This is a genomic window from Pigmentibacter ruber (genome assembly GCF_009792895.1).
GTDB classification, from domain to species: domain Bacteria; phylum Bdellovibrionota_B; class Oligoflexia; order Silvanigrellales; family Silvanigrellaceae; genus Silvanigrella; species Silvanigrella rubra.
Genome location: NZ_WSSC01000001.1, coordinates 576,714 through 692,056, shown reverse-complemented (window position 1 = coordinate 692,056; position 115,343 = coordinate 576,714). Strand labels below are relative to the sequence as shown.

The window sequence follows — 115,343 nt, the reverse complement described above, 5'->3', positions numbered from 1 at the left end:
TAAAAATTTTAATTTTTATGCAGCTTTATCTAAAAAATTAGACACAGAAATATGCAAAAAAAAACATATAAATTAATATTTTGGTAAGCTTTCTCGTTTGACAGATTTTTTATTTTCTATATTTAAATTTCTGGAATTTGTTTCAATGTCCCATTAGAGTTGACTTAGCTTTCGCTAATAATAATGTTGGAGCAATAGTGATGTCAGTATGGAAAACAAGTTGATTGGCAAATAAAGCTTCTAGAACTTATTTTACATGTATCTAAAGAACTGCATCTTAAATATTACAGCGCCTTGTGATTATTAATTACATAAATTAATTTCTTAATTATAGTTTACTTAGTAAAGTAGTAAAAGCATCTAAGAATGGATATTACAATTAGAATATAAATAAAGATACATAAAAAAAGTCTTTATATAAATTTCAATTCTTGTAATTTTACGTCATACAAACTTAACCAAATTTAGATAACTTAAATCCCCTATATACCAACTAAAGGGGTACACTTCTTTAGTTACATAGATTATATATCATCATTTTAATTTAGGTTGCAAATTAATATATAAAATTTTTCTATCTATTAGTTTATAGATTTCTAAAACTTGTTTTTTCCTTCTAAAAAGCATAAAGCATATGCGCTTGATTTTTTGTGCACTTTATTTCTAAGGAGGAACTTTGAACTCAAAAATATTTATCTTACAATTATTAACTATAATTTTTTTTATATTATCTTGCCGCTTGCATTTTGACTAAGGCAGGATGAAAACTAAAGAAAATCAACCATATAAAGAAGAGTTTAAGATTGAAAAAAATTTTTCACCAGAAATAATGAATCCTCATAAAGTATTTAAAGCATATGAACCTCTCTTTAAAAGAACTTCTTTTAATTTAGATCCCGCAGCTATAAAAGAATGGAATCATGATTTAAGTTTTTTTGTAGTAAAAAATAATGTCTTTGAATATTTAAAAATAAATGATACTAGATTTATCTATTTTCCTCCAATTTTTTATTATAAATCTAATGAAAAATTGGATTTATAAGTAGAAATATATTTTGCCTCTAAGTATCATATTAATAAACAAAGACATCTAATTTATTTAGAAATAGAAAATAATTATTCAATTATATATAGAGAACCTATTGCGATGGAAGAAATAATTGGTGATTTTTCAGGGAGTAATCCCACTGGATTTAAAAAATATATTATAAAAATCAAAGACTTACCTTATGCGTATAATTTAATGCCAAAAATTTACGCAACAGATGATATGGAAAATAGAAAAATTGAAATATTTATTAAGAATATATCTTATTTTATAAAACCTAAAATGAAAGTTAATGAAAATGATCAAAATTAAATTTTTAATATCTATTTATTGCTTTTTAGTTTCGTTTAATGTCTTTTGTTCTACAGCTCAAATCGTTACATTAGAAAAAAATATGAAACTATTTAAAAATATTAATTTAAATTCAAAGCAAAATATTTGTAATATATTAATTGAAAAAATAAATGGTAAAAATATTTTTTCACATAAAGTTTTATATGATGTAAATAAATTAGATGAGATTGATAAAATAATAACTGAGTTTAGATATGGAGTTCATACCCTTAACACAATTTTAGAAAGCTGTATCCAAGAAACAGAAAAAAAAGTAAAATTTAGTGTTGAAAGAATCAATCCACCAGTTATAATAAAAAATGATAATAATTTTCAATTACCTAAATTTGATATATATTTTGAAATTATTGACGGTTTTTGGGAAATAACACAAGTTGTATCTGAAAATTGTTTTTCATTATTATCTGAAACATTAGAATATCGTTATTTACAGATGTCCGAAAAATATAATACTGTTCTAGGTTATGATCCTCAATTTAAAATTATTGAAAATGATACTTGTCCAGCTCATGCAAAAGCAGTAAAAGATCATTTTACTAATTTTATAAGAAAATAAATTCTTTTTAGCTATAATAAATTAGCTCAAATATCTTAATCTAAAAATACAAAACTGCATTTTTTTCTTTTTTAACTTTATGTCACTTCTGTGCTGATAATTTAGAAAGAAAAAAATACACAAATTAAAACTAGCTATTATTGAATATAAACCTTTATATCAATATATACAAAAAAACACTCTAAAAAAATAACTCTTATTGTGAAAATAGATTAAAACAAATGCACACATCAGATGAATTACAAAAATTAATTAAAAAATATGCAAAAAAAGAATTAGAAAAATCTTTAATTAGATAAAATTGTATTTTTAAATCTGCATAAATCTACAAAGAACAAAATTGTTCTTGTAATAATATCGTATCTTACATATTATTAAAAAACTTGAATTTAAGAAACAACCTTATGGAGCAATTATGAATTTTACTGATCAATACGAATGGGCAGTTGTAGGAGCAGGACCTGCAGGAATTGCAGCAGTAGGAAAATTACTCGATAATGGTATAAATTCAAATAAAATACTATGGATTGATCCTGATTTTAGTGTCGGAGATTTTGGAAAAAAATGGCATTTGGTACCTAGCAATACGAGAGTCAAATTGTTTTTGAATTTTTTGACAGAATGTAGTTCATTCGACTTTTTGCAGAAAGACCAAATATTCGAAATTGAAAAAATACCTACCGATGAAACATGTAATTTAGGTATAATGGCAGAAGCACTGCAATGGATTACAAATCATTTAAAATTAAAAGTTCACTTTAAAGAAGATATTATGACTACTTTAAAAATGAAAAACCGTTTTTGGCAATTAGATTTCCAAAACAACAAGCAAATATTTTCTAAAAATGTTATTTTAGCAACAGGTTCTGAAGAAAAAACATTAACTTATTCTGATTTAAAAACAATACCACTTGAAATTGCATTAAATCCAAATAAGCTAAAAGATTATAGCAATACTTATACCTCTATAGCGGTTTTTGGATCTTCTCATTCAGCAATTCTTGTATTAAGAAATATTTTAGAAAATTGTCCCAATACAAAAGTTTTTAATTTTTATAAGTCACAACTTTGTTACGCTTTAATTTCAGGAGATACTATTTTACACGATAATACAGGATTAAAAGGTACGACTGCACAATGGGCAAAAGAATATTTGCATGGAAATTTACCAGAAAATCTTACTCGCATTCATATTGAAGATGATAATTCCAAGACTGAATTATTAAAATGCACCCATGCCATTTACGCTATAGGATTTCAAAAAAGAAATATTCAGATAGATGGATTTTCAAATTGTGAATACAATCCTCAAACTGGAATAATAGCTCCTGGATTATTTGGATTTGGTATTGCATTTCCCCAATTAAAACAAGATAAATTTGGCAACAAAGAATACCATGTTGGTTTATGGAAATTTATGAATTATATAAATAATATTATGCCAATTTGGCTAAGTTATTCGATATAAAAATAAAATTAAATCAAAAAACATCCTCAAAAAGGTTTAATTTTTATGAAAAAGATAACACTGTCAAATGGTCTAGAAATGAACTACAAGGATTTTGGTGAGGGTTTTCCAATTATTCTTGTACATGGTACCCCAAGTTCATCAGATGAGTTTGTTAATCTAATGCTGATTATTAAAGAAAAATACAGAGTAATAGCTTGTGATCATATTGGGTTTGGCGAATCATCTAAACCTTCTAATTACCAGTATCTCATCACACAGCATCAAAATAATTTTAACGAATTTATGGCATTTTTAAATCTTCCTAGATTTCACATCATCATTCATGATTTTGGAGGAATCATTGCTTTACCTTATATTCTAAAAAATTTAAATAAAGTCTCTAGTTTAGTTATTTGTAATTCTTGGGCTTGGAAAATGAGTAAAATTGAATATTTTCCTTCTTGGATGCGATCTTTAATGGCATCTAATCTGGCAAAATATTTATATTTACATAAAAATTTTTCTCCCAGATTTTTTGTGAAACTCGCCTGGGGAAAATTTACTATTTTAAACACCGAAAAACATAACATATATATCCAAAAATTTAAAATTCCCGCTGAACGTCATGGAACTTGGGGATTTGCACAAGCGTTAGTTCATGAAAATTCTAATATCTGGAAAATAGAGAATGAGTTAAGCAAATTAAATGGAACAAAAATATTGTTACTTTGGGGAGCAGCTGATCCTCTAATAACTTTGAAATCTTTTAATTATTGGAAATTACTTCTACCCAATGCAAAAGATATAAAACTAGAAAAAGTCGGTCACTTTTTACTTGATGAAGCACCTGAATTGTGCGCAAAAGAGTTAATCCAGTTTTTTCAAGAAAATGAATAAAACTATAATTTATATGCACAAAAAAATTAATACATAAAATATCTATCCCTATTATTTTAAATAGATAAAATTTTAATAATTATTTTGGGTATTAAAATTGACATCTGACCTAGCCTGAATTAATAAATAGCATATTGATAATGATTATCATTATCTTATAAACCTAATGATTTTATTGAAAAAAAAGGGCTTCTTATGAAATTCAAACTCGTTTCAGCAATGCTTTCTTTGTGTGCATCGTTCTGTTCCCTTAACAGTTATGCAACAGTTTATCCAACGCAAGTGACCGCAGAAAATGGAAAAGTAACCATTCAAAAAAAACCTGAACGGATTATTGTTTTAGAATTTGGAATTTTAGATGAATTAAAATTACTAGGAGTAAAACCTATTGGCATGGGAAAAAGTGATAATACAGAAGGTCAAGATCCTGCACACTTACAAGAATTCATCAAAGATATTGCAAGTGTTGGAACTAGGGATGAGCCAAGTTTAGAAGCAATTGCAAAACTAAAACCTGATCTCATTATAGGTGATGCTTCATTTGTCATGAACATTCTTCCTCAGCTAAATAGAATAGCTCCAACTATATTAATGAATGGTATTTTAGGTGATCCAAAAGAGCAAATCAAAAATTTACATACACTCGCCAAAATTACAAATACAGAAAATAAAGTTCCTGGAATTATTAGTCACTATGAAAAAATAAGAACTCATGCATTAAATGTTGCTGCTAAATCGAAGAAAAAAACAGTTTTAATTGGATATATAACTCCAAGTGGTGTGTTTAGAGCTTTAACTTCAAATGCAATTGCTACTCCAATATTAAATGAATTGAATAAAGAAAATTTAGTAAAAGAAACTGATGTTATGCATAGAATTGAAATGACTGTTGAAGGTGTTATCAGTAAAAATCCAGATCAAATAGCAATTTTACTTACTGATGGAAATATGGACCCATATAAAAAACTTGAAAAAAACCCACTTTGGAAAGATGTCAGAGCTTTAAAAGAAGATCAAATTTATTTCTTAGATAGAAATGTTTGGGCAAAGACACATGGTATTGAAGCAATGGAAATTATGTATAAAGAAGCAGAAACATCCGGTTTTTTAGAAGCTATTCCACAAAGCAAAAAAGCTAAATTAAACTAAAATAAAAATTTTACGTAGAAATAAAAATGAAAAATCTATTTATTTCTACTAAATGAGCAGAGGCAAAAATGAAAAATATAGCCGTCCTAGGGTGCGGACATGGAGGTCAAGCACTAGCAGGTCACTTAGCTTTACTTGGTTTATCTGTTAATTTATATGCTCATCCAAACCACTTGGGTGGTTTAAATCTCGTAAAATCTAAGGGTGGAATTGATTGTCAAGGAACAGTTCAAGGTTTTGGAAAATTAAACTGCATTACGACAGATTTAAATTTAGCAATCAAAGATACAGATATTGTATTTATCTGCTTGCCGGTTGTTGCACATGAGTCAATTTTTATTAATTTACTACCATATTTACAAGAAAATCATATTGTAGTTAATTTATCAGCTCAATTTTCAGGTATATTTCAAAAAGAAATTCTAAATCGCTCTAATTGGGAAAAAAATATTATTATAGCTGATGTTACATCTTTTCCTTATGCCTGCAGATGCGAATCACCTGGACAAGCAAATATTGTCTCTATAAAACAATCAATGGGAATTGCTTCGTACAATTACAATTTAAGTTTTGAAGTCGCTAGTATATTGAATAAATTTTTTCCAAGTAAATTAAGAGTCATGTCTAGTTTTATTGAAGTTGGATTGTATGACCCCTGTGGAGTTACTCATCCGGCAAATGTGTTGTTTAATGCTGGTAGAATTGGAAATAATTTAGAATTTTATTTTTATAAAGATGGAATTACAAAAGAAACAGCATCTTTTCTTGAAAAATTAGATGAAGAAAGAATAGAAATTGGACTTAAATTAAAACTTAACTTGCCAAAATTTTATGAAGTTATGAATGAATATTATGAACTTTCATTCAATAATATTTATGATTTTTATAAACTATCTCCTATTCATAATAAAAAAACATTTTGCCCAGCAGCTATCAATCATCGTTACATCACGGAAGATGTTCCATATTCTTTAGTTCCTTGGCTAACTATCGGCGAAGCTTTAGGAGTAAAATGCTCCGCAATGCGCAATATTGTTGAAATTTCTTCATTGTTAAATAATACAAACTATTTTGAAAAAGGTCGTATTATCAGCGAAGCTCACTTACGAGAATTTCATAAATGTGGATAACTGAAGCAATTTTTAGCGCAATAATTTTTGGACTTGCAAGCGTAATCATGAAATCTTCTACGCTTCGAAAACAAATTGAGCAATATTTATTATGGGGTTTATACTTAGCGGGTGGGTTATTTTTTTATTCACAATGCTATAAAGAAATATATTTATCTAATAATATTTTTTTATATATTTGGGCTATTTTGATTGGCCTAGGTTCTTTTTATGGAAATTGGTTTGTTATTAAAGCTCTGGAAGTCGGCCCTGCAAGCTTAACAGCCCCTATGCTAAGTCTAAATATTCCATTAATAATTATTATGTCAATTTTTATTTATCATGAAGAAATTAGTATTATTAAAATTGCTATTATTGTTTCTCTATTTGCTGCAATTATTGTTGTGAAAATAGACCCAAATGAAAAATTAGTGATTAAAGATAATAAATGGTTTATATGGGTAATTTTAGGTTCTTTATTTTTATTCCTTCGAGAAGGAGGATTAAAAATAACTCAAGAAATAAAACTAAATAACACTATAGTTTTACTATATTCCTATATTTTTTGTTTTATTCTCTCCTCTACTGCAATTATTTTAAAAGAAAAAAGAATATTTAAAGCGGATATAAATTTAAATAAAACTAGTTTTAGTATTGCTTACTTAATGAAAATTATGAAAGAAAAAAATAGAAGCTATGGAATAATTTTTGGATTAATAACGGGATTTTGTTCTGGATTAGGCTTATATCTGTATTCTCAAGCTTTACTAACTGGACCAACAAGTTTAGTTGCTTTAATTTTTTCAGCAAGAAGTCTTGTCATAGTCCTTCTTTCATACATTCTACATAAGGAACGTTTATCTTTATTTCAAAAATGTTCTGTAATTCTTCTATGTTTAGGACTTTCCCTTGCAAGTTTTATCAAGTAAAAAATACAATTTTTTTATATATCTTCTTTTAATTACATTTTTAATATTTTTTTTCTTTTTAGAATTATCATTAGGGCCTATAAAGATCTCTTTTAAAGAAGTCTTAGAAAATTTGTTTTTCCCAACTGATAAATTAGAAAGCCGTTTAATATTTGATACAAGACTACCTAGAGCCATTACAGCTTGTCTAGTTGGTGCAGCGTTAGGTTTGGCTGGTATGAATTTACAGTTCATCAGTCAAAATTCTATGGCATGTCCAAGCTTATTAGGAATAAATCAAGGAGCAGGATTAGGAATAATATTAACTCTCGCATTTTATCCATTTTGTCACCCAATTTTATATTTGTTTTTTTCTTTAATAGGTGCTGGAATTGCAACAGGGCTTATTTTTTATATTTCTAATAAAGTTGGAATTACGCCATTAAAATTTATTTTAGCAGGACAAGCAATAAATGCATTATTTTATGCTTTTATCCAAGCTATTTTAATTTTTCTTCCAACAAGATCGGGAGTTATTTTAATTAATTTGAATGGATCTTTAGCTGGATCATCTTGGGAGTTATTAAAATGGACTTTTTTTCCTGTTCTATTATCATTAGGATTAAATATCTTAAATTTGAAAAACTTACATCTACTTTCTTTTGGCAAAACTACAGCAGCATCTGTTGGACTTAATTATAAATTTAATATTGCTTTTTTTCTTTTCTTAACTGTTCTCTTAAGTTCTTTTTCGGTTGCTTTAATTGGGCCTATTCTGTTTTTGCCCTTGATAATAAATCATTTTAGTAAATTGGCCATCGGACAAAATCCATATTTACTTGCACCATTTATTGTTTTATTTGGGGCAACTTTTATTTTAATTTGTGATAGTTTAATGAAATATCTTTTTGCTGAAAAAGAAGTTGCAATAGGGCTTTTAATAGCAATCATTGGAGCGCCTATTTTAATTTTAACCTCTAGATTAAAACTGAACAAAAAACATGCTTAAAACTAAATCAAGTAAATGTATTTTTATCATGCTATATTTTTTTCTTCTTCTATTTATTTCAACTGTATCATTAAAATTTGGCATAGAAAATTATTCTCTTAAAAATATATACTTAACTCTAGTAAATAAAAATTTAGAAGATCAATCTTTTTTTATTTTGCATGACATTCGCATGCCTAGAATTATTATTGGTGCATTTTGTGGAATGCTGTTTGCTGTATCAGGTAGCATTCTTCAAAGTGTATTTCATAATCCAATGGCAGCTCCTGACATTCTAGGAATTAATTCGGCTAGTTCGTTTTTTATTTTACTATATACATTTTATTTTTCTAAATTTTTTGAACTACCAACTATTTACTTTTCAATATTTGGTGCAATGCTTGGCTTTTTTCTTGCAATATTTTTTACTATAGAAAAAAGACAAATTTCACAATTTCGCCTAATTATTGTTGGTATAGCTTGCGGTGTTTTATTTAAAGCACTTTGTCAATTTTTAATTATGCAATCAGATGCAAAATTAAGCTCTATATTAAAATTTATTACTGGCACTTTGTATCATTCTACATGGAAAATAATTGAACAAATATTTCTTCCTGGTTGTTTTTTTCTTCTTTTAGCATTTCTATTCCTAAAAAAACTAGATCTGTTACTTTTAAAAGATCCTGATTCAAAAAATTTAGGATTTTCTCCCTTACCTTGGAAATTTTTCTATATTTTAGTTGCCTTAGGTTTATCAGCTACTGCTGTTTCTGGATGTGGGAGTTTAGGTTTTATAGGTCTAATTTCTCCTAATATTTCTAAATTATTTTTTGGTAGTCAACATAAATTTAATTTAATTGGTTCAGCTTTTATAGGAGCAAATATCACAATTTTAAGCGATTTCTTCGGTCGAATTATTTTTCCACCTTATGAAATTCCTGTTGGACTTATCACAATCATTTTAGGAGTTCCATACTTTTTATTTCTTTTAAAGAAAACAAGTAAGTATAAAGAATAAGATTAAAAAAGAAGTAATTAAAATCATATCTAATATTTCATTTTACAATTTAATTATAGAAAACATAACAGTTTAAGCAACAGTATGAGAATAAAATAAAATTGGTTTTTTATTTTGATCGAAAAAGCAATTAAATTCTATGTCAAATACAGAATTTAATATTTTACTATCCAAAATATTTTGTACTTTATCATAAGCTTTAATTTTTCCATTAGCCATCACAATTAATTCATCTGAGTAATGAATAGCATGATTTAAATCATGATGAACCATTACAATTGTTTTACGTTGTTCTTGATTGATATTTTTTAATAGATTTAAAATTTCAATTTGATGTCTAATATCTAAATAAGTTGTCAATTCATCTAAAAATAAACATTGACTATTTTGTGCCAAAGCCAAACCAATCCACGCTCTTTGTCTTTGCCCTCCAGATAGTTCGGAAATATAGTGTTCAGCAAAGGCGGTAAGACTCGTTACTTTTAATGCCCAATTTATAATTTCATTGTCATTTTGTTTGTCAAACTTAAATAAAGATTGATAAGCATAACGTCCATATTGGACTAACTGCCGAACAGTTAAATCATCTGGTGCAACAGGTGACTGAGATAAATAAGCAATTTTTTTAGCAAGTTCTTTTCGATTCATTGTTTGAATTGAAGATTCATTAAAGAAAATATTACCACTTTGAGGAGAAATAGAACCTGCAAGTAACTTTACGAGAGTAGATTTTCCCGAACCATTTGGACCCACAATGGAAATCATTCTTCCTTCATCAATTGTTAATGAAATTTGTTTTAAAAATGTATCGTTTGAATATGAAAAACTGATGTCTTTGGCAAGTATATAACTCATAAAATTCTCGGTCAGCAAAAATAATTTAATGATAATAATATTTATTATCATTAAGTACGTACCAGATTTTTTCTTTACTGGCAATTTTTAATCATTTTATGATTATTAATCTTGCAAAACCACTAATAGCTGCTTAATATTTTAGCAAGAGAGCAAAGCAAAAACAAAGTAGCTCGTGTTTGTTGAATTTCTCTTGAATGCCTTGGATTATTTTTCACATAGCAACCAAAAATATCTATTTCATCTGATATTTTTGGTTCAATTAACTTCCAATTATATACCGCTAATTTTTTTGCCACTAACTCCAAATCAAATATCTTATTTTTAACAATGGCTAGAGTGAAATAAAATGATCCTAATTCTTGGTTATCATGATTACTTTGTTCTTTAAGTATTCCAATTTCTGCCAAACAAATTTGCGATTGACTCAATTTAAGCATATTCTTTGCAGCTTGTGCAACATATAGTTCAGGATTTGTCTTAAACAAGTCTGATTCTTGCTTTGTTAAATTTAATATATTATTAATAAAGGCTTGTGAAGGATATACTATTCCTCCTTTAAATACTTCATAGTCATTTGAAAACTGTGAAAACTCTTTACTCAGAAATCCACTATTCGTAGTTTCAATGAAGGAAATAGATAATTTATTTTGCTTCAATTTTTCATATAAATAAACAGGAACTTTTTTATCTTCAGAAAATAAAATATGCTCATGGAAAGCTTTTTCAACTTCATTATTGAATTCCTTGTTTAAATATTCTTCATAAAATTGTTTTTTTTCTAAATTATCTGCAAAAATAGTAACTGAATAAGACACATAATAAGGATGAGCTTGATATGAAACTGATGAATTAGGAAAACGGACTTGTAAATTTTTTTCTGCCGAATTTATTGCATTTTGCATAAATGATTCGCCCATGAAAAAAACTTGCCAATACTTAACAACTGGAAAAAAGGACTTATCTTCAAGAACTGGCAGAACATACTGGAGAAACATTTTTTCCATTTCATAAGGAACACCAGGCATACTAAATACTTTAATTTGTTTCCCATTCTTTTCTCCTGAAACAACAAAACCAACAGCAGTACCTAATTCATTAGGTAACAATTTACAATTTTTAGGTAAATAGGCTTGTTTTTTATTACTTTCTGGAATTTCTTTCCTTCCCGCTTTTATAAAAAAATCGGCACAAGAATTCCAAGCTTCATGATTAAACTCAGTAGGAATTTCAAAAAACTTTGCCACAACTTGTGCAGTAAGATCATCTGATGTTGGCCCTAATCCACCTGTCATTAAAATAATTTCAGATTTTTTTGTTAGATAATCTAAACAATCTAATAACTCTATTTCATTATCTCCACACATCATTGAAGCAGTCACTGCCATACCTATTTTTCTTAAATGCATTCCCATAAAAGGACCATTTGTATCTTTTGTTTTCGCAGATAGAACTTCATTTCCTGTAATTAATATACCCGCAGATAACATTTCTTACTCCTAAAACAAAAAATAAATAAAAATATTAAAATTTTATTTTCCAAGTTTTCACTTCGGAATCATATATCCAAAACTCGCCATTGTTATGCTTTAAATTTAAAGAAAAATTATCAGATAAAATCTCCATAATGTGTAATGTACTTTCATCAACAGATATCTTTCCCGTTGGATTTAAATCTGTTTTTACACTCCCTGGGTGCAATGCAAAAATACTTATATCTCTTTGCTCATTTGTAATTTGCATAGCTGCTTGCCTAACATATTGGTTAATTGTTCTTTTAGTCATCCGGTAAACGGAAGTTAGAAAAGAGTCTCTTTCTCTTAATGCCATTGTACTTGAAATAAGTATTACCTTTGCGCCAGCCTCTAAAACAGAAATTAAATTATTAGTAGATTCTATTATACCAAAAACATTTGTATCATATACATGCCTTAATTCATGCATTGTAAGCTGCAATGCATTTACATCATCTTGAGCTAAATCAGTAGATGAAATACCTGCGTTTTGCACTAGTAGGGATATATTAATTTTTGCATTTGTAAGTAAATTTTTAACATATTCAGTAGTATAGGGTTTTGTAATATCGATAAATAATGCTTCAAATATATTTTTATTTTCGAAATTAAAACTATTTCGTCCTGTCGGAATAACTGCATACCCTTCTTTTTCTAATTTATAAACTAATTCTTTACCAATTCCTTTTGAGGTACCAATAACTAATGCAACACCTTTGGGACATTTTTTAGCAAATTTGTCATACCACTCTTGTAATTTAATAAGGTTTCTATTTAGAGGATCCCAAAGGTCGACTAATTTATCATTAATATATATTTGGGGTTTAATATTACAACCAGATCTTTCTACTATCGCATGTACTCCACAATATTTAGTAAAACTTAAAAAAATACCATGTATGACTTTATCTATGTCTAAATTTTTTCCTGTTAATTTATAAGTTAAAACACAATCTTTGAATATTTTAGGATGTACTTCTGTTTGCGTTGCAATGCATTCAACTGAAAATTTTTCTACCGATTGTCGCATTTTTTTTAAAGTGCTAATAACATCAATTGCTGTACAAGATGCCATTCCCTGTAATACTAATTCTTTTGGACTAGGCGCTGTTTTAATACTTTCAGGACCATTTTTTCCAGATATATCAATATTTTTACCTTCTGCACATTCAGCATAAAATTCCCAATCTTGTGGATATTCTTTCGCATACCAGTTCACTTTTATTTTCAAAACAAATAACTCCTTTAAATTAGCTTAAAACTTTTCCTAATTGTATAACATTTAATATTTTAAAATTTTTCTTATTTAAAATTACAATATCAGCATCAAAATTTGGTAATATTCTTCCTTTTAAGCCCATACTGTTTTTTTTACTAATTCCTAAACAATCAGCTGGATTAGTTGAAGTCATTTGTAAGCCTTCAGCAACAGAAACCAATTTTTGTTGTAAAATATTTTGCAGGGCATGATGTATAGTTAATGCAGAACCTGCTAAAGTACCAGAGCTATCAATATATTTTCCATCTTTTACAAAAATATCTTTGCTATAAATTTTAAATTTATCTAATTGTGTTCCAACAGGGGGCATTGCATCGGAAACCAAAATAAATTTTTTTGTTTCTTTTGCTTTTAATACTACTTTAAGTGTATCAAAAGATACATGATGGCCATCAGCTATAATTCCTGCCCAAGGCTTTTCATTTAAAATAAAAGCCCCTATTACTCCTGGCTCTCTACTGCCAAATTGACTACAAGCATTAAATAAGTGAGTTATACCTCTAATACCTGCTTGAAATCCATTTTGCATTTCATTAAATGTTGCAAGTGTATGCCCTGCAAATACATTAAATTTATTCTTTAATAATTCACTTATAAATTCTTTAGAGACTTTTTCAGGTGCAATGGTAATAAGTTTAATACAATTTACTATTTTTTTTAGTTCTTGTACATCTGATTCTGTTGGAGTCCGTATATATTCTTCTGCATGAATACCTTTTTTATCGACATTGATAAATGGGCCTTCTATATGAATACCAATAACTCCTGGAATTTTTTCCTTAATGGCATTATTTAAGGTCTGAATAAATATTGGCAATTTAGTTTTATTGTCTGTAATAAATGTTGGTAAAAAAGAAGTTGTTCCGAATTTTGCATGCGTCGAAGATACTTTTTTTATTTCATCAATTGAAACAGTTTCATTAAAAAAAAAGCCTCCCCCACCATTAACTTGTATATCTATGAATCCTGGACACACAATTTGTTCTTTGGCATCAATCGTTAAATATGTTTTACTATTTTTTCTACCACTAATATCATATATTTTTTTGTCTTTAATAAAGATTTTTTTGTTTTTTTTAAATATTTCACCATCAAATAATAATGCATTTTCAATACAAAGCATAAAAAACCTCTTTATCAATCAGTTATTTTAAATGATTGATATGTTTTCTTATCATAAGAATTGCGCCATCGCACGCATCTCCTAGAGGTTTGTTTAACTGTTTTTTTATGGCAGGTTTTAAATAGTCAAAAATAAATGGAGCTACCCCTCCAAGTATAGAAAAAGGGGTTTGTTGATTTTGTTTTGATTTCATTTTTAATGCTAAATAAATTTGCTCAACTTCTCTAGCTGACTTTTTTAAAAGAAATTCAGCAAATGAATCATTTTTTTTAGCATATTTAAAAACATCTCTAGCTAATTCGGCAAACTGACTGGCATTTGCATAACAAGCCCATTCAGTAATATTTTCAACTTTATTTGCAAATTTTTTTTGTAAATATTTCAATAAAGGAGTTGGCTCAGCTCTACCATCACAGTAATGTAACAACTGTCTAGTAGTTTCTAATCCTAACCATGCAGCTCCGCCCTCATCTCCATGTGGAAATCCCCAACCACCAACTTGTGTTTTGCCTGACCTATTAATTGTTAAACCTACGACTCCCGTCCCTACAATAATGATACTTCCATAATTTCCATTGTGTGCACCGAGACATGCGATATATGCATCGGATTGAAGTTTATACTGGTGAATTCCTATTTGTTGTATTTTATTTAAAAACTCTTCTCTGGCAGTTTGTACTTCATAACCAGCAACTCCAATTCCTGTTTGAAAGTTTTTTAGCTGCATTTGAGAAATATTAGCTATTTTAGCTGCTATATTTAAAGCCTCAGTAATAGATTGGATTGCAGTGTCAACTGACAAACGAATATTAGCGGGTCCTGCGAATGATTCAGCAATTACTTTGCCGGAGGCAGAAACAATTCGAAGGTGCGTTTTGCTTCCTCCTCCATCAATTCCAACAAAGTAATCACCATCTTTCATATTTAATCTTTTTCCTCAACAATACGAGAAGAGATAGATTGTAATGGACGAGCATTCATAGGAAATAATTTTTGAAATTTTTTAATTTGTTCTTCTGAAACTTCAATTTTATCCTTTATAACATACCAAGTAACTATTTCTGAACATGGAGGAGTAGTTAATGATCCTTGATATGTATAGTAGTCTTTATCTTTTGGTAAAAGTGCATTTGGATTTATAGTTGAATTTTCAATTGCATCTTCTTTTCCTGCTTGACTTGGCATTTTATTAAATAATGATTCAAGTTCACTATTTTTCTTACCTTTTTTCATCAATATACCAACAACTGCTAAACTTCCATCTGTTCCTTTATTAACAAAGTGAACTTCTAATTCAGTTCTTTTACCATTAAATGCATGCTCACTTGGAGTATGAAAATGAAATTGTAGAAGATCGTAAGTAGAAGGGCCTATCGTTACTTTACTTCCTTGTGGATAATTCATCTGAATTGTATGGCCATTATTTAGAATTTTTAAAGGAGCTGCTATATAAGAAAACATAAGTTGTGGAAGGGATTTATTTTCTTTTTTATTTCCATCATTGATATCAATTGGAGATTGTCTTTTTCCCATTGAACAAGCCTTATTATCTGGGGATAGTTTACCCCATTCAGCAGGTCCCCCTTGCCCAATGTATCTCCAGTGATGCCCTTCTGCAGCAAATGAATTACCTGCTATTAGAAGGGAAGCTAATGATAAAAATGACAAAATACTTCTTAAGGGCATAAAAATTCCTTTCCATAATTAGAAAAAAAAAGGCAAAATTAATATAAACTGTATTACTTTTTCTTAAAATATAGTTTACTAATGTTTTTCTGCTTGAGCAATCTTTTAAAAATTGAGAAGTAAAGCATGAGGTAAAAAATGACAAAATATTGGGCTAAAAGATTTAGAAATATCATATTAACAGGGATGCCAGCAACTGGCAAAACAACTTTTGGTAAACTCTATGCTCAGCATAGTGAACGCTTTTTCCTAGATTTTGACGCTTTTATAGAATCAACAACAAAAAAAACAATACCCCAAATTTTTTCACAAGAAGGAGAAGAAGGCTTTAGAAACTTAGAAGAAAAAATTCTTCTTAAATTAGAACGCAGGCACAATTTTGTAATAGCATTTGGTGGAGGAACATTATTAAAACCTGAATCAATCGCTTTTGCTAGAAAATTAGGGTTGATTGTGATGCTTGATCTGGATTTAACCGAAATTGCGAAAAGAATTTTTGTCCAAAAAGAAACCAGGCCTATGTTTTCCCATTGCCAATCTTTAGAAGAAGTACAAAAAATGGTTAACGATCTCTATATCAAGAGAAGAGATGCCTATGAACAATCTGATGTTGTAATAAATGCAACTTATAATACTTTTGATTGCTTAAAAATGCATTTAGCTATGATTGAAAAAAGAGCTGGAAATAGGGAATATATGCAAGATGTATATAACATTATGAATAAAAAAAATAAATATCAAAGTAAATGGTCAGAAAAAGAAGAAGAATATTCTGAAGAACAATTGTCTCCTTAAAATTATTTTAAATTTTCTTGATTACTTAATTTAGTCCTTTTTTATTTTCTTTATTTTAATTTGAACAGTACTTCTTGCTAATCCAAATGTTTTTGAAAATTCTGAAATACTTTTTTTACTTTCTGAATTATATTGCTTAAATATTTTCTCAAAAAGTTGCTCTTCTAATTCTTCATACTTATAATATTCTCCAGCATTATCCTTATAAAATAATTTTATAAAACCTGAATTTTCTCTCTTATTGAGAAAATAATAATTATCATTATTTTTCATAAGTATTCTTTCAGGAATTCCTAAGGGAGTTAATATTTTGTTAACTTGATGTTCTGTCATTGCTCTAAGACAGTTTCTTAATTCTCTAACGTTACCTTCTATCCAAGGAAGCTGGCATAATACATTTAAAGCAGTTTCTTCAATACTATAAGGACCTCCTCGCATAGTTTTACAAAAAAATAATATTAAATCTGGTATCTCAGATCTTCGTTCTCGCAAAGGTTTTAAATAAATTTCTGTTTCACACAATCTCTGCCATAAGTCATTACGAAATTTATTTTCTTGAACCATATCCCATAAAGAAACATTTGATGCAGCTATAAAACGAACATTAATTTTTCTTGAAGCGGAATCACCAATTCTTGTTACTTCTTGATTTTCGATAGCTCTTAACAATGCCATTTGCGCACTATCAGACAAACTTGCAACTTCATCTAAAAACAACCAACCACCAGAAGCCGCCTCAAGCAATCCAACTTTATTTGTTAATGCACCGGTGAAGGCTCCTTTAACGTAACCAAATAATTCGCTCTCTACTAAATTTGCAGCAATACTTCCACAATTCATTTTTACAAAAGGTAATCCTTTTATATAATCTTCAAATAATTCAGCAACAACTTCTTTACCAGTACCTGATTCTCCTTCAATATAAACAGATGTTATTGCTGAATTTACAATTTGTGGAATTCTTCTACTAATTTTTTTAATAGTTTCTCCAGAAAATTTTTTACTTAAATTTTTTTCTTTTTTATCTAATCCTATAATTCCTCTTTTATTAAAAATTGTTGATCTTATAAGAAGTAATTTCTCTAGTAGATTTTGATTATTTATTTTTTTAGAAATAAATTCGTCAGCACCAGCTCTTAGACTTTGCAAAATTGTGGCAGGATCATCTAAATTAGAACTCATTAATATTATTGCATTGGGATGAAATCTTTTTACTTCTTTCACCAATGAAATACCAGTAATATTTTCTTTTTCAGAAAGATGAATATCTAAAATAACAAAATCTAGAATTTTTAGTTTGTTTAATGCGCTCTTAAATTCCATTGCATTTAAACAAGAAGTTATTAAAATTTTTAAATTATTTTTATTAGTTTGCAAATTTCTTGCTAAGCTTCTTAACTCAAGAATATCATCATCTACGTGAATAACGTAAAAAACATCCTTATCTAAATGATATTGATGTTTTATAGACATATCACCGCCTGAATTAAAAAATATCCTGTAGTGGTGACTTCGTTATTTTTATGTAATTCTTAAGTTAATTTTTTTGGTTTTTTAGGAATAACACAACCATGACACCCACCACTAGAACAAGATGATGCTTTCACATTCTTTGTATTTTCTTTGTTTCCAAAGATATCTTTTAACTTCCACTGATATAGTAAATAACCTACTGATGTTAAAACAATAAAAAAAACAAGAATGTGCTGAAACATAACCCTCTCCTAAGGCAGCTAAATATATTTATGCAACAAAATATTTAGCTACATGGTAAACAACAAAAGAAGCGAAATAGGCCAAAGCAAATAAATATGTAAACATAATAATTGGCCATTTCCACGAATTGGTTTCTCTTTTAGTTACTGCTAAAGTTGATGCACACTGCGGAGCAAAAATATACCAGGTTAAAAAGGCCAACGCTGTAGGCAAGCCCCATGAACTTCCAATTGTTGCGGCTAAACCCTGTTGTAAAGCTTCTTCATTACCACTAATAGCGTATACCGTTCCTAGAGTAGCTACAGCAACTTCTCTGGCCGCCATGCCTGGAATAAGTGCGATCACAATTTGCCAATTAAACCCAATTGGTGCAAAAAGAGGGGCAAACATTTTTCCTAACATTCCTGCAAATGAATAGTCGATTGCCGCTTCGGTTGCATTCGCTGGGGGTGCAGGATAAGTACTCAGAAACCAAATAATAATTGTTAGTGCAAGAATGATTGTCCCCGCACGCTTTATAAAAACAAAAGCGCGTTCTAGTAATCCAAATATAATATTTTTTAAGCAAGGCAAACGATAAGAAGGTAACTCCAACATTAAAGGATGTAGCTCTCCTTTTAAAAAGAACTTTTTAATAACAAAAGAAACAATTAAGCCAGAAAAAATACCTGCTGCATATAAACCAAACATCACCAACCCTTGCGAATTGATAAAACCCAAAAAAGTGGCTGAAGGAATAAATGCTGCAATTATTAATGTATAAACAGGGAGTCTTGCTGAACATGTCATCAATGGAGAAATTAAAATTGTTATCAAACGATCATTTTTATTTTCAATAGTTCTTGAAGCCATTATACCAGGAATGGCGCAAGCAAAACTAGACAATAATGGAATAAAAGCCTTTCCATGTAAGCCAACTCCGCCCATTAATTTATCCATTAAAAAAGCAGCTCTGGCCATATAACCAGAATCTTCTAAAAGAAGTATAAAGAAAAAAAGCGAAACTATTTGTGGAACAAAAACAAGAACTCCACCCACACCAGCAATAATTCCATCATTAATTAAACTTTTTAGAACTCCGTCAGGCATTGCCCCAGCTATCCAGTGTTGTAATGATGCCATTCCTGCTTCTATCATTTCTTTTGGATATTCTGGAAGAACAAAAACTGCTTGGAAAACTACAAATAAAATAAACAAAAGTGTTAATAAACCAAATACAGGATGAAGTAATAAAGAATCTAATTTCAAAGTCCACTCGGAAATGTTACCTTGCTTTCTATTTGCTTGTCCTAAAATACGTTCGACTTCTTTATGATATGCTCGAACTTCTTGTGCAACTGGCTCTTTCCAACTGATATTTTCTTTTTCTATTTTTGTTCCTTTTTCTAATTCTCCTTCAACCGCATTTACTAAGTCTAAAATTCCATTTTTCTTAATAGCAACAGTAGGGATAACAGGAACACCTAATTCTTTTGATAAAATATTAATATCAATTCCGTAGCCTCTTTTTTGTGCTACATCCATCATATTTAACGCTAAAACTATGGGCTTTCCAATTTTCTTAAGTTCTAGTACAAGTCGCAACCCTAAATGCAAATTAGTAGCATCGGCTACACATACAATTGCATCTGGGATAGCCTCGTCTGTTACTTTACCCAGGACTACATCACGTGTTACAGCTTCATCTGGACTGCGAGCTCTTAAACTATATGTCCCTGGCAAATCAAGAATTTTAATTTTTTTACCTTGAGGAGCAATAAATACACCTTCTTTTCGTTCAACAGTAACACCTGAGTAATTTGCAACTTTTTGGCGAGCACCTGTTAACGCATTAAATAAAGCTGTCTTACCGCAATTAGGATTTCCAACCAAAGCAATTCGAGGAGTAGATAATAAATGTGTAGACATATTAGTTTAGCTTTCTTACTAAAATAGCTTGTGCTTCTTTGCGACGAATGGCTACAAGTGAACAAGAACGAAGCAATACAGCAATTGGATCTTTTCCTAAAAAACCTTCATGCTGAATAGTGAGTTCAGTTCCTTCAACAAAACCCATTTCTAATAAACGTCTTTCAAGCTCTCCTTTTGGTAGAGTTAGATCCTCGTTTAAGTGTTCTTCAGTAATTTTAACTACTTCAGCTTTTTCCCCTTTTTTCAAATCTGCTAAAGGGATCACAGGTATTTTTAAAATATTTATCGATGAATCAGAAGAGGTTGTTTCATTCTGATGCTTCAGATTGAAGGGGGGAAACATAAGAATGCTCCATAACTTTTTATTAATACTGAAAAAAAACAAAAAACCAATAACTAACTAGTTTTTGTAATTGAAAACTAGCACTGATGATAACCATTATCAATATGATGTGGAAGATAAATTATAGACAATTTTGCCAGAATGTCAGTTATGGAGAAATTTTTTTTATGTTTCACGATTTATACGAAAGGGTATATTTCTAAGCAAAAATACTCACTCTTCTTCAGAGTGAGAAATACAATTTTATTTGGGTAGCTTTTAACAACTAAACTTTTGATTTTACCTTTAGTGCAAAGAAAGCAATATACAAATAGCAGAGCAAAGGAACAACATAGCTAATATGAATGTTCATATGATCTACCACAAAAGCTTGTAGTGGTGGAATTAATGCTCCACCAACAATTGCTACACAAATGATTCCAGAAGCTTTTTCCATATACTTCCCAAGGGATTGTGTACAAAGAACAAAAATAGTCGGGAACATAATTGAGTTGAAAAAACCTACAGCAATAATGCTGTACATAGCTAAATGGCCTGTAGCAAATACAGTTACAGTCACTAAGAGAGCGGCTGCAACAGCATGGACGAATAAAACTTTATGAGGTTTAACTTTGGTAGTAACATATGCGCCTATAAAACGTCCCACCATAGCTCCACCCCAATAGTAAGCTAGCAATTGAGCCGCTTTTTGATGGCTCATATTTCCAATTTCAGGAGAGGAAATAAAGTTAACCATAATACTGCCTATAGAAACTTCTGCTCCAACATAAACAAAAATACCTATTACTCCCATTACAAGGCTAGGATAATCGAATAATTTAAACTGTGATTCTTCATGAGAAGTTAAAGTACTTTTAGCTGGTTTGTTTGCTGGAAACTTATAAAAAGCGAGAGCAACAGCTATTAAAATAGCAAATGCAGCTAAACCTAAATACGGTATTTCAACCGCATGAGCTGCTTTAATTAGCTCTTCTTGAGTTTTCACAATGCCATCAGCTGGATTTGTATCAGAAAGAATTCTGGAACCTAGTAATGGTGCTAAAGTTGTTCCTAATGAGTTTAATCCCTGCGCAAAAATAAGCCTACTAGAAGCTTTTTCTGGGCCACCTAATATAGTTAAATATGGATTAGCTGCAACTTGTAAAATAACTATTCCACTTGCTAGAATAAAAAGTCCACCCAAAAAGAAGGTGTAGATCATAAAATCAGCAGAAATAAAAAATGATAAACATCCAAGAGTTGTTAGTGCAAGACCTACTATAAAGCTTGACTTATAGCCAAACTTAGAAATCAGTTTACTTGCTGGGATTGAGATTAAAAAATAAGCTCCAAAAAAGGTAAATTGTACCATTGAAGCTTCCGTATTTGATAAATTAAATACTTCTTTTAAGTGAGGAACAAGAATATCATTCAGACAAGTAATAAAGCCAAAAAGAAAAAACAGAGTTGAAACAACACCAATGGCAAATGTGTGACTTTGCTGATTTTGCACAACATTATGCTGATTTGGCTGAGGAAACTTCACAGCAGAAACCATTAAAAACCTCTTAAATCTAATAATTCATTAAATGGATACCTCTAAAATACATCCAAGGATTTACTATCATAAATCCAAGGCATCTTAAAAATATTCACAGGAAGTTCACTTAGAGTTTTTATTTTTTATTGACTAAAAACAACAAAGAAATAAATTAGGTATAGATATTCATAGGATATAAATTTAATAGAAGACTTAAAAACACTTAAAAAAAATCATAAATACAATTAATTAAATGTTTTTAAAACAATTAATTGAAAAATTTTATCCAAAATTTTGTGAAATCGCAGCTTGTGCAGCTGCAAGCATAGCTATAGGTATCCGAAAAGGTGAACAACTTACATAATTTAATCCAATTTTGTGACAAAACTTAACGCTTGAAGGTTCTCCTCCATGCTCACCACAAATTCCTAATTTAATCTCAGGTTTTTGTTTTTTCCCTAGCTCGCAAGCAAGCTCAACTAGACGTCCAACCCCTTCTTGATCAAGTGAAGCAAAAGGATCTTCAACCAAAATACCTTCTTGTTTGTAGACCCGTAAAAAAGGAGCTGAGTCATCTCTGCTAAAACCATATGTCGTTTGAGTCAAATCATTGGTTCCAAAGCTAAAGAAATCGGCTTGTGTTGCTATTTTATCTGCAACTAAAGCAGCTCTAGGAACTTCTATCATAGTTCCAAAAGGAAAATGCGGTGCTATTTTTTGCAATCTTTTTCTTAACCATTCTAGTTCTTGCTGAATACCAACAAGAGGAATCATAATTTCAGGAAACACTTTTTTTCCTAGTTCTTTACAAATATCAACAGCTTCTACTATTGCCTTTACTTGCATTTCATATATTTCGGGATGTGAAATTCCTAAACGACATCCTCTATGTCCAAGCATTGGATTTGCTTCATGCAAACTTTTAACTCTTTGTCTGATATCTTCTGCAGAAAGCCCTAATTGATTGGAAAGAGTCATCATATCCTTATCTGTGTGCGGCAAAAATTCATGCAACGGCGGATCTAGAAGTCTAATAGTTACAGGCAGATTCTCCATTGCACTTAAAATAGATACGAAATCATCTCTTTGGAAAGGCCGTAATTTTTCTAAGGCTTCTTTTCGTTCTTGAATATTTTTTGCAAGGATCATTTGCCTAACAAATGGCAATCTATTTTCATCAAAAAACATATGCTCGGTTCTACACAATCCAACCCCTTCTGCACCAAAATTTCTTGCAAAAGCAGCATCTCTCGGAGTATCTGCATTTGCTCTTACCCGCATCGTACGGTACTCCTTTGCCCAACCCATAAAGGTAACAAAATCTGTGCTGAGTTCAGCGTTTTTTGTTTCGACTTTACCCAACATAACCTCGCCAGTCGAACCATCCAATGTAATCCAATCCCCTTCCATAATTTCAATGCCAGCAACTCTTACTGATTTATGAACTTGTGAAATGCTTAAAGAAGAGCATCCCGCTACACAACATTTCCCCATTTGTCTTGCTACCACTGCAGCGTGGGATGTCATTCCTCCTCTTGCAGTGAGAAATCCTTGTGAAGCATACATTCCCCCAATATCTTCTGGAGATGTTTCATCTCGAACAAGAATGACTTGCTCTCCCCTGGCAGCCCAACTTTCCGCTTCCACTGCGGAAAACACAGCTCTACCCGAAACAGCACCGGGAGAAGCCGGCAAGCCTTTGGCAATCACTTGTTTATGCGCTCTTGGATCTAAGGTTGGATGCAGCAACTTATCTAGATCTTGGGGATTAACTTTTAATAAAGCTTCTTGTCTTGATATTTTTCCTTCATTTGCAAGATCTATGGCAATTTTTAATGCGGCTTGAGTTGTTCTTTTTGCATTTCTTGTTTGTAGTAAATAAAGTTTACCTTGCTGAATTGTAAATTCAATATCTTGCACATCTCTGTAATGATTTTCGAGTTTTTCACGAACCTCTAGAAGTTGTTCATAAACATGTGGCATTTCTTTTTCTAATAATTTTAAATTTTTAGGAGTTCTAATGCCTGCTACAACATCCTCTCCCTGCGCATTTAATAAATATTCTCCATAAAAAGTATTTTCCCCAGTGGAAGGATCTCTGGTAAAACAGACCCCCGTTCCAGACTCTTGTCCCATATTTCCATAAACCATAGAGCAAATATTCACTGCTGTTCCCCAATCATTGGGAATTGCATGAATTTCTCTATATTTCTTTGCTCGAGCACAATTCCAACTTTTAAAAACAGCACCTATGGAAGACCACAATTGTTCGTAAGGATCTTCAGGAAACTGTTCATGAAAATGCTTTACATATATTTGTCTAAAAATATTACATATTTCAATTAAATCTTCAGTAGACAGGTCTGTATCTTCGTTCAAGCCCCTATTATTTTTATAATTTTCTAAAGCGTCTTCCATATGATGGGTTTCTAATTCTTTTACAACATTTGAATACATCTGAATAAATCTTCTATAGGAATCATAAGCAAACTTAGGATTTTGCGTTTTTTTAGCCAAAGCTTCTACTGTTGTTGTGTTTAATCCCAAATTTAAAACGGTATCCATCATTCCCGGCATGGAAACCCTTGCACCAGAGCGAACACTAACAAGGAGAGGATTTTCACTGTCAGCAAATTTAGCTTCCATTATTTTTTCAGTCTTTTTCAAGGCTTCAAGTACTTGTTCTTTTAACTCAGATGAAAAAGATGCATTATCGTGCAGATAATCTAAGCATACTTTCGTAGAAATGGTGAAACCTGCAGGAACTGGCAGCTTCAAAAGTGTCATTTCAGCTAAATTTGCCCCTTTACCACCAAGTTCTGATTTCATAGAAGCATTTCCATCAGCTAAACCACCACCAAAAAAGAAAACTAATTTCATTCAGAGAATCTCCTTGTCATAATGAAATAGACGCAGCATCTACAATCGTACTTTATAGCTTTAACTCAAGTTCATATAATTGTAAATTGACAATTATTTCTTAGGCAGTGTAAAAATATTATACAATTTACCTATCTCTAAAAGAATGATTGAAAAAAATCCAATTTATTAGAAAATTCAAAAAATATTTTATTTTTTTGGAAAAGGAACAGTTCTTTTTTCATCAATAATAACATGATTTTAAAATTTTTTGCTCAAAACAGAAGCTAATACTTGAACATCTGTCTATTTTCTATTAGCTCTTTTTATAAGCAAAGGGTGTTTAGTCTTTCTACAAACCTTGGAAGAAAGACAAATCATTACACCTTGTTTTCATTAACAAAAAGACAAACAAAGGTTGGCACTAAAATTGCTAACCTAAACTTAAACGTATTTGAAGAGGTTTAAACTATGGGTGACGTAATTGACATTTTCTCAAAAAAAATTCTTAAAGATAATTCAGTAGTTGCAAAAAACAATCAAGTCGATGAGCCAAAATCTCACTTTGAAAAACAAACGCAACGTAATAAGGCAAATCAGGAAAGATTGCGCAAAGAACGCGAACAAGCAAATAAAAATGTAATGAAAAGCTATCGCATAAAATAAAGTCATGTGGGCGCTTTTTTAGAAAGCGCCCCAAACTAAACTTACCTTTTTATTTTTTTTAAGCAGAGGAAAAAATGCTAAATAATTCTTTCAATTCTAAAAGAAATATTCTTGATTTCGAGCTGTTTAAATTAAGAAAAAAAGCAAAAGAAAATAGATTACTTTTATTAAAACAAAAACATAATAACATAATTCTTTTTAAAGATTCAAAATTATTAGAAGAAGTCGAACTATCAAACAAAATTCATAATATTAAACAAAGCGTTCAAAGAATCAATAAGCTTATTGAAGAATTAAGACAAATTTCAGACAAACCAAATAAATAATATTCCCATAAGTTGTCATTCCCTCAATTTACTGTAAAAACAAAACGGCATAGAATTTTTGTATTTAGATCGTTTTGGAGAGGTTAATGATATGGGAAGCATACCATTTTACGCAAAAAGATTTGTATCTGGCTCTAATTTTGAAGAAGCTTTTAACATAGTTGAAAAATTAAACCAAAAAAAAATATCTGTTACTTTGGATGTTCTGGGTGAAAATATAAAAGAAAAAAACCAAGCACTAAAATTTACCGAAGAATATGACTTATTATTGAAACGAATTGCTGAAAAAAAACTTGATAGTTACGTTTCTGTTAAATTAACTATGCTTGGTTTAGATATTGATCATGAGTTTTGCTTTGAAAACTTATGTAAAATTCTCAAAACAGCAGATCAATTTAATTGTAGAGTAGCTTTAGATATGGAAGGCTCAGACTATACAGAAAGAACTTTAGCAATGTATGAACGTGCGGCAAAAGATTTTTCCAGTCCTGAAATTGTTTTACAAGCATATCTTCATAGAACAGAAAACGATATCAACAGAGTCATTGCTGCGAACGGAAAATTGAGACTATGCAAAGGCGCTTATAAAGAGCCTGCAGAAAAAGCTCTCCAGAAAATGCCCCAAATTGTAGAAAATTATAAAAAGCTCATTCAAAAATTACTTGTCGATGGAAAACGAGTTTGCATTGCTAGCCATGACGATGAAGTAATAGATTTTTGTACGCAATTTATTGAGAAAAATAATATTCCAAAAGATCGTTACGAATTTCAAATGCTATATGGTATGCGTGAAAAAACTTGGTCAAGAATCCGAGAAAAAGGTCATAATATGACTATTTATGTCCCATATGGTGAAGATTGGCAAGCTTATTACTCTAGAAGGCTAACTGAAAGAAAAGAAAACGTATTTTTTGTTTTAAAAAATCTATTTAAATCATAACTTTCATTTTTTGATTTATAAATAAATTTTATTTATCTTTCCTAATTTATTTAAGTAAAAATTTATATATCTATTTCTATATTAACAAATTCTTCTTAAACTTGACACTAATCCGCTCACTAGTTAATAGTCTCCTAAATTGCATAGTAACTGCAGTTCAAAACTTAAGGAGTGCAACCGAGTGACACCGAAAAGAAATATAGGTTTATGGGGAGTTACTTTAGCTGCAATTGGCAGCATGGTTGGCTCAGGCTGGTTATTTGGTCCACTTTATGCTGCACAAATGGCTGGTCCTGCAGCAATTTTGTCTTGGCTTATTGGTGGTTTTTTCTTTGTATTTATTATTTTAGTTTTTTGTGAACTTGCTGCAATGTTTCCTATTATGGGTGGTCTAACAAGTTATTCTTTTTTTACGCACGGTAAATTTACAGGAATAATTACTGGTTGGATTTATTTTCTTTGTTTTGCAACAATTGTACCAATAGAAGCCTTAGCAGTTATACAATATGCAAGCACTTACATTCCTATTCTTACCATAACAGATAGTGCCGGAAAACATGAATTATCTTTTATTGGATATATTTCGTCCGCCGTTACTTTGTTTATTATGATATTTATTAACAGATTTTCAATTAGGTTCCTAACTAACACAAATTCATTAGCAACTATTTGGAAATTACTTGTTCCTTTTGGTATTGCTTTAGTTTTTATATCTCATAGCAATAGCAATTTTGGGAATTTAACTCAAGCACAAGGCTTTTTACCTTACGGATTTGAAGGCATTATGTCTAGTTTATCTGTAGGTGGAATTATTTTTGCTTTCGGTGGTTTTCAAAGTGGAATTATTTTAGCAGGAGAAACTAAAAATCCACAGAGAAATATTCCTCTTGCAACGATATCAGCTTTAATTATCGTAACAGTATTATATATCCTTATTCAATTATCCTTTATTGTTGCTGTTCCAAATCACCTCTTAAATGATGGTTGGAGACAATTAAATTTTACTGGTGATCTTGGTCCATTTGCGGGATTGGCGATTGGGTTAGGGCTCACATTCATAGGTATTTTATTGTATATTGATGCTATTATTTCTCCATTTGGCACTGGTTTGATAATGACTTCAACAACCGCTAGAGTAATGCATGGTTTAGGGACTATGGATGCAGCTCCTAAATTTGTAACTAAACTAAATAAAAATGGCGCTCCTGAAAACTCTTTGTGGTTATCTTTTGCAGTTGGTCTTATTCTTATTTTTCCTTTCCCAGGATGGAAAGAAATGGCCGCTTTTTTAACGTCATCTTACGTTATGACTTTATCCGTTACACCAATAGCTCTTGTAGTGCTTAGGGAAAAATACCCTCAATATAAAAGACCATTTAAACTTCCATTTTATAAAATAGTTGCATTAACGGCATTTTCTATTTGTGGACTGATGATGCACTGGATTGGTTTCTCTGTTTTAATACGCCTAACAGGAATTATTTTGTTTTTAATAGCACTATATTCATTTTTACTTTATAGAAAAAGAAGAAATCAGTTAAAAACTTTAGATCTAAAAGGCTGTATTTGGATTCTTGTTTATTTAGTAGGATTTACTTTAATAAATTATTTTTCTGTTTTTGGAAATGGTATTGGTAAAATAGGGACTTTCTATAGTAATATTATCGCAGTTATTTTCAGTATTTTCGTATTTTTTATAGGCTGTAAATTCTCATTAAATAAACAACAAATAATAAAAAATATTCATGAAATAAAAGACTAAACATATCATTATTAATGATTACTATTACATCCTCTAAAAAGAAGTAATTATATTTTCTAACTCAACCAAGCAATAAATTCTGTTGCGAGAATTTTATGACCATTTTTCTGACCTCGCAAAGACATTTCGAGCTTAGCGGCCACAATAAAAAAATGAAATAATTTTTCTTTCGTTAAGACTTGTATTGCTTTTTGAATACGTGCTTGTGCAGGATATGGAATAAACGCTTTTTCAAAAGAAGTTTTTAAATTTTTTGTTTCTTCATAATACCTTAATACAGATGCTACTTGCTTTAAAAAGTATACAACTGCCATTAAAATACTCGTAGGTTCTTGCCCGCAAGCTTCACACTGTGACATTCGTAATTCAATTAAATACAAATCTCCCTTTGCAATGGCATCAACAACATGAAAAGCATTTACTTCAGGGTTTCCTGCCATAGCTTCAGAAAATTTCAATCCTGTTTTATCCATTAATGAAAAATGCAGATCACAGGCAATTAAATCTGATGAATAGGTTTCTATTGCAACTTGCAATAAAGCAGACTGCTCAGACTTATTTAGTTTTTGGAATGTTGGATATCTATTTAAAAGAACTTCTAGCGTTTTATAAAGTTCCAAATCATTAGGTTCGTAACACTGATAAACCATTCCCCAAAGCTGGAAATCATTTAATTTAATAATATTTTTATAGGACATATTAGCCAAAAAATATGCGCTAGTATCTAGCTTTTTTGGTAAGCGTTGCAGATGAATTTTTTCTTCATCCCACTGCTTAGCTGTTAACTTATCTGGCAAAAGTACGATGCTTTTTTGTTGCGCAAAAAATAACGTTCCAGAGGCTGTATATTCAACAAAATCCGGTATTGCTGTTTTGCCAGAAAATGAAGGAACAGATCCCTGAACTTCCTTTGCTAATTTTTCTTCAATAATTTTTTTAAAAATAGAATTATCACTAAGAATAACTTTTATATTTGGTGCTTGCTCTTGATCTAACAGGAGTTGCAATAACTTAGAAGCTTCAATTCTTTGCATAAATCTCCTTTTTGTTGGAAAATAAAGAAAAACACTCACAGAACGTCGACAATAATTTGGTATGCACAAGTTGTGAAGTATTTTTTTGATAAAATTTTCCGTATACTTGATCACAAAGTTTAAATTCGTTAAACCTCACTTGGTTTTTTATTTTTGACCTATAGTTAATACAGGTGAACCATGGAACATTCGGTTGAACTTCAAGGCAGAGACCCCGTCGATAAAAGGCCTGCTCTTGTAACTGGAAAAGATCCTTCTTTTCATATGGTAACTCAAACTGTTGCACCCCTTGCAGGCCGCAAGGTAGGGCCTGGCTGGCATATTGCATTTTTACTGTCGTCCCTTGGTGTTGGACTTTTAACTGTTTCACTTGCTTATCTATTCTGGGAAGGAATTGGAACCTGGGGAAACAATAACAGAGTTGACTGGGCATGGGATATTACAAACTTCGTCTTTTGGATTGAAATTGCACATGCAGGGACTCTAATTTCAGCTATTCTTTTATTATTCCGTCAAAAATGGCGTACATCAATAAATCGTTTAGCAGAAGGGATGACCATTTTTGCAGTAATGGCCGCAGCAATTTTTCCGGCTGTGCATATTGGCCGTCCTTGGTTTGCCTATTGGTTATTTCCTCTACCTAATCAAATGTCTATGTGGAATAACTTCAAAAGTCCGCTTGAATGGGACGTTTTCGCCGTAAACACATATTTAAGCATTGGGGTAATTTTTTGGTTTGTTGGAATGATTCCTGATTTTGCAACATTACGAGACAATGCGAAATCCAAAATTGGTAAATTTGCTTACGGACTTGTTGCTCTAGGCTGGACTGGTTCTGCTCGCCAATGGGTAAATTATGAAAGAGCATGTATTTTACTCGCTGGTATTGCAACCCCTGCTGTTTTTTCTACAGCCGGAATAGTTTCCTTAGACTTTGCAACTTCTATTTTGCCAGGCTGGCATGCAACCATTTTCCCACCTTATTTTATTGCTGGAGCTATTTTTTCAGGTTTTTGTCTATGCTTAAACCTTTTAATTATGGTGCGTTCTATATTTAATTTTAAAGATTTGGTCACCGCTAGACATATAGAAATTTGTGCTAAATTTATTTTATTTACAAGCATTATTATGGCATATGTTTATATAATAGAATTTTTTACTGTATTTTATAGTGGTAATCCTTATGAACGTTTCTGGAATTGGAATCGTATTTTTGGACCATATGGATGGGCATATTGGGCTATGGTTATTTTGAATATTGCTATTCCCCAAACTTTCTGGTTCAAAAAAGCAAGAAATAATATTATTTGGCTTTTCATAGCAGCTATCTTAATAAACATTGGGATGTGGTTAGAAAGATTTGTTCTTATTGTAACAACTTTAAGCCGTACATTCATGCCAAGCTCATGGGGTTACTTTATCCCATCATTTTGGGATATTTCTTTGTTTATAGGTTCAATAGGTTTATTTTTCTTTCTCTTTTGTTTATTCGTCAGATTCTTACCTATGATAAATATGGCTGAAGTTAAATCCGTTATGCCCCAAGCGGATCCTCACTCAAAGCATTAAAAATACCTTTCTTAGCAATTAATACAGTAAATGTTCCTATTTTCTTTGTTGGAATATTTATTGTATCACTTGACTATTGTAATATTGAAAAAGAACGTCATAATTTTAGCAATTCATTTTTAGATATTTATTTCCTTGTTTATTATTCATTGAACAATTAATCAAGGAGTCTTATAATGATAAAAAAATTAATTGCAAAATCATTATTTCTGATTTTTTACGTTGATTTCTCGTTAAGTGCTTTTGCTCAAGAAGAAAAAACAAATCTTAATAATTATTTTTCACCTTATAATGACGTAACAGTAAATGCTGTGTGGTCTGATTGGCAAAATTATCCCCAAGGACGGCCAGCAGATCTTCTTCCCATTTCGCAACAAACAAAAACTAATGCTTATACACTCGCATTTATTCAAGCAGTAGGAAACAACTGTAAGGCAGCTTGGGCTGGAACAGAAGCTCTTTCGGTGGAAAGTAAATGGGGTATTTACTTAACAAATCAACTTCAAACAAATTCAATAAAATATTTTATTTCTTTAGGTGGAGCGAGTGGAACAGATCTTAGTGTAAGTTGTCCAACAATAAATGCACTAACGAAACAATATGAAGATATAATTTCTACTTATAAACCAAATGGTCTTGATTTTGATCTTGAAGGTGCATTTCTTGCAAATCGTTCGGCTCTAACAAAATTATTAGCTGCCGTAAAACAAATTCAAACCACACACCCGGAAGTATTCATTTCCTTTACCTTACCTACAATGCCAGATGGACTTACAATTGATGGACAATGGTTATTAAAATTAGCCACATCTACAAATATTAAATATAAAGTAAATATAATGACAATGGATTATGGTTATAGCTTTAATCAAAATATGGCAAACTATGCCATTCAAGCTGCAAATAGTTTATTTCTTTTTTTACAGACAGTTTATCCCAAATTGAATACATCTCAAATCTGGAATTTAATAGAATTAACGCCTATGATAGGTTTAAATGATGTTCGTTCTGAAAATTTCACTCTTATTGATGCATATAATTTAACAATCTTTGCAAAACAAAATAATTTAGGTGGTTTGCATATGTGGTCCGTTTCAAGAGATAAACCATGTTCTGTAAATTATGTTTCCATAAATTGCTCAAGTTTAAACAATCAAAAGTCTAACTATGAATATATGAAAATTTTTGCAAACTTCCAAAATGGTTCCTATGTTAATTAATATTTATTAAATGCAATTCAATTTACTTTATACCATTTAATTTATTTATAAAATTTTCAGGTATTTTAATAATTTTGTTATCAATAATTGTTACAAGTTTTGTTAATACTAGAGCTTTAATAATATTATTTACTAAAAACTGGGTTTGCAATTGAAATGATGCTGAGGAAAGTTCTAACAAGTACAATTTTAAATTTATACTTTCAGAAAAATATATTGGTTTTTTATAATCCACTTGAACTGACTTTGTAATTAATTGCAATTCAGGTGTTTTATGAATTTCATTTCTAAAATATGTGTATCTTGCTTCAATTGATAAATCTATATACTTTGAACTGGTTAAATGATTATACATATCGAAATCACACCATCTTGGTTCAATAGCTTGATCAAAAAGTAAAATTGATTCTTGCACGTTTTGTTCTCCTTCTATTGAACTCAAAAGCACAAAAAAATAATTTTTGCAAGTATTTTATAATTTAATTATTGTAATTAAATTTTTTTTAGTTATTTTAATTCAATAAGTTATAAAATTTTTTTGAACCAATATTAGTATAATTATGCTTTTATCATTTCACCAAATGCTTTTCATAAATTTCTGTATATTCTTTAGTTTTCGTCCAAGAAGATAAAAATTGATTAAAATTTTCCATCAAATCTTTATCTTTTACACGAAATGCAACTCCAAAATATTCATCTTGTACTTCTGTATTTTTATAAATAAAAGAATCACCAAACTTAGAAGAAATATTAATAGCATTATTTGTATCGGTAAAGATAACATCAATTTGATTATTTTTTAATGCATTTACTAAATCAGCAGTTTCATTAAATTTTAATATTTTTGCTTTTTTATAGTTTTTCCCAACGTAAAAATCACTTGTATAACCTAAACGAACTCCTATTTTAATATTTTCAGAATTTAATTTATCGAAACTAAAGTTATTCAGAATGGTCGAATTATTTTTTTTCATTAATACACTAATTCCATCTTTAAAGTATGAGTTACTAAAGAGTACTGTTTTTTTACGTTCATCTGTTATTGTCATTCCTGAAACTATCATGTCACATTTTTTTGTATTTAATGCGGGAATAATACCATCAAAATGATAGTCAACTATTTCATATTTAACTTTAAGAAAATTAGCATAAGATTTGATCATGTCAACATCAAATCCCACCCAACCATCTTTCCCATGGACAGAAAAAGGAGGAAATCCCCCAGCAGTGCAGGTTTTAAATTTACCCTCCGCTTTTATTTTTTGAAGAGTTGTTAACTCATCTGCAAATAAATTACTCATTATAAATCCATTTAAAATATAGAATATCGAAATTTTTATTAAATACTTCACTTTATGCCTCAAATTTTTAGTAATAAATTTTTAAAATAGATGAATATAAAAATGGTGAAAAAAAGTCACACTCTTTCTTATTTAAAGTTGCAAAATTTTTATTACTTTCTATGCAGTATAAAATAATTTTTCCAACACATTCATGTGCATCTCTAAAAGGAACATTATTTTTTACAAGTTCTTCTAATAGTTTAGTTGCCCAGATAAAACTATTTTTAGTTGCACTTTGCATATTTTCTACTTGAAAAGATAAACTTGTTAAAAATGGCGAAAATATTTGCAAACAAGCTTTTATAGTATCAACTGTATCAAAAAGACATTCTTTATCTTCTTGTAAATCTTTATTATAACCAAGAGGCAAAGCCTTCATTACAGAAAGAATTCCTACTAAATTACCAAACACACGGCCACATTTTCCTCTTATTAATTCTGGAATATCAGGATTTTTTTTATTTGGCATAAGAGAAGATCCGGTTGCAAATGCATCATCTAATTTGACAAATGAAAATTCTTCACTGGCCCAGATAATAATGTCTTCAGAAAATCTAGATAAATGAGTCATAATTATGCTTGAAACTGATGAAAATTCCATGACAAAATCTCGATCACTTACAGCATCAATTGTATTTTCTATAATACCTTTAAATTGCAGTTTTTCTGCCACAAATTCTCTATCTATTGGTAATTCAGTTCCAGCTAATGCCCCTGCACCTAATGGACAATAATTTAACCGCAATAAACAATCATTTAACCTCGAAATATCTCTATTAAACATAGAGATATAAGCACCAAAATAATTTTCTAATTTTATAGGCTGAGCTCTTTGTAAATGTGTATATCCTGGTAAAAGGGTATTTACATACTTTTGCTGACAAAATTTCAATGATCTTATTGAATTCTCTAAAAGCAAAATAATTTCTTTAATTTCAGCCCTTAGATACAATCTTAAATCTAGTGCGACCTGATCATTTCTACTCCGAGCGGTATGTAATTTTTTTGCTATATCTCCAACCTCTTTAAGTAATAAATTTTCAATATTCATATGAATATCTTCTAATTCATTAGAAAAAGTAACAGTCCCCTGCATGACATTATTTTTTATACTTTCAAGTCCTGAAATCAACTTATCAGCTTCTGATTGAGTTATGATTCCTTGATTTCCGAGCATTTGTGCATGAACTTGGCTTCCCCAAATGTCGTAGTAGGCTAATTTATAATCAAAGGTTATAGATGCATTAAAACTTATAGCCAAAGGGTCTAAAGATTTTGTAAATCTACCTCCCCAGATATTGCTTCCTTTATTAGTATTAGACATTTTTAAACCTTATATATCAGTGATTATTGAAATTTTTAAAATCATAATGAATATTTATTCATTATTTGAATAAATATTCAAATAACCTGTTTTTTCAATTCTGGCAAGAAGGAATTCATTTTTTTCTAAAAGAGGAAATTATTAAAATAGTCTGTATAATACCAATCTCAGTCCTATCAAACACCAAGCATTTTATGAGGTTTGATTATGAAATTAAAGGGTAAATCGCTTCTTATTACCGGAACTAATAGAGGAATAGGAAGAGCATTAGTTGAACAAGCCTTAGAAAATGGGGCAAAAAAAGTTTATGCAACTGCACGAAATATCGAAAATTTAAGTCATTTTAACGCAAAAAATGTTGAAAAGGTAGAATTGGATATTAACTCAATAGAATCTATTGAACGTTTAGCTTTGAAAATCAAAGATGTTGAAATATTGATTAATAATGCGGGTGTTCTTACATTTGGTTCGCCACTTAAAGCAAAAATCGAAGATATTGAAAAAGATTTCCAAACTAACTTTTTTGGAACTTTAAATATGATTCGTGCTTTTGCCCCAAGTATTATTCAAAAACCAGAGGGAGCAATTGCAAATGTTCTTTCTATTGTTTCTTTAGCTAGTATGGAAGGCATTGCTGGTTACAGTGCCTCAAAGGCTGCCTTGTGGTCTTTAACCCAATCCTTACGAGCAGAATTAAATTCAACTGGTACAAAAGTATTTGCCATTTTTCCTGGTCCTATAGACACAGACATGTCCAAGGAATTTTCGTTAGAAAAAACCTCTACGCATGAAGCTGCTAAAAACATTTTTGCAGGAATAGAAAATGATATTGAAGACATATTTCCTGACAACATGTCTAAAACAAATGGGCAAATTTGGTTAAAAAATCCTAAAGAATTAGAATATTTATTTTCAGGCGTATGAATGTTTAGCAACTAAATTAACTAGTCTTAGAAAGCAAATAAATATTCCTAAACTCAATAGTGCTAAAAATATGAGCTGAGTACTTGGTGCAAAAGTAAATTGTGCTAAAATATTTTTTACTAATAAAGTGGATAAACTAAAAAGAAAAAAGGCTAAAGCTTGCATTGTTGCCAACGCTTTTGGTGGAGAATATCTTAATATAAATGCAAGGCAGAAAGGAAAAATTAAAAAATTATTCAGCATATCAAAGCCAGAAAATATACTTGGAAAAAATGGAGATATTGATCCTATTTCTCTTAAAAATAAATTATTTCCGACAAAAAAAGCCATTAATGAAAAAATTAAATAAAAGTAATATTTAATTTTAGATTTTATTTTAAATATAATAGCATAAAGAAAAAGCAAAAAGAGTACAAAAAAGAAGGAAATAAACCAAAAACTTATTTGATTAGGATAAGTAAATATTCTTCCAGAAATTGATATAGAAATTCCTATTAATAAACAAAACAACAAACTTTGAGTCATAATGTTACTAGAATGCTTTAATTTATGACCAGAGCAGTATTGAACAATTCCATTTTTTTCTTTCCGAAAAAGAATTGTAACTATAAAAGTATAACAACTCATTATTAAAAAAGAAAATAAAAATAATGGTTTAAATTGCAGTACTTCATTTAAAAATTTTGCTGACAAATAAGCTGATAAAATTGAAGAAATACTGACAAAAATGATATAAATTACATAAGAAAATTCTTGTAACTTATGAGATGTTCCTGCATATTTTCCTATTAAAACTGAAAAAGATGGTTTAACCAAAGATGTTCCTAGCATTAAAAAAATTAACCCTAAAATAATCATATAATTAAATAAGAAAACAGAAATAAAAGCAGTAAAATAACCTAAAATTAAAAAAACACCACCATATAATGCTGATTTAAAGTAACCAAAATATCTATCTATAACAGGCGCTAAAATAAGAGGAAACAGCAAAATTCCAAACGAAAAATAACTTGAGGCTATATTTGAAAAATTTTGTGTTAATCCTAATCCCCCATTTTGAATACTAGACATCATATAAGCGGGTATTAGGAAAGAAACAAAATAGTAAGCAAAGCGTTCTAAACTTTCAGCAAATATTAAAGCAGTAAGAAGCTTATATTTTTTTTGGCTATTCATCCCATCGTTCTTTCTACATAAATAACACCATCGACAGCCTCAATCTTTTGATGAATATCTTTCAACTGATGAATATCAGTAAGCTCTAGTTTTAATAATATGACCGCTCTTTTCTGTGGGTTTGTAAAACATTCCATCCCTGCAATATTAATATGCGAAGCTGAAACCATTTTAGTGATGGCCGCCAAAATTCCTGGTTTATCGTGAGCAGTTATGCGCACTCTAACATTATGTGTAGTTGCAGATATTATATTCCAAGAACAATCCACCCTACGGGCCGGATCATTTGATAAAGCCCATTGACAGCTCGCTGCATGCACAGTAACCCCTCGACTACGCGAAACAAATCCTACTATAGGTTGTCCAGGTAAGGGTTCACAACAACGAGCCATGCGAACTACTATCCCTGTCATACCCTGCACTCTGACAGCATCTTCGCCACCTGCTCTATTTTTTCCTTGTCTTTGCTTTATTGCTTCTTGCACTGAACGAATTTCTTGCAGTTCTTGTTGCATTGTTTTTACAGGTTCAATTGCTGTAGGAGTTGGTTCCTGTAATTTTGGAAGCTGTAAAGAATTTAATAACTTTTGAACTGCTGGTTTTACATCTATTTTTCCATAACCAATTTGGAGAATGAAATCTTCATATCCACCAACACTAAATAATCTATTTAACTCTTGAAAGACGCCCATTTTTTGCAGTTTTTCAAAACTAGAAGAGTTTTTTGTCAATTCTTCTTCAAGCAATTCTTGGCCTAATTGTTTTGCTTGTGTTCTTTCTTCACTTCTTAACCAAGCTCTAATTTTATTTCTAGCTTTAGTTGTAGTTGTAAAATTCAACCAATCTTTCGTTGCTCGAACTTTATTTCCAACTAATAATTCTATTACATCACCGCTATGCAAACGAGTTCGCAGCGTTGCAATTCTACCATTTATTTTAGCACCAGTTGTTTTAAGACCAAGATCAGTATGAATTGCAAAAGCAAAATCTAAGCAAGTCGCTCCTTTACGTAACTCAAACACATCTCCTTTTGGAGAAAATACATATACTTCTTCATCAAATAAATCGACTTTTACCGCTTCTAAAAATTCATCTGGATCTGATAATTCTTTTTGATGTTTTACAATTTGTTTTAGCCATTTAAACTTTTCAAAAGCAGCAGGATTTACTTGTCCAGGTGAAGACGGATCTTTTTTTCTTTCTTTATAAGCCCAATGTGCTGCTATCCCGTTTTCAGCAATATGGTGCATTTGCGCAGTTCTAATTTGCACTTCTAAAAGTTCACCTTTTGCAGCAACTATTGTTGTATGCAAACTTTGATACAAGTTTGCTTTTGGCATAGCAATGAAATCTTTAAAACGGCCTGGTACAGGGCGATAGATATTATGGATAATTCCCAGTGTTTCATAACATTCATTCACTGTATTTACGATGACTCGTAATGCAAATAAATCGTAGATATCTTCAAATTCAATTTGTTTATCTGACATTTTTCGGTAAATAGAATAAAAATGTTTTGCTCTTCCATACACCTTAGCATTTATTTGCGCTTCTTTTAATCTCTGATCTAAATGATCCCGCGCTTGTTCTATAATTTTGTCACGTTCGGTTTTTTTCTGTGCTACTCTTGCAATTAAACTATAATAAACTGAAGGCTTTAATTCTCGTAAGCAAAGATCTTCTAGTTCAGCTTTTATTTTATACATCCCCAAGCGACCAGCGAGAGGTGCATAAATTTCTAAAGTTTCTTCAGCAATACGTTGCCTTTTTTCTAGACTTAAAGCACGTAATGTTCGCATATTATGTGTTCTATCGGCTAATTTAACGATAATAACACGGATGTCTCTAGACATGGCCACAATCATTTTCCGAAAATTTTCAGCCATTTTTTCTTGGGAGGAACGAAATTGAACTTTTGCTAATTTGGTTAGCCCTTCTACCAAAGCTGCAACTTGCTCGCCAAATTCCTTGGATACCTCTTCAACTGATACGTGAGTATCTTCTACAACATCATGTAGTATTGCAGCAATTAAAGATGTTTCATCCATTTTAAATTCGGAAAGAATTTCAGCAACTGCAAGCGGATGAATGATATATGGTTCTCCACTTTTCCGCATTTGTCCTGCATGAAGATTATGGGCAAATTGGAAAGCTTTGTATAATATAGTTTCAACAGATGGTTCCAAATACTGGAAGCATTTCTCTTTCAAGGAAAGGTAAGCATTTTGTGCTATTTTTTCAGGATCTTCCAAGGGAGATTCGGATTCAGGTTTCGGCGACTCAGCGTACGGAAGAAATGTTTTATTATTTTCATTTCCCATTCAGGATTAACTCCCTTTGTGTTAAGAATCAAAAGAATATGCAATAATTTGCATAGTAGATTTTGCACAAAGACAAGCTTTTTGTAAAGTTAAGGAGAGTTTTTTGCTAGCAAATTTTATTTTTCATTTTATTTTTGCAGTTTTTTTAATTTGGGGTCTTCTTGCTTGGATTATTTTACATAAAAAATTAAATGAGTTAAGAATTTCTCTACTGCCAATACTTTGCCAAAAGCAAATTGAATTTCCTAAACATCGAAGTATATTTATAAGAAGTATACATTATATTTCTGATGAACTTACGCGAATGACTGGAAAAAAAATAAAATTTCATTACAAAATAGAGTTATTAGCAAAATTACCCGTTGATATCCTATATCCTTTTGCTCTATTAAATTCTAAATCATTAGGATGTAATGAAAAAATTTTTTATTATGCAGACGAATATTTTTCTTTAACTGAAATTTTATTTAAGATAAGAAATTTACCACATGCAAAAGCCTTAAATTTTATTTTGACAGAAAAGACCAATCATTCTTTTTTTTGGAAAGTTGAAAATACTAATGTTTAAATACTTTTATTTTTATTTGCTATTAATTATAACTTCTAGTTTAGCTTTTGCAGAGTCTGCTAGTCAATCAGATGAATATTTTATTAATTTTTGTGAGAAAAATTCTAGTCAAGAAAAATTCTTGGCAAACATTGGAAAAGAAATTTTATCTAAAGAGCAGAAAAGAGTTGAATTTATATCTGGGTTAACAAATAAAAAGTATCCCGCATGTATAGAAATTCTCACTGAATATATAAAAAAAATAATTTCAGAAAAGGAATACAAACCCAAAGCAGGCGAACAATCTATTTTGGCTTTAGCTTTAGTTGCAAAAATTCCAGAGGCCACTAAAATGATTGAGCTTGAAATTGATAAAGGATATTTAAGCAGCTGGATAGATGTACTTAAAGAAACAAATGAACAGGGTTACATTCTCTCGTTAAAGAGTTGGATTAAAAGAGTTGGCAAAGAAATTCGTGAAAGAGACAATACAAAACTATTAAATGTTTCAGAGTATGGTAAAGCACAAGTAGGAAAAGAAATAAAATACCCCGACATGGTAAGAATTTGGACTCCTATATTAATGGGCAGATATTTAACAGAAATGATCACAAGAAAAGAAAAATTAACTGTAAGTGAATTTAACGATTTAAATATCATATTTGCAGCATCGACTACATCCTATCGCGAAACCTTTTTAGACCAAATCATTAAAATAGTTGAATATAATCCTAAAGATTGGATTACTAGTTTTCGTTGCGAAGAGCCTTGGGTTGAATTTAGATTATTTCCAATAATGAAAATACTGGGAAAAAAAGATGGTTATATTAAAAGAGAAATTATTTGGTTAGCAAAATATCATCAAGATCCAAAATTAAAATCCCTCGCCAATGCCACATTAGACAGTGTCGTGAGCGAGAAAATAGAAAAGACGGAAAAAACAAAAACTATTCATAAAAAATAATTTAAAATATTAAAGATGAATACCTGCTGTAATAAAATCTAACATTCTCAACATTCCAACTGCATTTCCTTCAGCATCAACCACAGGCAATAAATTAAATGGTGGATTTTTAGAGCACATTTTTTTATAAGCATCAATAGCTAGTAAACCTGGTAAAATAACAGTAGGATTTTTATTCATAAATTCATTAGCTTTAAGATCAAATACTTGTGCACCATGCTTTTCCATAGCAGTTCGTAAATCCTTCTCAGAAATAAGTCCTAAAAACTTTTTTCCTTCAACAACTAACACTGCTGCTTTAGAAAATTTAGTGAAAATTGAAATTACTGTTTTAAAACTTTCATTTTTATTAACCAGTGGTAAGTCTTCTCCCTGAATCATGAGACTGTCAGCTTTTAAAAATATTCTCTTTCCAATTGCTCCACCTGGATGGTTTTTTGCATATTCTTCTATTGGAAAATTTCTCAACTCAACTGTCGCTGCTACTAGTAATTGACAAAGTGCAAGAGAAGTTATTGAGCTTGTAATCGGCGCTTGACTTAAAGGACACTTTTCCTCAAAAGGAGGAATAAATAAAACATGTTTGGCTGCTTTTGCTAAAGGAGAATCCGCTTTCGAAGTAAGAACAAATATTTTTACTTCTCTTTCTTGTAACCCAGGAATTAGTTGTAATAACTCACTGCTTTTTCCATTATTTGAAATAAGAACCACAGTATCTTGTTTGCCAACAACACCAAAATCCCCATGAAATGCTTCAGTTGGATGAACAAAGCGAGCAACAATTCCCACACTTACAAGCATAGAAACAGCAAGTTGAGCAACTTGCGCTGATTTTCCTACAGCTACAAAAAAGACTTGCTTTAATGATGTGTTTAATCTTGAACATGTTACTAATTCATTCGCTAAGGTTTGAAAAGTTTGATTAAATTCAGGGTTTTCCTGAAAAGCTGTTTTATACCAGTTTATTGCTTGAGAAAAATGCTCTGTTCTTTCAATTGCACTTTTAATCATGGGTTCCAACATATTCAGAGACACTCCAAAGCTTTGAGTTATTGTTTAATCACATTTTCTGTAGCTAAATTAGGTGGATTTTTATCTAGTAAAATAAAATTATTTTGATGCATTGCTAGCCAAAAATTAGGATCAGGCATAACTCCTACTTCAAACTGGGTTTCAATAAAAAAGTCGTTGTCTTGCCGCATAGTATCGCGTACATTTAAACAAAATTTTTGCACAGCTTCTTGTGACTCTTCTAACCCAACTACTCTTAAGAAAATAGTTCTCAACCAACCATTTTCCTGTGAAGTATTAGGTGGCAAAATAGCACCTAAAGCCGCTGCTTCAATATTTTCAAAATCAGTTAATATTTTTAATGCATGTTGCTTTTGCAATTCATTAAAAGCATCAGGAGGGAAAGCAATTTGCATACCATCGGCAGGTGCTTGATTTGGATTCGCTTCATTAGAAACATTTACTTGCACAGGACTGCGTTGTGTTTGAGGAACAATCCCCATTGCTAGCTGCTTGTATTCAACTTTATTTAATACAACAAAAGGAGCACTTCCAGGATTTACTACAATCACTTCTGCGGGACTTGGTTCTAAAAGTTTAAAAACATCTTGTCCTCTGATAGATACGTATTGCCCACCTTCAGCACGCCAGCGTCTTGCAGCTGCTGCGCTAGTAAATGCCGCTGCAAACTGAATTCCTTGATTATTTGCAAGTATAGCCACATTCACACTTGGATTATCAGCTATAGCGGTAGCTTCATTCACAGCGGCACTCGGAGCCCCTGTATCCGCTAGAGCCAATAACAAGTCAGAGAAAAGGAGCTCTTGGTAAACCTTCGCCCTTGTTTCAGCATTATCATTTCTTGCATTTTCTACCATTGCCCCCTCTAAATGCAGAGCTGGTGATGGTTCATTTTGTTGTGGTTGAGATTCCGATGAAATGCTTTCTTCAGAACTTTCAATACTTGGAGAATTTTCAGTTTTTTTAGTTGGATCTTTTTTGCCAAACAGACTTTTGAGTACCATAAAAGCTTCCTTTATCTTCATTCATAAAACACAGCAAAACATGCTACACCAAGCCTACTTTGGCAAGGCATAATATTAGCGATAACGTCTCTTTTTAGCTTGTTTCCATAAATCATTCCATTGTTCCAAAGAAATATTTTTTACTGAATTTTCGCTTAAAGGTGTGCCATTTTCTTCCATAATCTTTTCCATTTCCATAAATCTGTTGATAAATTTATCAATTGCACCTCTCGCTAATAAATCAAAGTCATAATTCTTTGCTTCAACGTTTGTTTCTTTAAGAAATTGTACTAAGTTACAAAGAGCATATACCACATCTCCTATTTCATCTGCTACTCGTTCAAAATTAATATTATTTTGTTGTAATTCTTCTTTTAGTTCTTGAACTTCAGATAGAACATCTGCGAATATTTCAGGTAATGTATTCCAACTAAAACCTAATTTTTTAGCTCTTTTAGAGACCTCTTGGCCAAAATTTAAGGTAGGTATTCCTCTCTTCTTTATAGCTTTTTTAAGCAATGAAGAAGATTGATTTGTTTTTTTTGTTACATTTTCATTACTTTTAATATCTTCCCATTGCTTTACAACATCTTCAGAGTTTTTTATAATTTTTCTTTGATTTTCAGAATTTACAAAAACATGCGGATGCCTATCAATCATTTTTTTATTAATTAATTTAAATACATCAAATATATTAAATAAATTTTCTTCCGCTGCTATTTGTGAATTTAAAAAAATTTGTAATAAAACATCACCTAATTCTTCTGCGTAATTTTTTGCATTGTCTAATGATTTATTTTGCAAATATTGTTGTAATGCCTCAATAGCCTCGTAGGATTCTTCAATTAAATATGACTGCAAAGAATTTAAATCTTGTTCCTTATCCCAAGGACAGCCATCGGGTGCCCTTAATTGGGCAATAGTGTCAGCAAAACTTAACGTTTCAAGAGCCAATTTGTAACGATTAGCAAAACTATTTTGATAATAAAGTACTTTTTTTAAGGTTACATCAATATTAATTATTTCTTTTTTTTTTCTTCAATTATTAGTAATGAAGGTTCGTAATTTGCCGGAGTATCAAAACCTGCTAAATGTAAAATAGTTGCAGCAATATTTGCTAAACCAGCATCAGGTAAATCTTCACGTAAAGAAACAGATTTATCTAAAACTTCTGCATTATATATTGCACAAGGAACAGGTGCTAAAGTATGACTTGTTTTTAATTTTGGCTGACCATTTTTTTCATAAACAACTTTTTTAGATTTTTTATCTAGCTCATACATTTCATCAGCATTTCCATGATCAGCAACTATTATTAATATTGTTTTTGTTTCTTTAGCTGCTTGCATAATTCTACCTAGTGCAAGATCTACAGCAGCTACAGAGAGAACAGCTGAAGCAAAATGGCCAGAATGCCCAACCATATCACCATTTGCAAAATTAATACGCCCTATTTCAAAAGAATTATTATACATTTGTTTAATAGTTTCATCGGCTATTTCGGCAGATTTCATCCAAGGTCTTTCTTGAAAAGGAATTAAATCAGATGGAATTTCTAAATAATTTTCTAAACTAGAATTAAATTTTCCACTTCTATTTCCATTCCAAAAATAAGTAACATGACCATATTTTTGAGTTTCACTACAAGCAAATTGTTTAACATTTGCATTACTAAGTAACTCAGTTAAAGTATTATCAATTGCAGGAGGTGATACTAAAAATAATTCAGGTAACTTTAAATCACCATCATACTGCATCATTCCAGCAAAATATATTTTTGGAAATCTTTTTCTTTGGAAAGCTGAGAAGTTTTCTTCTGTGAGAGCTCGAGTGATTTCTATCGCTCTATCGCCTCTAAAATTAAAAAATACAAAACTATCATTATCTTCAACTGTACCAACAGGTTTATTATTTTCTGCTATGACAAATGGAGGTAGATCTTGATCAAAATAATTTTTTTCTCTCCGCAAAACTTCAACTGCTTCTAAGATAGAAGAAAATTGACGCCCTTCTCCTAAAACATGTGCTTGATACCCTCTTTCTACAATACTCCAATCGCTTTCATAACGATCCATAGTAACAAAAGTTCTTCCTCCTCCAGAAGCAACTTTACAATCAAAATGATCACCTCCTATTTCAGATAAAAATGACTGTAGTTTTGCTATGTATTCTGTAGCAGTTAATGGCCCCACATCTCTTCCATCTAGAAGAAGATGAAGACGAACTTTTTTTACAGCTTCTTTTTTTGCTTTGCGAATTAAAGCAAATAAATGCTCCATATGACTATGAACATTTCCATCAGAAAATAGCCCACAAAAATGTAGAGTATTTTGGCCAGATTTTAATTCTGGTCTTAATACCAATTTTTTCCAAGTATTCCCTTCAAATAATTCGCCAGATTCTATAGCCGCATTTACTAATTTAGCACCTTGTGCAAAAACCCTCCCTGCACCTAAGGCATTATGCCCGACTTCACTGTTTCCCATATCGTCATCACTTGGTAAGCCAACAGCAAGCCCATGCGCTTTGATTGTCCGAAATAAGGGACTAGAAAAAAGACTCGATAAATTAGGAGTATAAGCAGCATTCACAGCATTTCCAACATGGAAAGCTTCTGACGGTAATATTCCATTTTGCTTCTTCAGTTCAGAAGTTATATTAGCTTGAATGTTGGTCAAACCTACTCCATCCATTACGATGGTCAGGATTTTGAGATCAGGTATTGATGGTGATATGCGTTTTAACTGATTAAAATTTGTAGAACTCATTTTGTTTTGCTCCAATATTAGTCTCCGTAAAACAAGTACGAAGTTCTCGGTCAATTTACCGATGCAAAGGCAACAGGTCAATTTATGTTTAGAATTTGAGGTTAAAGGTGAAAATAGTCCCTGCTTTTTTAGTTAAATTTATTTGTGTTTTCAAAATTCTGTCTTTTATCACAATACCAACATATGCTGAGTCTTTTTATTTCAGTGAAGAATTTACTTCTTCTCAATTTGATCAACAAGTTAAAGTTGAAAATGTAATTAAGTTTGAAGTTAAAAAAATTGTGCTAGGGCAAGAACCCACAATTATTTTATCTCTCTCAACTAAAGATGATTTTAAAATATATCAAGATAAATTAAAATTTAATCTTCATATTTCTCAGCAGCTTCCAATGGAATTAAAATATGAATCAGATAAATCTCCTGAAATTTACCAAGATCCCTTTTTTAAAACAGAGAAAAAAATATTCAAAAATAAAACTTTATTTACAATTAAATCTAAAGCACACTTTGGAATAAATGATACATTGGAAATCAATGTTCAATCATGTTCAAACGCGGTTTGTCTAGTTCCTGCAAAGTTACAAATTAATTTAAAAGTTGGAAGTATATCAACATTATTCAAAGATAATTTTTCTTTTAATTCACCTCAATCAGGTGTTTCTCAGCCATTAAATGAAATCAATACAGAAAAAAATTCAAATGAAATTAATACTAGCGATAAAATTACTCTTTTAAACGATAATTTAGCAATTAAAATACAGGATGCCATTAGCAAAGGAAGCTGGATTTTATTTCCAGCTTTATTACTAGCAGGTCTCCTAATGAATCTTACACCTTGTGTATATCCAATGATACCAATTACGTTAAATGTCATGTCCCAGTTTTCTACTAATAAAGAAAAAAGGAAAAAAGGTTTCTTACCTTTATATTATGTTCTTGGAATGATTCTGACTTATTCACTACTTGGTGTTTTTGCAGCTTTATCAGGAAGTATTTTTGGTTCGCAATTAGCAAATCCTATATTTAATGTCGTTATTGCTATCATCATGTTCATTCTAGGCCTATCTATGCTTGGAGTGTTTAATTTAAGCGGTCTCCAATCTTTTGGAAATAAAATTCCTCTTTCCCAAAATTATCCGAAGATAGCCGTTTTAACAATGGGTTCAGTATCTGGATTAATCTCAGCACCATGCACGGGACCAGTGCTAAGCACTATTTTAATTTTAATTGCGCAAAATAAAAATCCTATTGTAGGATTTACATATATGTTTTTCTTTGCATTTGGATTTGGTCTTCCGTATGTAGCTCTTGGTTATTTTGGTCAAGGACTCACAAAAGTTCCAAAATTTCCACGTCTTGTTAATTTTATTAAAATATTTTTTGCCGCACTTATGTTTGCATTAGCATTATATTATTTAAGAATTTATTTGCAAAAAATACCCTATTTACAAGATATCTATTTAAAACCAGCATTTCTTACCATTGCTATCTTACTACTTAGTGCATCCATATTTACATTATTCACTATAAAAAATAATTTATTAGGCTTTATTTCCAAACTTGGTCTTATCTTAACAACTTGTTTTTTAGCGCTTTGGGTTACTTTATACACAACAAATAGTTTTCATATAAAAAGAAATGAAATAAATGTTGCAAAAAATCTACCAGGAAATAAATTAACATGGTTAAATGATTTTCAAAATGCTGTTGATATTGCTAAAGCGGAAAATAAACCAATATTAATTGATATTTGGGCAGACTGGTGCACAGCATGTCTTGAAATGGAAGAAACATCTTGGCAAGATCCAAAACTGATTGAATTTCTCCAGCAAAATTTTATTGTCGTAAAACTTGATTACACAAATTTGCCAGATGATATTCAAATTCTTGTGAATAGATGGCAAATTAATGGTTTGCCAGCTATTGCATATTTTAAAGCAAATAGCGATTTTGCGGCTAAACCAACTATTCTATTACAAGGTTACGCCTCTGCAGGAAAACTTATGAATACTGCTATGAATCTTATTAATTAAAACTCTGAGGAGCCATTTCTATGTCACAGTCTTTGTTTTCTTGGTTTCAATTATCACTGGCAGCTTTAGGAGTGATTGGTTTATTTTTAGTTTTTTTTGGTTTTTTAATATTAATAAGTTTACGGAAGAAAAAACTAGGTCAAGGAATTAAAATTGAAATCAAAAAAATAAATGAAACATATAAAGAAAATAAAGAAAAAATATTAAAAGAAATTTGGGATGAGACTGAATACAAAACTTACATAAAAAATGAAAAACAGCTTCTTAAAGAAAAAAATCAAGCAAAGAAAAAAGAAAAAGAAGAACAAAAAAATTTACCATTACCTAAAAAAGTTTACGTCTTAGATTTCAATGGAGATGTTGCAGCAAGTGCGGTCACTACTTTTCGGGAGCAAATAACAGCAATTTTACAAACAGCTCTACCAAAAGATGAGATTGTTATACGTCTTGAAAGCCCTGGAGGGATGGTGCATGCTTATGGATTAGCTTCTTCACAACTTGCAAGAATAAAAGAAAAAAACATCCCCCTTACAATTTGTGTCGATAAAGTTGCAGCAAGTGGTGGTTACATGATGGCATGTTTAGCAAATAAAATTATCGCAGCACCTTTCGCTATTTTAGGTTCTATAGGCGTAATTGCTTCCTTACCTAATTTAAATAAGTTACTCCACAAGAATAATATTGAATATTTAGAAATGACTGCTGGTGAATACAAAAGAACTTTAACTCCGTTTGGTGAAATAACGGAAAAGAAAAAAGCCAAGTTTCAAGAACAAATAGAAGAAGTACACGAGCTTTTTAAAGATCATGTATCTAAATATAGAAGCCAAATTGATATTGCTAAAGTAGCTACTGGCGAGTACTGGTTTGGTGTAAAAGCAATAGAATTAAATTTAGTAGATGAGTTAAAAACTAGTGATGACTATCTTTTAAATTTAAGCAAAGATTATGAAATATATCATATTTTTACTCCTAAAAAAGAGTCTTTTAAAGATAAATTAGCAGGAACAGCACAAAGTTTACTCCAAATCTTTTTGGCAAAAAATATTGAAAAGGAAGAAAATAAATATCCTTTATTAATGTAATCATATTGATAGGAAAATACCTAAATGCATACAACATTAATGGAAAAAGAAACAAACGAAACTCTTAGTATCATTAATAATTTGATTCTTAACTCAGAATCTGTTTTTTCACCATTAATATCAGAATTAAAAAATATAGATCTTCATTTTATTGCTACTATAGCCAGAGGTAGTTCTGATCACGCTGCAACATTTGCAAAATATGTTTTTGAAACGCAATTGGAAATAGCAACGGCTTCTATAGCACCATCAATACACACAATATATCAAAAAAATATAAATTATAAAAATTCTTTAGTTCTTGGCATTTCGCAATCTGGAAAAAGCTTTGATTTAGTTGAATCAATGAAATATGCAAAGCAAAACGGAGCAGTTACTGTTTCCTTTATTAATGAAAATAATTCACCTCTTGCAGATCAAAGTAAATTTAATATTCCTTTACTGGCGGGCAAAGAATATTCTGTTGCTGCTACGAAAAGTTTTATTGCTAGCTTAGTTAGAATTATTCAATTAGCATATTATTTAAACCCCAAAATTACTATAAATATAGATTGTTTAAAAATTATAAGTCAAAGATTAATGCAAATTGCTAATGATAAAGATGAATTTCCAATTGAAAATTTTAAAAATGCAAAAAATTTTCTTGTATTAGGAAGAGGTTATACTTTTCCAATCGCAATGGAAGCGGCTCTAAAATTAAAAGAAACTAGTGGAATCCATGCTGAAGCGTTTAGTGGCGCAGAGGTAATGCACGGTCCATTTGAATTAATTAATAAAAATTTTCCTGTAATAGTTTTTTTAAATAAAGATGAAACTTTACCCAATATGCTTCTCTTAATTGAAAATTTAATTAAAAAAGAAGCTAATATTTTTATCATGAGCACAAATGAAATTTTAAAAGAAAATGAAACTTTATTTTTTAATATTCCAGTCATTAGCATAGGAAATTCAATCCATCCAATAGCAAATAGTATTTTATTTATTCATAAGTTTTATAAATTTTCTGCATTATTTGCAAAAAGTCTAGGAAGAAATCCAGATGCACCAAAAAACTTAAATAAAGTAACTAATACTTTATAATTATTGAAGCAATAAAGTCCCAATTAAGTAAATAATGCTTGCATTTTTTTGATTTTGAATGCCATTATTATTTGTGTAAATTTCATAATTAGCTTTTGCATATAAGTAATCTATTTCCAGAGAAAATGCTTCTTGCTTATATCCCAATCCTGCATTTATGATATCATTATTCAAAGATTGATTAGAAAAATTAGTAACTCCTGTTGAAGCTCCTCCTCCAGATACTAGAAGACCAGAAATTTTTTGATAAGCTAATGTAAGGTAAAATGAATCTTCTTTCTCAAGAAAATCTCCAAAATTAAAAAGTCTACTATTAATAATAAAACTTAAACCAGAAGTATTTATTGTCTGAGAATCATCATTGGCAGAATTTGAATAATTGACTTGATTGCTTGCTGACTTAATTCCTGTTTTACTTTGTCCTAAATAAACAGATTGAAACCAAACACCTCCTGATATTATCCCAGATTGATAATTATATGAAATTGAACTCTCAAAATCAGAGACATCTCGTGCAGAATAATTTGTATCTCCTGAAACTTTAGTAACTGCAGATTGTTGTGTACCATATAAAGCTCTTAATTCAAGAATGCCATCAGAGATTGAAATATCATTTCCTATACTTCCTATATAAGCTCTAGATTGTGTATTCGGCGCAGGACCAAAAGTTGTGTCAGCATTATTCACAATTTGGGGGTTAAAAAACCAATTTCCACCTGTTCTAATTTGAGCTATCTGAATTGAATTTACAAACCCAAATTCACTGCTAAATTTCCAAGTATCATAATCACCAGAAAAATTTAGAAAAATTCCATCTGAACCAACTAAAGTAGAATGCAAAGTTAAATTTGTAGCTAATACATAATCAAGCGCATCGGGAGTATATAAAACTGGCCCTGTTACTCTGTATCTTCCAATAATAAGAGATAATGAATTCTTCTGATAATTAATCCCACTCACACCCACAAAGGCACGTCTTATTGACAATAAATTTTGTGAGCCATTTGTTTTTGATGGGTTTGTATTGATTTGACTTGAATAAGGGTCTGCAGGCAATCCGACTTGGCAATTAAAAGCAGCAAAAATATTTTTAGCCTGATATTGTATACCAAGTCCTAAAGAATTTATTGTATCTGACTGATTATTTCTATAACTATCATAAATACTATAGCGAGATTGAATACGGATAAATGGTTTAAAAACTTGCTGTTCACTATTTGCTTTAGCAGCCAAATTTAAAACATGACTCAATAGGAAAAAGAAGAAAGTTTTTTTTAGCATTTTCTCTTTTCTTTGAAAGCTTTAAAAAAAAATAGGTGCTAAATTAAATCAGCACCTATAATCAAAATAAAAAAAACAACATTTTATAGTGAAATTGTACCAACAAGATACACTAGACTTGCTGATTTTTGATTCTGAACTCCACTGTTGTCAGTATAAATTTCATAATTTGCAGTTGACATTGCATAGTTCAACTCAAGATTGAAAACTCCTTGATTATAGCCAAGTCCAACATTGTATTGACTAATTTGCAAGGATTGATTTGAAAATGCGGTTACGCCAGTTGCTAGACCACTAACAGTTCCACCACCGCTTGCTTCTTGTCCGTTTACATTTTGATAACCTATGCCATAAGTAAAGGCATCGCCATCTGCAAGTAAACCAGTAATTCCAAATAATTTAGAATTTCCTGTAACACCCACGCCAATTGTTGATATATTTTGCGAATCTTGGTCTGCTGTTGGTGAAGTTGCTGTTGTATAAACAGGAACGTTGTTTACTCCAACGATGGCACCAGATTGAGCTTTAGCTAAAGTAACAGCTTGGTACCAAACACCACCCCTGATTTGTCCCTGCATATAGTTATAACCAACTGACGCTTCTAGGTTAGTAACATCTTGATTGACATAAGTATTTGCAGTTACTGAAGTCACTGCACCATTTTGCATGCCGTATCCAAAGCGTGCTTCAACAATACCGTCACCAACGTTGATGTCACCTGTTAAGACGCCTTGCATACCACGGGATTGAGTTTTTGGAGCCGCACTAAATGAGTTATCTCCGGCAACAATGGAAGTATTAGTAAACCATCCTGAACCTGTAGCATATTTTGCTACGGCAATGTTATTTACAACACCATATTCAGCGCTAACTTTACCAAAATCAAACTTACCAACATATTTAACTATAAGTCCATCGGAGCTAGTGGAGCTGGAAACGTTGTCGAGGTTTGTTGCTAAAATTTGTGTGATTGCATCTGGTGCATACACTTGTGAAGCCAGAAAACGATAGCGACCTATCATTAAAGAAACAGTAGCGGGTTCCATAGCTACAAGATCTAAACCTATGTAGGCTCTTCTAACTTGAAACAAGTTTTGGGAACCATTAGAAGTAGTACCACCCGTTGTTGTATTTGCTTTACTTGATTGTGTGTAAGCATCTGATGGAGAACCAGCTTGAACTTCTAAAACACCCATCACATTTTTATAACGATAATTTAGACCGAAGCGAGCTGTGTTCGTTATCAAGTCGCTTTCATTATTACGATAAGTATCGTACAAAGAATAACGGCTTTGTAACTTTAGCCTAGGAGAAAAATTGGAAAAATCAGTCGGGGACTGCGCATTTGCACAAAACGGAGCAGAAACTAAAGCAAGAAGTGACGTAGTCTTAAGTAGACGGTTCATGTAGAGCCTCCAATAAAGTAACAACAAAAACTGTTGACTATATTAACTATAACTAACGAAACAGACTTTAATTAAATACCATTACATCATATTTGAGGAAATTGAATTGTGCAAGCGAGCTAAAGAATAAATTAAAGATTTGTTGTACTTGCACCAAAATCGCGGCCTTGTTGGTGTGAAAAACTTGACTCACGTGCAAGATAAATTTGGCGATTTACCACATTTAATGTGTAGACAAGCAGAACTGCCTTAAAACTTTGCCATGTTTGAACATCAAGTTGTATAAGCAAATCATCATCAAAATACATTTCCGTATTTGTTAGAATGGTTTCGATAGCTGAAAAAACTTGCTCAAAAGAACTAGCTGTCGCAAGATCAACCAAATCATCTTTACTACGAATAGAGCTAGCTAACCGAATTGCATTTATGCGTATTAATTCTACAGACTCACTATTTAAAATCATAAAAAAAAACCTCCTTATCAAACTCAATTATATCTTAGCTAGGAGAAGCTAGAGGAGCAAGAAGAGTTCCAGTTTTTTTTTCTTATAAAATGTAACTACACAAATTATTTTGACGTTTTAAAAATTGAGAAGGCTGTAACTGCAAAAAGAAAAAAAGCAAAAAATAAAATAGTCAGATAAATATATGAACGACTAGGAATCACACCATTAATTTCAAAATTAGGAAATGTTGCAAATTTATCTCCAACTCGCACAAGCTGGCGTGACAATTGGTTAGGATCTTTTAATTTGGAATTTGAAAGGTCAAGAGGATCTGATCCTAATATAGAACGAAATTGAGGTTGAATGTTTTCAATTCTTGGTGGCCAAACATTTGGTGTTAGAAAAAAATTTGACAGTAAATTTCGCAAAGCAGCATTGTGCTCCGGCATCATAAAAATAGTAACACCAGGTAAAGTTTGTAAATTTGCCGCTTGCCATTTAGCAGTCCCCAATGAAGCTGGTAGAGAAAACTCTGCGCTGATTTGATTTACACCTTCAGTCAATTCAAGATTTAAAACAGGATTTTCCTGTTCCCCATTTTTTTCAAGTGTAGCATTTCTAGCTCCAATAACTTTTAAATCAGTAAAACCTTTTGGTAATGGCAGTAACAATAATGTTCCTTTTGCTTGAAAAATATTGGTAAACATCCCAACGTAATATACTTTTACTTCACCCATTGCTGGCATTAAAATGTATTGATTTACAGATGGTAACCAAAATCCAGTTTTATCCAAAATTGTAGGAGGAGGAATGACAACATCTGCAGGAATATTCTCATTTTTTTCTTTTTCTGTGGCATAGGCTTTTAAAGAAAGCATATTACAAAATAAAAAAATAAATCCAAACACAACGGCAAGTAAAAGCAACAAATCTTTTTTTATATTTCCATTTTCTTGGATGTTTACTGGTTTTTTAATTTCATTAGGAAATATTGGCAATTCTTCATCTACAAATTTAGTGCATATCACAAGTAAACTTTGATAAATTTCTCCATCACTTAGGATATTAACTTCTTTTAATTCGGATTCTCCATATATTAATTTTTGAAATAATGCATTTCTTAAAATCAATATATTTTTTAATTCAGTTTCATTTTGAAAAACAAAGCTTCTTTTTAATATATCTTTGTTCCCAAAATTACTTAGCATAGGATATAAAACAAAAAAGATTAAAGGAATGGCTAAAGTAATACAAATTATTAGATTTATCAACATTTTCCAATTTCTTCCTTTTTTATTTTCACAAACTTTTTAATTTCTTGCAATAATTTCTCGTTTTCTATATGCATCTTATTTCTTGCTCTTTTTAGACAAAAAATAATAAATAATGGACCTAAAATAATTCCTAATACAGGAATTAACCAAATAAGAAACCCTAAAGAAGATTTTGAATCTGGTTCTCTTAAAATCCATGGGCCATAAGCTTTTTTGAAGTAGTCAATAATTTGCTCTTTATTTTTGCCTTCCGTTAATTGCTTTTCAATTTCAGTGCGCATTGCAACACTTTGCAAAGTATCACTTTCTAGTACACTCATTCCTATACAAGTTGGACATCTTAACTCTTGTGCTACATCTACTAGTTTTGGATCTAGCTGCAAAACAGGAACTAATTTAGGCTCAGATTGAGCGAAAACCGATCCTGACAATCCAAAAGAAAATAGCGAAATAATAAAAATTATTAACATACTAGAACTTATTTTAGAAGAAGATTTGCTATTATTACTAGATAAAATTAAAGCTAAATAATCGTCAACATTAGTATCTTTTATAGTTCCATTTTCATCAATTTCTAATGATCTTTTTCTAATTTTGTGTGAAACAGCAATGGCAGCTCCAAGTATCATAATTAATAAACTTGTCCATACTAATTTTACAGTAGGATTCCAATTAATTTTTAAAGACACAGATTGAGAATTAATATCAAAAGATGCCAAAACAATATAAAGATCATGCCAAATTGTAGAATGAATTCCTATTTCATTAAACCACTGTTCATTATTTGTAAATTTACTCCGCATAGGTAAAATGAAAACTTCTTCTTTTGAATCTTGTTTAACAGCTTTTATTTTATTTATGACGTACTGCGCATTATACTCACGGTTATATCCCAATCCTTCATTTTTTAAAATATATCCATTGAATTCTGTTGATTCATGTAATTTTAAATTTACTTCAGCTGATACACCTCGGTAGTTACCAATAAAACCAGCAATTGCACATAAAAATCCTAAATGAATAATAATAGATCCAAGATAAGGTCTGTTATAAATAATAAATAATTTAGTGTTCCACCTTAAAGCTTTTAATTTATAAATTAAATCCATTATTAGTACTAAAGATGTCCAAATTATAATTTGAAAGGCAATTGTGTTTTTAAAATCCAATGCATGTTCTAATTTAATGAAATATGTTAAAGCACCTGCCAAAATAAATGGTAACAATAAACAATAGATTGGATTTGGAATTTTCCCATTTTTCCAACGAAATAAATTCCCAATTCCTAATAACAGTACTAAACCAAAACCAATCCAAGGAGCAAACGCATTAAAAAATGGCTGTTGTATAGATATTTTTATACCACGCGTTGCCTCTACCACTAAAGGTAAAATAGTCCCAATAAAGACCAAAGCTAGGAGAAAGAGAAAAAAGAATATGGTAAAAAGCAAGGCACTTTCTTTAGATACACGCCAATCATTTGCTTTTGCAGCACCAGGTAACAGATAACCTCTCAGTAAAACAAGACCTGTGGTTAAAGTTAACAAAAAGACAACCCATATAAGATAAGCGGGACCAATTTCACTTTCAGCAAAAGAATGAACACTACTGATAACACCAGATCGAGTAATAAAGGTACCTAAAAATGTTAAAGCAAAAGCTAACATATTCAAAAATAGTAGTAATCTTGGTAATCTACCCGTTTTATCGGTAATAAGAAGGGTATGTAAACCCGCTGTCAGTGCTAACCAAGGCATAAAAGAACTGTTTTCAACAGGATCCCATCCCCAGTAACCACCCCAACCTAATTCTACATAGGCCCATTTTCCTCCCAAAAAAATTGCAATTGTTAAAACCGCCCAACTATATAGGCTCCAGGTTCTAACTGTTGAAATCCACTGCGGTGAAAATTTTCCATAAATTAAAGCTGCAAATGAATAAGCAAATGGCACGATTAATAAACAATACCCCGTAAAAAGCATTGGTGGGTGAATAGCCATATATGGGTTCTGGAGAAGAGCATTCATCCCTTCGCCAAATTTTCCAGCAGGAAATAATCTTTCTAGGGGAGCTGAGTAAGTAACATTCAAAAATAACATAAAAAATAAGGAACAACCATATGCTAAACATAGCGCAGGAAAATAAGAATTATTTTCTTTTTTCACAGTTACAAGAGATAAAGTAACAATTGCGCTCATTAAAAGAGTCCAGAGTAAATGGCTGCCTTCAAGAGCACTCCAGAATGAAGTAAACAAATACAAAGGCGGCATATCAATGGAAGAATGTTTATAAACATATTTAACTGAAAAATCATGAAAAAATATAGCGTTCCAAAGGATTAAAGAAGAAAATAAAACACAAAAAAATACACATATTAATGCATTTCTCGCACTTGAAATAACAGCAATATTTGGTTTAAATAATGAATAACCACCCATTAGCAAACCATAAATAGAAAATAAAAAAGCAAGGCAAAAAGAAAAATAGCCAACTTCAATCATATAAAATCACCACTTTACTTGAGGTGGTAGTGAACAAAAAATTGCTTCATAATTTCCACCTGACATAAGTCCAAATTTTGTTCCACGATCATACACTAAATTAAATTCTGCATACCTTCCGCGCCAAAAGTGATGTTTCTCAATAAGCTCTTGATCATAGGGGGTATCTAATCTTCTTCCCAGTATTTCAGCGTAAGCCCTAGCAGCAAATTGCCCAACATCAAGTAACAGAGAAAAATCCATATTATTTTTAATTTTTAAATAATCAAAAAATATTCCCCCTACACCACGTTCTTCTTTTCTATGTGGAATATAGAAATAGTCCTTAGCCCAATTTTTGAACTTTGGATAATCTGCTATCTGTTTATTTCTTTCACACACATCAGACATTGCAGAATGAAATAAATTTGTATCATCATCAAAAGGTAACATTGGAGTTAAATCCGCTCCTCCACCAATCCAAGTCACAGGATTGTCCTTGTCAAAAACCTTTAAGCACCTAATATTCATATGCATAATAGGAGCAAAAGGATTTCTAGGATGAGAGATTAGAGACACGCCAGCTGCCGCAAAGGGCTTATTTGCATACTCGGATTCTGTTGAAGGATAATTTTCTCCCCAAACACAGCTTAAATTCACTGCTGATTTTTCAAGATGATTGGCTCTAATTATAGACATAACTCCACCACCATCAAGATTTCTAGTTGGATTATGTTTTCTAGCATCCCAAGATTTAATTGTGCAAAGCTCTTCACCTTCAAGAGAATTGAACAGCAATTTATTTAGATTTCGAACGTATATTAGTAAATGAATAAACTCAGCTGGAAAGCAAACCGATTCACTTTTTTCTGCGGGAAAAAACTCCCATATAGGATCAGTTTTATTAGAATCTGATAGAGAATGGGATAAGAGTTGATCGAGTTGAAGAATTGGATTATTTTCTAAAAACTCTTTACCACGAAGCAAAGCACTCATTTGTATATTCTCCTTCACATGGATTCCTGACCGAATCCAACAAAGAGATACACCTGATAGCAGGTCAATTGCAATTGTCTGAGGAATATTCAGAGTAAAATTGTCATATTTTTATATTTTATATTTTTTTCTTTTTGCGTCGATAGCATTCCTGCTAATACCTAAAGCCAAATGCGCCTTAGCAATACTATCATGTCTTTTCATAGCTTTAATCAATATATGCTTTTCTATTTCATCTATAATTTCATTTAAAGGCGAATCAGTTTGCAATGCTTTTTCAAGCATTTTGATAACAGCTAAGTCATCACTTATAGATTCTTTTGGAAAAGAGTCTAAATTAGGATTCTGCAAAGAAGGTGACTTTAATTGCTCAAATTTAAAAGTCATAGGTTCTTTATGTGGAATCACCAAATGATTTATATTGAGCTCTTCCTCATGCAATTGAGAATTAATAAGCATTCTTTGAAGAACTCTAAAAAGCTGCCTAATATTACCTTTCCAAAGACATTTTTGACACATTCTACTAATTTGCAAAATAAGATCATCGGAAACTTCTATATTTTCACGTTTAAAAAATACACTAATAAACAAAGGAATGTCTTCAAGTCTGTCCCTAAGAGGATCAAGAACTATTTCTGCGCCACTAATTCTATACTTAAAGTCTGCAAGCATTCTTCCTTCTTCGACTTCTTCATCCAAATCTTTCGTAGTTGCTACAACAAGTTGAAAATAAGAATGGATCATGCGCATGTCACCAACTCTATTGTAACTTCCATCATTCAAAACTCGTAATAGTTTTCTTTGTGTAGTGAGATCTAATGTATGAATTTCATCTAAAAATAAAATGCCGCCATCTGCAGCTGCAACATAACCATTTGTAGTTTCATTCGCACCTGTAAAAGCTCCTTTTTTATGACCAAACAAAAGTGAGGATGTTAAATCATTATCAAGTAAGGCACAATTTACTGTGACAAATGGAATCATTCCTTCTAACTCTACTCTTTTTTTATGTAATATTTTTGCAAATTCTTCTTTACCAGTACCTGTTTCACCATATAATACTAATGGAATTTTTTTATTTTTTGCCACTCCACTTAAAAATTTATCGTGTTTATTTGAAACAATTATTCCATTTTTATAAATTTTAAAATATGGATTATTATCAAGAAATTTATTGCCATTTACTTTTTCTTGCTGAGTTAAATTAGTGGAATGCTTTTTTTGTAAAGCAAGTTTAATATAAATAAGTATTTCATCTGAATTATAAATAGGTTTTCTCAAAAAATGAGTAACACCTAATTTAATAGCTTTATCAAAAATTGTTTTATCTAAATCATGTGACATAGCTAACACAGTAAGTTGAGGCTGTGACTCTAAAGCATATTCAATTAAATCAAAACCAGAATCTTCAATATTATGATCTTTTAAATTCTTTAAATGAATGTCAGTTAATAAGATGTCGAATCCATTAATCGCTAAAGAATTTTTTGCGTCCTCTAAGTTAGTAGCACCAAAAGAATGCAAACCACAGCCCTGAGCAAAAGCCATATATTTCTCAAGCTCTTCTTTATTGTCTTCTACAATTAAAATACTTAGTTCATCATAAAGCATAACTATCCACCATTACTTCTTAATAAATTGAATAACTTTTTTTAATATTTGTTGTTCAGAATAATAGTCTTTATGTAAAACTACAGCAATACCTTGTGATAATGCCTTTTCTATTACATCAGAACTTGTATCAGTATAAATACAAAAACAATTTAATAAATCATATGATTTTTCTAAATGTGAAGTAAAATCTACTTCAATATTTCCAGGCCAATTAATATTTTTCAACATATTAAGAACTTCTTGATTTTCAATAATTAAAATTAGCTTATTACGTAAAGGTTTTTCAGTATTTTTACAATTCATATTAGACTTTACTTTACAAGTATTTTCAGAAAAATATGTTAAAACATTTGGTATTAAAAAAGAAAACACAGTTAAATTATTTCTTCTAAAATAAGAAACTCTACCTTGATGAATATCTGCAACAAATTTAACATAACTAAGACCCAAACCTGTGCCTTCTAATTTATTATTTGTAATTCTCCATTCAAACATTTTATCAATCATTTCGTTTGAAACACCTTTACCATCATCAATTACTTCAATATATAGTTCATTATTATCTGTTACTTTCCATTCAATAAAACAAGAACTTTGACAATAAAATATAGCGTTTCTTAATAAATTTTGTATGCATCTTTCTAACTTAACATGATCACAATAAATGATAGGAGTTAGTGTACTAGGTTTACAATTTATTTTTATTTCTTTCTTCTTTGCATACCAACTGACTTCTGAAATAATTTTAGAAAAATCGAAATTATCATTTTTTAAATTAATAATTTTTTCTTTTTTGGGATCACGAATATTTTCAATTAAAGAATAAACTTTTAACAATGCAATGTTAGATCTTTTATAAATTTCCTCATTATTAATTAATGACTTATCATGAAGTAGTTCTTCAAAAACGGAAATAGGGCTTTTTAAATCATGAACAATTTGTGAAACAATTTTTCCATTATTAATATCATTTTGATGTTTAATTAAAGAATTTAGCATTTGAATTTTCTCAGCTTCAAATTTTTCAAGTTTTCTTAAAGATTTTAATAATGTTATTCTTAACCAGCGTATATGATTAAATTCAAACTTATTTTTAAATTTAAAGACAGATGAATTTAAGTTATTAAGATTAAATTTTTTAATAAAGATAAAAACAGGAGCTATAGCAAAAATGGTTATCAGTAAATATAATACAAAAAATACAAAGATCACAATAAAATCAATATGTAACATTTTAGCAAGCAATTGATTACTCATTATTTTAAAGCTAGATTTACTAGAACCAATTAAAACCAATAAGTTTTTATCAATATTAATATTTACTACTTTTGCAACAAAGAAATAATTAGGAAATAAAGAATTTAATCCTAAATTTTTAGCTGAATATAATTCATTTTTATTGGATTTTTCTGTATCATTAAATATTATTTTTAGATTATTAGTTTTAACTATTTGATTTTCATCAAAACCATAAGGAGTAATTAAACTATTATTCATAGGATTATAAAAAATATACACAAAATTATCTTCACTTAAAAAAATTTCTTTAGATAATGAAAACAAATCATCATCAGTACCAATTTTCATGTTACTTAGTACTAGTTGAAGTAATTTTTTCTGCTGTTGTAACGATATGTTTAACAAATATTCCTGATTAAAATCAAGAAAACTATCAACACGATACTTTTTTGTTAAAAAACTTAAGCCACCAATAATAACATAGAGGATGGAAATCCAAAATAATATGGACCTGTATACAGTTTTAGATTTGCTAAATTTTAATGATTTTTTAATAGGAGCATAAAATTTTTGTAATTTTCTAGATTTTTTAACAAATTGCTCGCCCATTAAAATCAGCCTCCACATTATTTAACGCAATTTGTTCTTTAATTTCATGGATATTTAGCATTAAAATTCATATCACACTTGCAAAACAAACTTCCAGCAGAAAGGTAACTTGATTAGCTATTTGTATCAAGGGATTTTTTTGATATTTTGGAATGCTAGGAAGGTCTTTCTAATATTTTAATAACATATTGATATTATTGATATATACAAAAATGGTGTTCTTTTTGTCAATTCTTTTTGCAACCATATTTTTGTTGAAATTAAAATTAAAGTAATTATAGTAAAACATAACGCTTATATGTTAGCGTTACACAAGTGCTTAAATAAATACTTATTACAGCACTTATTAGCATTTATTCTATTAATTAGAGAGGTTTATTTGATCCGTGAAAAAATCAAAAAAAAAAATTGCGCTTGCTTTAAGCACCTCTCTCATTGCACTAGTAGGACTTTCATTTTCTAATACTGCCTTAGCGCAAGATAGCCCATCAGGACTAGAAAATTTGAAGACAAATGCCGAAAATGCTCAAACTGGCGTGGATTCTGCTACTAGTACTGCTAATTCCGCGAAAGATACTTCAAAATCTATCAATGAATTTTTTAGCTCAGATGATGACCCAAAAGGGAAAGAATTAAACCCAAAGCAGAATAGCTCAACGTTACAGACCAGAGAAAAGCCTGGAAATATTTTTGACAGAATATTTGGTAGAGTAACAGGAGTGCAAATTTATACCCAAAAAGATGCTAATAATAATACGTCTATATTAAGTGAAATTGTTATTGTATATAAACAAGAACTTTATCAACAAATACAAGAAACACGAGTTAAAGATTGGTTCACCTTATCCCAAGCCAATAAAAACTTAAGAGTTTCTAATGATCTGCAAATTTATCGTTTTGAAACTACTCCTGACCTTACTTATTCTGAATATTTACTAGATATAAATTCAAGTGCATTAGGAGCATTTTTATTTACTCGCACACAGAACAATTTAAATTCATTACCTATTAAATTAAATCCTTATAAAAATACAAGAATAAAGTATTTCACATTTGGATTTAACTTTAACCAATATCCGGAGTAAAAAATGGAAATTAATGCATATCAAATACCCCAAGATAATGATTTATATATTCAGCAAAATCTAATTACAGAAGTTTCTCAAAATAACAGTAAAGATAGTTTCCATATTTTTGCCTCCCAAAGTGGGGCTTATACACAAATGAATGGGCAAAATATATTTCCAACTACTACCGAATTAGGTATTGAATTAAATCACTATTTTCAAACTTCATTATTTTGTACATATACTTTTCAAAATTTTACAATAGATGAAAAAAGTAACGAAACAATTAAAAACTTTTGGTATTGCGGAAATAGTTTAGCCGTAATTCCTTTTGCATCATCAGTAGTACATCCAAAATTAAAAATATATGGTGGCGCTGGTCAAGCGTACGGAGAAAATACCACACCTGGAATATTAAATAAAAGTATAGTTCTTTATTTCTGGGCATTAACACCTGTTCTAACTGCTGAAGTTAATATTTCTGAAAATTTTAAATTCAATATTGGTGCAGGATATCAACTCATTATGTCGGATTATAAAAATCTAAGTGATACATCAAATATTGAAGGTGTTGCTTCTATTTCTTATAACTTTAAATAATAAAAAGGATTTAATTATGAAAAGTTTGAAAGATATTCCTGATAAAGTAATGTGGCATGATGGTATGTTACTTTCACCACAGCATTTTCAACAAGCATTTAGTAGAGTGGAAAACATTTTTCAATTCTCTATGAATCAAAATTTATATTACCCTTTTGGAATTATTAATCTTAGATATGAAGAAAACACTTTTACTAATGGTCTTTTAAAAATTGAAGAATTAGAATGTATTTTTCAAGATGGTTTAGAGTATTACTTTAATTCTTTTAAAGATAAATTTTCTCTTGAATTTGATTTAACTAAATACAAAGATCTTCTTATTAAAAAGCCTTTAACATTAGTTGTTTGTGTTCCGAAAAATGAAAAAAATAATTACATTTTAAATTCTACTTTTTCCCGTTATAAATCAGTGAATATTGATGCATATTCATTAGATGAAAATACAGGGGAAGATGAAATTTATATTCCTCGCTTAAAACCAAATGTATCTTTAGCTTTTGAGCATGAACTTGTATCTAATTATCTTGCTATACCAATTGCGAAAGTTTATGTTGAGAATAGCTTTTATAAAACTGAATTATTCACTCCGCCCATCACTAAGGTAACAAGTTCTTCTGAAATATGGAAAATATGTAATTCTATTTGTATGCTTTTGAGATATAAAATTCAAGATATCATGGAAGATATTCATAAATTTGAAAATGATGATTTTAAAAGTATATTCTTTAGTAGAAAAGAATCCTTAAAAAATCTAAAACTTTGTCTACCTAAGTTTGAAGCCTTTGTTTACTCTGAACAGATGCATCCCTTTCATCTCTATTTAGCTCTATATGATGTTTATAGTTCAATCACTTCAAATGATATTGATGAATTACCTAAGTCATTAATTAACTATGATCACTTTAATATCATGAGTAGCTTTCAAAAATTGCAACAGTTAATTATTGAGTTTTTAGAACGTGAAATTCCTACTGGATTCAAGCTTACTAAAATATCAAAAGTTGATAAACGTTTCCAAACAACAGTATTTACAAATGAAAATACTGTAGATAACCAAACTCATATTATCCTTGGATTTAAAAAGAATTATAGTGTATCACATGATAACTTCTCTAATTGGATAAAGTCCGCTGTAATATGTGATGAAGAATTATATAATTCAACTATTGAAAGAAAATCTTTAGGACTATCTAGAACTATCATTGAAAAATATGATTCTTTAATTCCTAAGAAAAGTATGTATTTAGTTTATATTAAACTTGAAGGCATAAAAAAAGATAAAATAAATTTAATTATTTCATCTAGCGTGCAAGAAAATATTCAATATCAACCGCAAGAAGTCATTTTATATTCTAGGAAGTAGACATGAAAAGTTTAGATTTATCTTCAATTGAATGCTTAATTTTAACGACTGAAGATGCTATAACATATTTCAGTACCAAAATTACTGATTACAATTCTAAAATTAAAAATATTGAAGATAATGAAAATACTTCTCATGAAAGTGGTATTCAAGATTTTCATTTAATTTCTTCTGAAATTGAAGAATTTATTTCTAGAAAAATTGATTCATTAAAGAAAAATAAAAAATATTTTGGCTCAGAAGTTCTTAAATATTTGAATTTTGCTTTAGTTGCTTTAGTTGATGAAATGATGATTACACAAAATTGGCCAGGGCAAAATTACTGGCGTGAACATAGCTTAGAAAGTAGGCTTTTATTATCAAATTCTGCTGGTGATATATTCTATGATAATTGTGAAAAAATATTGCTTAATCGTGATTATAAAACCCGAGAATTAGCTTACTGTTATTTTTTGTGTTTATCAGCGGGTTTTAAAGGAAAATATCATAATTTAAGTGATTTTGAAAAAATAGAAGTTATAAAAACTAATCTTTACCAATTTTATACTGAAAATAATACCGAGGTTGAAAACCAAAATATGCTTGGAGTTCTTCCTACTACAAACTATGAACCTAGTGATAATGAATTTGAAATTCGAAATAAGAAAATAAATTACTCATTAATTCTAACAAATATCTTCCTCTTTGCTGTTTTTCTTGCTTTTTCTATTTACATTTGGGTTTTAAATAACAATATATTAACAAAAAGTATCCAGTAAAACATAAAGAAGGCTTAAAATGACTCTAATTTTATTTTATATCGCAATTTTTTTAACAGCTCTTCTAGTATTTTCATGGTCTATATTTAACTATTGGAATCCTGATGTATCTAAATTATTTAAAAGTGAAAGAATTAAAAAATTCTTATATGATAGATATTGGTTCATAAATAATAAAAAAGTATTTAAAAATAAAAATTTATTTCTTGTTTTCTCAAATAACTTTTCTGAGTACTTTAAAGAATTATCTGAAGAATTGGATAGACCTGAAATATTAAATTTCTTTGTCGATCAAAAAAATGCATTTGAAATAATTAATATAAACAATACTTCGTTTGTATTTTTTAATCATTGTTTGTTACAAAATAACGAAGATCTTCAATCTATGCGTTTAGGTTTACACCTGCGGAATTTAATAAAAATAAGAAAAAGTCTTAGTATTGATGGAATTATATTTTTCCCTAATCAAAATGCATTCTCTAGGACAACTACTAATTATAAAGAATTATCTGAAGAGGCAACTAATTTTGCTAAAATTTTTAAATCAATAACAAAAAAATTAAAAGCAAAGGTACCTTTATTTTTTATTGATAATTCAAGGATGAATGAAGTACCACCTTTACATCTTTTTCCTTTAGCTGATGCGCAAAACGAACATTCTTCAATTTTCTCTTTTCATCATAAAACTTTAAGTAATGGGGATGATCTTTATAGAGAAATGAAAATAGCACTTGATTTGTGCGTTGAAAGCTATGAAAATCAAACTCAACATTATTTACTTACACTTGATCAAAATTTTCAATTAAAAGTAATACAATTCTTTTTTAATTTAAAATCTAATATAATTTCTTTTAATAAAAATTATAATGATTACTTTTATAAAAATATAAATGGTTCAGAGAAAGAATTAACTAATTCACATTATATTATTAATTTGAGCAGTTTTTATAAAAAGGACTCATTTGATGAAACTAGCTCTCAACTGCTTAACTTTTTTAAATATACTTCCATTAATTTAATCAATGGTTCACTTCTTTCTAAGGAATATATAAAAGAAAAGTTAAGAAACAGAACTATTTTAGCAACATTAACAATTATTAATCTTCTTTTTGTTGGATATTCATTATTTAGTTCAACAAGCTTTCTAACTGAAAAACGTTCTATTTTTTTGAAAAGTTTTGAAGAGTTAAATAAATTTATTGCCACAGGATACAATAAAATAATTAATGAAAATGAACATACTAATTTATTACAAAGTAAAATCTGTTCTTTAATAAATAACTCTAATACTCTTTCTAAAACAAATTTTCATTATCCCTTACTATATCCTTCATGGAACTCTGATATCTCGCAACAATATACGGACAAGTATAACTTTAATTTGGCGAAATTTATCTCGAAGGTTATGGTTCAAAGTTTTAATGATAAAGTTGCATCTCAACTTAATTCATTTAAATCAATTCAACCATCATCTTTTCAAAATCATGACGAATATTTGAAGGCAATTAATACATTTGTAAGAGATAATAAAAAAATTAGTGACATTTATGCATATTTAAATGGCAACACTAAAAATAACACTGAAGCCTTAACTTTAATGGCAAATTACTTGTATGGGCTTGATTGTGGAAAATCGATTGCTGAAAAAAATGTTTTTTCAGCTTTAAATTCAACTAACTTGTCACAATTTGTTAAACCAACTGTTACCGATTTTAACGCTAGATCTGTTGAAGCTTTAAAAAGTAATTTAGCGGCATACTTTATTTATTCTGAGCAAAATCACCCTTTGTATAAAGCACTAGACAAGGTTGATTCAGATATTATTTTTATTAAAAGCGGAAGCCATACAAGTAATAAATCTGATGAATTGCAATTTCTACACAACTTTATAAATGATTTAAATAGCCTTCAAGATAATTTATTAAAAAGTCAAAATGAATTAAAAGATGTTAATAGTTTTTATGGACCTAATTTCGTTACATTATTAGCAGATCTTGAAAAACACTCACTTTTTGGAAAAGCTTTTTCATCTCAAGTTTTAGAAGATGCAAAAAGAAATTTTGAAAAATTTAAAACAGATCTCGTACTATTTATTCCATTGGGTGCTAATTTCCCTATAATTTCAAGTAATGGTGGTCTATTTATTTTGAATTCAGGATTAGGCCAACTCGCTATGGCACTTGCTAAAATGGAAAATACATTTAATCAAGATAATGCCTTTGCTCAATCGAGTAATAAAGATATAAATTCAGATTTAAAACTTGTTTCTTTAAATCTTCCAATAAATTCTTTATGGGATATTGAAGCTCTTCAAAATCACTTACAAAAAGGAACTATTTTTGCGTCAGCCATGTCTAGTGTCAATCAAAGTTCTTTACCAGAAAGCTTAGCCTTATATTTCCAAAATATCTCTAAAACGTTAAGTTATCAGTATTGGAATACTAAATTAGCAAATTCAATCAAAGTATTTAGCGCAGCAAATGATCAACAACCTTCTGTTTATAGTAGTCAAATAGATCCTAATATACAGAATATCCAGATATCCGGTCCAATTTTAAAGTCCATATCTGATTTGTTAGTCTCAAGTAATAATTCTGATTTAAATATCTATTTAGGCTCGATCTTAAATCAACAAATAGTAAGACAAGCAAAAATCTATTCAAGATTACTTGAATTAAGCCCATTTTTTAATCCAAACCCTTCAGATTTTATGAATTGGTCAGGTGATAGTTCTCCGGCTTATTTAGGTTTTGGGGTAGGCTCTGATGATGACTTAAAAATGTATTTAAGTACTCAAAAGTCAAACTTAGAACAATTTTTTAATAGAAGTATTGCACCCTTACTTCAAACTAGAAGTTTATTTTTCAAAGATACTTCGGCTGTTTATGATAAATCATTGGAGAATTTGATTTCTTTACAAGACGCTTTATCTCCAACACCAAAAATAAATTCTTATGCTAATTTTTCAAATTTCATAAGCACTAATATGAATAATTTACGGACGGAGACATGCAGCAAATTTATTGCCCAACCGCCAGTTATAGGGGCTAGAGATTATTTCTCTTTAAAACAAAGAGAAATATACACAGCCTTAAGTAAAAGGTGTCAAAGCTTACTAATCAAACAAGCATATCAAAGCTATGATAAAATAGCTTTGAAATTTAATAACTTATTAGCCGGTAAATTTCCTTTTACTGCCGATAGTAAGTCATTAGACAGTGCTTCTATGGATGACATGGCAAACTTTTTCCAGAGTTTTAGTGAGTTTCAAAAGCAAGACTTACCTACTTTAAAAAACTTTAGCAATCTTTATAAAGGCAGAAATGATGTTCAAAGCTTTGTACAAAGTATTGCTAATGCCCAAAGTTTTTTCAACATTCAGACTGACAAAGATGGCAATATTTCTCCTACTAAATGGAATATTGATTTTGATTTTAGAACTAATTCTGATAGAGAAATTTTAGGAAATCAAATTATTAATTGGTCTTTACAAAGTGGAAATCAGTTGATTGGCTCAGACCAAGGGAATATTTTTAAAGGAAAATTTATTTGGAATTATTCAGATCCTCTGCAATTTTATGTAACATTAGCTAATACCTCCAAATATTCATTAGATAAATTTTCTCAAGATAAGAATATATTTATTACAAATAATACGATATACTATAATATTAGAAACCGCTGGTCATTATTAAAGTTTATTAATGACTATGCAGACTGTGCAAATATTAATTATTGTATTAAAAATACATTAAAATTTGAATTTCCAATAAATAACGATAAAAAAGTCTTATTTTTTGTCACAATTAATATTAAGAACAATAAGGGGTTACGTTTAAATATACCAAAACTTCCAACAGAAGCTCCTTATTTAGATAGAAAATATACAAAAAGTCAGGAAGTAGATTAGAAAACTTTTTGACTCGCTAAGGAAAGAGTTGATACCATGACTATTTTTTCATCCATTAGTGAAGTAAGTATAACTGAAAAATCAGCAATTTTTTTCGATTCTAAGATTCCAGAAAACAATAACATAGTAGAATCTTTTGAATTAAGTGAAGATGCTATTTCATCTATTTATAACTTAAAATTAGTTATTAAATTTCCTTATAAAAGCTTTAAAGAGGAAAATTTAAAAAGTGATATTTTAAATAAAAAAATTCAAGTTAAAATTGTTTATAATAAACTATCTGACGAAAAAAATGAGAAAATAAAGTACTTGAATGGAATTATAAAAGAAGCTTCTTTTATTGCTTTTACTGCTGAAGATTTTTTACTTGAATTGATTATTGTGCCTCCAGTTTTCCTAACAACTCAGAATAATGCTTTTCGCAGTTGGAATAAGGCAACTGCTAAAACTGTAATTTCAGAAGTCTTAAATGCCTATGCTAAACAAGATTTAACATTTGGTTTTGAACTTACTAAACCAAATGAAATTCTTACAAGAAAAAATATTGTTCAGTATGGTGAAACTGATTATCAATTTATCTGTAGACTTATGCATGAAGAGCATTTAAATTTTGTTCATATTCAATCTAAAGAAGGTGTTAAATTATTAATTACTGATGATTTAGAAAATAAAATTTTTAAAATAGAAGATGCAGTTCCTGTAAAAGTACAATTGAGCCACTCTATCTTAAATAAAAATATTAATAATTTTATTAATAACTTTTTTGGTTACAAACATACTTTAACTGATGGTACCCAACACGTTATTACTCAATATACTGATCCTCGAAATATTAAAAACATATTTACATCAGACACAAAATTAGAACAAGATCATATAAATTCATTTTATACAAAAGCTTATCATATAAAATCGGATAAATTACGTACTGAGGTCATCCCAACATCCTACACACTGAATGACCTAAATAGAAAAAATACTCTTAAAAATAAAGTATCATTTGTCCATTATTTAAATTTTCTTTCTATAGGCGATGTTATTGAATTTGTTTACAAGTCAAATAAAGATAAAAATTCTCCGCTAAAGCTTGGAAAATATATTGTATCTAATCTTGAACATAACTTTATAAAAGAACCACACTTTGTAGATGGAAAAAATACCTCCATTTATAATTATTCCGTTACTGTTACAGCTTATCCATTAGATGAAAAATTTATCGCTGATTATTCAGCTCTTTTAAGCAATTTAAAAATTCCTGCTCTAACAACTGGTATTGTCTATGGAGAAAAACCAGAAGACCTCATCAGTGAAATTGAAGAGTCTGTTCAATTTGTTGCCGTGGTTTTAGATTGGCCTAAAATAACAAAAGCAGAAGGTTCTTCCAATTCCAATAAGCCCATGTTTGTTTTAGCTAGAATGAGTCAATTCTGGGCTTCAAAAAACTCAGGAGCTATCTTTAACCCTCAACCAGGAGATGAAGTTTTAATAGGATTTCTCGATCACGATATAGAACAACCTGTTATTATTAGATATTTTTATAATTCAGAACACTTGCCACCTAAGTTAACTACTACTGAGGACCCCAATGGGTTAATTTTTAGAGGAATTGGCTTAGATTCCAGTCTTGAAAAAAACTTAAAGTTTACTTTTATAGACGAAAGTGAAAAACAAGGGAACGAAGTTAAAAATAGCGCAGAAATTATATTAACTAAAGAAGGATTGATTGAGAAAAACTCTAAAAATATTAAATTAAATACCACTGAAAATATTGAATCAAAATCTACTAAAAATACGGTAATTGAAGCAACCGAAAATCTACAAACTAAATCTACTAAAAATACGGTAATTGAAGCAACTGAAAATATACAAACTAAATCTACTAAAAATACGGTAATTGAAGCAACTGAAAATCTACAAACTAAATCTACTAAAAATACGGTAATTGAAGCAACTGAAAATACTACGATAAAAGCTGATAAAAACTTGGAAACAAAATCTAAAGTAGCAAAAGTAAAAGCTTCGAGTGGCGCAGAAATTAATGAGATTTCAATTTCTTAATTAAACTGCGCAATTCAAAAAAATTTTTATAAAGTTTGCCAGTTTTTTAGCAATCTCTCTTCAGGTGCGCCAATCTTTAAATCATACTGTTCAAAATAATCTTTTCCTGTCATATAAGAAACAACTGCATTTGCTGGAATACTTCCCAATTTTGCCCATTCTCTTTGTGTTGCATAAGGACGATTTATTCCAGCTCTATCAAAATGATCATTAACATCATAAAACGGGCCAGAGAGACTCGCAATTGAAGTATCAATTTTGTAAAGATGAGTATTTAAAACCTGTTGGGCAAAAACAGGATCTATATTTTTTACCATTCCGTAAGCTCCAGTTGAGACCCATTGACTATTATATTTTACTAAACTTCCTTGCTTTCCTAAGTTTCTTGGATCATTAGAGTAACTACCTGTGACATGTTCAATAAGCTCAACGGTCCCATTTTCATTCCACGGTTTAAACCCTTCCGAACGTATTATATTGGGTGGTCTTTGATCCCATCTGTAAAGAAACTGAGGAAGTGTTTTTCTATTAACAATTCGCCCTACTATTCGTCTCATTCGTTGAAATGATTCTGGTGGCATAATCTTCTCCTAGAAAATTAAGTATTTATTTTTTATTATTTTTTTTAACAACTATTTTTACAAATAGACTATAATGTAAAGGAATTCTTTAAACATGCTTTTCTCAAATAGAAAAAGATGTTTATACATTAATGAGTTTATACATTAAAAATAAAAAAAATAAAATGGTAATCTTAATGTAATATTTATAATATTTTAAAATAATATTTTTAAAGTAATTTTAAATTTATTTTTATAATAAAATAATTATTTATAATATATGGTATTAAATATAATTATAATATATATTTACTTAATTTTAAATGTATGAAAAGAAAAATATTAAATGGAGATGTTAATTAAACAAGTTATTCACTTAAGTTTTATTAAGACTTAAATCATTAACATATTTTAAAATTTATTATAAAATATAAGAAACTTATGCATAGGTCAAACAAAATGAATTCACTACTAAAAAAAATAAAAGCTTGTAAAATATGTAAAGCGCATCTTCCATATGCCCCCAAACCTATCCTTAATTTTAATTCTAACGCAAAAATAATGATTGTTGGCCAAGCGCCTGGTACAAAAGCCCATGAATCTGGTTTGCCTTGGAATGACAAAAGTGGTGATAGACTTCGTGATTGGCTTGGAGTCACTAACGAAGAGTTTTACAATCCAAATTTTTTTGCAATTGTGCCTATGGGATTTTGTTACCCTGGAAAAGGTAAAACAGGTGATTTACCTCCACGTACCGAATGTGCAGAGGCATGGATGCAAAAGATTTTAAAAGAACTTAAAAATATTGAAGTTATAATAACAATTGGAATCTATTCCCAGAAATATTTTCTTGATACACAGGGGAGTGTTACTGAAAATGTAAAACAATGGAAAAAATTTGCGCCCAAATTTTTTCCACTTCCCCACCCTTCCCCAAGAAATAATATATGGCTAAAAAAAAATATGTGGTTTGAAAAAAAAATTTTACCAGAATTAAAAAAGAAGATTAACGCAATAATGACTTAAACTTATTGTTTAACTACTCTTTATTAATCTTCCCAAAATGGTTTTGCTTGGAATGCAGGTGGTTTAAATTCATCAGTTTCATTATATTCTTCATTATAATTTTCTAAATTATATTGATTATTTGATTCTTCATAATTTTGCTGAAATGATGAACTTTGTTCTTCAGGTGAATGTTGAAAGTTATTTTGTTGATTTTCAGAGAAAGATGAGCTTCTCCCACCTGAAAAACCTTGCTCTTCTAGAGAAAATATTTCTGGTAGAACTCCAAAAATTTCTGCCAACTTTTCTATTTGCTTGTGGGTCAATATCCTTTTACCTAGAATAAATTCCATAGCAATACTAGGAGTCCCTAAAACTGAATATAGCTCCTCTAAAGACATTTTTTTATGTTCTAATAAGTCTAATATTATCATTCCATTTGTTGATTTGTAAGGTTCGTAGTGATTTAGCATTTCTTCTAATTCAGACATATTTTCTCCGAGTTTTACAATTTAATTTACTTTTTTGATTTGTCAAAATGTGACAAACCAAGAAGAGAAAAAATTTCTTGTGGCTTAGTCGTTGAACTAAATAATTCAATTAGAACACTATAAAGACTTTTTTTCCGCCAATCTAAAGCTCGTCTTATTAAATAGGGTGATGGAGAATGAGGATCATTTTTTAATAAAAACTCATTTGCTTTTTCAATTGCATTATATGCTTCTTGTACAGTATTTAGTGAATTTGAATTCAAAAATGTCATACTAGAATCTCCATTATTTGATTGAACAACTTTTTCTTCTTCGCTAGAAATTAAAGCTCTTCTTTCATTTTTATTTTCAAACGAACTTATTCTTTCTAAGTAAATAGGATTTAGAATTGCATATAATTCTTGAATTAAATTACTTAAATCATCGAAAGTAACATGGTCATCTTCATCTAGAACCAATAAAGGAATAAACTCATTTTCCAGAATTTCAAGATTTTTCATTATACTTTCTAAAGCAATATTAATTAATTTTACTTCAGAATCAGATTTTTCTTGAATAATTTGATTAATTTTACTTTTTGCTTGAATGCCTTCGTTTTTTCCATACGTTAATTGTGACTCATACCAAGACCAAGTAATATTTTCTTGATTCTGTTCATTTTGAACTTGAAAAGAATAACTTTTTATCCCCAGCATAGTGATATTTCTTAATGCCTTAAATGAAGCAGCTCGTAATTCAAAATTTCCATCTTGAATTGGTGGATTGATATTATCCCAATATGTACTGCAGTAATGAACAAACAAAGAAAGAACTTTGGCTAAGCCAGCAAATCCTTCTATTTTAAATTGCGCCTCTAATAAATAAGAAACAAGATTCAAATCTTTTGTTTGATTAAGCAATAAATCATAAGATAAGGAAACTATCTCACCCCAGCTTGAGGTTTCTGTTTGTTTCTTCACCCATATCCCTTGATTTTCATCATTTTCTTGAATTAATTTCGTTCTTAATTCTTTGATTTGAATAAGAGCTGCATTTCTTTTAAGATATTCACCACATGGTAACTCAGAAGAAATTGGAGCCAATAATTTATCTAAATTTGCTAACTCAAGTTGTTTATCTTTTTCGGCAAAATTCATTTTAAAAACTCCAATTTACAATACATTTAAAAGAGGTAATGTATATACGTGAACACATTTATTATTTTCAAATAATAATTTAACTAAACGAGAACGATTTAATACTTGTTTTTTCCCAGAAGAAATAAAAATATACTTTGTCAACTGAAGTTGGGATAGTAATTTTTCTAATCCATTTAATTCAAAATCAAATACTTCAATAGAAACAACAAACTTATTTACAAATGAATAAAAATGTCTTCCTAAAGTAGGAGATTTGTTGACAAGACGAGAAGATATTCTGTCTTCACCTAATTTAAACTGCTTATTATTTTTTATTTTTTTAGGACATCCCTCAATAAATTTTGGCTCAGAAATAAAGAATTTCCTAAGAAATATTACAACATCTCTTCTGTTAGAAAACTTAAACTGATTTTCGTCATTTTTTATTGAATAATTATAAATAAGATTTTTTTTATTTAATTCCACATAGTAATTTAAGTAAAGAATTTCTTTAATAAATATTTTTATGAAATTAATTATAATATTCTTCTGGTCTCTTGAGTGATGCGAAAAATTTTCTAAAATAAAATCAGGTATAAGAATTTTTAAAGGAAATTTTTGCTGCAAAAGATGACCATCATTCATTTTTATATTATAAATAGAAGTTGAAGAAAAAAATAATTTTTCATCAAAATCAATCCCATTGTACTCAAGTACTTGTCTTAAATACTGTGAAATAAGTTCTTTTTCAGAAAATGATAATTGTTTAGAAAAACTCTGTAAAAGATTCATAATTGCTCTACTTCAAAATGAATGAAAAAATTAAAATCACGAATATACTCAAAATAACTATTCATAAAATTCAATATAAAATAAGTTCCTTGTGGAAGATTATCTTTCTTATTAAACATTATTTTATATGTAATTCCTGGTATGTAATAAACTTGTTTTTTCCATAATTGTTGAGAAACTGATTCTTCACGAATAATATTAACTGATTTTGATAAAAATTGTTTTATCAAAGCTCTAATTGGATTACCTAAACTTGTCATATATTCAGCAATTTTTTCAAATTCATAAACATTTAACATATTTTTAGACATTAAATCTTGATCTAATTTATACAATAATTTTAATACTTCTATATTTCCAAAATGTTTTAAAGGTCTTCTTGAATACTTTGGCCAAAAAAGAGATACAGAGTTTTTTATTTTAATATCACGAGATCTGCATTTAAATTCAGTATAAGGTTTAATTGAAGTTGCTAAAATACCATTTGTACAAACGCCTTCAGGAAAAAGATAATCTGGCCATCTACCAAAATTAAGATCTTTTACATCATTCATAACTCTGATAAATAACGAACCATTATCTTGAGTAGAATTTTCAAATGATCTTCTAACCGACCATAAAATATTTTCAAATCCTAGAAGGCTAGGGATTTGATTACTTTCATTTTTATCATTATGAAAATTTTTTAATGTGAAAGAATCACCTGTTTTAGCATCGTAAGTTACAATTGTTTGCACAGATAAAAGTTCCGTTTGATTATCAAAATTACCCATAGGTCTAACTTGATATTCATCCTTATCTTTCTGACATTTTATTGGCTCAAGCTTTGTTTCAAAAAAGTTTGCAACTGGAACACAATTAACATTAAGAAATTGATTCCCTAATTTACTTAAAGAAGGTAGTTCATAAGAAAAAGGAACTACAATTTTTAGTTTTGAATTAGCATTAAAATTCAATTTTATATTTAAATTAAAAAACAAATATTTTTGAAAATAATTTAAGTAATCAAAAAAAGGGTAAAGCATATTATTTTTTTTATCTTGACTCTCAAATTTTATATATGGTGATATTTGATTTCTTGCTAATGAAACTGGAATTGGATTATCATCTATATATAATAAAAAGTTTTGTTTACTTGAAAACAAGGCATCATAAATAAAAATTGAAGTATAAAAATCTGAATCTATATAAATTGGTATTGATAAAGATTTATTTTTTTCTTCAAAAAGAGGTTTTTTCAATTGAAAATCTATTGAAAAAGCTTTGGTATGCGGAGAACTAAATCTCTGATATCGGTTAAAATTAACAATACTTGTTGATTCAATTCTAAAGGGAAATAAAGGCATTTCTTGAGTAGATGAAAACTGGCATTCAAACTTTTCTTGATTAAATGCACTAAATTTTGTGTTTTTAGGAAGCAATAATTGATTTGTATTTTTAAAGGAATTCAGCTCCGGAGTCAACTTTAAGACTGTTAAAGCAGAAACTGGCGAAATTAATTCAGGGAATAACTTATCAATAAAATTAATTGCATAATCATTTAAAGCCAATACTGATTTATGTTCAATTTGCGCGAACATATAAGCAAATGATTCAATTAATCTTTCTGTTTCGGGATCATTACTTTTGCGATATGATAGATCTAAATAAGGAGCCAGATCAGGATTTTGCTTTGAAAATACCTTTCCATTTTCTCTTAATTCATCAATAATATTAATATAATGCCGCAAAAATTCTTGGTTACTTGTTTTGCTATACATGGACAATAAACTCCCAAAGCGCAATTTTTAGTAGTAAATTCAAAACCAATTCTTCATCTACATAAACAGCACTTAAAGCAATTTTTGCCTCTTTTTTGAGAGGATCATAGCTAGTAAAAGATACATTCACATTTGACAAACGATGCTCAAAAGCAACTATAGACTTAGCTACTGTTAAACAAAGAATCTCAATATCTCGTTCAGATGTCATTGAAAGATGAGTAAAACTTGGTAATCCATAATTTACTACACTCATACTAGCTATATCAGTATCTAGAAAATCGCCTAATGGCAAAGAACTTCTAGTATTTAAAATATTACTAATATTTCTTACAATTGGAAAAAAAAAATCTTTTTTACTAGCTTGTGAATAAAAAAGCTTATGTAAATTTTCCATATCTATTACCTAAAAAAATCTAATGAGAAGAATATTCCTTCTCATTAGATTAGTATTAATTAAAGAGAAGTATTAATATTATTTAATACCATCTACTGCTTTATCATCCCAAGTTTTATGCGCTGCTTGTTCAACAGTATTATTTCTTGAGTTGATCATAATAACTGGACCAGCAACAGTAGATTTTTCGCTTTCTTTATATGAAGTTGTATATTTAATACCAGGAACTTCTTCTTTATTCACAGTATCTGGAACAATAAATTCAATAATAGCAACACCAGCCATTTTTTGAACTTCAGTTTTCATTTGGTAATTATATAGTGTCATATCACTTAATTTAACTAAAGTTTTAGTTTTACCATCATCTTTAGTACTGACTGAATAAATTTTTACAGTTTTGACGTCATGTGCACGAATTTCATATTCTGCTAATTTGTCAAAAAAGTCTGGTGAAGAAGCACTATCATTAACTTCAAATACCAAACGACCTTTTAGAACATACTTATCACCATAAGCTTCAAGTTTTGGTAGAGTTGTTTGAGCGCAATAAATACCTTTTTCGCCTTCTTTATGAGCGTTAAAGCCACCATTGAATCCAGGGATAAAAATCAATACATAATCTGAACTAGACATAATCTATTCTCCTAGTGAGTAAAAGTAACTATAATTATTGAGGTAGTTCTGTAACAAGGCGTAATGAAACTGTTAACTCATTTAAGTAAAAGTGAGGTTTCAAATACATAACAGCCTTATAAGCTCCTACCTTTCCAGGGACAGAAACGACATCAACTCTTGCTTCTCTTAATGGGTAAATACTTTTAATATAAGTACTTGCATTATCATCAGAAGTAACATAACGAGATATCCATCTATTTAAATACGCATCAATTTCTCCTTGTGTTGCAAAAGATCCAATTTTATCGCGCATGATCACTTTTAAATAATGAGCAAAACGAGATACAGCCATAACATAAGGTAACTGAACTGAAAGTTGAGCATTTGCGTTTGCAAGATCGTTGTCGTACTCTGTTAACTTGTGAATAGTTTTTGATCCAAAGAAAGTAGCAGAGTCTGTGCCTTTTTTATAAACTAATGTTAAAAATCCTAAATCATCTAATTCTTTTTCACGTCTATCTGTAATAATAGTTTCAACAGGCATTTTGAAAGTATTATTACCTTCATTATCTATAAAAGAATGATATGGTAAACTTGAAACTGTTCCGCCATTTTCAGAACCACGAATATTTGAGAACCAACCAAATTCTCTATAAGAAGCAACCATTCTTTCTGCTAATGAGAAGGAAGGATTTCCCCATAAATATTTATCATGTTCTGTTCCATCAAGATCTTCTTCGAAATGAAATTCCTTAACTGGAATACCATTTTTACCACCATAAGGTTCACGCATAATAACTCTTGGAAGAGTTAAAGTAACATATTTAGAATCTTCTAAAGATCTAAACTGATTCCATGAACCATATTCAGCAGTATTAAATAATTTTCCTAAATGTTTTGGTTTATCAATTTCATCAAATGAGTTGATATTAAATAATTCATGACTTGCAGCATCAATAAAAGGAGCATGTGCTGCTGCAGCAACACTGGATATTGCTTTTAAACACTCAATATCTTCTATCCCTTTTCCGAAGGTATAGTCACCAACTAAAAGTCCATAAGGTGAACCACCAAATGTTCCATATTCTTGCTCATATACTAGTTTAAATAGGCCAGTTTCATCAAACTGAGGCGCTGCGTCTGCATCTGCCAGAATGTCTTCTTTTGTAACATCAAGAACTCTGATTTTTAGTTTATCATCTGGTTCAGCAAATTTAACTAAATTTTGAACACCTTTCCAAGAAGCCTCTAATTTTTGAAACTGTGGATTATGAATGATTTCGTTAATTTGCTCACTAAGAATAGCATCAATATCAGCAATTCTTTGGCTAATCATATGAGAAATAGTCTTTTTATATTCCATTTTCTCGTTAACTACTTCTTTTGCAAAAACTGTTAACATGTCTTTTGCATTAGTTATTTGTTGATCATTCTTGTTTAAGTCTGATTTATTTAGAAGTTGCTCAATAACTGATGATTGACCATTTTCTAAATCAAAAAAAGATTTTGTTTCTGTTGCAAATTCTGTATTACTCATAAATGATATCCTTTCCTATTAGATAAAAACTTATTCAGCTGAAGACTGCTCTTCAGAACTTGCAAGAAGTTTTAATGCTTCAGGAGTTTTGACAAAATGGACTAAAGTTTCTTCTAATTTTTCGTTGCACTCTACGTTAGTTTGCAATTCAATTAGTTTTTTTCTAATTTCAAGTAATTCTCTAAGTGCGTCAACTTTATAAGCAATTTTACCTGGATTAAATTCATCAATAGAGTTAAAATTTAATTCTATTTGAGAAAAAGAACCGTCATTTTTAATTTTATTTGCAACTTTTAGCTTCAATTTTGGTGAAATTGATTGAACTACAGAATTAAAATTTTCTTTATTTATTTCTAGAAATTTTTCATTCTTGATTTTTTTAGTTTTTTCATGCAAGTGACCAGATAAATTAGCCATTACACCAACGACAAAAGGAATATCCTGTTCCTTAGGAGAACCATTCACTTCTAAATCATAAGTGATTTGAACACGTGGTGGTTTATAGACTGATAATTTTTGTTGTGTACCTTTTGACATCTCTTTTCCTTTACTTTCGAGTGAAAAATGGCTGTTCTAAAAAGCTGCAAAAACTGAAATCAACAGCTTCTATTTATCACTTAGCAATTTCCATGCCAGAGCTGACTCAGATATAATACACTTTTATTGATTACAATTTACGCAATTTAATATTAAGTAAGTATTATATTAACCTCATTTTTTAAGTAAAGTTTTCTTTATTTGAATAACATAATTATGTAACTAAATATTATAAAGTTAGAATGAATTAAGAAAAAGAAACAATTTTTTTTAAGTTCACATTCCTCTTTTTAAAGAGGAATGCTTTATTTAGCTATGTAAAAATTGAAAAAGTTTGGCAATATATGACAAAATAAATGTGAATTTTATGATTAGAGATATATATTTTATAAATTGATATATTAATTTATTAAAAAGATCAATATATTTTATCAAATAAAATAGCAAATTTAACAGGCATATATATTTATTAAATTTAAATAATAACAGTTACTTTAAAAGTAAGTAAACAAAACACAATATTTATCAATAAGAATCTTGAAGTTATTTAAGTTACTTATGGTATACATCCCTAATAATAAAAAATCAAGCTTTTTGGTAATCTATTTTTTCTAATGATTTGGATTTAAAAGCTGACGTATGGCTTCAGTCGTTTTTTGTGGGTCATTTTTAGCCAAATATAAGATTTGTTCTTTAGGTGACAGTTTATCAAATGGAACATCTTCTTTCAATTTGACTCTCCTAGCTCCAGCACCAGTTCTTTCTAATTCATAATCAACCAAAGCAAGCTGCTCTTTACTTCTTTTTTCAGGGTCATAAGTTAGCCATCTGAAATATGGACGAACTAGTGCGTAATAAATAAAGAACATTGCAGCAATTGCTACAACTCCTAAAATAGCAGTTTGGATAAGAGCAGTTTGTCTTGCTGATAGAGAGGCTTTTTCTGCTAATGCAAATTCATCTAATTCAAATTGAGTTGATTCAACAGTTATCGTATCTCTTCCCTCTTTAAATCCAATCGCATTTTTTACTAGTTTTGTTACCATAGCCATTTCTTCAGGTGTTCTTGGGACATATTTTCCATCAATCATTTTTCCATCAACTAAAATTGAAGCACTTAATTTCGTAATAGTTCCAATAGGTTCAACTATTTTGCTCAAAGTCTTTTTAACTTCAAAATTTAAATTTTCTGTACTAGATTTAGTGCTATTAGTAAGTCCACCAGCTATCCCAATATCCTCTCTTTCACCTGGGAGATTACTTTTCGCCCCTGGTACACCAGTAGGATTCAGGCCATTGCCCTGGGAAGATTGTTCATTTCTTTGTGAAGCAATTACAGCAGTCCGTTCTGGATCAACATCAGAAATGGTTGTTTCTACTTTTTTATACTCTATAGATGCGTCTACTTTTGAAACTACCTTATCGTGACCTACAGCTCTTGCTAAAATATCTCGAATTTTTTGCTCCAATTCTCTTTCTACTTTTCTTTGATATTCCCGTTGTGCTGAGGTGATTTTATCAATACCTCCATCCTGCTCTTCGGGTTGAGTTAAAAGGTTTCCATCTTGGTCAACTATCGTTACACCTTTTGGATCTAATCCTTCTACAGCTCTTGCTGTTAAGTGGATTATACCTTGAATTTGTCTTTGACTTAGAGTTTTTCCTGGTTTTAATTTCAAATAAATACTAGCTGTAGGAGATTTTTTATCTTCAGCGAATATTGCATTATCAGGAATGACGATGTGGACTCGGCTATTGGCAACAGGTTCAAGCTTACCAATTGTGCGCGACAATTCTCCTTGTAACGCTCTTAATTTATTAACTCTTTGTTCAAAGTCAGACATACCAAATGATCTGTCATCAAATTTTTCCCAACCAACACCTATACCTGTGTTAGGTAGTCCTTCTTGTGCTAATGACATTTTTATTTCCTGAATTTTATCTTCAGGAAAAGAAATTGTATCGCCTTCTAATTTATATTCTTTGTAGCCGGATTTTTTTAAATGTGCTAAAATGGCTGTTTTGTCTTCATTTGAAAGATTTGCATAGGCAGGTTCATACCGAACTGTTGGTTTCCAAAATATAAAAATAGCTAAAACAAAAAAAATAGTTAATAAACCAATTCCTATTGCAATTTTTCTTCCTTTAGTCAGCCCAGCATAAAAAGCTTTACTTTGAGTAAAAAATTGCGATAAGAACTGTTTATATTTTTCTAGCATTCTTAGTTACCTATATTTTCAAAATTAAGTCTAAACTTGCATACGCATTACTTCTTGATAAGCTTCTATGACTTTATTTCGCATTTGTACAAGCATATCAAAACCTAATTCAGCCTTAGTAACAGATAACATTGTTTCATGAATATTACTGGAACGCCCAGAAGCTAAATCCATACTTGCTTTTTCTGCTTCTCTTGAAGCTGTATTTACTTCCTTAATTCCTTTTTCAACTAGATCTTGAAATTCCGTTTTACCTGGATTTACTGGTGGAGTTCCTCCTCCACTTTGTGCAGGTACTGAACGAATTAAATTTTGTTTCATTCTTAAATATTCTAGATCACTTGCTGAAATTTGTTTTACCATTTTTGTTACCTTTTATTTTATCTACCAATACTTATTGCAGTAGTTGCCATCGATTTTGTAGCATTTATTGCTTGAGTATTACTTTCAAATGAACGATTACTAGTAATCATATTTACCATTTCTTCCATAATAGAAATATTTGGCATTGCAACATAACCATTTTCATTTGCATCTGGATGATTCGGATTAAATACCAATCTAGGAGCTCTTCTATCTTCAGTTATTCCATCAACTTTTACTTCTTTTAGATTTGGATCAAAAGCGAGACGCATTAAATTATCAAAACTCAATCCAGAATTTCTAGCTGTAAATAAAACATCTTTTCTTTTATAAGGGCCTCCTTCTTCAGTCCTCGAAGTATTAGCATTAGCTAAATTAGAAGAAATAACATTCATTCTAATTCTTTCTGCGGACAATCCAGAAGCACTAATTTTTAGACCTTCTATAAAACTCATAAATTAAACTCCACTAAAACAATTGTATTGTTACTTTCCGCCATTAATTGCATAACGTAACATTCCTAATTTTCTATTTAATGTTTCTATTGTTGCTTTATAAATAATTTGATTTCCTGCAACTTCAGTCATTTCCTGATCGACATCAACAGTATTCCCATCATTTCCTATACTTTCTGTTGGTTTTACATACATATCAGGTTTTAAAACTCCATCTGCTCCCATTCCAGGGGCTTTAATATGCCTTGAATCACTTACTTTCATTATTAAGTCTTTGTCTGATCCAATTGCTGCTTGGAGTTGTTTTTCAAAATCAAATCCAAGCGCTCTATATCCTGGTGTAAGAGAATTTGTAATATTAGCAACATTAACGTTTTGTCTTTTTAATCTTTGGTTTAAACTTTCTTCAAGAACAGCATCGGGTTTACCAAATATTTGGTTCCCAATTACGGTACTCATACATTTTTCCCCTCTACTTCATAACCGCACTCAACTAATTCATTAAGTTTATAGCGCAAAGCTCTTAAAGAAATTCCAAGTGCTTTCGCAGTATGGGTTCTGTTACCATTCATTCTTCTTAATGTTTGTAATATAAGTCTTTGCTCAAGTTCCATTAAAGTAACTTGCGGTAATGGTTCACCCATAGCAACTTCTGTACGACTATTTGCACGCATTAAATGAAGTTCTTCAACACCAATATAGTCTCTTGTAGACAATAAAACAGAACGTTGAATAACATTTCTAAGCTCTCTTGTATTCCCTGGCCAAGTATAAGTTCTTAATGCTTGTTTTGCTGTTGGTGATAATTGAACATTTTTAGAGAATTGAATATTAAATTCTCTTAAAAATATTTCAGAATAAAAATCTATATCAACTAATCTTTGTCTTAAAGATGGAATCTCTAAATGAATCACATGAAGTTTAAAAAATAAATCATTTCTAAATCTTTGTGCATTTACTTCATCTTGAATATTTTTATGACTACAAGCAATTATTCTTGCGTCCGCAGCAGTTCCTCTTCTTATAGCCCCTTTATTGATATCTTGTTCTTTCAATATTCTTAGAAGTTTTAATTGCATAGCAGAATCTAATTCTGTTACTTCATCAAGCATAAGTGAACAAGTTTCAATTGGTCTATTTATTGCACCCTGATTATAGTCATGTGAACTACGTTGTGTCGTAAAGAGCTCCATCTCGAAGAAATTTGCAGGAATATTTGAGCTGTTCGCAACAATAAAACGCCCTCTTTCTCTTCCTCCAGCAATATGAATTGCTTTTGCAAATGTTTCTTTTCCAGTACCACTCTCACCTGTTATCAAAATTGGCACTTTTGTTGGAGCAATAGTTCTTGCTACCTCAAGTAATTTAAATACTTTTTCATCTCGAGTGGGATAATGACGGAGCATTTCTTCTTCAGAAATTCTATTGTCAGCTTCTGAAGGAACTGTATTTGGATGAATACTACGCCCTTCTAAAGCATTGTTACCTTGATGTGTTCCGTAATTTGGGGAATCTAAGTCAAACAATCCCACAGGACGCACTTCACTCATAAACAAACCTCCACAAGATACTTTACTGTTTACTTACTCAAGCGATCTAGTCTTTCGCTTGCTAACGAAGAGAAACGCTTGTCATTAGTATCGTTGGCAGCAAGTAACCATGCTGTTTTAGCTTTTTCAAAAAGCCCAACTCGTGCATATACAACTCCTGCTTTATATGCAGCTTCCGCTCGATGAGTTCCTTGCGCTAAATTTGCAACAGCGAGGAACATATCTCCTGCGTTGGCGAACCTACCTGCCTCTCGTAAATCTTCTGCATATTGCATGATTGACGTTTCAACTGTCTGAGTTTCATCCATTGACTTTGCGGGGTAAGCTAAAATCTTTGCATACAAAGGTTCAGCATCAGCTGTTCCGCGAAGTCTTTGAGCCCATTCGGACAGAGTGGGGAGATCTCGTTCAACGTAACGACCAAGTTTCATCTCATCTAAAAGTAAACGTAACGCTATCTTGTTACGGTAAGGCGCAACAGATAATTCTCTGAGCGCAGTAACTGAACGATCTGTTAGACCATCAGTTTTTCTTTTTGTATCAAGCTCAATGCGCCGCAATAAATCATCAGCTTCTATAGGTTTATTGCTTCGATACAAAAGGCGAGCTGCAATAGCTGCCGCTTCATTTTTCTTTTTTTGATCATTTGATGCTTGCCAAAACGCAGTATACAGTTGCGCTGACTTTAGATTTTCACCAACAGCTTCAAATGCTTCTGCTCTTGTAAAAAGAGCTTCACCATCAGCAAAAGTGAATTCTAGTAAGGAAGGCCTTGCCTTTCTTTCAAAAGCTATCCAGTCTTCCCATTGTTTCGTTTGGGCTGTTTTCTTTAAAAGTTCTTTTACCCTATTCGATACTATTTTTTCTAAATCAATACTTCTTTTATCGCCGGCTGACAATTTTTTAAATTGCTGAACAGCAGCATCAGAAGAATTGATAGGTTCTGTTTCAATTAAAGCTCTAGTTCGATCATATGCACAATTTTTCATCAAATCAAATGGAACACTGTTATCTGTTACACATGTGTCGAGATTTTGCTGGTATGTTTTTGCCGCCGCAGGATTTTTATCAACAACTCCATTTAAAACTCTTAAAGTAGCAGCATACTTTACAATAGAAGGAGAATTATCAGTTAATGCCATTTCTGAATAAATCTGTGCATTTTGATAACGAGTAACTCCAAAACCTTTTTCTTTTGAATTTGTCAATTCATCAATATCAATAATTCTTAGTTTAGCTAAGCTAGAATAATAGCTGCCAGGATAATTTAAAATTATCGATCTTAAATAGTCATTTGCAATGCTAAAATTCTTTGTTAAATAAGCAGATTCACCAGCATACCATAAAAGTCTTGCATCAGATTTTATACTTTTTTCCGAAAGCGCTGCCAGTCTTCTAAAAATAGACAAAGCTTGTTCTTCATTTCCACTTTTATAAAACTCTTCAGCTAATTTTTTTCCAATATCTATTTCATCTCTGGTACCAAATGCAGCTCCCATTTGCATTTGCAATTGACCTGATTTAGCAGAAGTCATTGGAATAAATTTTTCTAATCTTCCATAAATTTCAGGAAATCCATATTTATTTTTCATTGGTAAATTAGGAACTACTGAACTTTCAGTATTATTTTTTTCAACTTTTACTTCTTTTTTTTCTTCTGATGAAACTGCTACTGAAGTTGATAAAGGAGGTTTTAAATTTATTTCTTTACTCTCAATTTTAGGAACTATAGATTCTTGGCTTAATTCTTTACTTATTCCCTCAATAAAATCCGGTTGCCAATTCCAATCAGCTTCTAAATCTTTTTCCTCTAGTTCAGTTCTCCAAAAATCAATTAATATTCTCCAAGGTTTATTTTGAGTTGCAATAACCCAACCAATAGGCATATTTTTTAATTGAATACTTATTATTACTTCAGATTTTTCTTCTTTAATTAATATTCTTTTTACAAATCTTGTATCATAAAATGCTGTAGAATTAAACTCATTAGCTCGAGCTGGAATTACTTTAATTTGTAATGTTCTAGTTAATTTATCATATCTAGTAGCGTACCTTCTAGGTTCATTTAATTCAAACACTAATCTATAACTATCTTCTCCAACATTTGTTAATTTTTTTTCACTTTCTTTTTTCAATTTAATATTTTGTGCATAAGAAATTGAAATATTACAAAGACTAACAGCAATAGAAAGAACTGTCGGTATTGAAATTGTGAAAAAATGTTTCTTCAAAAAAATTTTCCCCTAATTAAATTGTTGGTAAATTAGTGCCATTTCTTGTAGCTTATATGATTAATGTTTATTGATAGCAGTCTGAAATTTGTCAGAAAGAGCAATTTTGACGTGTCAAATACTTAATAACTGTATTTATTAGATATTTTTTTAGATAAAAAATTCCTTATGTCATTTTCTCTATTATTCATTTTGTGTTTGTGTTCTGGCAATAATTTGCACTAATTGATTTGTTCTTTCTTGCAATAGAGTAACAAATTCTTTAAATTTTTTCCCATCATTTTCTAATTCATCAGGAAAAAAATTTATCTCAGGCCAAATAATTTGGACAGTCTTATAAGGAACAACTTCCAGTTCTTCTTTTGGTAATTCAAAATTACCTAATATAATCAACATTAAAGCTTTATTCCAATTCATTGAAGGAATGCGTGCAATGGGAAAAATTTGTGGGGTTATTTCGTATTCAGCTAAAATATTTGAAAAATTTAAAATATTATTACTTTTCATAGGTTGACTTGCGACAACAGAAAGATCAACAATTTCTTTTACGTTTTGATATAAAATGGAAGCTGCAATACTAGCTTGTAAACCTCCGACATTATCCATAAATATAAGTCTATATTTTTGTTTATGAATTTTTCTACGCATCACACCATTTTCAGCCAAATCAATTTGTTCAGCCCAATTACAACAAAGATCAGCTATTTTTTCAATTTTTGAACTCATGCTTATAATTCTTAAAGCTTTATCAATACTATCTTTTGTATTTTTCTTTAAAATTGTTTTTGCAATTCTATACAGTTCTCTTTGTTTGAAATCCACCTTGTCATCTAACACATGAATTTCATGAATTAAAGTAAGATCGCCTTCAAACATAGCCGAGTACGATCTTTGAAAAAGATCCTTTGCATTTCCCAACATTTCTAAAAAAATTTCTTTTTGTTCTGGAATATCACCATTGACTAATTGTCGCGCCAAGCTTTCAACTGCATCGCCTATTCTTTCTACATGATGAGCAATTTTTGCACATGCATACGCCAAACGTAATTCATAGCCTAACGGTTGTTGGGTCGCGAGTATTTGCAAGATTAGTGTATCTATAGCTCTTTCTAAATTATCTATTTCAGAGTCTAAAACAACTATTTTAATAAGCTTATTGGGATTGGGATGTTCAAAATGCTGCATTAAAGTATGGATTCCTGCATTCACAGCATCACACATGGTACGCAATAACGTCTTTACATTATTAAGTTGTACTTCAAGACTTGAAATTCGTGACATAATAGAGAACACCTCTTAAGATTTGCATATTTTCTAAAGCACTGTTAGGGAATTATTTGTGATCTCCACGAACAACTCGTTGAAAAGTGATTATGGGAGGACAAACATGCAAGTCGAAAATTTAACTAACCAAAATCTCAATCAAATTTCTTCTTCGCTGATTGAAAATAGGGATGAAGTTTTTGCGAAACTTGCCTCTCTTGCAGTGGAACCTGAATACCATCCTAAAACGGGTAGACCTTTAAAACCATCTTGGTTAAAAGTTGGTCTCACTGGTGGTGAAACCTTATATACTATTAAAAATAATTTACGGGAAAAAAAACTATATACTGTTTGCGAAGAAGCTCGCTGTCCTAATATTTCTTCTTGTTGGAATACCGGTACTGCCACTTTTATGATTATGGGAGATGTTTGTACTCGTGGCTGCCGTTTCTGCCATATTAAAACAGGGAATCCTGAAGGTCTCCTTGATTCAGAGGAACCTTATAAAGTAGCAGACAGTATTAAAACTATGAATTTAAACTATGCCGTAATAACTATGGTAGATAGAGATGACTTACCTGATGGTGGTGCAAACCACATCAAAAAAACAATTGAAGAAATTCATAAACAAAACCCCCTTACAAAAGTTGAAATACTTGCCGGTGACTTTAATGGAAAAGAAGACAGCATTAACAAAGTTGTACATGCTGGGCGTGGATTAGATGTATTTGCTCATAATATAGAAACAGTTCGCCGCTTGAGTCCAAGGGTGCGCGATGCCCGTGCTAAATATCAGCAAAGTCTTCAAGTTTTAGAAAAGGCAATTAAAATTGGCCCAAAGGGAATGTTCACTAAGAGTGCTATTATGCTTGGATTAGGCGAGACTTTTTCTGAAATAGAGGAAGCTTTGTTTGATCTTAGACAAGTAGGAGTTGAAATCATTACTATAGGTCAATATTTGCAGCCTACTCCAAAACATCTTACTGTAAAAAGATTTGTCCATCCTGAAGAATTTAATTTTTGGTCTTCCTTAGCAAAACAAATGGGATTCAAAGCGGTTGCTGCAGGTCCTTTAGTAAGAAGTTCTTATAAAGCTTCAGAATTGTTTCCTGAAATATAAATAAACATCATCACTCTTCTTTAATGTTGAGGTAACCGATGAAAAATTTTTTTCTGCCAGTAATAATTCTCACTAGTTGTGTTACTTTACATAATAAAATTTACAGCTATGAAAAAATAAAACAAAATGCACGCATTAGCGAAAATTGTTACTTTGAACAAATTTTTCCTTCAAAAGTAAAAAACATATATCAAACAAAAGCTTGTTATTTAGATATTCAGCAGAATGAGTTGAATTTACTAATTACGTCAACTAGCTATCTGATAAATTTTTTATCTTCAAAATATATGGAAGATATAAGAAATGATCTAAATTTAGAATTAATAGATGACAAAACTTATAGCGAAATAATTGCAAAACATTCAATTATTAAAACCAATAATACCTATTTAATTACTAAAGATAAATGTCAAAATTAAATTTGTATACCTAATTACACAGAGACTTTTTTACTAAAAAGAGTGCTTGAAGCATTTAAACAAAATGGTAAATCTGGAAATACACTTGATTTAAAGTATTAAATGGAATGCTTCCGTTCAGTCTTAAGTAAATTTTTTAACTGACATTTAAATATCTATCAGAATAGATATCTAATTCTTTATCTCTTGAAAAACTAAGTTGAATATGATTGTTATGTTTTACTTCTTCAATAAATTCATTTTTATTTCTGCAAGCATTAATAAAAAGCTTATTTTTAGAATAAAATATATAATATTATAATTCATATTTTAATCAATAAGACAAAAAATTAATTTATTAAAATTTTAAATAAATTTACAAAATAATAAAAAATGTATCTATACCCTAGTTTGTTAGTGTTAGAAAAATAAACCACTACAATTTTTTCACAAAATAATTAAGCAAAAATTTTGCAACTCATAAAGTCATCAGCAACAAATTTATCGAAAGCATTATTTTTCGATATTTCTGAAAACAAGAGATAGTTTTAAATTTCATGTTTTAAATAAAGCGACTATTGATTAGAAAAATGTAGAAAAATATGTATACTTTAAAGATAATGCAAAGTTTAATAATCTAAATTTACAAAAAAAAGGATTTTTATGTTAAAAGATAATATCCGAGACATCACAAATGCTATAAAATTTATCTCACAAGAAAATAAAATTTATGATTTAAAAAAATTAGAAAAAACTTCAAATTTATTTAGCATTTTTTTTATTATTTACCTTTGGTCAAGTATTCTTGGTGTATGGTATCTCGTCGCATACAAAAGCTATTATTTTTTCCCTTTAGCAATTTTTATTATTGGCATTCAACAGAGAACCTTAAGAAATATCTTACATGACGCTTCACATTATAGCTTATTTAAAAATGCATTTATAAATGATTTAGCTGCAAATATATTTGCTGGTTATTCTTTTTTTGAAAAAATTTCATATTTTAGAAAATCACACTTAGAACACCATAAATTTTTAGGTATCAAAGATAAAGATCCTGATTTCGTCAGTATTGAAGACCTTGATCCTTCTAATCAAAAAAATAGTTTTTGTATTTTTTTAACGGCCATAAAAAGCAACCGTTGGATTACAAGTTCCTATTTAGGAAATTTATTAATTTTTAAATTTAAAGAGTATATAGAAACATTAGTTTGGTGGATTTTTTTTACAATAGTGATGCTTTTGTGTTTCTCTCTAAAAAACTTTCTCATTTTTTTAAGTCTTTGGTTTGCTGCCAAGTTTACAGTATACCATTTTTTAAAAGTATTCATGGAAATTTCTGACCATGCAGGTCTTCCATTAAATGGTATTATTATCGGAACAAGAAATCATCCAAACAAGATGACAAAATTTGTTTTTTTCCCATTTGGTGATAATTTTCATTTGACACATCACTTATTCCCAAAAATTCAAACCTTTAAATTAGAAAAAATGCATAAAATATTATATAATTGGGATCAATATAGAACAGCATGCAATCCTGAAAACTATATCAGAGGTAATAATTCTGAACTAAAAAGTTGGACAAATTTTAGATTAAAATGTTTTGAAGAAAATAATTTATAGATTAATTACTTTGAACAGTATGCATAAACTTGATTTAAACCGTTTTCTCTAGATTTTGTAAAAGATACAATTTTTAATATTTTATCATAAGTAACACCGATATCATTATATGTGAAATATGCTTTATTTTCATGTTAAGCAACTAGTTCAAATAATATTTATATTTATTTTACAAAATTATAAATTTATGATAATTAATATTAATTCATTGTTATATTTATAAATAAAATAAATTTAAGGATTATTTTATGGTTATTCCTAATATTCATAATTTTATAGTAACTAATCTACTTTGTGCTGGTGTAGGTGGAGATAGTTATCTCCAAGTGATTGGAGGATTTAATGGGACTTGTAGACTTTCTATTTTAAATGGTAGTAGAAGTAATAATGTTAATAATTTTGAGCTGATGTATGCGGATGATGCAATAAATGCGCATGTATTTTATTATGGAATCCAAAATTATCATAGACTTATTGATTCACTATCAATCCAAGGTGATTATCTTGCGCTTATGCAGCAAGCATTAGCATTTCAAGCAAATTATCAGAATTATCTAGACCCTATTATTTTTAATGTTGCTGGCAATAATAATTATCTTAAAAAATATGCTAGCGAAGAAATTAATCATCAATTTGTCAAAGCTATTTTAAGATCAAATTTAAGACGAATAGAGGGTATGGCTTATGAGGCAAGAGGAAATTCTTTCAATAATATCAACCAAATTAATAATGATCAATATCAACACAATTTAGGAGATTCATGTCTAAATGATTTTGCAGATTCTATTCATTCAATAGATAGACCAGATGCTTATAAAGATCGAATTATAAATCTAATTAATCTTTGGAGACATCAACTTGTTACTGGTGCTGGTAATGTTGTTCCCGGTCCCGGAGCTGGAGTAAGAACACCTGGAGGTTGGTTTGCTCCCAAATACGAGTTTACTGACGCGTGCAACGGATATATTCCAGATCCCAGAGCGTTGGTTAGATACCCTGAGGTAACTCATGAAAACATGGGAGAAAATGATGTAGTTATTCCTTCAGCAGCAACGATAAGAGAAAGAATTAAAGATATTCACAGAAATAGTTGGGAAAAAAATCTTCTTAATAATAATGCAGTTTTAACAGCTAATCAATCTCGATTAGAGCTAGCTATGGCGGCTACTATGTGTTTTGCAAATGGAGCTTATCGAATACGCAATGAGCCAGAATATAGATTATATGGTAGTAAAATTAATACAATTATTTTTTTGTGCGCAAATATTTTTGCTGCATTACATGTAATTCTTTCTCAAACACAAAATTTACCTGATAATATTAATTAAGCTAATTTCAATAATAATATTTTTTGCAATCTCCTAGAAGTTGGAATAAGTAAACTAGCTGTATTAACAGTGATTTGGGGCGTACTCTTATCTTCTTTGATAATAAATCCACATGCATAACCAAATCTTAGAAAAACAATACAATTTAGAGTTTGCAAGTCTCCAGCAGCATTTGCAGAACTACAAGTAAATATTGTAATTAACGACAAAAATTAACCATTTCCATAATACAATTGCTTTTTTACTTTAACTTTATATTTACTTTTTAAAACATATAAAAGGACTCGTTATCAATAAAAATTTCTTTTATAAAATTTAATTTATCCATAGAGTATTACAATTTGAAAAATGAATTGATTATTCTTCATTTTCTTCTGTTTCTAATATTATATCAATCATATCTTTAACTTCACTAAATGTTTTGTTTAAAATACGAGATAAATTATATAATTCAACATTTATTAGATCAAAATTATTTCTTTCTGAATAAAGATATTTTACATCTTCAAATTTATCAAGATACATTCTTTGCTTTGAAAATTTAAAAATATTTTCAGTTACATCCATCAATTTATTATTTTTATCTATTATTTCATCATAAAAATGAAAAATATTACCATTTTCTAAAAAGCTCTTTGTCTCGCTAGAACAGTCAAATTCTAATTTACTTTTAATTCCGTTTTTACTTATAAAAAAGTTGAACTTACTTTTTAGATCTAATAATATATTATAAAAATTATTAGTATCTTTGATGTTTGAATTTAAAAAATTGATTATATAATTATTTTTCTCAGTTACTGCTTCATCAACTTTACTTTGATAAAATTCTTTTAATTTTCTTGTTTCATCTGTAAGTCTATTCAATTTATCTTCAATCAATAAAATTCTATCCACTTCACTATTACTATAAATACAAAGACTAGTTTTCCATATTTTATCTTCAATTTTCTTCATTTTATTAAATAAAGTATCTTCATTATTCTTTAAAATCAAAGAATTATTCAAAAAATTTGCAGAAGCACTATTTGCCAGAAGTATTAAAACACTAAAAATTAAAGATTTTATTTTCACAAATTGTTCCTTACGAGTTAAATAAAAAACATTAAATCAATTATTATATTTTTATTTTTAAGTCAAAAAAATAAAAATAAATTATCTAAATATTTTTTATAATTAAATAATTTTATTTTTTATATAATTTATTTTATTACACTAAAATAGTTGACAAATACCTAAACTTAACATTAATTAATAACTCAATTTATAACTGCATTTGGTGTGGTGAAGTCCAGTGAAAGTCTGGCACTGTCCCGCAACGGTGATGAAAGATAATCTTTCTTAGTCCGATCCCCCCAAAAGCCTTACAATGAGTGAAATTTTCTCTTCGATGGAAAGGGTTTTCACAAAAATATTTTTATTTTTTTGAAGGTAATATACCTTTTTCAGTTTGATCATTTCGCTCTCTCCCGAAGGAGGAGCTCATGTCTGTTTCAACAGCAAATTTAGGTTTTCCACGAATTGGAGATAATAGGGAATTAAAAAAGGGATTAGAAAATTTTTGGCAAAAAAAAATCCCAGAATCAGAATTAAATGTTATTGGCTATAAAATTAAACTAAATAATTGGTTCCTACAAAAAGAATTAGGAATCAATTATATTCCAAGTAACGACTTTACATTTTATGATCATATTTTGGATATGGCTATTCTTTTAGGTGCAGTGCCAAAAAAATTTCTGGTAATAGAAAATCCTTTAGATAGATACTTTGCGATGGCGAGAGGTTTCCAAAATAATGAAAAAAAAATTGATATAGTAGCACTTGAAATGACAAAATGGTTTGATACTAATTACCACTATATTGTCCCAGAATTGGAAGAATTTCAAATTTTTAAATTAAATGCAAGTAAAATTTTGCATGATTTTTTAGATGCAAAGTCACTAGGAATAACTACACGCCCTGTTATTGTGGGTCCATTTTCGTTTCTTTTGTTAGCAAAATTTGCTGACAGCAAAATTGAAAAATCAACGTTAACTCTTCTTGATTCTCTGTTACCTATATATGAACAGCTATTAATTGCTTTAGCACAAATAGGTGTTGAATGGGTTCAAATTGATGAACCATGTCTTTGTTATGATGCAGACCCCACTAAAATGAAATACTTTGAGAAAGCATATCAAAAATTAAACTCTTTGAAATTAAAACCAAAATTAATGTTAACAACATATTTTGCATCAGTAGAAAAGCATATTGATCTTTTTTCTCAACTAAATTTTGATGGAATTCATCTTGACTTAATTAGAGCTGAAAATCAATTAGAACAGGCATTAACAAAAATTTCTCCGAATACAACATTATCACTTGGATTAATAGATGGAAGAAATATTTGGAAAGGAAATTTAAATCATGCCTATTCACTTTTAAACTATACAGTTTCCAAAAGAAATTCTAATAATGTTATAATTGCTCCTTCTTGTTCTCTTCTTCATTCACCTATTAATTTAAATTATGAAGAAAAATTAAAATCAGATATAAAAAAATTATTAGCGTTTTCTGTCCAAAAATTAGAAGAAATAAACTTATTAAAGAGAGTATTTTTAACAAAAAACTTAGTCTTATTAAAAGAAAATATTGAAATTTTAGCTAATAGAAACTATGCTAATCTTAATTCCCAAAAAATAAACAATGAAAATAATTTTAAATTATCAGAACAATTTTTGAAGAGAAAATCACCGCATGCAATTCGTAGTGAAATACAAAAAATAAAATTAAGATTACCCAATTATCCAACAAGTACAATTGGATCGTTTCCACAAACTGAGCAAGTAAGAAAAATGCGTGCTAATTGGCGCAATGGAAGTATATCAAATGAAAACTATAGTCAATTTATGCAACGAGAAATTCAGCAATGCATAAGTAAACAAGATGAAATAGGGCTTGACGTATTTGTTCACGGTGAATTCGAACGAAATGATATGGTAGAATTTTTTGCCGAAAATCTAGATGGTTTTGCATTTACAATGAATGGTTGGGTACAAAGTTTTGGTTCCCGCTGCGTGAAACCGCCAATAATTTATGGTGATGTTGCAAGAAAATCTGCCTTAACAGTTGAATGGACAACCTATGCTCAATCAATAACGAATAAACCAATAAAAGGAATGCTCACAGGACCCGTCACAATTCTTCAATGGTCATTTTGTCGAGAAGATCAGCCCAAAAAAGAAACTTGTTTGCAAATCGCATTGGCAATCAGGGAAGAGATTCTTGAATTAGAAAAATTAGGGATAAAAATTATTCAAGTTGATGAACCAGCAATTCGCGAGGGTTTACCTTTACAAAAAGAAAATTGGGGAAATTATCTAGATTGGGCAGTGCAAGCTTTTAAGCTTGCTACAAGTGGAGTTAAGGATGAAACCCAAATCCATACGCATATGTGTTATTCGAGCTTTGGAGAAATACTTCCTGCAATTATAGCTCTAGATGCAGATGTTATTTCAATTGAAATGTCTCGTTCACAACTAGAACTTTTCTCTGATTTTACTAAAATTAGTTACCCTAATGAAATTGGCCCTGGTGTTTATGACATTCATTCACCAAGAATTCCAAGTAAAGATGAAATTGTTTCTTTACTAAAAAAAGCCTCACTTATTTTTCCAAAAAATAAAATTTGGGTAAATCCCGATTGCGGTTTAAAAACGAGATCTTGGAATGAAGTTGAACCTGCCTTAAAAAATATGGTCTCTGCTGCAAAGGAATTACGTTGTAATGACACTTAATAATATTATTAAGCCTAAAGCTTTGAAGTTCGGTGCTACAGCAGGAATATTTACAGCATCTTCGCCTGCACATATTTGGTTTAAAGAAAAATATTTTCATGCAATTGAACAGCTTAAAAAAAATGGATTTAAAATTCACGAAAGACAAATAACAAAACAATTTATTTCTCAAGGATATAGGACTGCTTGTCCAAAGGAACGTGCACAAGAATTTATGGATCTTATTGAGAACCCTAAAGTAGATTTTTTAATTGCTACGATAGGAGGATTTAATTCTTCCTCCTTGTTACCATATCTTGATTTCAAAAAAATTGCTCAAGCTAGAAAGATAATTTCTGGTTATAGCGACATTACTTCACTGCATATGGGAATACTAACTCAGGCAAGTTTATCTACATTTTATGGCCCTGCAGTTATCCCTACATTTGGTGAATGGCCTGAAGGATTTTCAGAATCTATTGCCTCTTTTAAAAATTTATCCTCTGAAACCAAATTAAATAATTATGAAATTAAACCATTTAAATATTGGAGTAATCATTTTCGCAATGCTTTAAATTCCGAATGGAAAACAGGTAAAAGAAAATACCACTTGAATAATGGTGTAAAAATATTGAATCAAGGATATGCTGAAGCTCCAATAATTATCGCCAATTTAAATACATTATGTTCACTTGCTGGAACAAAATATTTTCCTGATTTAAAAGGAAAAATATTATTAATTGAAGATGAGCATGCATCTTTTACCGAAGAAGAACGCGCCTTAACACATCTAAAATTATTAGGTGTATTCGATAATATTGTTGGTCTAATAATCGGCAAACCAGAGATATTAGAAAATAAAAATGCCCCATTTACTTATGAAGATCTTATATTGGAAATTGTAGGTAAACAGAACTACCCAATTGTAAGCCAATTTGATTGTGGGCATACTCATCCATCACACACATTAGCGCAAACGCTTAATGTGAAAATTGGTGCTACAAATGAAAATTTTAATTTTGAGATTTTAGAAGCTGCAGTATGCGACTAAATGCATTTAATGAAAAATATTTTCATGCTTTGGTACAGCTCAAAACAAATGGATTTGAAAATTATGAAGGACATTTAACAAGACAGTTTACTATTTTCAAAACTATTTTCTAACCGTTCCACCTGTTAAATTGCCAGTAAAACTTCCACCATTTCTTATAACAACTTCACCTATCCCACTTGTAAATTTAATATTCCCATTAACTGTACTATTATCAATATATAAAATCTGTTTCTTTGTTTTACTTCTTGCATTTTTACCTATTAAAATATCTTTAGTTGTCGTTCCGGCATTTAATTCTATATGATCTGAGACAATATTTAACGTCTTGAGAAAACTCGAATTATTTGCTATCAATTTGCCAACCAAATCAATCTTGCCTTTAATTAAACTTTGTTTCTCAAATAGAATTTTCCCCGTAGCTACTATATCATTCAATACAACATTTTTTGCTATAAGTTTACCTGTCATATCTTGTTGATTAGTTACTACGACATTTGTAAGAGTTAATTTAGCAACATGATTTATACACTCTTTAGTTGAATTTAAATATTGCGAATTTCCAAGACTTTCTTTTTCGCAACTATTAGCAAAACAAAATCCAGAAAAATGAAGAAAAATAAAACAAAAAATAAATATAATTTTTTTCATACAAGTAAATTCTATTAGAAGTGAGTAATTATAGTTAAAGGACATTATTAAATTATTTTATTGTTCCAAAATAGTCAAATTTATAGTTAACAATATTTTTAGATAATTTTAAATTATTACATATTTTTTAGAAAAATATTTAAAATTAAAGAGATAAAAGGAGGATATTGATTTCAACTTTTTCAATTATTCACAAAATAAAAAGAGCGTATAACTTGTCCATCAAAATTTATTTTAAATAGGAACAAATCAAAATTTTTCGTGAGTTCTGTAATGCAACATTGCTAGGTTGGTAGATTTTCTTAGGGAGGCTTAAGCTTAACTTTATAATTAGCTTTAAATGTCGAATAAACTATTAATTAATTAAAATTTCTTATTGCATTAAATGTATTTATAAACTAGTATATTCTTTTTGCGTACTATCATAAATTAATCTCTTTCATTTTAAATTGTGCTAAAAATATTTTTTAAAGAAATAAAAATTATGATTAAATTTGTATAAGAAAATTAAGAAAATAAAATATAAAATATTTAAATAAATCATAGCTTTGAAATTTAATAATTTAATAACCAAAAAATAAAATATATTCATATAAATTAATTATAATTAATTTACCACTTGACAAAAAAAAATATTGATGGAATTTTTTTTTCTTTTCGGAGGACTAAATGAATTTTAAAGGCGCAATTTTATCTTTAATATTACTAAATACTACATCTGCTTTCAGTATGAATAACAGTACTGAAATTGATTCTTTTCCACATGAAATAATGGCAAATATTTTCTCATATCTAAAACCAAATGACCTTAATAGTCTAGAAAATACGAATAAAAAATTAAATAGCAATATAAAATCTCACAATTCCTATCTTTTAAATAAGAAGAAAACAATATTAAGTGGTAACAAAGAAACCATATTAGCATGGATTGATTATTATAAAAAACAAGAAATAAAACCTATATCTGAAGAAGTAGTCATTAATTATAATTCAGATTCAGCATACGATTATAATTACTTCCACTACAACTCTGCCAAACTAAGTTATATTATTTCAGAAATTAGAGAAACTTTTCCAAATTTAAAAAAATTTACATTAAATGAAAAAACTTTAAATTTATCAGACCAAATGGATTTCAATATAAGTAATGACACAATAACATTTACGGGTTCTGCTAATAATATTAGAAATCTGTTTGGGCTAATAAATACAAATTCTGAAATTAAAAATATTATTTTAAACTTTAAAAAAGATGTTTATCACACAAATCCATACTCAGGTTATATTGTAGACTCTATTGCTTATCAGTTACCAGCGATTAAAACAATTGCCATAAATGACCTTGACGGAGTATACTTTACTTGTAGTTATTTCTTTGATAGTAATGAATTATATAAAATTTATATTAAAAAACAAGAAAAATTACATATAATCAGAAATGGTGTTGAACAAGTTTATACTTATAAAGATTTTGCTTTTTAATTGATTTATAACCATATCAAACATTAAATACATAAAGTAGAAATGAAAAAAATAAGTGATTAAATTGTTTATGATTTTCAATAATTTTCTCTCGTCTAGCTAATTTTTAAATCAGATTAAAAATATTTGAAGTATAATTTAAATAGCATTCTATAAGAAAATGAAATCCGGATTATTAATTTAGAATTTAAGAATTTTTTTTGAATTTATTTAGAAATGTAAAAATTGAAAATTTTACTAATAAAATGTAAAATAAATATTAATTTTTAAATGTGCAAAATAAAAACTAATTATTTAAGATAAAAATAAATTTAAATAAAAATACATTAACTTGCGATACCTAAAATAATTTTTGGCATTATAAATTTAAATTTTTCAATTCTATAGATTATTTATTTAAAATCTTGTAATTTTTATCAAGAAATTATTTTTTGGAGTTTTTTTAAATGAAAATTTGGCATTTTAAAAGTTTAGCTTACATCTCAACATTTTCTATTTTACTGAGTTTAAATTCTTGTAAGAATGATTCTAAATCTTCTTCAAATAGCCCTAATAGTGAAAGCACTATAAATGAAATTAACACTTATTTAACAGATTTTTTCTCGACAGAAAAAGACAAAAGCGGAATTACAGGAATTCCATTAACCTTCCAATGTAAAAACTATTTTGCATCTAATGCTAAGACCTTCAATATAGGTACTCAAAGTAAAAATGGAGATGAATTAACTAATGAAAGCTTATTTCAAATTGGAAGCAATTCAAAAGTATTCTTGAGTGTGGTTATGCTGCAATTAGAGCAAGAAGGCTTAGTAAGTATTGAAGATCCTATTTCAAAGTATTTAAGTGACAAATATCCTTTATGGAAAAATATTAAAATTAAAAATTTATTAAATATGACATCTGGTATACCAAATTATACAGGAGAAAAAGATGTTATCGGCGAAATATTAATTCATTTTAAAAATGATCCCAAAAAAAATGTAACTTCAGAAGAAATTCTATTTTCAGTTAAAGATAAGCCTCTTTTAGTTCAAACTACAAATAAATTTAGTTACTCTAATACAAACTATGTATTAGCTGGTGAAATAATTAAAGCTATAACCGGTAAAGATATCTCAGAAGAAATTTCTGATCGTATTATAAAACCTTTAGGTTTAAAAAATACTTTCTATATAACAACTTATCCGAAAAGTAATGTTAAATATCCAAAACACTTGATGAGCGGTTATTATTATATTACTGATGATAAATTTAGAATTTTTGATAACTGGACTGACATTATAGATTTTTCTATGTCATGGGGAAATGCCGCAGGATCAATAACTGCAAACTCTATTGATTTAAATAATTTCATAAGATCTTTATTTGCAGGAAAATTGTTAAATCCTGATCAATTAAAAAAATTAACAACTATGGTAGATACAAATACGGGTGAAGAACTATCAGAAGGTGTAAATGAAAAAAGTAACTCTGGTTATGGATTAGGAATCGCAGCAATTTATAATTCAACACTAAAAGAAATTGAATACCGTCATGGAGGTGGGACTTTTGGGTTTCGATCACAAATGAGATATTTCCCTTCAATAAAAGCATCTTATGTTATTGCATTCAATTCTAGTGAAGTTGGAAAAGAAAATGAAATGACGTTGTATAAAAATATTGATAATTATATTTTAAAAAACTGTAAATAATTTATAGCATTTTAAAATAACATTACAGATCGAAATATATCAAATTTAAAAAAAATAAAGTGTTAATTTAATTTATGTAGAGAAAGAATATTAAAAAATTTTTGTATTTCATTTTGTAATAGAGATATATTTTCATTATCTTTAAAATAAAAATGTTCGCCATTTAATGCTAATATTTTGCAATTTAAATTAGAATAATTTTGCCACACTTTCATATCATCTGAAGAAATAAATTTATCATTTATTCCATAAATTGCTAAAATATCGGCATTTATTTTAACAATACATGGATCAATAAAGTTTGATTCATAGTCATAAACTAAATTAAAATCATTTCTAAGAATTGGAAGAAAATAATCTATTAATTCTTCATTATCCAAAATTTCATTTTCGATACCACCAAATTCATTGATTATATTCAAAAAATCCTGTTTTTTCATAGCAGGATTATAAATTTTTTGTAAATATTGACATATTGGTGGAAGCTTAGATGAAATGATAAGTCCTTGCTGCACTCCTACGGTTTTATTTTGTTTGAGATATTCATATGCAAATATTCCTCCCATACTATGCCCCAAAAAAATTCGAGGAGAGACTTTATCTAATTCCCTATTTAAACAGTTTATTACTTCATTATGAATTTCTGAAAAATTATCACAAAGATTTTCACTAGATCTTTTTCCTCTTCCCTGAAATTCATACGATAATATTTCAAGTTCAGGAATATTTTTTAAAAATTTAATCATCGGATAAATGGAATATGCAGTACCGCCAGCATGATGAAAACATATTAGATAAATTTTTTTATCACTACAAGCTGATTTGAACTTTAACAACATGGTTATTCATTTCTTTTATTAGTAGTTAAATATTTTTCTTTGAAAAAAGAACCGCACCATATAAATCTTCAAATGGATTATATGATAAAATAGATAGAAAAAAATTAACTACATTAAAAGGAAAAGGCATTGGAGTTAATCTCCCCATTTTTTTTCCTTCAGCTAAAAAAGAAATAAATTCATTTTTACTCCATCCATGCTTTACGAAAAAATCAAACCAATCTTTAGGAAAAAATTGAAATGGTGAACTGTTCATATTTTTTTTCCATCTTTTTGGAAATACTTTATACATATTTAATGTGTAACAGTCCTGTATCCAGTAGTTAAAATTTGAGTAACTTATCAAATCTTGTGATAATAAAGCTACGTCTTCTTCTTTTAAATAAGAGATAACTCCTTCAGAAAGCAATAGTACATTTTTTGCCTTTGAATTTATAGAAGAAAAAACTTTTCTTCTATCTTCTATAATAGAAAGATCTAGTTCTATATGAGATAAATTACATTTTGGATAAGCATTGATTAATACTTCTTTTTTATAATTGATCATATTTGGAAAATCAATTTCAATCCAATTTAAATTTGATAAAAAATCTAAACGATAAGGTCTTGTATCTAAACCTGATCCTAAATTAATAACAGTATCAATATTTTTATTTTCAATTGTATTTAAAATTAATCTATCAATGACTCTTGTTCTAAAAGCAACAACCCAAGCCATAAGTGACATAGACTTCATTTTTTTGGCCATTTCTTTGCCACGTTCTCCTGCTAAAAGTAACGCTAGAGGATCTTTAAAAACAGAATCTTTTCTTTCAGATTCCATTGCTCGATAAGCTGCAATCCATAACGCTGTATCTGAAACATGATATATACTTGAAGATTGATTTTGCATTGTTATTTTACCTTTAATTAATTTTATTTACTATTCTGCTTTCTGCATATTAATTATCATATTTGATAAATCTGAAATTGTTTGAAGTTCAAAGATTTTTTGAAAAGGAATATCTATATTAAATAACTTACGCAGATGGTTTATTAATTTTACAGCTGTTAAAGAGTTTCCTCCTATTTGAAAGAATTCATCGTAAATCCCAATTTTATTTGCATCAATTTGCAAATATTTGGACCAAATTTTTGCAATTTCCTTTTCTAAGTCAGATGTTGGATATACTTTTTTATTACATTCTAAATTTATTTGATCAACTGGTAATGGTAATAAATTTTTATCTATTTTTCCATTACTACTTAGAGGCACTTTATCTATTAATTGAAAATAATTTGGAATCATATAATCTGGTAAGTGTAATTTCAAATAATCTTTTAAGAAACTATAATTTTCTAATGCTTTTGATTCCTCTTTTTCTTGCTTTTGTGAATCACTAATTTTTCCAACATATAAAGTATGTAATATTTTTTTATTATGCTTTTCCATAAAATATTTGCTAATTTTTTGATCTGGAATTCCGATGGGACACATTCCAATATTTGTTTTAAGTCCTTCATCCATAAGCCATTGTGATAACATACCTGCAGTTACAAATTGATTAGTATCACCTACCAGAAATATAGCTAAAGATGCATCATTAAATATCATACTCTCTGTCCCAAAGGTTAAGAGTTCATTTTTTAAATCAATAGATATATTAATAGACTCCAATAAATCTTTATTAAAATTATACAAATACCATTGACTTTCATTTGTTTCATTAGTATTTTTTAAATATACATATAGATCAGGTAGATTATTTGAATTAGTAATTTTACTATTTTCTATATCTAAATTACGATTAATTTCGAGGGATATTATTGTATCTTCAAGTTGAAGATTTAATTCTTGCCTTAAATTAATACCATTACTTTCTTGGAAATGTAACTCTAAATTAAGATCTTTTGCTTGTTCAGTTAATAATCCTAAAATATAACCACTTTCAAGTAAACAAAAGGAAGTACTTAATTTTCCATACATTGGCTTAATTGCATATTGTTTACCAATTAAATGAATTCTTATTTGAGAATTTAAGTCTACACTACTATTACTATTATTTCTTACAGAGATTAATTGATTTTTATCAGGATGATAATAATAAAAATTAGATTTAGAATGAACTGACTCACAAAATTCTAAAAACACTTGAACTGGATAAAGACTTCCTGCGGAAGGGTATAAATATTTTGGTAATTGATCTTCTTTAAACTTAATTGAAGCAAGAACAGATAATAGTAAGCTAAATTTTTCAAAGTTCAAACTATCTAATAAAGTTTTTCTTTCATTTATTCCTAAAATATAGCCTTTAATTCTTGATATTAATTCTTCAATTATTTTTTTTTCAGATATTACTTCAGCAAAATTTCGATAACTTTTCCTAAAGAAATATCTACTTAATCTTTGTTCTTTATCTTCTTGAATAGGGAGCAGTATAGAATCACTAGGTTCATTTATATCATTTATAATGTTATGTCTTGCTATTTTAAATTGAGCTCGCTCTATAGAGCTTGTTATAATATCATTATCAAGATAAGTGTCAGATAAAATATAAGCAATTAATTTTGAATTATTTTTTACTATGTTTACAATTGCTTTTTTCACTCCTGGATACTGTTGTAAATTATATTCAATTTCACCTAGTTCAATTCTAAATCCATTTACTTTTACTTGAAAATCTTTTCGGCCTAGGAATTCAATATTGCCATCTGGTAAATATCTACCTAAATCTCCTGTCTTATAAAGTCGTTCATTAGTTACAGGATGATGGATAAAGGATTTTAAAGTTTGTTCCTCATTATTAAAATATCCTTTTGCTAAACCTATCCCACCGATGTAAAGCTCACCTACCACCCAGTGCGGAGTATTTTCCATTCTATCATTTAACACATAAAAATGTTGATTTCTTAAGGGTTTTCCATAAGGAATACTTTTCCAATTTTTATCAATTGACTTAATAGGATAATAAATTGACCAAATAGATGCTTCAGTAGCTCCTCCTAAACTAATTATTTCAGATTCTTTAAAATATTTTCTAATTTTTTCAGGTAAATCTAAGGGAATCCAATCCCCACTTAATAAAATTAATCTTAAATATGATTTATTTATGTAATTTAAATCTAAGGATTCAATCAGCATTGACATAAAAGTAGGTACAGAATTCCATATAGTAATATTGTGTTTCAAAATTAAATCAGACCAATATTCTGGATTTTTTTGCTTGTTCGATGAAGGTATCACAATGCAACCACCAACCGCTAATATTCCAAAAAAATCATATACGGATAAATCGAAATTCAAATTTGAAAGAGCTAAAACGCGATCTCTTTCACACACTTTAAAACGATCATTTATATCTAATAATGTATTAACTGCGCCTTTATGATCAATCATAACACCTTTAGGTTTTCCAGTGGAACCAGAAGTATAAATAACATAAGCTAAATCGTTTAAAGACTGAATAGATGATAAAATTGGATATGAACTTAGCTTCTTTTCTGAATGACTATCTATAAAACTATCGAGTAATATAACTTTATTTGAACCAATTGATTTGCTAAATGGTAATTCATTTAGAATCTTTTTATTTGCAGATTGTGTTAAAATAATTTTTGAATCACTTTCCTCCAATATTTGCTGTATTTTTAATATTGGAGTATTTGAATCAATAGGTAAATAAGCCGCACCTGATAACATAATACCTAAACAGGCAACAATCTGTTCCCATCCTTTATCCATTATAATAGCAATAATTTCATTTTTTTTAATTTCAAGTTGACGTAATTCGTTTGCAATTACATTAACAGAGTAAAACAAATCAGAGTATGTTATCTCTTTTTTATCATTAATTACAGCTATATTATTAGGTGTTATTAATGCTTGTTTACAAAAAAGTTCGTGGAGTAATACTTCACTTGTATGCCAATAAGTTGAATTCAAGATTTCTTGCTGAGCTTTTTGTTCTGCAGGTAAAGTTACTAATTCATTTAACCATTCTTTACTACTTTCTGATAGTTCTACAAGGTTCTTTTTAAACATACTGAACATAGTTTCAATTAAATTTTCTGGGAATAAATTTTCAACATAGTCCCATTCAACTATTAAACTATTTGAACGGTTATATGCTTTAAAGTCTAACCAAACCTGTGGTGTTTGTGTTATTCCATAAATTTCACTACCATTTAAAAGATTAAAATCATTATTTTCATTTCCTAACATACAGGTAAACACGATTGGCATTGAACTTGATTTATTATGCTGATATTTGTTTAATTCCCTTTGAAAACTTATTCCGCTATATAAATTATGTTCCAGGTCTTTCCACAATTGCTGTTGTAAGCGAGTTGCTTGATCTAAAAACTTTTCTGACTTTTCGCAATGAACTTCAAGTAACAACAAAGTGGTAAAATCTCCAACTAGAGAATTTACTTGTTGATGAACAGGTAGACGATTAAAAAGAGTTAAATTAATAGCAAAATTTGAATTGCTACTCCAAGCAGATAAAATAGTAGCATATAAAGCGCCCAAACCAGCAGCTGGAGTTAATTTATATTGATTTGATATTTCTTTAAATTTTTCCCACTTGTCTTTATCTAAAACCAACGATTGCCTTTTAAATTTAATGTTCTTAATACTTTCTGGTGAGTTTTTTATTGGTAATTGTGGAGAATTTGGAAAATTTTTTATTTTATTTAACCAATATTCTTCATCTTTTTTATATTGAATTGTATTTTTTATTTTCTCTTCATTTATTACATAGTCACGAAATGTTAGTTTTAACGGTGCTAAATTAAATTCGGGATTAAAATAAAGATCTTTAATTTCATTAAATAAAACTTGGACACTCCACATATCTAATATCAAAGCATCGAGACTTAAGTGTAATATAATATGATCTGAAAACTTACTTGCTCGAATCTCAAATAAAGGCCACTTATCGGCAGAAAAAACCTGATGTGATAATTCATTGCGAATAAAACTGAAATGTTTTTCAATTTCTATCCCTGATAATACAGTACAGTCATATTCTTTAATTTCATAATATGGTACGTTTTCGAGAACGTTTTGCAAATCACTTTGAAAAATTAATCTCAGTGAATCATGCCTCTTAATTAATAAATTCCATATTTTTTCAAACCGAGGTAAATTTAAATCAGAAAAATGATATTCACTATATCCATGAGTAGATACACCACTAAGTGAATACTGATTATTGCGCCCAATTAAATAAGCATGTTGAACATCAGTCAAAGGAAATGGTTGAAAACGATTTTTGTTGTCTATTTCAATCTTTAGAGTGTCTTGATATAAATCAAGACTATTTTTTTGCTTTTCGAAGATTAATTTAGATAAATCTCCAATAGTTGTTTTATCATATAATTCTTTTATAGAAATAGACACTCCAAAATATTTTTGGATAACTCTATAAATCTGCACTATTTTTAACGAATTTCCACCTAAATTAAAAAAATCAGAATGAGATTTAATTTCACTAACAGAAACTTCTAATATGTCAGACCATATAGTAAACATTTTGGAATAAATTGAAGCTAAATCAAAAACTGTAAACGGCAAATCTGCGTTTTTATCAAAAATTGTATTTTTTTGACTATTATCTATCCATTCATTTATACATTCTAGTTCACGATTTAAATATTTAGATCGGATAGCTTGCCTTTTTATTTTACCACTACTTGTTTTTTCAATACAATTTTTGTTTACAAATAAAATACTATAAACTAGTAGGCCAAAATTTTTTGAAATTTCATTGCATATTTCTGCTACCTTACCTTCTAATTCAATTTTATTCATTTTCTGAGTAGACTTGGTAACAATAACTAATTGCTCATGATCAAATAAATCAATACTAAATGCTGCTGTATTCCCAGAATTTTTACTATTATGATAAATGTGATCAAACACTTCTTCTATATCTTGAGGATAATAATTTTTTCCAGAGATAATAATTAAATCTTTAACTCGGCCAGCAATAAATAATTGATCATTATTTATAAACCCTAAATCACCAGTTCTAAGATATGGACCTTCTCCATTTTTTAAGTAAGCTTGAAATATTTCTTTTGATAATTCTGGTTTATTCCAATATCCCAAAGCAACACTTGGCCCTTTCACCCAAATTTCACCAATGTGATTATCGATAATTTCACGTTTATTTTCATAATCAACAATTTTAATTTGTTGTGTCTCATGACCAAAACCACAACTCACCATTGCTTTTACATTTTCAATTTTTTCAGATATTCCATCGAAATATTCAAAAGACTCTAATTCAGAGTTTTTATGAAATTTGAAGTGTTCAATTATTGCACCATTACTTATCGTTTCACTTGCTACGAATAAGCAGTTTTCTGCAAGTCCATAACAGGGATAAAATGCTTCTTTTTTAAATCCACAAATCTTAAATTCTTCAACAAATTTAATTAAAATATTAGAGCGAATGGGCTCAGCTCCATTAAATGCAATTTTCCATGAACTTAAATCAATGTTAAGCTTTTCTTCAGCATTTATTTTATTTATAAGAAGTTCATATGCAAAATTTGGTCCTCCACTAATAGTAACATTGTAATCACTAATAGCTTTTAACCAACGAAATGGTTTTATCATGATAGATAAAGGTGACATTAGTAAACAAAAAAACTGCTTGTATATTGGATGCAAAATCCCATTAATTAATCCCATGTCATGGAAGTGTGGTAACCAGTTTGCCATTATGGTATCTTTATTTGTTTCCGTCCTTGCAGAAATCATTTCTAAATTACTAATTATATTTCCATGCGATACCATTACTCCTTTCGGATTTCCTGTAGAACCTGATGTATATTGCAAGAATGCAATATCAGAATCTTTAATTAAAGGCTGAACCCATTTTTCAGTCTTAACTAAAACTGTTGAATTACTGGCTATCCACGGAATACAATTTATTATCTCTTCTTCAAATTTTTTCAGCAAACTTTCTGTTGATAAACAAACTTTAGCCTCGCAATCATTAATTATGAGATTTAGTTTATCTATATTTTTTTTATTTTCAGGAGGGACGACTGGAACTGCAATATAACCAGCATAAATACATCCAAAAAAACCCACAATAAAATCTATTCCAGGTGGGTATATTAAAATAATTCTTTCTGCAAGATTACTTTGATTAAGTTTTGACTTTAAAACACACGCTAGTACTTTCGATTTTTCAGAAAGCTCTAAATATGTTATTCTAGATTCACTTTTTGTTTCAAAATCTAAAAATGTAAATGCTACTTTATTTGGATTTGATTGCGCAGAATACTCTAGCATGTTTAAAAGATTGTTCATACCTATCCTTTTGAAATTTATTTATTTTATATTATTTTGTTTTAAATCAATAAATTTTGTATGTCAACGCATTTTAGCATGAACTAATCATTTAAAATACTTAGCAAATTTTAAAAAATAAAATTAAAACTAAAATTGTTACAAATAAGTTTGCAAAAAATTAATAACTATTCTCTACTCACTTAAATTAATTGTTTCTAAACTTTATGGAAATATCCTATAATTTCAAAATTTTATTCTTAAATTTATATAAATAAAGTAATTATAGAATTCTTTCTGATATACATTAAGTAACAAAAAATAATAATTAAGAAAAAAATATAATTTAAATTAATTTGTAAAAAATTTAAAACAAAGATATAAATATCAAACATAAAAATATTTTTCTATAAATGTAATAATTTTTCTAATCTGAGGTAACGACATGCTGAACAAGTTGAATGTAACTTCTAAAGATTCTGTGAATTTACTCTTTTCATTAACATCAATTTTAGCTCTATCGACTGCTTGCGTTTCTAACCAAGAAACAATTAAAACGATTCAAGAAAATGATCAAATAATCACCTCAGAAACAAATCAAAAAAATAGCCAAATATTCACTGCAAAAAGTTCGAAAGAAACAGTAAGTAATTTTCTACGGGCTGTAAAAAATAACGACCCCTCAACAATACGCAAGCTAGCTAATACTGATTATATTCAACACAACCCTTATGTTCCTACTGGACTAGATGCATTCATTTCTATGCTACAAGTATTACAAAAAAACCAAACCAAACTTGAAAACATCCGAATGTTCCAAGATGGAAATTACTTTTTTTTGCACAACATATGGAGGAATGCTAAGCCATTTGGTGCTGATAGAATGGTGGCATTTCACATTCTCAGAGTTGATGACAAAGGGATGATAGCTGAGCATTGGAATGCTATGACAACTTGGGTTGAAAAAACTGCTAGTGGAAGAACTCAAATAGATGGTCCAATCTTTTCTGAAGATTTAAATAAAACAGAAACAAATAAAAAGATTGTAATGGGTTTTTTAGAAGATGTATTGATGGGTCAACATCCTGAAAATATCACAAAGTATGTCAGTGATAAAGAATATCATCAACACAATCCAATGATTAAAGATGGATTACAAGGAATTTATGAAGCAGTGAAGTTTCTTACTTCACAAAATAATATGTCTAGATATACTAAAATTCACAAATTATTAGGGGAAGGAAATTTTATTTTATCTATTAGTGAAGGTAACTGGAATAAAAAACAACAGGTATTTTACGATTTGTTTCGAGTAAAAGATAACAAACTTGTTGAACATTGGGATGTAATTCAAGAAATTCCAACACAAAATTTAGCAAATAAAAATACAATGTTTAATTTTAAATAGATTCCCTTTCTTTGAATTTTTTTATTTCATTTTAAAGGTTAAATATTTGTTAGATACTATTCTTTTTTAAACCAAATAACTCAACAGCTTTTTTAAATACGTCTATTGGCAAAATATCTTCCATGCATTCATGTCTTGGCATTTTACAAACATTACTCGAACAACCATAACAACCCGTGTTTTTCTGAATTCCTAAATATTTGTTTGTATCTGGCGGAATCCAATTTAAAGGAACAGTTGGACCATGTAATTGAATCATTTTTGTCCCAGAAGCCACAGCAAAATGACTCATCCCATTGCTATTTGCAACACAACCTACTGATAGACTTGTCAAGTATGTAATTTCCCGGATACTCATCAATGGAGGTAACAAGCTATAGTTTTCTTGAATATTATTATACTGTAATTTTGCAATTAAATTATGATGAACTTTTAAAATATATTCTTCTTCTCCAGGAGCTCTCGACCAAACAACAGGGATATTGAATTCTCTGATAATTAGGAAGGCTAATTCTGTATAATGATTAATTGGCCAACATCTATCAAGATAACGAGATGTAGGACTCATTACAACAAATTTTTTTGCATTTAATTTTTCCAGTTGTTCCTTTATCCAAAGTTCAGGTTTAATTTTATTTTCAGAAAGAATCGGTAAATTTAACTTTATTTGCAAAGGATTTATATTACTTATTTTAATTCCTAAAGGTTCAAGAAGTAATAAACGCGTATAGCCTAAATATCCCTCATCCAGTTTAGTTCTGTCAACCAACTTATTATAGGCAAAATCTCTTAATGAATTGCATTTAAAAGATATTCTAATTGGTGCAAAAGTAGCCATAGCTTGCAAACTAGAGCGAGGATAATTAATAGCATCTATTACTATATCATATCCCGTGAACATAAGTTTAAAAAATAGTTTCAACTCAGCAAAAATATAACCAAGCCAAAGAAAAAATTTTTTTAAAAAGAAAGTTTTTTTATACTTTTTTTTGATCCAAATTGGTAAGTAATAAACTTTATTTAAAAAAGAATTATCATTTAATATTTCCTTTGCCATGGGATGGGACCACCAATGGATCTCAGCGGCAGGAAAGTGTTTTCTTAATTCAGTTGCTATCGGTGTTGCTAATAAAACATCACCAAGTTGCCTTGGTAACATTATTAGTATTTTTTTTGTTTCTGCTTTATTATCAAAATTCATATATTTATCTTTTGTTTTAGATTATTAATTTCATTAATTAATTTTATTTTTTCAGAATTTGAAAGAAAAGATGCTTCAATAGAATTTTTAGAAATATCACACAAATCATTGTAGGTAAACCCTAATTCATTCTGACACTGAATATAGTTTTCAAGAAGATAGCCTCCAAAATAAGCTGGATCATCAGAATTAATAGTTACTTTAACTCCTAAATCAAATAACTTTTTAATATTATGCTCTTTCATATCTTGATAAACTTTTAGCTTTACATTTGATAGCGGACAAACTGTTAATGGAATATTTTTTTGGATAATTGTTTTTAATAATTCAGGATCTTCTGTACAACGTACACCATGATCAATTCTTTCAATTTGTAATAAATTTAAAGCCTCCCAGATATAGCTAGCAGGTCCTTCTTCACCCGCATGAGCTACAGTGAGAAAGTTATTTTCCCTACACTTATTAAATAATTCAGTAAATTTGCTAGGAGGATGTCCTAATTCAGAAGAGTCTAGCCCTACTGCTTTAATTTTATCTTTATAAGGTAATGCCATTTGTAAGACTTCTAAAGCATTTTCTTGGGATAAATGTCTTAAAAAACACATAATTATAAAGTAACTAATTCCAAATTCTTTTTTTCCTTCTTCTAAGGCATCATAAATACCTTCTATTACATCTTTAAATTCTACGCCACGTGAAACATGACTTTGTGGATCAAAAAAGATTTCTACATGTCTTATTCCATCTTGGTTTGCTTTAATTAAATAAGCATATGTTAAATCATAAAAGTCTTGTTTTGTTATGAGTACATTGGTTCCATTATAATAAATATCTAAAAAAGATTGTAGATCTTGAAAAAGATATTTGTCTTTAACTTCATCAATATTTTTATATGGTAATAAAATATTATTCCTTTTAGCCAAAGAAAATAAAAGCTCTGGTTCTAGAGTTCCTTCAATGTGCAAATGCAATTCCGCTTTAGGAAGTTTTCTTAATTCTTCTAGCATGTCGATAGCTCCTTTATTTTATTACCTTATACAAAAAATATAAAAAAAATAGCCATTACATAATGGCTATTTAAAAATATTTACTTGAAGGTTCTTAAACCAAAGTAACAGATTCAATGATTACTGGAGTAACAGGAACATCTCTGTGAAACCCATGATTTCCCGTTTTTACTTTTGCAATAGCGTCAACAACATCCATACCTTGGGTTACTTTTCCAAAAACAGCATAGCCCCATTGCTCACCACGATTATTTAAAAAATCATTATTTGTTAGATTTATAAAAAATTGCGCTGTAGCAGAATGCGGATCGTTTGTACGTGCCATGGCAATGGTGCCGCGTTCGTTTCCTAATCCATTTTTCGCTTCATTTTCTATAGGATTATTTGTTGATTTTTCTTTCATATTAGAGTCAAAACCACCACCTTGAATCATAAAGCCAGGAATGACTCGATGAAAAATGGAACCATCAAAATGTTGTGACTTTACATATTTGACAAAATTTTCACTTGTCATTGGAGCTTTTTCATCATTTAATTCAATAGAAATTTCACCATAATTTGTCTTCATTAATAAATTTATCATTTCTGTTCCTTCCAATTAACTATCTTTGATTTGTATCTAGACCCCAAAAAATCCCACTTTCATTTTTAATAAAAGTCAGAAAATCTTCGGGAGACATTGGTGCTAGGTTTTTACCATCACGATAACGAGCAGTTAGAGTATTCGTTTGAACCTCTTTGTCCCCAATGACTAACATATAAGGAATTTTTAGCAACTGAGCATCACGTATTTTTGCACCTAATTTATCATTGCTAAAATCTGTTTCCACTCTTATTCCGTTTGCTTTCAAGAAGTTTGTTACTTTATGTGCATAGCTATCTTGAGCTTCTGTCACAGTAACAACTCGACATTGTACGGGAGCTAATCCAACAGGAAAATGTCCTGCACAGTGTTCAATAAATATTCCCATAAATCTTTCAACAGAACCTAATACAGCTCTATGAACCATCACAGGTGTTTCCTGCGTGTTATTTGCAGCTTGATAGCTAATACCAAAGCGCGCTGGCATTTGAAAATCTAATTGAATAGTTGCACATTGATGCATACGCCCAATAGCATCTTTCACTTTAAAATCAATTTTGGGTCCATAAAAAGCACCATCACCAGGATTGACTTGGTAATTTACGTTGGATTTTTTCAAGGCTTCTTCAAGCGCATTTTCAGCCGTATCCCAAATTTCATCTGAACCTATCCGATTTTCTGGACGTGTTGAAAGCATATAAATTACTTCATTAAATCCAAGATCAGCATAGACTTCTTTTACAAATTGAAGAGCAGACATGATTTCAGACTGCACTTGACTTAACATGCAAAAAATATGCCCGTCATCTTGAGTGATGCGCCTTACTCTTGTTAAACCATGCAAAGTTCCACTTAATTCATTTCTATGAACAACTCCAAATTCACCATAACGTAACGGAAGATCACGGTAAGATTTTTGGCCTACCATGAACATTCGCACATGCCCAGGACAACTCATTGGTTTTATACCAAATTCATCATCATGATCATCTTTAAAAATATACATGTCATCACGATATTTTTCATAGTGCCCACTTACTTTCCATAAGTTTACATTCATAACCTGAGGACTTTGTATCTCTTGAAAACCAAATTGGGCCCATTTAACTCGAATATAATTTTGTAATAGCGTAAATATTTTAGCACCATTTGGGAAGAAAAAGGCTGCACCTGGAGCTATATCACTCATTAAAGTGAACAAGTTTAACTGTTTCCCAAGTAAAACATGATCTCTTTTTTTAGCTTCTTCGAGCATATTTAAATAGCCGTCTAAATCTTTTTTAGTTGGCCAAGCCGTGCCATAAATACGTACTAATTGTTCATTATCTTTATTTGCACGCCAATAAGCGCCAGCCACACTCATTAGCTTAAAGTGACCCAATTTTCCTGTAGATTGAACGTGGGGGCCGCGACAGAGATCATCCCAATTTGCTATGGCGTATATTTTTATTTCACTATCAGCTGGAAGATCTTTTACAATCTCTACTTTAAATTTTTCACCTAACCCATCAAAATGTTTAACAGCATCTTCTCGGGAAACAATTCTTCTGGTAAAAGGAATATTTTTTTCAACAATTTCCTGCATTCTTTTTTCAATTAAAGGAAACTCATTAGTCCCAATTTTTACACCTTCTTTAGGGTAAATATCGTAGTAAAATTGATTTTCTACAACTGGTCCAATCGTAATTTGTGTTCCTGGAAAAACTTCTTGAATAGCCATTGCCATCAC

The 115,343-nt window shown here is 29.5% G+C and carries 96 protein-coding genes and 1 riboswitch (1 of these 97 only partly in view); of the genes, 40 read left to right on the top strand and 56 right to left on the bottom strand.

Annotated features, from left to right (window positions below; all coding sequences use genetic code 11):
* The first annotated feature begins 760 nt into the window (after window positions 1-760).
* The 10 genes from GOY08_RS02915 to GOY08_RS02870 all read left to right on the top strand — a co-directional run bounded on the left by GOY08_RS02915 (window position 761) and on the right by GOY08_RS02870 (window position 9,477).
* On the top strand, window positions 761-1,042 hold the full coding sequence (locus tag GOY08_RS02915) for a hypothetical protein (protein ID WP_158997067.1): 282 nt from the start codon (window positions 761-763) through the stop codon (window positions 1,040-1,042).
* 105 nt (window positions 1,043-1,147) lie between these two features.
* A complete protein-coding gene (locus GOY08_RS02910; protein WP_158997066.1) occupies window positions 1,148-1,360 on the top strand; it encodes a hypothetical protein in 213 nt (70 codons plus the stop codon).
* 82 nt (window positions 1,361-1,442) lie between these two features.
* Window positions 1,443-1,958 (top strand): hypothetical protein, encoded by a 516-nt coding sequence (locus GOY08_RS02905; RefSeq protein WP_158997065.1) that lies wholly within the window; start codon window positions 1,443-1,445, stop codon window positions 1,956-1,958.
* Window positions 1,959-2,373: 415 nt separating this feature from the next.
* Window positions 2,374-3,426, top strand: coding sequence for a SidA/IucD/PvdA family monooxygenase (locus GOY08_RS02900; protein ID WP_158997064.1), 1,053 nt, complete (start codon window positions 2,374-2,376; stop codon window positions 3,424-3,426).
* Window positions 3,427-3,471: 45 nt separating this feature from the next.
* Window positions 3,472-4,305, top strand: a complete 834-nt coding sequence (locus tag GOY08_RS02895) for an alpha/beta fold hydrolase (RefSeq protein WP_158997063.1) — start codon at window positions 3,472-3,474, stop codon at window positions 4,303-4,305.
* Between the two features lie 195 nt (window positions 4,306-4,500).
* Window positions 4,501-5,454: an ABC transporter substrate-binding protein gene (locus GOY08_RS02890; RefSeq protein ID WP_158997062.1), complete on the top strand. Its 954-nt coding sequence runs from the start codon at window positions 4,501-4,503 to the stop codon at window positions 5,452-5,454.
* 68 nt (window positions 5,455-5,522) lie between these two features.
* Window positions 5,523-6,584, top strand: coding sequence for an NAD/NADP-dependent octopine/nopaline dehydrogenase family protein (locus GOY08_RS02885; protein ID WP_158997061.1), 1,062 nt, complete (start codon window positions 5,523-5,525; stop codon window positions 6,582-6,584).
* Window positions 6,575-7,492, top strand: coding sequence for an EamA family transporter (locus GOY08_RS02880; RefSeq protein ID WP_158997060.1), 918 nt, complete (start codon window positions 6,575-6,577; stop codon window positions 7,490-7,492). Before GOY08_RS02885 ends, GOY08_RS02880 begins: the two co-directional genes overlap by 10 nt.
* Window positions 7,473-8,480, top strand: coding sequence for a FecCD family ABC transporter permease (locus tag GOY08_RS02875; RefSeq protein ID WP_158997059.1), 1,008 nt, complete (start codon window positions 7,473-7,475; stop codon window positions 8,478-8,480). Before GOY08_RS02880 ends, GOY08_RS02875 begins: the two co-directional genes overlap by 20 nt.
* Window positions 8,473-9,477 carry a FecCD family ABC transporter permease gene (locus GOY08_RS02870; protein ID WP_158997058.1) on the top strand — a complete coding sequence of 335 codons (1,005 nt, stop codon included), beginning with the start codon at window positions 8,473-8,475 and terminating at the stop codon, window positions 9,475-9,477. The genes GOY08_RS02875 and GOY08_RS02870 overlap by 8 nt, the downstream gene beginning before the upstream one ends.
* Before the next feature lie 72 nt (window positions 9,478-9,549).
* Here the strand turns inward: GOY08_RS02870 and GOY08_RS02865 are convergent, their stop codons facing one another.
* The 6 genes from GOY08_RS02865 to GOY08_RS02840 all read right to left on the bottom strand — a co-directional run bounded on the left by GOY08_RS02865 (window position 9,550) and on the right by GOY08_RS02840 (window position 15,934).
* On the bottom strand, window positions 9,550-10,332 hold the full coding sequence (locus GOY08_RS02865) for an ABC transporter ATP-binding protein (RefSeq protein WP_158997057.1): 783 nt from the start codon (window positions 10,330-10,332) through the stop codon (window positions 9,550-9,552).
* Window positions 10,333-10,454: 122 nt separating this feature from the next.
* Complete coding sequence (locus tag GOY08_RS02860) at window positions 10,455-11,822, bottom strand: molybdopterin-binding protein (RefSeq protein ID WP_158997056.1); 1,368 nt, start codon at window positions 11,820-11,822, stop codon at window positions 10,455-10,457.
* A 34-nt stretch (window positions 11,823-11,856) separates the two neighbouring features.
* A complete protein-coding gene (locus tag GOY08_RS02855; RefSeq protein ID WP_158997055.1) occupies window positions 11,857-13,077 on the bottom strand; it encodes an SDR family NAD(P)-dependent oxidoreductase in 1,221 nt (406 codons plus the stop codon).
* A 19-nt stretch (window positions 13,078-13,096) separates the two neighbouring features.
* Window positions 13,097-14,248: an N-acetylglucosamine-6-phosphate deacetylase gene (gene nagA / locus GOY08_RS02850; RefSeq protein ID WP_158997054.1), complete on the bottom strand. Its 1,152-nt coding sequence runs from the start codon at window positions 14,246-14,248 to the stop codon at window positions 13,097-13,099.
* Between the two features lie 22 nt (window positions 14,249-14,270).
* Window positions 14,271-15,170 (bottom strand): BadF/BadG/BcrA/BcrD ATPase family protein, encoded by a 900-nt coding sequence (locus tag GOY08_RS02845; protein ID WP_158997053.1) that lies wholly within the window; start codon window positions 15,168-15,170, stop codon window positions 14,271-14,273.
* 2 nt (window positions 15,171-15,172) lie between these two features.
* Window positions 15,173-15,934, bottom strand: a complete 762-nt coding sequence (locus GOY08_RS02840; protein ID WP_158997052.1) for a carbonic anhydrase — start codon at window positions 15,932-15,934, stop codon at window positions 15,173-15,175.
* A 138-nt stretch (window positions 15,935-16,072) separates the two neighbouring features.
* Between GOY08_RS02840 and GOY08_RS02835 the strand changes: the two genes are divergently transcribed.
* Complete coding sequence (locus GOY08_RS02835; RefSeq protein WP_158997051.1) at window positions 16,073-16,729, top strand: shikimate kinase; 657 nt, start codon at window positions 16,073-16,075, stop codon at window positions 16,727-16,729.
* A 30-nt stretch (window positions 16,730-16,759) separates the two neighbouring features.
* Here the strand turns inward: GOY08_RS02835 and GOY08_RS02830 are convergent, their stop codons facing one another.
* The 6 genes from GOY08_RS02830 to ppdK form a co-directional block, all read right to left on the bottom strand.
* Window positions 16,760-18,202, bottom strand: coding sequence for a sigma-54-dependent transcriptional regulator (locus tag GOY08_RS02830; protein WP_158997050.1), 1,443 nt, complete (start codon window positions 18,200-18,202; stop codon window positions 16,760-16,762).
* A 59-nt stretch (window positions 18,203-18,261) separates the two neighbouring features.
* On the bottom strand, window positions 18,262-18,444 hold the full coding sequence (locus GOY08_RS02825) for a hypothetical protein (protein ID WP_158997049.1): 183 nt from the start codon (window positions 18,442-18,444) through the stop codon (window positions 18,262-18,264).
* 28 nt (window positions 18,445-18,472) lie between these two features.
* Window positions 18,473-20,353 (bottom strand): ferrous iron transporter B, encoded by a 1,881-nt coding sequence (gene feoB, locus GOY08_RS02820; protein ID WP_158997048.1) that lies wholly within the window; start codon window positions 20,351-20,353, stop codon window positions 18,473-18,475.
* 1 nt (window position 20,354) lies between these two features.
* Window positions 20,355-20,699, bottom strand: coding sequence for a FeoA family protein (locus GOY08_RS02815; RefSeq protein WP_158997047.1), 345 nt, complete (start codon window positions 20,697-20,699; stop codon window positions 20,355-20,357).
* A 265-nt stretch (window positions 20,700-20,964) separates the two neighbouring features.
* A complete protein-coding gene (locus tag GOY08_RS02810) occupies window positions 20,965-22,236 on the bottom strand; it encodes a sugar MFS transporter (RefSeq protein WP_158997046.1) in 1,272 nt (423 codons plus the stop codon).
* A gap of 264 nt (window positions 22,237-22,500) precedes the next feature.
* Window positions 22,501-25,098 carry a pyruvate, phosphate dikinase gene (gene ppdK / locus GOY08_RS02805; protein WP_158997045.1) on the bottom strand — a complete coding sequence of 866 codons (2,598 nt, stop codon included), beginning with the start codon at window positions 25,096-25,098 and terminating at the stop codon, window positions 22,501-22,503.
* 450 nt (window positions 25,099-25,548) lie between these two features.
* Here ppdK and GOY08_RS02800 point away from each other — a divergent pair, with 450 nt between their 5' ends.
* The 4 genes from GOY08_RS02800 (at window position 25,549) to GOY08_RS02785 (ending at window position 28,771) form a co-directional block, all read left to right on the top strand.
* Window positions 25,549-25,743 carry a hypothetical protein gene (locus GOY08_RS02800; RefSeq protein WP_158997044.1) on the top strand — a complete coding sequence of 65 codons (195 nt, stop codon included), beginning with the start codon at window positions 25,549-25,551 and terminating at the stop codon, window positions 25,741-25,743.
* A gap of 74 nt (window positions 25,744-25,817) precedes the next feature.
* Complete coding sequence (locus tag GOY08_RS02795) at window positions 25,818-26,069, top strand: hypothetical protein (protein ID WP_158997043.1); 252 nt, start codon at window positions 25,818-25,820, stop codon at window positions 26,067-26,069.
* Between the two features lie 91 nt (window positions 26,070-26,160).
* On the top strand, window positions 26,161-27,009 hold the full coding sequence (locus GOY08_RS02790; protein ID WP_158997042.1) for a proline dehydrogenase family protein: 849 nt from the start codon (window positions 26,161-26,163) through the stop codon (window positions 27,007-27,009).
* Between the two features lie 181 nt (window positions 27,010-27,190).
* Window positions 27,191-28,771 (top strand): APC family permease, encoded by a 1,581-nt coding sequence (locus GOY08_RS02785; protein ID WP_158997041.1) that lies wholly within the window; start codon window positions 27,191-27,193, stop codon window positions 28,769-28,771.
* A 56-nt stretch (window positions 28,772-28,827) separates the two neighbouring features.
* Here the strand turns inward: GOY08_RS02785 and GOY08_RS02780 are convergent, their stop codons facing one another.
* A complete protein-coding gene (locus GOY08_RS02780; protein WP_158997040.1) occupies window positions 28,828-29,805 on the bottom strand; it encodes a DNA polymerase III subunit delta in 978 nt (325 codons plus the stop codon).
* A 180-nt stretch (window positions 29,806-29,985) separates the two neighbouring features.
* Here GOY08_RS02780 and nrfD point away from each other — a divergent pair, with 180 nt between their 5' ends.
* Together nrfD and GOY08_RS02770 are read left to right on the top strand one after the other, a co-directional pair.
* The gene (nrfD, locus tag GOY08_RS02775; protein WP_158997039.1) at window positions 29,986-31,374 is read left to right on the top strand and encodes an NrfD/PsrC family molybdoenzyme membrane anchor subunit; all 1,389 of its coding nucleotides are present in this window, start codon (window positions 29,986-29,988) and stop codon (window positions 31,372-31,374) included.
* Window positions 31,375-31,550: 176 nt separating this feature from the next.
* Window positions 31,551-32,594, top strand: a complete 1,044-nt coding sequence (locus GOY08_RS02770; RefSeq protein WP_158997038.1) for a chitinase — start codon at window positions 31,551-31,553, stop codon at window positions 32,592-32,594.
* Between the two features lie 22 nt (window positions 32,595-32,616).
* Here the strand turns inward: GOY08_RS02770 and GOY08_RS02765 are convergent, their stop codons facing one another.
* The 3 genes from GOY08_RS02765 to argH all read right to left on the bottom strand — a co-directional run bounded on the left by GOY08_RS02765 (window position 32,617) and on the right by argH (window position 35,261).
* Window positions 32,617-33,009, bottom strand: a complete 393-nt coding sequence (locus tag GOY08_RS02765; protein ID WP_158997037.1) for an acyl-CoA thioesterase — start codon at window positions 33,007-33,009, stop codon at window positions 32,617-32,619.
* 154 nt (window positions 33,010-33,163) lie between these two features.
* Entirely contained in the window at window positions 33,164-33,895 is a 732-nt protein-coding gene (locus GOY08_RS02760) for a substrate-binding periplasmic protein (RefSeq protein WP_158997036.1), read from the bottom strand.
* A gap of 67 nt (window positions 33,896-33,962) precedes the next feature.
* A complete protein-coding gene (argH, locus tag GOY08_RS02755; protein WP_158997035.1) occupies window positions 33,963-35,261 on the bottom strand; it encodes an argininosuccinate lyase in 1,299 nt (432 codons plus the stop codon).
* 207 nt (window positions 35,262-35,468) lie between these two features.
* Here argH and GOY08_RS02750 point away from each other — a divergent pair, with 207 nt between their 5' ends.
* Window positions 35,469-36,185: an SDR family oxidoreductase gene (locus GOY08_RS02750; RefSeq protein ID WP_158997034.1), complete on the top strand. Its 717-nt coding sequence runs from the start codon at window positions 35,469-35,471 to the stop codon at window positions 36,183-36,185.
* Here GOY08_RS02750 and GOY08_RS02745 read toward each other — a convergent pair.
* Window positions 36,174-37,361: an MFS transporter gene (locus GOY08_RS02745; RefSeq protein WP_158997033.1), complete on the bottom strand. Its 1,188-nt coding sequence runs from the start codon at window positions 37,359-37,361 to the stop codon at window positions 36,174-36,176. The two genes, GOY08_RS02750 and GOY08_RS02745, sit on opposite strands and share 12 nt — an antisense overlap.
* On the bottom strand, window positions 37,358-39,682 hold the full coding sequence (locus tag GOY08_RS02740; RefSeq protein ID WP_158997032.1) for a RelA/SpoT family protein: 2,325 nt from the start codon (window positions 39,680-39,682) through the stop codon (window positions 37,358-37,360). The genes GOY08_RS02745 and GOY08_RS02740 overlap by 4 nt, the downstream gene beginning before the upstream one ends.
* 103 nt (window positions 39,683-39,785) lie before the next feature.
* Between GOY08_RS02740 and GOY08_RS02735 the strand changes: the two genes are divergently transcribed.
* Together GOY08_RS02735 and GOY08_RS02730 are read left to right on the top strand one after the other, a co-directional pair.
* On the top strand, window positions 39,786-40,250 hold the full coding sequence (locus GOY08_RS02735; protein WP_158997031.1) for a hypothetical protein: 465 nt from the start codon (window positions 39,786-39,788) through the stop codon (window positions 40,248-40,250).
* Complete coding sequence (locus GOY08_RS02730; protein WP_158997030.1) at window positions 40,243-41,193, top strand: hypothetical protein; 951 nt, start codon at window positions 40,243-40,245, stop codon at window positions 41,191-41,193. The genes GOY08_RS02735 and GOY08_RS02730 overlap by 8 nt, the downstream gene beginning before the upstream one ends.
* A 9-nt stretch (window positions 41,194-41,202) precedes the next feature.
* Here GOY08_RS02730 and GOY08_RS02725 read toward each other — a convergent pair whose 3' ends face one another.
* The 4 genes from GOY08_RS02725 to gpmI all read right to left on the bottom strand — a co-directional run bounded on the left by GOY08_RS02725 (window position 41,203) and on the right by gpmI (window position 45,997).
* On the bottom strand, window positions 41,203-42,216 hold the full coding sequence (locus tag GOY08_RS02725; RefSeq protein WP_158997029.1) for a KpsF/GutQ family sugar-phosphate isomerase: 1,014 nt from the start codon (window positions 42,214-42,216) through the stop codon (window positions 41,203-41,205).
* A gap of 26 nt (window positions 42,217-42,242) precedes the next feature.
* The gene (locus GOY08_RS02720) at window positions 42,243-43,229 is read right to left on the bottom strand and encodes an SseB family protein (protein WP_158997028.1); all 987 of its coding nucleotides are present in this window, start codon (window positions 43,227-43,229) and stop codon (window positions 42,243-42,245) included.
* Between the two features lie 75 nt (window positions 43,230-43,304).
* Complete coding sequence (mazG, locus tag GOY08_RS02715) at window positions 43,305-44,183, bottom strand: nucleoside triphosphate pyrophosphohydrolase (protein ID WP_158997027.1); 879 nt, start codon at window positions 44,181-44,183, stop codon at window positions 43,305-43,307.
* A 65-nt stretch (window positions 44,184-44,248) separates the two neighbouring features.
* Window positions 44,249-45,997, bottom strand: a complete 1,749-nt coding sequence (gpmI, locus tag GOY08_RS02710; RefSeq protein ID WP_158997026.1) for a 2,3-bisphosphoglycerate-independent phosphoglycerate mutase — start codon at window positions 45,995-45,997, stop codon at window positions 44,249-44,251.
* 107 nt (window positions 45,998-46,104) lie between these two features.
* Between gpmI and GOY08_RS02705 the strand changes: the two genes are divergently transcribed.
* From GOY08_RS02705 to GOY08_RS02695, 3 genes are read left to right on the top strand one after another with little or no spacing between them, the layout of a single operon-like run.
* The gene (locus GOY08_RS02705) at window positions 46,105-48,030 is read left to right on the top strand and encodes a protein-disulfide reductase DsbD family protein (protein WP_158997025.1); all 1,926 of its coding nucleotides are present in this window, start codon (window positions 46,105-46,107) and stop codon (window positions 48,028-48,030) included.
* A gap of 20 nt (window positions 48,031-48,050) precedes the next feature.
* Complete coding sequence (sohB, locus tag GOY08_RS02700; protein ID WP_158997024.1) at window positions 48,051-49,115, top strand: protease SohB; 1,065 nt, start codon at window positions 48,051-48,053, stop codon at window positions 49,113-49,115.
* A 24-nt stretch (window positions 49,116-49,139) separates the two neighbouring features.
* Window positions 49,140-50,195: an SIS domain-containing protein gene (locus tag GOY08_RS02695; protein WP_158997023.1), complete on the top strand. Its 1,056-nt coding sequence runs from the start codon at window positions 49,140-49,142 to the stop codon at window positions 50,193-50,195.
* Here GOY08_RS02695 and GOY08_RS02690 read toward each other — a convergent pair whose 3' ends face one another.
* The 8 genes from GOY08_RS02690 to GOY08_RS02655 form a co-directional block, all read right to left on the bottom strand.
* Window positions 50,196-51,476 (bottom strand): hypothetical protein, encoded by a 1,281-nt coding sequence (locus GOY08_RS02690; protein ID WP_158997022.1) that lies wholly within the window; start codon window positions 51,474-51,476, stop codon window positions 50,196-50,198. It abuts the gene before it with no gap.
* 83 nt (window positions 51,477-51,559) lie between these two features.
* Window positions 51,560-52,882: a hypothetical protein gene (locus tag GOY08_RS02685; RefSeq protein WP_158997021.1), complete on the bottom strand. Its 1,323-nt coding sequence runs from the start codon at window positions 52,880-52,882 to the stop codon at window positions 51,560-51,562.
* Between the two features lie 131 nt (window positions 52,883-53,013).
* Window positions 53,014-53,346, bottom strand: coding sequence for a hypothetical protein (locus tag GOY08_RS02680; protein WP_158997020.1), 333 nt, complete (start codon window positions 53,344-53,346; stop codon window positions 53,014-53,016).
* A gap of 104 nt (window positions 53,347-53,450) precedes the next feature.
* The gene (locus GOY08_RS02675) at window positions 53,451-54,602 is read right to left on the bottom strand and encodes a hypothetical protein (RefSeq protein WP_158997019.1); all 1,152 of its coding nucleotides are present in this window, start codon (window positions 54,600-54,602) and stop codon (window positions 53,451-53,453) included.
* Window positions 54,596-57,103, bottom strand: coding sequence for a cytochrome c-type biogenesis CcmF C-terminal domain-containing protein (locus GOY08_RS02670; RefSeq protein ID WP_158997018.1), 2,508 nt, complete (start codon window positions 57,101-57,103; stop codon window positions 54,596-54,598). Before GOY08_RS02670 ends, GOY08_RS02675 begins: the two co-directional genes overlap by 7 nt.
* Before the next feature lie 6 nt (window positions 57,104-57,109).
* Complete coding sequence (locus GOY08_RS02665) at window positions 57,110-58,078, bottom strand: coproporphyrinogen III oxidase (protein WP_158997017.1); 969 nt, start codon at window positions 58,076-58,078, stop codon at window positions 57,110-57,112.
* A gap of 111 nt (window positions 58,079-58,189) precedes the next feature.
* A complete protein-coding gene (locus tag GOY08_RS02660) occupies window positions 58,190-59,689 on the bottom strand; it encodes a sigma-54-dependent transcriptional regulator (protein ID WP_158997016.1) in 1,500 nt (499 codons plus the stop codon).
* A gap of 12 nt (window positions 59,690-59,701) precedes the next feature.
* Entirely contained in the window at window positions 59,702-61,540 is a 1,839-nt protein-coding gene (locus GOY08_RS02655; RefSeq protein WP_158997015.1) for a sensor histidine kinase, read from the bottom strand.
* A 386-nt stretch (window positions 61,541-61,926) separates the two neighbouring features.
* On the opposite strand from GOY08_RS02655, the gene GOY08_RS02650 reads away from it, so the two are divergent.
* From GOY08_RS02650 to GOY08_RS02625, 6 genes are read left to right on the top strand one after another with little or no spacing between them, the layout of a single operon-like run.
* Window positions 61,927-62,625 carry a hypothetical protein gene (locus tag GOY08_RS02650; RefSeq protein ID WP_158997014.1) on the top strand — a complete coding sequence of 233 codons (699 nt, stop codon included), beginning with the start codon at window positions 61,927-61,929 and terminating at the stop codon, window positions 62,623-62,625.
* Between the two features lie 3 nt (window positions 62,626-62,628).
* Entirely contained in the window at window positions 62,629-63,207 is a 579-nt protein-coding gene (locus GOY08_RS02645; protein ID WP_158997013.1) for a hypothetical protein, read from the top strand.
* Window positions 63,208-63,223: 16 nt separating this feature from the next.
* Window positions 63,224-64,570, top strand: a complete 1,347-nt coding sequence (gene tssK / locus GOY08_RS02640; protein ID WP_158997012.1) for a type VI secretion system baseplate subunit TssK — start codon at window positions 63,224-63,226, stop codon at window positions 64,568-64,570.
* Between the two features lie 2 nt (window positions 64,571-64,572).
* Entirely contained in the window at window positions 64,573-65,328 is a 756-nt protein-coding gene (locus tag GOY08_RS02635) for a DotU family type IV/VI secretion system protein (protein WP_158997011.1), read from the top strand.
* A 19-nt stretch (window positions 65,329-65,347) separates the two neighbouring features.
* Entirely contained in the window at window positions 65,348-69,238 is a 3,891-nt protein-coding gene (locus tag GOY08_RS02630) for a hypothetical protein (protein WP_158997010.1), read from the top strand.
* Window positions 69,239-69,274: 36 nt separating this feature from the next.
* Window positions 69,275-71,296 carry a contractile injection system protein, VgrG/Pvc8 family gene (locus GOY08_RS02625; RefSeq protein WP_158997009.1) on the top strand — a complete coding sequence of 674 codons (2,022 nt, stop codon included), beginning with the start codon at window positions 69,275-69,277 and terminating at the stop codon, window positions 71,294-71,296.
* A 26-nt stretch (window positions 71,297-71,322) separates the two neighbouring features.
* Here GOY08_RS02625 and GOY08_RS02620 read toward each other — a convergent pair whose 3' ends face one another.
* Window positions 71,323-71,877 carry a scabin-related ADP-ribosyltransferase gene (locus tag GOY08_RS02620; RefSeq protein WP_158997008.1) on the bottom strand — a complete coding sequence of 185 codons (555 nt, stop codon included), beginning with the start codon at window positions 71,875-71,877 and terminating at the stop codon, window positions 71,323-71,325.
* 438 nt (window positions 71,878-72,315) lie between these two features.
* Between GOY08_RS02620 and GOY08_RS02615 the strand changes: the two genes are divergently transcribed.
* On the top strand, window positions 72,316-72,882 hold the full coding sequence (locus GOY08_RS02615) for a uracil-DNA glycosylase family protein (RefSeq protein ID WP_158997007.1): 567 nt from the start codon (window positions 72,316-72,318) through the stop codon (window positions 72,880-72,882).
* 23 nt (window positions 72,883-72,905) lie between these two features.
* On the opposite strand, the gene GOY08_RS02610 is transcribed toward GOY08_RS02615, so the two are convergent.
* The 15 genes from GOY08_RS02610 to GOY08_RS02540 all read right to left on the bottom strand — a co-directional run bounded on the left by GOY08_RS02610 (window position 72,906) and on the right by GOY08_RS02540 (window position 88,207).
* Window positions 72,906-73,352, bottom strand: coding sequence for a hypothetical protein (locus tag GOY08_RS02610; RefSeq protein ID WP_158997006.1), 447 nt, complete (start codon window positions 73,350-73,352; stop codon window positions 72,906-72,908).
* A 26-nt stretch (window positions 73,353-73,378) separates the two neighbouring features.
* On the bottom strand, window positions 73,379-74,488 hold the full coding sequence (locus GOY08_RS02605) for a type VI secretion system protein TssA (protein ID WP_158997005.1): 1,110 nt from the start codon (window positions 74,486-74,488) through the stop codon (window positions 73,379-73,381).
* Between the two features lie 15 nt (window positions 74,489-74,503).
* Window positions 74,504-75,262: a hypothetical protein gene (locus GOY08_RS02600; RefSeq protein WP_158997004.1), complete on the bottom strand. Its 759-nt coding sequence runs from the start codon at window positions 75,260-75,262 to the stop codon at window positions 74,504-74,506.
* A complete protein-coding gene (locus GOY08_RS02595) occupies window positions 75,259-77,022 on the bottom strand; it encodes a type VI secretion system baseplate subunit TssF (protein WP_158997003.1) in 1,764 nt (587 codons plus the stop codon). The genes GOY08_RS02600 and GOY08_RS02595 overlap by 4 nt, the downstream gene beginning before the upstream one ends.
* On the bottom strand, window positions 77,015-77,419 hold the full coding sequence (tssE, locus tag GOY08_RS02590; RefSeq protein ID WP_158997002.1) for a type VI secretion system baseplate subunit TssE: 405 nt from the start codon (window positions 77,417-77,419) through the stop codon (window positions 77,015-77,017). The genes GOY08_RS02595 and tssE overlap by 8 nt, the downstream gene beginning before the upstream one ends.
* A 78-nt stretch (window positions 77,420-77,497) precedes the next feature.
* Window positions 77,498-78,052: a hypothetical protein gene (locus GOY08_RS02585; RefSeq protein ID WP_158997001.1), complete on the bottom strand. Its 555-nt coding sequence runs from the start codon at window positions 78,050-78,052 to the stop codon at window positions 77,498-77,500.
* Window positions 78,053-78,086: 34 nt separating this feature from the next.
* A complete protein-coding gene (gene tssC, locus GOY08_RS02580; RefSeq protein WP_158997000.1) occupies window positions 78,087-79,571 on the bottom strand; it encodes a type VI secretion system contractile sheath large subunit in 1,485 nt (494 codons plus the stop codon).
* A gap of 30 nt (window positions 79,572-79,601) precedes the next feature.
* Window positions 79,602-80,108: a type VI secretion system contractile sheath small subunit gene (tssB, locus tag GOY08_RS02575; RefSeq protein ID WP_158996999.1), complete on the bottom strand. Its 507-nt coding sequence runs from the start codon at window positions 80,106-80,108 to the stop codon at window positions 79,602-79,604.
* 611 nt (window positions 80,109-80,719) lie between these two features.
* Entirely contained in the window at window positions 80,720-82,327 is a 1,608-nt protein-coding gene (gene fliF, locus GOY08_RS02570) for a flagellar basal-body MS-ring/collar protein FliF (RefSeq protein ID WP_158996998.1), read from the bottom strand.
* 30 nt (window positions 82,328-82,357) lie between these two features.
* Window positions 82,358-82,690 carry a flagellar hook-basal body complex protein FliE gene (gene fliE / locus GOY08_RS02565; protein WP_158996997.1) on the bottom strand — a complete coding sequence of 111 codons (333 nt, stop codon included), beginning with the start codon at window positions 82,688-82,690 and terminating at the stop codon, window positions 82,358-82,360.
* 17 nt (window positions 82,691-82,707) lie between these two features.
* Complete coding sequence (gene flgC / locus GOY08_RS02560) at window positions 82,708-83,145, bottom strand: flagellar basal body rod protein FlgC (protein ID WP_158996996.1); 438 nt, start codon at window positions 83,143-83,145, stop codon at window positions 82,708-82,710.
* A gap of 30 nt (window positions 83,146-83,175) precedes the next feature.
* Window positions 83,176-83,604, bottom strand: a complete 429-nt coding sequence (gene flgB / locus GOY08_RS02555; RefSeq protein ID WP_158996995.1) for a flagellar basal body rod protein FlgB — start codon at window positions 83,602-83,604, stop codon at window positions 83,176-83,178.
* Complete coding sequence (locus tag GOY08_RS02550) at window positions 83,601-84,695, bottom strand: sigma-54-dependent transcriptional regulator (protein WP_158996994.1); 1,095 nt, start codon at window positions 84,693-84,695, stop codon at window positions 83,601-83,603. The genes flgB and GOY08_RS02550 overlap by 4 nt, the downstream gene beginning before the upstream one ends.
* 29 nt (window positions 84,696-84,724) lie before the next feature.
* Entirely contained in the window at window positions 84,725-86,926 is a 2,202-nt protein-coding gene (locus tag GOY08_RS02545; protein WP_158996993.1) for a tetratricopeptide repeat protein, read from the bottom strand.
* Between the two features lie 183 nt (window positions 86,927-87,109).
* The gene (locus GOY08_RS02540; protein WP_158996992.1) at window positions 87,110-88,207 is read right to left on the bottom strand and encodes a phosphate signaling complex PhoU family protein; all 1,098 of its coding nucleotides are present in this window, start codon (window positions 88,205-88,207) and stop codon (window positions 87,110-87,112) included.
* A 106-nt stretch (window positions 88,208-88,313) separates the two neighbouring features.
* On the opposite strand from GOY08_RS02540, the gene lipA reads away from it, so the two are divergent.
* The 4 genes from lipA (at window position 88,314) to GOY08_RS02520 (ending at window position 92,661) form a co-directional block, all read left to right on the top strand.
* Window positions 88,314-89,309: a lipoyl synthase gene (gene lipA / locus GOY08_RS02535; RefSeq protein ID WP_158996991.1), complete on the top strand. Its 996-nt coding sequence runs from the start codon at window positions 88,314-88,316 to the stop codon at window positions 89,307-89,309.
* A gap of 38 nt (window positions 89,310-89,347) precedes the next feature.
* On the top strand, window positions 89,348-89,728 hold the full coding sequence (locus GOY08_RS02530) for a hypothetical protein (protein ID WP_158996990.1): 381 nt from the start codon (window positions 89,348-89,350) through the stop codon (window positions 89,726-89,728).
* A gap of 642 nt (window positions 89,729-90,370) precedes the next feature.
* Entirely contained in the window at window positions 90,371-91,333 is a 963-nt protein-coding gene (locus tag GOY08_RS02525) for a fatty acid desaturase (protein ID WP_158996989.1), read from the top strand.
* A gap of 248 nt (window positions 91,334-91,581) precedes the next feature.
* Window positions 91,582-92,661, top strand: coding sequence for a hypothetical protein (locus tag GOY08_RS02520; protein WP_158996988.1), 1,080 nt, complete (start codon window positions 91,582-91,584; stop codon window positions 92,659-92,661).
* Here the strand turns inward: GOY08_RS02520 and GOY08_RS02515 are convergent.
* A complete protein-coding gene (locus GOY08_RS02515; protein ID WP_158996987.1) occupies window positions 92,658-92,870 on the bottom strand; it encodes a hypothetical protein in 213 nt (70 codons plus the stop codon). The genes GOY08_RS02520 and GOY08_RS02515 overlap by 4 nt on opposite strands.
* A 148-nt stretch (window positions 92,871-93,018) precedes the next feature.
* The gene (locus GOY08_RS02510) at window positions 93,019-93,732 is read right to left on the bottom strand and encodes a hypothetical protein (protein ID WP_158996986.1); all 714 of its coding nucleotides are present in this window, start codon (window positions 93,730-93,732) and stop codon (window positions 93,019-93,021) included.
* 182 nt (window positions 93,733-93,914) lie between these two features.
* Window positions 93,915-94,069, top strand: a riboswitch (adenosylcobalamin (AdoCbl) riboswitch).
* 73 nt (window positions 94,070-94,142) lie between these two features.
* Here GOY08_RS02510 and metE point away from each other — a divergent pair.
* The 3 genes from metE to GOY08_RS15595 are packed head-to-tail and all read left to right on the top strand — an operon-like array spanning window position 94,143 to window position 97,577.
* Window positions 94,143-96,434 (top strand): 5-methyltetrahydropteroyltriglutamate--homocysteine S-methyltransferase, encoded by a 2,292-nt coding sequence (gene metE / locus GOY08_RS02505; RefSeq protein WP_158996985.1) that lies wholly within the window; start codon window positions 94,143-94,145, stop codon window positions 96,432-96,434.
* Entirely contained in the window at window positions 96,424-97,464 is a 1,041-nt protein-coding gene (locus GOY08_RS02500; RefSeq protein ID WP_158996984.1) for a S66 family peptidase, read from the top strand. Before metE ends, GOY08_RS02500 begins: the two co-directional genes overlap by 11 nt.
* Window positions 97,455-97,577, top strand: a complete 123-nt coding sequence (locus GOY08_RS15595; RefSeq protein WP_268892486.1) for a hypothetical protein — start codon at window positions 97,455-97,457, stop codon at window positions 97,575-97,577. The genes GOY08_RS02500 and GOY08_RS15595 overlap by 10 nt, the downstream gene beginning before the upstream one ends.
* On the opposite strand, the gene GOY08_RS02495 is transcribed toward GOY08_RS15595, so the two are convergent.
* Complete coding sequence (locus GOY08_RS02495; protein ID WP_158996983.1) at window positions 97,567-98,115, bottom strand: hypothetical protein; 549 nt, start codon at window positions 98,113-98,115, stop codon at window positions 97,567-97,569. The two genes, GOY08_RS15595 and GOY08_RS02495, sit on opposite strands and share 11 nt — an antisense overlap.
* Before the next feature lie 669 nt (window positions 98,116-98,784).
* On the opposite strand from GOY08_RS02495, the gene GOY08_RS02490 reads away from it, so the two are divergent.
* A complete protein-coding gene (locus GOY08_RS02490; protein WP_158996982.1) occupies window positions 98,785-99,597 on the top strand; it encodes an F-box protein in 813 nt (270 codons plus the stop codon).
* A 446-nt stretch (window positions 99,598-100,043) separates the two neighbouring features.
* Window positions 100,044-101,288 carry a serine hydrolase domain-containing protein gene (locus GOY08_RS02485; RefSeq protein WP_158996981.1) on the top strand — a complete coding sequence of 415 codons (1,245 nt, stop codon included), beginning with the start codon at window positions 100,044-100,046 and terminating at the stop codon, window positions 101,286-101,288.
* Window positions 101,289-101,350: 62 nt separating this feature from the next.
* On the opposite strand, the gene GOY08_RS02480 is transcribed toward GOY08_RS02485, so the two are convergent.
* The 3 genes from GOY08_RS02480 to GOY08_RS02470 are packed head-to-tail and all read right to left on the bottom strand — an operon-like array spanning window position 101,351 to window position 109,436.
* The gene (locus GOY08_RS02480) at window positions 101,351-102,127 is read right to left on the bottom strand and encodes a thioesterase II family protein (protein ID WP_158996980.1); all 777 of its coding nucleotides are present in this window, start codon (window positions 102,125-102,127) and stop codon (window positions 101,351-101,353) included.
* Window positions 102,128-102,152: 25 nt separating this feature from the next.
* Window positions 102,153-103,019 carry a class I SAM-dependent methyltransferase gene (locus tag GOY08_RS02475; protein WP_158996979.1) on the bottom strand — a complete coding sequence of 289 codons (867 nt, stop codon included), beginning with the start codon at window positions 103,017-103,019 and terminating at the stop codon, window positions 102,153-102,155.
* A gap of 30 nt (window positions 103,020-103,049) precedes the next feature.
* Window positions 103,050-109,436, bottom strand: a complete 6,387-nt coding sequence (locus tag GOY08_RS02470; protein ID WP_158996978.1) for a non-ribosomal peptide synthetase — start codon at window positions 109,434-109,436, stop codon at window positions 103,050-103,052.
* 424 nt (window positions 109,437-109,860) lie between these two features.
* On the opposite strand from GOY08_RS02470, the gene GOY08_RS02465 reads away from it, so the two are divergent.
* Window positions 109,861-110,823: a nuclear transport factor 2 family protein gene (locus GOY08_RS02465; protein ID WP_158996977.1), complete on the top strand. Its 963-nt coding sequence runs from the start codon at window positions 109,861-109,863 to the stop codon at window positions 110,821-110,823.
* 49 nt (window positions 110,824-110,872) lie between these two features.
* Here GOY08_RS02465 and GOY08_RS02460 read toward each other — a convergent pair whose 3' ends face one another.
* From GOY08_RS02460 to thrS, 4 genes are all read right to left on the bottom strand, one after another.
* The gene (locus GOY08_RS02460; RefSeq protein WP_158996976.1) at window positions 110,873-112,024 is read right to left on the bottom strand and encodes a glycosyltransferase family 9 protein; all 1,152 of its coding nucleotides are present in this window, start codon (window positions 112,022-112,024) and stop codon (window positions 110,873-110,875) included.
* The gene (locus tag GOY08_RS02455) at window positions 112,021-113,037 is read right to left on the bottom strand and encodes an adenosine deaminase (protein ID WP_158998055.1); all 1,017 of its coding nucleotides are present in this window, start codon (window positions 113,035-113,037) and stop codon (window positions 112,021-112,023) included. Before GOY08_RS02455 ends, GOY08_RS02460 begins: the two co-directional genes overlap by 4 nt.
* A gap of 88 nt (window positions 113,038-113,125) precedes the next feature.
* Entirely contained in the window at window positions 113,126-113,614 is a 489-nt protein-coding gene (locus tag GOY08_RS02450; RefSeq protein ID WP_158996975.1) for a peptidylprolyl isomerase, read from the bottom strand.
* A gap of 19 nt (window positions 113,615-113,633) precedes the next feature.
* Window positions 113,634-115,343, bottom strand: partial view of a threonine--tRNA ligase gene (thrS, locus tag GOY08_RS02445; protein WP_158996974.1) — the 3' portion only. 237 nt of this gene lie beyond the right edge of the window; only the last 1,710 of its 1,947 coding nucleotides appear in the window; its start codon lies off the right edge, out of view — the gene reads right to left on this strand; its stop codon occupies window positions 113,634-113,636.

Coding starts and splice junctions, on each gene's coding strand:
- tssK (WP_158997012.1), top strand. CDS start 63,224: ATGAAAAGTTTGAAAGATATTCCTGATAAAGTAATGTGGCATGATGGT.
- GOY08_RS02825 (WP_158997049.1), bottom strand. CDS start 18,444: ATGTTTCAGCACATTCTTGTTTTTTTTATTGTTTTAACATCAGTAGGT.
- flgB (WP_158996995.1), bottom strand. CDS start 83,604: ATGAGTACCGTAATTGGGAACCAAATATTTGGTAAACCCGATGCTGTT.
- GOY08_RS02790 (WP_158997042.1), top strand. CDS start 26,161: ATGGGAAGCATACCATTTTACGCAAAAAGATTTGTATCTGGCTCTAAT.
- nagA (WP_158997054.1), bottom strand. CDS start 14,248: ATGCTTTGTATTGAAAATGCATTATTATTTGATGGTGAAATATTTAAA.
- tssE (WP_158997002.1), bottom strand. CDS start 77,419: ATGGAAAATTTACATAAGCTTTTTTATTCACAAGCTAGTAAAAAAGAT.
- GOY08_RS02720 (WP_158997028.1), bottom strand. CDS start 43,229: ATGGTACTCAAAAGTCTGTTTGGCAAAAAAGATCCAACTAAAAAAACT.
- GOY08_RS02880 (WP_158997060.1), top strand. CDS start 6,575: ATGTGGATAACTGAAGCAATTTTTAGCGCAATAATTTTTGGACTTGCA.
- GOY08_RS15595 (WP_268892486.1), top strand. CDS start 97,455: ATGCGACTAAATGCATTTAATGAAAAATATTTTCATGCTTTGGTACAG.
- GOY08_RS02635 (WP_158997011.1), top strand. CDS start 64,573: ATGAAAAGTTTAGATTTATCTTCAATTGAATGCTTAATTTTAACGACT.
- GOY08_RS02890 (WP_158997062.1), top strand. CDS start 4,501: ATGAAATTCAAACTCGTTTCAGCAATGCTTTCTTTGTGTGCATCGTTC.
- GOY08_RS02655 (WP_158997015.1), bottom strand. CDS start 61,540: ATGGGCGAGCAATTTGTTAAAAAATCTAGAAAATTACAAAAATTTTAT.
- fliF (WP_158996998.1), bottom strand. CDS start 82,327: ATGCTAGAAAAATATAAACAGTTCTTATCGCAATTTTTTACTCAAAGT.
- fliE (WP_158996997.1), bottom strand. CDS start 82,690: ATGGTAAAACAAATTTCAGCAAGTGATCTAGAATATTTAAGAATGAAA.
- GOY08_RS02900 (WP_158997064.1), top strand. CDS start 2,374: ATGAATTTTACTGATCAATACGAATGGGCAGTTGTAGGAGCAGGACCT.
- GOY08_RS02610 (WP_158997006.1), bottom strand. CDS start 73,352: ATGTCTGAATTAGAAGAAATGCTAAATCACTACGAACCTTACAAATCA.
- GOY08_RS02830 (WP_158997050.1), bottom strand. CDS start 18,202: ATGTCTATAAAACATCAATATCATTTAGATAAGGATGTTTTTTACGTT.
- GOY08_RS02665 (WP_158997017.1), bottom strand. CDS start 58,078: ATGAGTGCTTTGCTTCGTGGTAAAGAGTTTTTAGAAAATAATCCAATT.
- GOY08_RS02660 (WP_158997016.1), bottom strand. CDS start 59,689: ATGCTTTATGATGAACTAAGTATTTTAATTGTAGAAGACAATAAAGAA.
- tssB (WP_158996999.1), bottom strand. CDS start 80,108: ATGTCAAAAGGTACACAACAAAAATTATCAGTCTATAAACCACCACGT.
- GOY08_RS02550 (WP_158996994.1), bottom strand. CDS start 84,695: ATGAGTGAAGTGCGTCCTGTGGGATTGTTTGACTTAGATTCCCCAAAT.
- GOY08_RS02810 (WP_158997046.1), bottom strand. CDS start 22,236: ATGGTTTCTGCTGTGAAGTTTCCTCAGCCAAATCAGCATAATGTTGTG.
- ppdK (WP_158997045.1), bottom strand. CDS start 25,098: ATGAAATTAGTTTTCTTTTTTGGTGGTGGTTTAGCTGATGGAAATGCT.
- GOY08_RS02480 (WP_158996980.1), bottom strand. CDS start 102,127: ATGTTGTTAAAGTTCAAATCAGCTTGTAGTGATAAAAAAATTTATCTA.
- GOY08_RS02895 (WP_158997063.1), top strand. CDS start 3,472: ATGAAAAAGATAACACTGTCAAATGGTCTAGAAATGAACTACAAGGAT.
- GOY08_RS02500 (WP_158996984.1), top strand. CDS start 96,424: ATGACACTTAATAATATTATTAAGCCTAAAGCTTTGAAGTTCGGTGCT.
- GOY08_RS02915 (WP_158997067.1), top strand. CDS start 761: ATGAAAACTAAAGAAAATCAACCATATAAAGAAGAGTTTAAGATTGAA.
- gpmI (WP_158997026.1), bottom strand. CDS start 45,997: ATGAGTTCTACAAATTTTAATCAGTTAAAACGCATATCACCATCAATA.
- argH (WP_158997035.1), bottom strand. CDS start 35,261: ATGTCTAATACTAATAAAGGAAGCAATATCTGGGGAGGTAGATTTACA.
- GOY08_RS02495 (WP_158996983.1), bottom strand. CDS start 98,115: ATGAAAAAAATTATATTTATTTTTTGTTTTATTTTTCTTCATTTTTCT.
- GOY08_RS02585 (WP_158997001.1), bottom strand. CDS start 78,052: ATGTCTAGTTCAGATTATGTATTGATTTTTATCCCTGGATTCAATGGT.
- GOY08_RS02795 (WP_158997043.1), top strand. CDS start 25,818: ATGCTAAATAATTCTTTCAATTCTAAAAGAAATATTCTTGATTTCGAG.
- flgC (WP_158996996.1), bottom strand. CDS start 83,145: ATGAGTTTTATAGAAGGTCTAAAAATTAGTGCTTCTGGATTGTCCGCA.
- GOY08_RS02595 (WP_158997003.1), bottom strand. CDS start 77,022: ATGTATAGCAAAACAAGTAACCAAGAATTTTTGCGGCATTATATTAAT.
- GOY08_RS02760 (WP_158997036.1), bottom strand. CDS start 33,895: ATGAGTAATTTATTTGCAGATGAGTTAACAACTCTTCAAAAAATAAAA.
- GOY08_RS02625 (WP_158997009.1), top strand. CDS start 69,275: ATGACTATTTTTTCATCCATTAGTGAAGTAAGTATAACTGAAAAATCA.
- tssC (WP_158997000.1), bottom strand. CDS start 79,571: ATGAGTAATACAGAATTTGCAACAGAAACAAAATCTTTTTTTGATTTA.
- GOY08_RS02770 (WP_158997038.1), top strand. CDS start 31,551: ATGATAAAAAAATTAATTGCAAAATCATTATTTCTGATTTTTTACGTT.
- GOY08_RS02460 (WP_158996976.1), bottom strand. CDS start 112,024: ATGAATTTTGATAATAAAGCAGAAACAAAAAAAATACTAATAATGTTA.
- GOY08_RS02600 (WP_158997004.1), bottom strand. CDS start 75,262: ATGAATCTTTTACAGAGTTTTTCTAAACAATTATCATTTTCTGAAAAA.
- GOY08_RS02620 (WP_158997008.1), bottom strand. CDS start 71,877: ATGCCACCAGAATCATTTCAACGAATGAGACGAATAGTAGGGCGAATT.
- GOY08_RS02905 (WP_158997065.1), top strand. CDS start 1,443: ATGAAACTATTTAAAAATATTAATTTAAATTCAAAGCAAAATATTTGT.
- GOY08_RS02860 (WP_158997056.1), bottom strand. CDS start 11,822: ATGTTATCTGCGGGTATATTAATTACAGGAAATGAAGTTCTATCTGCG.
- GOY08_RS02630 (WP_158997010.1), top strand. CDS start 65,348: ATGACTCTAATTTTATTTTATATCGCAATTTTTTTAACAGCTCTTCTA.
- GOY08_RS02845 (WP_158997053.1), bottom strand. CDS start 15,170: ATGAAAGATGGTGATTACTTTGTTGGAATTGATGGAGGAGGAAGCAAA.
- sohB (WP_158997024.1), top strand. CDS start 48,051: ATGTCACAGTCTTTGTTTTCTTGGTTTCAATTATCACTGGCAGCTTTA.
- metE (WP_158996985.1), top strand. CDS start 94,143: ATGTCTGTTTCAACAGCAAATTTAGGTTTTCCACGAATTGGAGATAAT.
- GOY08_RS02840 (WP_158997052.1), bottom strand. CDS start 15,934: ATGCCCTTAAGAAGTATTTTGTCATTTTTATCATTAGCTTCCCTTCTA.
- GOY08_RS02490 (WP_158996982.1), top strand. CDS start 98,785: ATGAATTTTAAAGGCGCAATTTTATCTTTAATATTACTAAATACTACA.
- GOY08_RS02835 (WP_158997051.1), top strand. CDS start 16,073: ATGACAAAATATTGGGCTAAAAGATTTAGAAATATCATATTAACAGGG.
- GOY08_RS02530 (WP_158996990.1), top strand. CDS start 89,348: ATGAAAAATTTTTTTCTGCCAGTAATAATTCTCACTAGTTGTGTTACT.
- GOY08_RS02695 (WP_158997023.1), top strand. CDS start 49,140: ATGCATACAACATTAATGGAAAAAGAAACAAACGAAACTCTTAGTATC.
- GOY08_RS02725 (WP_158997029.1), bottom strand. CDS start 42,216: ATGTTGGAACCCATGATTAAAAGTGCAATTGAAAGAACAGAGCATTTT.
- GOY08_RS02885 (WP_158997061.1), top strand. CDS start 5,523: ATGAAAAATATAGCCGTCCTAGGGTGCGGACATGGAGGTCAAGCACTA.
- GOY08_RS02745 (WP_158997033.1), bottom strand. CDS start 37,361: ATGAATAGCCAAAAAAAATATAAGCTTCTTACTGCTTTAATATTTGCT.
- GOY08_RS02865 (WP_158997057.1), bottom strand. CDS start 10,332: ATGAGTTATATACTTGCCAAAGACATCAGTTTTTCATATTCAAACGAT.
- GOY08_RS02815 (WP_158997047.1), bottom strand. CDS start 20,699: ATGTTTCCCCCCTTCAATCTGAAGCATCAGAATGAAACAACCTCTTCT.
- GOY08_RS02525 (WP_158996989.1), top strand. CDS start 90,371: ATGTTAAAAGATAATATCCGAGACATCACAAATGCTATAAAATTTATC.
- GOY08_RS02465 (WP_158996977.1), top strand. CDS start 109,861: ATGCTGAACAAGTTGAATGTAACTTCTAAAGATTCTGTGAATTTACTC.
- GOY08_RS02470 (WP_158996978.1), bottom strand. CDS start 109,436: ATGAACAATCTTTTAAACATGCTAGAGTATTCTGCGCAATCAAATCCA.
- feoB (WP_158997048.1), bottom strand. CDS start 20,353: ATGTCTACACATTTATTATCTACTCCTCGAATTGCTTTGGTTGGAAAT.
- GOY08_RS02910 (WP_158997066.1), top strand. CDS start 1,148: ATGGAAGAAATAATTGGTGATTTTTCAGGGAGTAATCCCACTGGATTT.
- GOY08_RS02615 (WP_158997007.1), top strand. CDS start 72,316: ATGAATTCACTACTAAAAAAAATAAAAGCTTGTAAAATATGTAAAGCG.
- GOY08_RS02645 (WP_158997013.1), top strand. CDS start 62,629: ATGGAAATTAATGCATATCAAATACCCCAAGATAATGATTTATATATT.
- GOY08_RS02730 (WP_158997030.1), top strand. CDS start 40,243: ATGTTTAAATACTTTTATTTTTATTTGCTATTAATTATAACTTCTAGT.
- GOY08_RS02485 (WP_158996981.1), top strand. CDS start 100,044: ATGAAAATTTGGCATTTTAAAAGTTTAGCTTACATCTCAACATTTTCT.
- GOY08_RS02800 (WP_158997044.1), top strand. CDS start 25,549: ATGGGTGACGTAATTGACATTTTCTCAAAAAAAATTCTTAAAGATAAT.
- GOY08_RS02475 (WP_158996979.1), bottom strand. CDS start 103,019: ATGCAAAATCAATCTTCAAGTATATATCATGTTTCAGATACAGCGTTA.
- GOY08_RS02780 (WP_158997040.1), bottom strand. CDS start 29,805: ATGCAAAGAATTGAAGCTTCTAAGTTATTGCAACTCCTGTTAGATCAA.
- GOY08_RS02450 (WP_158996975.1), bottom strand. CDS start 113,614: ATGATAAATTTATTAATGAAGACAAATTATGGTGAAATTTCTATTGAA.
- GOY08_RS02685 (WP_158997021.1), bottom strand. CDS start 52,882: ATGAACCGTCTACTTAAGACTACGTCACTTCTTGCTTTAGTTTCTGCT.
- GOY08_RS02520 (WP_158996988.1), top strand. CDS start 91,582: ATGGTTATTCCTAATATTCATAATTTTATAGTAACTAATCTACTTTGT.
- GOY08_RS02750 (WP_158997034.1), top strand. CDS start 35,469: ATGAAATTAAAGGGTAAATCGCTTCTTATTACCGGAACTAATAGAGGA.
- GOY08_RS02540 (WP_158996992.1), bottom strand. CDS start 88,207: ATGTCACGAATTTCAAGTCTTGAAGTACAACTTAATAATGTAAAGACG.
- GOY08_RS02670 (WP_158997018.1), bottom strand. CDS start 57,103: ATGATTGAAGTTGGCTATTTTTCTTTTTGCCTTGCTTTTTTATTTTCT.
- GOY08_RS02870 (WP_158997058.1), top strand. CDS start 8,473: ATGCTTAAAACTAAATCAAGTAAATGTATTTTTATCATGCTATATTTT.
- GOY08_RS02675 (WP_158997019.1), bottom strand. CDS start 54,602: ATGTTGATAAATCTAATAATTTGTATTACTTTAGCCATTCCTTTAATC.
- GOY08_RS02605 (WP_158997005.1), bottom strand. CDS start 74,488: ATGAATTTTGCCGAAAAAGATAAACAACTTGAGTTAGCAAATTTAGAT.
- nrfD (WP_158997039.1), top strand. CDS start 29,986: ATGGAACATTCGGTTGAACTTCAAGGCAGAGACCCCGTCGATAAAAGG.
- GOY08_RS02690 (WP_158997022.1), bottom strand. CDS start 51,476: ATGCTAAAAAAAACTTTCTTCTTTTTCCTATTGAGTCATGTTTTAAAT.
- lipA (WP_158996991.1), top strand. CDS start 88,314: ATGCAAGTCGAAAATTTAACTAACCAAAATCTCAATCAAATTTCTTCT.
- GOY08_RS02740 (WP_158997032.1), bottom strand. CDS start 39,682: ATGGGAAATGAAAATAATAAAACATTTCTTCCGTACGCTGAGTCGCCG.
- GOY08_RS02680 (WP_158997020.1), bottom strand. CDS start 53,346: ATGATTTTAAATAGTGAGTCTGTAGAATTAATACGCATAAATGCAATT.